The sequence below is a fragment of the Sphingomonas sp. H160509 genome, assembly GCF_024124765.2.
Taxonomy (GTDB): domain Bacteria; phylum Pseudomonadota; class Alphaproteobacteria; order Sphingomonadales; family Sphingomonadaceae; genus Sphingomonas.
Genome location: NZ_JAMXSR020000002.1, coordinates 1,517,303 through 1,632,645 on the forward strand (window position 1 = coordinate 1,517,303; position 115,343 = coordinate 1,632,645).

88 protein-coding genes and 13 pseudogenes (2 of these 101 running past the window's edge) are annotated in these 115,343 nt (G+C 65.7%); 52 read left to right on the forward strand and 49 right to left on the reverse strand.

Annotation, left to right across the window (positions count from 1 at the left end):
* Window positions 1-708, reverse strand: partial view of an SDR family oxidoreductase gene (locus NHF48_RS09150; RefSeq protein ID WP_253070917.1) — the 5' portion only. The gene continues 159 nt to the left of window position 1, outside the view; only the first 708 of its 867 coding nucleotides appear in the window; its start codon is at window positions 706-708; its stop codon lies off the left edge, out of view.
* A 106-nt stretch (window positions 709-814) separates the two neighbouring features.
* On the opposite strand from NHF48_RS09150, the gene NHF48_RS09155 reads away from it, so the two are divergent.
* The gene (locus NHF48_RS09155) at window positions 815-1,702 is read left to right on the forward strand and encodes a LysR family transcriptional regulator (RefSeq protein ID WP_253070918.1); all 888 of its coding nucleotides are present in this window, start codon (window positions 815-817) and stop codon (window positions 1,700-1,702) included.
* A gap of 237 nt (window positions 1,703-1,939) precedes the next feature.
* Here NHF48_RS09155 and NHF48_RS09160 read toward each other — a convergent pair.
* From NHF48_RS09160 to NHF48_RS09175, 4 genes and pseudogenes are all read right to left on the reverse strand, one after another.
* Window positions 1,940-3,343, reverse strand: a pseudogene (locus tag NHF48_RS09160) (ATP-binding protein); the annotation flags it as partial.
* A gap of 157 nt (window positions 3,344-3,500) precedes the next feature.
* Window positions 3,501-4,355: pseudogene (locus NHF48_RS09165) on the reverse strand (PAS domain-containing protein); the annotation flags it as partial.
* Window positions 4,343-4,843, reverse strand: a complete 501-nt coding sequence (locus tag NHF48_RS09170; protein WP_253070920.1) for a hypothetical protein — start codon at window positions 4,841-4,843, stop codon at window positions 4,343-4,345. The gene NHF48_RS09170 and the pseudogene NHF48_RS09165, both read right to left, overlap by 13 nt.
* Before the next feature lie 283 nt (window positions 4,844-5,126).
* Window positions 5,127-6,692 carry an amino acid permease gene (locus tag NHF48_RS09175; RefSeq protein ID WP_253070921.1) on the reverse strand — a complete coding sequence of 522 codons (1,566 nt, stop codon included), beginning with the start codon at window positions 6,690-6,692 and terminating at the stop codon, window positions 5,127-5,129.
* 267 nt (window positions 6,693-6,959) lie between these two features.
* Here NHF48_RS09175 and katG point away from each other — a divergent pair.
* Window positions 6,960-9,185, forward strand: a pseudogene (gene katG, locus NHF48_RS09180) (catalase/peroxidase HPI).
* Window positions 9,186-9,640: 455 nt separating this feature from the next.
* Here the strand turns inward: katG and kduD are convergent.
* The 6 genes and pseudogenes from kduD to NHF48_RS09205 form a co-directional block, all read right to left on the reverse strand.
* Window positions 9,641-10,396, reverse strand: a complete 756-nt coding sequence (gene kduD, locus NHF48_RS09185; RefSeq protein WP_253070922.1) for a 2-dehydro-3-deoxy-D-gluconate 5-dehydrogenase KduD — start codon at window positions 10,394-10,396, stop codon at window positions 9,641-9,643.
* A 118-nt stretch (window positions 10,397-10,514) separates the two neighbouring features.
* Window positions 10,515-11,357, reverse strand: coding sequence for a 5-dehydro-4-deoxy-D-glucuronate isomerase (gene kduI, locus NHF48_RS09190; protein ID WP_120300984.1), 843 nt, complete (start codon window positions 11,355-11,357; stop codon window positions 10,515-10,517).
* A 110-nt stretch (window positions 11,358-11,467) separates the two neighbouring features.
* Window positions 11,468-12,769 (reverse strand): exo-rhamnogalacturonan lyase family protein, encoded by a 1,302-nt coding sequence (locus tag NHF48_RS09195; RefSeq protein ID WP_446741206.1) that lies wholly within the window; start codon window positions 12,767-12,769, stop codon window positions 11,468-11,470.
* Between the two features lie 51 nt (window positions 12,770-12,820).
* Window positions 12,821-13,123, reverse strand: a pseudogene (locus tag NHF48_RS25910) (exo-rhamnogalacturonan lyase family protein); the annotation flags it as partial.
* Window positions 13,120-14,196: an exo-rhamnogalacturonan lyase family protein gene (locus NHF48_RS09200; RefSeq protein WP_253070924.1), complete on the reverse strand. Its 1,077-nt coding sequence runs from the start codon at window positions 14,194-14,196 to the stop codon at window positions 13,120-13,122. The gene NHF48_RS09200 and the pseudogene NHF48_RS25910, both read right to left, overlap by 4 nt.
* 11 nt (window positions 14,197-14,207) lie before the next feature.
* Window positions 14,208-14,867, reverse strand: coding sequence for a DUF6250 domain-containing protein (locus tag NHF48_RS09205; RefSeq protein ID WP_253070925.1), 660 nt, complete (start codon window positions 14,865-14,867; stop codon window positions 14,208-14,210).
* 408 nt (window positions 14,868-15,275) lie between these two features.
* On the opposite strand from NHF48_RS09205, the gene NHF48_RS09210 reads away from it, so the two are divergent.
* From NHF48_RS09210 to NHF48_RS24935, 6 genes are read left to right on the forward strand one after another with little or no spacing between them, the layout of a single operon-like run.
* Window positions 15,276-15,842, forward strand: a complete 567-nt coding sequence (locus NHF48_RS09210) for a GDSL-type esterase/lipase family protein (RefSeq protein ID WP_253070926.1) — start codon at window positions 15,276-15,278, stop codon at window positions 15,840-15,842.
* On the forward strand, window positions 15,833-16,468 hold the full coding sequence (locus tag NHF48_RS09215) for a hypothetical protein (protein ID WP_253070927.1): 636 nt from the start codon (window positions 15,833-15,835) through the stop codon (window positions 16,466-16,468). The genes NHF48_RS09210 and NHF48_RS09215 overlap by 10 nt, the downstream gene beginning before the upstream one ends.
* The gene (locus tag NHF48_RS09220) at window positions 16,410-17,066 is read left to right on the forward strand and encodes a rhamnogalacturonan acetylesterase (protein WP_263816826.1); all 657 of its coding nucleotides are present in this window, start codon (window positions 16,410-16,412) and stop codon (window positions 17,064-17,066) included. The genes NHF48_RS09215 and NHF48_RS09220 overlap by 59 nt, the downstream gene beginning before the upstream one ends.
* A 1-nt stretch (window position 17,067) precedes the next feature.
* Window positions 17,068-18,042, forward strand: coding sequence for an alpha/beta hydrolase (locus NHF48_RS09225; RefSeq protein WP_253070929.1), 975 nt, complete (start codon window positions 17,068-17,070; stop codon window positions 18,040-18,042).
* 16 nt (window positions 18,043-18,058) lie between these two features.
* Window positions 18,059-18,793 carry a hypothetical protein gene (locus tag NHF48_RS24930; RefSeq protein ID WP_342454615.1) on the forward strand — a complete coding sequence of 245 codons (735 nt, stop codon included), beginning with the start codon at window positions 18,059-18,061 and terminating at the stop codon, window positions 18,791-18,793.
* Complete coding sequence (locus NHF48_RS24935; RefSeq protein ID WP_342454735.1) at window positions 18,720-19,361, forward strand: oligogalacturonate lyase family protein; 642 nt, start codon at window positions 18,720-18,722, stop codon at window positions 19,359-19,361. Before NHF48_RS24930 ends, NHF48_RS24935 begins: the two co-directional genes overlap by 74 nt.
* Window positions 19,362-19,372: 11 nt before the next feature.
* Here NHF48_RS24935 and NHF48_RS25915 read toward each other — a convergent pair whose 3' ends face one another.
* Entirely contained in the window at window positions 19,373-19,525 is a 153-nt protein-coding gene (locus NHF48_RS25915) for a rhamnogalacturonan lyase family protein (protein ID WP_446741138.1), read from the reverse strand.
* Window positions 19,522-21,180, reverse strand: coding sequence for a rhamnogalacturonan lyase (locus NHF48_RS09235; RefSeq protein WP_446741139.1), 1,659 nt, complete (start codon window positions 21,178-21,180; stop codon window positions 19,522-19,524). The genes NHF48_RS25915 and NHF48_RS09235 overlap by 4 nt, the downstream gene beginning before the upstream one ends.
* A gap of 339 nt (window positions 21,181-21,519) precedes the next feature.
* On the opposite strand from NHF48_RS09235, the gene NHF48_RS09240 reads away from it, so the two are divergent.
* The 13 genes and pseudogenes from NHF48_RS09240 (at window position 21,520) to NHF48_RS09300 (ending at window position 38,765) form a co-directional block, all read left to right on the forward strand.
* Window positions 21,520-24,705, forward strand: a complete 3,186-nt coding sequence (locus NHF48_RS09240; RefSeq protein ID WP_253070930.1) for a TonB-dependent receptor — start codon at window positions 21,520-21,522, stop codon at window positions 24,703-24,705.
* Between the two features lie 134 nt (window positions 24,706-24,839).
* On the forward strand, window positions 24,840-25,643 hold the full coding sequence (locus tag NHF48_RS09245) for an IclR family transcriptional regulator (protein WP_253070931.1): 804 nt from the start codon (window positions 24,840-24,842) through the stop codon (window positions 25,641-25,643).
* Window positions 25,644-25,653: 10 nt separating this feature from the next.
* Window positions 25,654-26,418 carry an SDR family NAD(P)-dependent oxidoreductase gene (locus NHF48_RS09250; RefSeq protein WP_342454736.1) on the forward strand — a complete coding sequence of 255 codons (765 nt, stop codon included), beginning with the start codon at window positions 25,654-25,656 and terminating at the stop codon, window positions 26,416-26,418.
* A 20-nt stretch (window positions 26,419-26,438) separates the two neighbouring features.
* Complete coding sequence (locus NHF48_RS09255; protein WP_253070933.1) at window positions 26,439-27,758, forward strand: glycoside hydrolase family 28 protein; 1,320 nt, start codon at window positions 26,439-26,441, stop codon at window positions 27,756-27,758.
* Window positions 27,759-27,789: 31 nt separating this feature from the next.
* Window positions 27,790-27,954: a hypothetical protein gene (locus NHF48_RS09260; protein WP_253070934.1), complete on the forward strand. Its 165-nt coding sequence runs from the start codon at window positions 27,790-27,792 to the stop codon at window positions 27,952-27,954.
* 73 nt (window positions 27,955-28,027) lie between these two features.
* Window positions 28,028-28,343: pseudogene (locus NHF48_RS09265) on the forward strand (L-rhamnose mutarotase).
* Complete coding sequence (locus tag NHF48_RS09270) at window positions 28,336-29,787, forward strand: beta-galactosidase (protein WP_253070935.1); 1,452 nt, start codon at window positions 28,336-28,338, stop codon at window positions 29,785-29,787. Before NHF48_RS09265 ends, NHF48_RS09270 begins: the two are co-directional and overlap by 8 nt.
* Complete coding sequence (locus NHF48_RS09275) at window positions 29,774-31,360, forward strand: beta galactosidase jelly roll domain-containing protein (protein WP_253070936.1); 1,587 nt, start codon at window positions 29,774-29,776, stop codon at window positions 31,358-31,360. The genes NHF48_RS09270 and NHF48_RS09275 overlap by 14 nt, the downstream gene beginning before the upstream one ends.
* Window positions 31,357-32,589, forward strand: a complete 1,233-nt coding sequence (locus NHF48_RS09280; protein WP_253070937.1) for a glycosyl hydrolase 53 family protein — start codon at window positions 31,357-31,359, stop codon at window positions 32,587-32,589. Before NHF48_RS09275 ends, NHF48_RS09280 begins: the two co-directional genes overlap by 4 nt.
* Window positions 32,590-33,702 (forward strand): beta-galactosidase BglB, encoded by a 1,113-nt coding sequence (gene bglB / locus NHF48_RS09285; protein WP_253070938.1) that lies wholly within the window; start codon window positions 32,590-32,592, stop codon window positions 33,700-33,702. It abuts the gene before it with no gap.
* A 74-nt stretch (window positions 33,703-33,776) separates the two neighbouring features.
* Window positions 33,777-36,272 carry a glycosyl hydrolase 115 family protein gene (locus tag NHF48_RS09290; protein ID WP_253070939.1) on the forward strand — a complete coding sequence of 832 codons (2,496 nt, stop codon included), beginning with the start codon at window positions 33,777-33,779 and terminating at the stop codon, window positions 36,270-36,272.
* The gene (locus NHF48_RS09295; RefSeq protein WP_253070940.1) at window positions 36,262-37,806 is read left to right on the forward strand and encodes an MFS transporter; all 1,545 of its coding nucleotides are present in this window, start codon (window positions 36,262-36,264) and stop codon (window positions 37,804-37,806) included. Before NHF48_RS09290 ends, NHF48_RS09295 begins: the two co-directional genes overlap by 11 nt.
* Entirely contained in the window at window positions 37,803-38,765 is a 963-nt protein-coding gene (locus NHF48_RS09300) for a glycoside hydrolase family 43 (RefSeq protein ID WP_263816827.1), read from the forward strand. Before NHF48_RS09295 ends, NHF48_RS09300 begins: the two co-directional genes overlap by 4 nt.
* On the opposite strand, the gene NHF48_RS09305 is transcribed toward NHF48_RS09300, so the two are convergent.
* The 7 genes and pseudogenes from NHF48_RS09305 to rhmD all read right to left on the reverse strand — a co-directional run bounded on the left by NHF48_RS09305 (window position 38,762) and on the right by rhmD (window position 45,695).
* The gene (locus NHF48_RS09305) at window positions 38,762-39,598 is read right to left on the reverse strand and encodes an alpha/beta hydrolase (RefSeq protein ID WP_253072381.1); all 837 of its coding nucleotides are present in this window, start codon (window positions 39,596-39,598) and stop codon (window positions 38,762-38,764) included. The two genes, NHF48_RS09300 and NHF48_RS09305, sit on opposite strands and share 4 nt — an antisense overlap.
* Window positions 39,598-40,584, reverse strand: a complete 987-nt coding sequence (locus NHF48_RS09310; protein WP_253072382.1) for a glycoside hydrolase family 43 protein — start codon at window positions 40,582-40,584, stop codon at window positions 39,598-39,600. Before NHF48_RS09310 ends, NHF48_RS09305 begins: the two co-directional genes overlap by 1 nt.
* A 93-nt stretch (window positions 40,585-40,677) precedes the next feature.
* Entirely contained in the window at window positions 40,678-41,745 is a 1,068-nt protein-coding gene (rhaT, locus tag NHF48_RS09315; RefSeq protein ID WP_253070942.1) for an L-rhamnose/proton symporter RhaT, read from the reverse strand.
* Window positions 41,742-42,645, reverse strand: a pseudogene (locus tag NHF48_RS09320) (amidohydrolase family protein). Before NHF48_RS09320 ends, rhaT begins: the two are co-directional and overlap by 4 nt.
* Before the next feature lie 218 nt (window positions 42,646-42,863).
* Window positions 42,864-43,613, reverse strand: coding sequence for an SDR family NAD(P)-dependent oxidoreductase (locus tag NHF48_RS09325; RefSeq protein WP_136190910.1), 750 nt, complete (start codon window positions 43,611-43,613; stop codon window positions 42,864-42,866).
* The gene (locus NHF48_RS09330) at window positions 43,610-44,467 is read right to left on the reverse strand and encodes a fumarylacetoacetate hydrolase family protein (RefSeq protein ID WP_253070943.1); all 858 of its coding nucleotides are present in this window, start codon (window positions 44,465-44,467) and stop codon (window positions 43,610-43,612) included. Before NHF48_RS09330 ends, NHF48_RS09325 begins: the two co-directional genes overlap by 4 nt.
* A 43-nt stretch (window positions 44,468-44,510) precedes the next feature.
* The gene (gene rhmD, locus NHF48_RS09335) at window positions 44,511-45,695 is read right to left on the reverse strand and encodes an L-rhamnonate dehydratase (RefSeq protein ID WP_253072383.1); all 1,185 of its coding nucleotides are present in this window, start codon (window positions 45,693-45,695) and stop codon (window positions 44,511-44,513) included.
* Window positions 45,696-46,055: 360 nt separating this feature from the next.
* Here rhmD and NHF48_RS09340 point away from each other — a divergent pair, with 360 nt between their 5' ends.
* Window positions 46,056-49,034, forward strand: a complete 2,979-nt coding sequence (locus NHF48_RS09340) for a TonB-dependent receptor (protein ID WP_253070944.1) — start codon at window positions 46,056-46,058, stop codon at window positions 49,032-49,034.
* Window positions 49,035-49,179: 145 nt separating this feature from the next.
* Complete coding sequence (gene rpsU, locus NHF48_RS09345) at window positions 49,180-49,380, forward strand: 30S ribosomal protein S21 (RefSeq protein WP_031393196.1); 201 nt, start codon at window positions 49,180-49,182, stop codon at window positions 49,378-49,380.
* 262 nt (window positions 49,381-49,642) lie between these two features.
* Here rpsU and NHF48_RS09350 read toward each other — a convergent pair whose 3' ends face one another.
* From NHF48_RS09350 to NHF48_RS09380, 7 genes and pseudogenes are all read right to left on the reverse strand, one after another.
* A complete protein-coding gene (locus tag NHF48_RS09350) occupies window positions 49,643-49,846 on the reverse strand; it encodes a DUF5818 domain-containing protein (protein ID WP_253070945.1) in 204 nt (67 codons plus the stop codon).
* A 75-nt stretch (window positions 49,847-49,921) separates the two neighbouring features.
* Window positions 49,922-50,353: a hypothetical protein gene (locus tag NHF48_RS09355; RefSeq protein WP_253070946.1), complete on the reverse strand. Its 432-nt coding sequence runs from the start codon at window positions 50,351-50,353 to the stop codon at window positions 49,922-49,924.
* A gap of 40 nt (window positions 50,354-50,393) precedes the next feature.
* The gene (locus NHF48_RS09360; RefSeq protein WP_253070947.1) at window positions 50,394-50,582 is read right to left on the reverse strand and encodes a hypothetical protein; all 189 of its coding nucleotides are present in this window, start codon (window positions 50,580-50,582) and stop codon (window positions 50,394-50,396) included.
* Window positions 50,583-50,682: 100 nt separating this feature from the next.
* Complete coding sequence (locus NHF48_RS09365; protein WP_253070948.1) at window positions 50,683-50,988, reverse strand: cytochrome o ubiquinol oxidase subunit IV; 306 nt, start codon at window positions 50,986-50,988, stop codon at window positions 50,683-50,685.
* Window positions 50,985-51,611, reverse strand: coding sequence for a cytochrome c oxidase subunit 3 (locus NHF48_RS09370; protein WP_121884844.1), 627 nt, complete (start codon window positions 51,609-51,611; stop codon window positions 50,985-50,987). Before NHF48_RS09370 ends, NHF48_RS09365 begins: the two co-directional genes overlap by 4 nt.
* A pseudogene (locus tag NHF48_RS09375) lies at window positions 51,608-53,708 on the reverse strand (cbb3-type cytochrome c oxidase subunit I). The gene NHF48_RS09370 and the pseudogene NHF48_RS09375 overlap by 4 nt, the downstream one beginning before the upstream one ends.
* Complete coding sequence (locus tag NHF48_RS09380) at window positions 53,705-54,472, reverse strand: cytochrome ubiquinol oxidase subunit II (RefSeq protein WP_253070950.1); 768 nt, start codon at window positions 54,470-54,472, stop codon at window positions 53,705-53,707. The pseudogene NHF48_RS09375 and the gene NHF48_RS09380 overlap by 4 nt, the downstream one beginning before the upstream one ends.
* Before the next feature lie 377 nt (window positions 54,473-54,849).
* Here NHF48_RS09380 and NHF48_RS09385 point away from each other — a divergent pair, with 377 nt between their 5' ends.
* Window positions 54,850-56,607, forward strand: coding sequence for an aspartyl protease family protein (locus tag NHF48_RS09385; RefSeq protein WP_253070951.1), 1,758 nt, complete (start codon window positions 54,850-54,852; stop codon window positions 56,605-56,607).
* Between the two features lie 41 nt (window positions 56,608-56,648).
* Here the strand turns inward: NHF48_RS09385 and NHF48_RS09390 are convergent, their stop codons facing one another.
* The 6 genes from NHF48_RS09390 to NHF48_RS09415 form a co-directional block, all read right to left on the reverse strand.
* Window positions 56,649-58,979 carry a GH92 family glycosyl hydrolase gene (locus NHF48_RS09390; RefSeq protein ID WP_253070952.1) on the reverse strand — a complete coding sequence of 777 codons (2,331 nt, stop codon included), beginning with the start codon at window positions 58,977-58,979 and terminating at the stop codon, window positions 56,649-56,651.
* A 21-nt stretch (window positions 58,980-59,000) separates the two neighbouring features.
* Window positions 59,001-60,452: a glycoside hydrolase family 125 protein gene (locus NHF48_RS09395; protein ID WP_446741207.1), complete on the reverse strand. Its 1,452-nt coding sequence runs from the start codon at window positions 60,450-60,452 to the stop codon at window positions 59,001-59,003.
* A gap of 14 nt (window positions 60,453-60,466) precedes the next feature.
* A complete protein-coding gene (locus NHF48_RS09400) occupies window positions 60,467-62,854 on the reverse strand; it encodes a GH92 family glycosyl hydrolase (protein WP_253070954.1) in 2,388 nt (795 codons plus the stop codon).
* Complete coding sequence (locus NHF48_RS09405) at window positions 62,851-64,020, reverse strand: glycoside hydrolase family 43 protein (RefSeq protein ID WP_253070955.1); 1,170 nt, start codon at window positions 64,018-64,020, stop codon at window positions 62,851-62,853. The genes NHF48_RS09400 and NHF48_RS09405 overlap by 4 nt, the downstream gene beginning before the upstream one ends.
* Window positions 64,021-64,029: 9 nt before the next feature.
* On the reverse strand, window positions 64,030-67,101 hold the full coding sequence (locus NHF48_RS09410) for a TonB-dependent receptor (protein ID WP_253070956.1): 3,072 nt from the start codon (window positions 67,099-67,101) through the stop codon (window positions 64,030-64,032).
* A 371-nt stretch (window positions 67,102-67,472) separates the two neighbouring features.
* Window positions 67,473-68,672 carry an ROK family transcriptional regulator gene (locus tag NHF48_RS09415; protein WP_253070957.1) on the reverse strand — a complete coding sequence of 400 codons (1,200 nt, stop codon included), beginning with the start codon at window positions 68,670-68,672 and terminating at the stop codon, window positions 67,473-67,475.
* Between the two features lie 359 nt (window positions 68,673-69,031).
* Here NHF48_RS09415 and NHF48_RS09420 point away from each other — a divergent pair.
* The 11 genes and pseudogenes from NHF48_RS09420 to NHF48_RS09470 all read left to right on the forward strand — a co-directional run bounded on the left by NHF48_RS09420 (window position 69,032) and on the right by NHF48_RS09470 (window position 79,344).
* Window positions 69,032-71,379 (forward strand): annotated as a pseudogene (locus NHF48_RS09420) (GH92 family glycosyl hydrolase).
* A gap of 73 nt (window positions 71,380-71,452) precedes the next feature.
* On the forward strand, window positions 71,453-73,378 hold the full coding sequence (locus tag NHF48_RS09425) for a CocE/NonD family hydrolase (protein ID WP_253070958.1): 1,926 nt from the start codon (window positions 71,453-71,455) through the stop codon (window positions 73,376-73,378).
* A 187-nt stretch (window positions 73,379-73,565) separates the two neighbouring features.
* A complete protein-coding gene (locus tag NHF48_RS09430; protein ID WP_165895503.1) occupies window positions 73,566-73,739 on the forward strand; it encodes a hypothetical protein in 174 nt (57 codons plus the stop codon).
* 122 nt (window positions 73,740-73,861) lie between these two features.
* A complete protein-coding gene (locus tag NHF48_RS09435) occupies window positions 73,862-74,191 on the forward strand; it encodes a hypothetical protein (RefSeq protein WP_253070959.1) in 330 nt (109 codons plus the stop codon).
* A gap of 42 nt (window positions 74,192-74,233) precedes the next feature.
* Window positions 74,234-74,599: a CsbD family protein gene (locus NHF48_RS09440; RefSeq protein WP_120301014.1), complete on the forward strand. Its 366-nt coding sequence runs from the start codon at window positions 74,234-74,236 to the stop codon at window positions 74,597-74,599.
* A gap of 80 nt (window positions 74,600-74,679) precedes the next feature.
* Window positions 74,680-76,137: a PAS domain S-box protein gene (locus tag NHF48_RS09445; protein WP_446741208.1), complete on the forward strand. Its 1,458-nt coding sequence runs from the start codon at window positions 74,680-74,682 to the stop codon at window positions 76,135-76,137.
* Window positions 76,134-76,385, forward strand: a complete 252-nt coding sequence (locus tag NHF48_RS09450) for a hypothetical protein (RefSeq protein ID WP_253070960.1) — start codon at window positions 76,134-76,136, stop codon at window positions 76,383-76,385. The genes NHF48_RS09445 and NHF48_RS09450 overlap by 4 nt, the downstream gene beginning before the upstream one ends.
* 53 nt (window positions 76,386-76,438) lie before the next feature.
* A complete protein-coding gene (locus NHF48_RS09455) occupies window positions 76,439-77,071 on the forward strand; it encodes a hypothetical protein (RefSeq protein WP_253070961.1) in 633 nt (210 codons plus the stop codon).
* Window positions 76,989-77,333 (forward strand): hypothetical protein, encoded by a 345-nt coding sequence (locus NHF48_RS09460; RefSeq protein WP_253070962.1) that lies wholly within the window; start codon window positions 76,989-76,991, stop codon window positions 77,331-77,333. Before NHF48_RS09455 ends, NHF48_RS09460 begins: the two co-directional genes overlap by 83 nt.
* A 171-nt stretch (window positions 77,334-77,504) precedes the next feature.
* Window positions 77,505-77,648 carry a hypothetical protein gene (locus tag NHF48_RS09465; RefSeq protein ID WP_156348916.1) on the forward strand — a complete coding sequence of 48 codons (144 nt, stop codon included), beginning with the start codon at window positions 77,505-77,507 and terminating at the stop codon, window positions 77,646-77,648.
* 124 nt (window positions 77,649-77,772) lie between these two features.
* On the forward strand, window positions 77,773-79,344 hold the full coding sequence (locus NHF48_RS09470; protein WP_253070963.1) for a phospholipase D-like domain-containing protein: 1,572 nt from the start codon (window positions 77,773-77,775) through the stop codon (window positions 79,342-79,344).
* A 33-nt stretch (window positions 79,345-79,377) separates the two neighbouring features.
* Here the strand turns inward: NHF48_RS09470 and NHF48_RS09475 are convergent, their stop codons facing one another.
* The gene (locus tag NHF48_RS09475) at window positions 79,378-79,980 is read right to left on the reverse strand and encodes a TMEM175 family protein (RefSeq protein ID WP_056064942.1); all 603 of its coding nucleotides are present in this window, start codon (window positions 79,978-79,980) and stop codon (window positions 79,378-79,380) included.
* Between the two features lie 309 nt (window positions 79,981-80,289).
* On the opposite strand from NHF48_RS09475, the gene NHF48_RS09480 reads away from it, so the two are divergent.
* A complete protein-coding gene (locus NHF48_RS09480; protein ID WP_253070964.1) occupies window positions 80,290-81,132 on the forward strand; it encodes an alpha/beta fold hydrolase in 843 nt (280 codons plus the stop codon).
* A 69-nt stretch (window positions 81,133-81,201) separates the two neighbouring features.
* Here NHF48_RS09480 and NHF48_RS09485 read toward each other — a convergent pair whose 3' ends face one another.
* The 3 genes and pseudogenes from NHF48_RS09485 to NHF48_RS09495 all read right to left on the reverse strand — a co-directional run.
* Window positions 81,202-82,551, reverse strand: coding sequence for a DUF3999 family protein (locus tag NHF48_RS09485; RefSeq protein WP_253070965.1), 1,350 nt, complete (start codon window positions 82,549-82,551; stop codon window positions 81,202-81,204).
* Window positions 82,548-84,143 (reverse strand): DUF2339 domain-containing protein, encoded by a 1,596-nt coding sequence (locus tag NHF48_RS09490; RefSeq protein WP_342454616.1) that lies wholly within the window; start codon window positions 84,141-84,143, stop codon window positions 82,548-82,550. The genes NHF48_RS09485 and NHF48_RS09490 overlap by 4 nt, the downstream gene beginning before the upstream one ends.
* A 67-nt stretch (window positions 84,144-84,210) precedes the next feature.
* Window positions 84,211-85,476 (reverse strand): annotated as a pseudogene (locus NHF48_RS09495) (DUF2339 domain-containing protein); the annotation flags it as partial.
* Between the two features lie 192 nt (window positions 85,477-85,668).
* Here NHF48_RS09495 and NHF48_RS09500 point away from each other — a divergent pair.
* On the forward strand, window positions 85,669-86,859 hold the full coding sequence (locus tag NHF48_RS09500) for a glycosyltransferase family 4 protein (protein ID WP_253070967.1): 1,191 nt from the start codon (window positions 85,669-85,671) through the stop codon (window positions 86,857-86,859).
* 9 nt (window positions 86,860-86,868) lie between these two features.
* Here NHF48_RS09500 and NHF48_RS09505 read toward each other — a convergent pair whose 3' ends face one another.
* Together NHF48_RS09505 and NHF48_RS09510 are read right to left on the reverse strand one after the other, a co-directional pair.
* On the reverse strand, window positions 86,869-87,471 hold the full coding sequence (locus tag NHF48_RS09505; RefSeq protein ID WP_253070968.1) for a hypothetical protein: 603 nt from the start codon (window positions 87,469-87,471) through the stop codon (window positions 86,869-86,871).
* 9 nt (window positions 87,472-87,480) lie between these two features.
* Window positions 87,481-87,711: a hypothetical protein gene (locus NHF48_RS09510; RefSeq protein WP_253070969.1), complete on the reverse strand. Its 231-nt coding sequence runs from the start codon at window positions 87,709-87,711 to the stop codon at window positions 87,481-87,483.
* A 64-nt stretch (window positions 87,712-87,775) separates the two neighbouring features.
* Here NHF48_RS09510 and glf point away from each other — a divergent pair, with 64 nt between their 5' ends.
* From glf to NHF48_RS09535, 5 genes are all read left to right on the forward strand, one after another.
* A complete protein-coding gene (gene glf, locus NHF48_RS09515) occupies window positions 87,776-89,242 on the forward strand; it encodes a UDP-galactopyranose mutase (protein WP_253070970.1) in 1,467 nt (488 codons plus the stop codon).
* A complete protein-coding gene (locus tag NHF48_RS09520; protein WP_253070971.1) occupies window positions 89,239-91,236 on the forward strand; it encodes a glycosyltransferase in 1,998 nt (665 codons plus the stop codon). The genes glf and NHF48_RS09520 overlap by 4 nt, the downstream gene beginning before the upstream one ends.
* A gap of 60 nt (window positions 91,237-91,296) precedes the next feature.
* Window positions 91,297-92,397: a zinc-dependent alcohol dehydrogenase gene (locus NHF48_RS09525; protein ID WP_253070972.1), complete on the forward strand. Its 1,101-nt coding sequence runs from the start codon at window positions 91,297-91,299 to the stop codon at window positions 92,395-92,397.
* Window positions 92,398-92,580: 183 nt separating this feature from the next.
* Window positions 92,581-94,782, forward strand: coding sequence for a glycosyltransferase family 4 protein (locus NHF48_RS09530; RefSeq protein WP_253070973.1), 2,202 nt, complete (start codon window positions 92,581-92,583; stop codon window positions 94,780-94,782).
* Window positions 94,755-95,135 carry a hypothetical protein gene (locus NHF48_RS09535; protein ID WP_253070974.1) on the forward strand — a complete coding sequence of 127 codons (381 nt, stop codon included), beginning with the start codon at window positions 94,755-94,757 and terminating at the stop codon, window positions 95,133-95,135. Before NHF48_RS09530 ends, NHF48_RS09535 begins: the two co-directional genes overlap by 28 nt.
* Before the next feature lie 63 nt (window positions 95,136-95,198).
* On the opposite strand, the gene NHF48_RS09540 is transcribed toward NHF48_RS09535, so the two are convergent.
* The 3 genes from NHF48_RS09540 to NHF48_RS09550 form a co-directional block, all read right to left on the reverse strand.
* On the reverse strand, window positions 95,199-95,714 hold the full coding sequence (locus tag NHF48_RS09540) for a YciE/YciF ferroxidase family protein (RefSeq protein ID WP_253070975.1): 516 nt from the start codon (window positions 95,712-95,714) through the stop codon (window positions 95,199-95,201).
* 110 nt (window positions 95,715-95,824) lie between these two features.
* Window positions 95,825-96,427, reverse strand: a complete 603-nt coding sequence (wrbA, locus tag NHF48_RS09545; protein WP_253070976.1) for an NAD(P)H:quinone oxidoreductase — start codon at window positions 96,425-96,427, stop codon at window positions 95,825-95,827.
* 119 nt (window positions 96,428-96,546) lie between these two features.
* Complete coding sequence (locus tag NHF48_RS09550) at window positions 96,547-97,266, reverse strand: pirin family protein (RefSeq protein WP_253070977.1); 720 nt, start codon at window positions 97,264-97,266, stop codon at window positions 96,547-96,549.
* A gap of 258 nt (window positions 97,267-97,524) precedes the next feature.
* On the opposite strand from NHF48_RS09550, the gene NHF48_RS09555 reads away from it, so the two are divergent.
* From NHF48_RS09555 to ctrA, 5 genes and pseudogenes are all read left to right on the forward strand, one after another.
* Window positions 97,525-98,430, forward strand: coding sequence for a LysR family transcriptional regulator (locus tag NHF48_RS09555; protein WP_253070978.1), 906 nt, complete (start codon window positions 97,525-97,527; stop codon window positions 98,428-98,430).
* 254 nt (window positions 98,431-98,684) lie between these two features.
* The gene (gene mqo, locus NHF48_RS09560; protein WP_253070979.1) at window positions 98,685-100,397 is read left to right on the forward strand and encodes a malate dehydrogenase (quinone); all 1,713 of its coding nucleotides are present in this window, start codon (window positions 98,685-98,687) and stop codon (window positions 100,395-100,397) included.
* A gap of 366 nt (window positions 100,398-100,763) precedes the next feature.
* Window positions 100,764-101,732 (forward strand): AI-2E family transporter, encoded by a 969-nt coding sequence (locus tag NHF48_RS09565; protein WP_253070980.1) that lies wholly within the window; start codon window positions 100,764-100,766, stop codon window positions 101,730-101,732.
* Window positions 101,702-101,854 carry a hypothetical protein gene (locus NHF48_RS09570; RefSeq protein WP_263816828.1) on the forward strand — a complete coding sequence of 51 codons (153 nt, stop codon included), beginning with the start codon at window positions 101,702-101,704 and terminating at the stop codon, window positions 101,852-101,854. Before NHF48_RS09565 ends, NHF48_RS09570 begins: the two co-directional genes overlap by 31 nt.
* A 152-nt stretch (window positions 101,855-102,006) precedes the next feature.
* Window positions 102,007-102,709 (forward strand): annotated as a pseudogene (gene ctrA / locus NHF48_RS09575) (response regulator transcription factor CtrA).
* Between the two features lie 423 nt (window positions 102,710-103,132).
* Here the strand turns inward: ctrA and NHF48_RS09580 are convergent.
* Complete coding sequence (locus tag NHF48_RS09580; protein WP_253070982.1) at window positions 103,133-104,572, reverse strand: phospholipase D-like domain-containing protein; 1,440 nt, start codon at window positions 104,570-104,572, stop codon at window positions 103,133-103,135.
* 100 nt (window positions 104,573-104,672) lie between these two features.
* Between NHF48_RS09580 and dinB the strand changes: the two are divergent.
* Window positions 104,673-105,759 (forward strand): annotated as a pseudogene (dinB, locus tag NHF48_RS09585) (DNA polymerase IV).
* A 2-nt stretch (window positions 105,760-105,761) separates the two neighbouring features.
* Here the strand turns inward: dinB and NHF48_RS09590 are convergent.
* From NHF48_RS09590 to NHF48_RS09605, 4 genes are all read right to left on the reverse strand, one after another.
* Entirely contained in the window at window positions 105,762-106,874 is a 1,113-nt protein-coding gene (locus tag NHF48_RS09590; protein ID WP_253070983.1) for an ATP-binding protein, read from the reverse strand.
* Complete coding sequence (locus tag NHF48_RS09595; protein ID WP_253070984.1) at window positions 106,843-107,613, reverse strand: hypothetical protein; 771 nt, start codon at window positions 107,611-107,613, stop codon at window positions 106,843-106,845. The genes NHF48_RS09590 and NHF48_RS09595 overlap by 32 nt, the downstream gene beginning before the upstream one ends.
* Window positions 107,613-109,523, reverse strand: coding sequence for a putative bifunctional diguanylate cyclase/phosphodiesterase (locus NHF48_RS09600; RefSeq protein WP_253070985.1), 1,911 nt, complete (start codon window positions 109,521-109,523; stop codon window positions 107,613-107,615). Before NHF48_RS09600 ends, NHF48_RS09595 begins: the two co-directional genes overlap by 1 nt.
* A gap of 88 nt (window positions 109,524-109,611) precedes the next feature.
* Window positions 109,612-110,526, reverse strand: a complete 915-nt coding sequence (locus NHF48_RS09605) for an ROK family protein (protein ID WP_253070986.1) — start codon at window positions 110,524-110,526, stop codon at window positions 109,612-109,614.
* 165 nt (window positions 110,527-110,691) lie between these two features.
* Between NHF48_RS09605 and NHF48_RS09610 the strand changes: the two genes are divergently transcribed.
* Window positions 110,692-111,300 carry a Dps family protein gene (locus tag NHF48_RS09610; protein ID WP_253070987.1) on the forward strand — a complete coding sequence of 203 codons (609 nt, stop codon included), beginning with the start codon at window positions 110,692-110,694 and terminating at the stop codon, window positions 111,298-111,300.
* Window positions 111,301-111,380: 80 nt separating this feature from the next.
* Here the strand turns inward: NHF48_RS09610 and NHF48_RS09615 are convergent, their stop codons facing one another.
* Entirely contained in the window at window positions 111,381-111,983 is a 603-nt protein-coding gene (locus NHF48_RS09615; RefSeq protein WP_253072385.1) for a hypothetical protein, read from the reverse strand.
* A 157-nt stretch (window positions 111,984-112,140) separates the two neighbouring features.
* Here NHF48_RS09615 and ispH point away from each other — a divergent pair.
* From ispH to rnhA, 3 genes and pseudogenes are all read left to right on the forward strand, one after another.
* A pseudogene (gene ispH, locus NHF48_RS09620) lies at window positions 112,141-113,099 on the forward strand (4-hydroxy-3-methylbut-2-enyl diphosphate reductase).
* Window position 113,100: 1 nt separating this feature from the next.
* Window positions 113,101-114,052: pseudogene (thrB, locus tag NHF48_RS09625) on the forward strand (homoserine kinase).
* Window positions 114,049-114,513 carry a ribonuclease HI gene (gene rnhA, locus NHF48_RS09630; RefSeq protein WP_056064977.1) on the forward strand — a complete coding sequence of 155 codons (465 nt, stop codon included), beginning with the start codon at window positions 114,049-114,051 and terminating at the stop codon, window positions 114,511-114,513. Before thrB ends, rnhA begins: the two are co-directional and overlap by 4 nt.
* Window positions 114,514-114,516: 3 nt before the next feature.
* Here the strand turns inward: rnhA and NHF48_RS09635 are convergent, their stop codons facing one another.
* On the reverse strand, window positions 114,517-115,343 hold the 3' portion of the coding sequence (locus NHF48_RS09635) for an NAD(P)/FAD-dependent oxidoreductase (protein ID WP_253070988.1). The gene runs 220 nt beyond the window's last position; 827 of the gene's 1,047 nt are visible here — the last part of the coding sequence; its start codon lies beyond the right edge, outside the window — the gene reads right to left on this strand; it ends in the stop codon at window positions 114,517-114,519.

Consider the following 115,343-nt stretch of genomic DNA (forward strand, 5'->3'; position numbering starts at 1 on the left):
GAAGGTCGCCATGTTGGACTCGAACCCGCTCGGATCGTCACCGCCGTACACCACGGGCCGGCCGAGCACGTCGGACCAGATCGCGGCGATCTGCTCGCCGGTGAGCGTCTCCGGGCCGACGACGTTGATCGTTGTCATCGGCAGTTTGCCCGGCGCCTGATCCCGACGGATCAGCTCCAGCGCGGCCACCTCGGCTATGTCGCGCGCGTCGACCATGGCGACGCCCTTGCCGCCGATCGGTATTGGATAGACGCCGTGCTGCAAGATCACGTCCTTCACCATGATCTCGTTGTCGATAAAATAGGTCGGGCGCAAAATGGTCGCGCTGAAGTTCATTGCTTCGAGCATCCGCTCGGCACCGTACTTCACCGCGAAGTGCGGTACGTTGACCGCCCGGTCAGCGTCGAAGACCGACAGGTACACGATCCGCTCGACACCCGCCTCATGCGCAACGTTGAGGGTTACCAACGCCTGGGTAAACTCGTCGCCGGTCACGGCATTGAGCAGGAACAGCGTGCGGACGCCGGCGAAAGCGGCACGCAGCCCATCGATGTCGAGCAGGTCTCCCTGGACGACCTCGACGTCGGCCGGGAAATCCGCCTTCGCAGTATCGCGCGTCAGGACACGAACACGGGCGTCGCGGTTCACGAGCTGGTCGACGACATGGCGGCCGACACGGCCGGTGGCACCGATCACGAGAATGGTCATTGGGTTACTCCTTCGATTTGTCTTGCTGACGAGCCAAAGATGCGTGATCCATCCGCAGACGAATAGACGTGCAATCTGGACGCACTGTCTCAGCAGTGGAACACTCATGGATCTGCTTGCGCTAGCCGACTTTACTCTTGTCGCCCGCCATGAGGGGTTCGGAAAAGCGGCACGCGCGAGCCACCGCCCCAAGGCGACGTTGTCGCGGCGCGTGGCAGAACTTGAAGCCGCGCTCGACGTGCGCCTGTTCGAGCGTGGTGCACGAACATTGAAGCTGACCGAAGAAGGCCGGGCGCTGTTCGCCCGTACTGGCCCATTGCTCGCCGAACTGGAGGAGACTGCCGTCGCGATCAGTTCGGGTGGCGAGACGCCGCGCGGGCGGCTGCGGATCAGCGCGCCGCTATTGTTCTCGCAGACGGCCATGGGTCGGCTGGCCGCGGAATTCATCCGCCGTTACCCGGATGTTCGCCTGGAAGTGACCACGGACGACCGAATGGTGGACATGATAGAAGAGGGCTACGATCTCGTCATTCGCGTCAATCCCGCACCAGACGATACGCTGGTCGGTCGTCCTTTCCTGCACGACCGACTGGTGGTGGTGGCTGGTCCCGGCATGGTGCGGTTGGCAGAGGGGATCATGCCCGCCGTGGTGCGCGGCAACGACCCTGAGCGAAGCTGGACCGTCGACACGCCGGACGGCCCTATCGAGATAGCGGTCAATCCTGTGCTGCGCCTGTCATCGCTGATCATGATCCGCGATGCAGTGCGTACCGGGGTCGGCGTGGCCAAGCTGCCGTTATCGCTCGTCAGCGACGACATCGACTGCGGGCGGCTGGCGCCTTGGGGCAACGTTGCGAAATCTGAGATTGCGTTATGGGCGCTCTACCCGACGCGGCGGCTGCTTAACGCTCGCGTATCCGCCTTCCTGGATTTTCTGAGAAACTCCTTCCCGCGGGCAGCACCAGAAGAACTCGCTGCCTATCTAAAGAGGTAAGTCAGCATCAAGCTGCACTCTGATCGGTCCCAATCGTGGATGCATTACGCTGCTACATAGGCCGGCACGTAGACGTCCGGATGCCGGGATATCTCCGCCGCAGTCGCTTTCCCCACTTCTTCGCTATGGCGGTGGGGACGCTAGAAAACGCGCAGGCTTTGATGGACTTGATCATGCCCCCTGTTCGAGCTTGTCTACGGGAGCAAGGCGCGCGCCTGATGGACTTCGCCTGCTCAACTAGGCTGATGACGGGGAACTACCGATCATCTCCGCAACCTTGGCTGCCAGCCCCTGCATCGTGAAAGGCTTGGTGAGCAACGCCATCCCGGGTTCTAGATGCCCGTTGCCGACCGCGGCATTCTCCGCATAGCCGGTAATGAAGAGCACCTTCAGGTCGGGTCGGAGAGAACGCGCCGCGTCAGCGACCTGCCGCCCGTTCATGCCGTTGGGTAAGCCGACGTCGGTGATCAGCAGCTCGATCTTGGCACCCGATTGCAATACCTTGATGCCTGCTGCGCCATCCGCTGCGCCAATCACGGTATATCCCTGTTCTTCGAGCACCTCGTCGATGAGATGTCGGATCGTCGCTTCGTCATCGACCACCAGGATCGTCTCGCCGCTAGCCAAGGCAGCGGATGCGATCGCCTCTTCCTGATCACTCGGCAAGGCATCGCCCGCATAGCGAGGAAGATAGATGCAGATCGTGGTTCCCTGCCCCAGCTCGGAGGAGATCCTCACCTGTCCACCCGACTGGCGGGCGAAACCGTAAATCATCGAAAGACCGAGCCCGGTGCCCTGACCAATCGGCTTGGTCGTATAGAAGGGCTCGAAGGCGCGCTCGATCGTTGCCGGCGACATGCCCGTGCCGGTGTCGGTGACGCAGACCGACAGATATTGGCCGGGCGGCAGGTCGCGCTCCAGAGCCGCGCGATCGTCCAGCGATGTGTTCGCCGTCTCGATCGTGATCCGTCCGCCTTCGGGCATGGCGTCCCGTGCGTTTATGCAGAGATTGAGAATGGCGCTTTCGAGTTGCGTCGCGTCGATCATCGCGGGCCACAGCCCGGCCGCGCCCACCACCTCGATATCGGCGGTCGACCCGACCGTCCGGCGCAGCAGGTCCTCCATTCCCGCGACCAGGCGATTGACGTCGGTTGGCTTGGGATCGAGCGTCTGCCGACGCGAAAACGCGAGCAGCCGCTGCGTCAGGGAAGCGGCCCGCCGTCCGGCACCTTGGGCGGCGTTGATGAAGCGCTCGGCGTCGTCGAGCTTGCCACGTTCCAGGCGCAACTGGAGCAACTCCAGGTTGCCCATCATGCCGGTAAGGAGGTTGTTGAAGTCATGCGCCAGACCACCGGTAAGCTGGCCGACCGCTTCCATCTTCTGCGCCTGGCGTAGCTGATCTTCGATTTGCCGCTGCCCGGTCATATCGACGCCGACGCCGGTTCGCCGGACAGGTTTGCCGTTGTCGTCGAAATAGGTGTGCCCACGGGAGAGCACCCATCGGATCGATCCGTCCGGATGAACCAATCGATATTCTAGCTCCAGATCTCCCGAGCGTTGCAGACCGCCAGACATTGTCTTCTGCAGCGAAATACGATCCTGCGGATGAACGTTGGCGAGAAACTCCTCGCGAGGCAGGCCGGCGGCACCGCGCTCGGGGTCCAGTGCGTACAACGCCGAGACCGCCGCGTCGCAAAAAGAAGAGATCGGTGGCGACGTCATAGGTCCACACGCCGACGCCCCCCACGGCCGACAGGGCGAGGCGCGCGAAATCCTGCTCGTCGTGCAGCCTCGCCTCCATCTCGCGCTCGCCCGTGACGTCGCGGCCGGTAGCGTAGGTGATGTCACCAGCCGGTGCGGCGACCCATGAGATCGTGCGGTTCGAGCCATCCTTGTGCCTATACCGGTTTTCGATTCTCAGCTGGTTCCCCGCCGCGGCCGTCTCATAGGCGTCGACCGTCTTGTCATGATCGGTCGGGACGACGAATTCGTTGACATGGTGTCCAATCAGCTCGTCGGGCTCATAGCCAAGAACCGTGGTCCAGGCCGGATTGACCCGGCGGAACATACCGTTGAAGTCGACCGCCACGAGAAGATCGGGCGAGGTATCCCACATGCGGTCCCGCTCGGCCGTACGCTCATTGACCTGCCGCTCGAGCGTCGCGTTCAGCTTACGCAACTTCGCCTCGCTCTCTTGAAGAGCCGCCTCTGCATCGCGCCGGGCGCTGATGTCGCTTGCCGCTCCGAACCATTCGATGATCTCGCCGGCCGGGCTCAGCAGCGGTACGGCACGCGACTGCGTCCAGCCGACAGTGCCGTCCGAACGGACCACGCGATGTTCGAGATCGAACGTCGCCTTGAGCCGGATGGCGTCATCGATGGCTGCGGTCACCGCGGCTTGATCGGTCTCGGGAATATAGGACAGCAACCACGAACGGTTCGGCTTCGACGAAGACGTGCTCGGCAGGAAGCCGCCGCCGTCGAGCTCCTTCATCTCTCCCCAGTCCGGACTCATCCGGTAGAGGACGTCCGAACTCGCTTCGGTCAGGAGGCGGAGGCGGGCTTCACTCTCGCGCAAGCGCTGTTCGACGCTAACCGCGTTCTCGGTCCGATCTGTCATAACGTCCTTAGCGCGGCGATCTATTTCAGCCATTTACCAACTGCCGAACACAGTGCAAATCGCACCTGATTCCCCACGCAATTGAGGTGCTCCGATCGCTCCATAACGCGCCCGACCACGGGCGGGTTCGAGCTGTGGCTTGGCGACTTTGCCGCGTATGCCGCTATTCGGATACGCGGTGTTTCAGCATGCTGGCCTTGTACAGAAGACGTTCCATTTTCCCTATCGCTGCCCCCCGACAACGTCAGCGGATCGTCGAGATCACCCGTACCATCGCCGACGATCAGACCCTCGGCGGTCAGATGCAGGAGCCAGCGGGATGCTACTGCGGTTGGAATGCGGTGCAACTCGCTGATGTCTCGCCCGGTCATGCGGGCACTGCGCGCGTCGGCAATGAACAGCTCGAGAAGAAAGTCCCAGCTGGGTTCGCCGAACAGCGATGAGGGAAGTTCCTCGGTACGGCTGCGCCGGAAGGCCAGCATGAACGCCGCCAGATCGGCAGCTTCGTCATGATCGATCACCCCACGGCACTCCGATCTTCGCGTCTCTTCACAAACAACACCTACACGACGTGGTGGTTGCGACGGTTCAAGACGAAGGAGGAGTGGGCGCGTCCGCGACCGGTTCAAGGTGGTCACGCGCCCTACACATTTGGCAGCCATCACGGTCAAGTGTTCTCGCTCCCACGACCGACAGGCTGATATATCAACAGCCCGGCCAGATCGTCCGCACCTGTCGGCCCCTGCCCCGCGCTTTCGTCCAGGTCGGACGCCAAACACTCTGAAGACAGCCCCCTGAATAAGCTCAGGGCTGTTCCCCGACCGGGGCGACATACTCGCCCATGTCGGGCGCATCGTCCTGCGGCTCGCCACGCTGCAGGTTCGAATGGCGGATGCCGTACGCGAAATACAGCACCACCCCGCCCGCCATGTACCAGAGGAAGAACACCAGCACCTTCATCGGCACCGTGGTGATCAGGTAGACGCACGACGCGATGCCCAGCAGGGGCACCACCGGATAGAGCGGTACGGTGAAGCCGCGTGGCAAGTCTGGCGCGGCACGGCGCAGATAGATGACCGACAGGCAGACGATCGAGAACGCCGACAGCGTCCCGACCGAGGTCATGTCGCCGAGCACGTTGATGTCGAAGAACCCCGCCGCCACCGCGGTGATGACGCCGACCAGCACCGTGTTGACATACGGCGTCTTGAACGTCGGGTGCACGGTCGCGAACACCCGCGGCAACAGGCCGTCGCGTGCCATCGTGTAGAAGATCCGGGTCTGGCCGTACATCAGCACCAGCACCACCGACGTCAGGCCGATGATCGCGCCGATCTTGATGAGCTTGGCGAGCCAGCTCCAGGTCGGGCCGAAACTGTCGACCACCACGGCGACCGGATCGGGCACGTTGAGCGCGGTATAGGGCACCAGCAGCGTCATGATCGCGGCAACGAGCATGTAGATCAGCGTACAGACGACCAGCGCTCCGATGATCCCGAACGGCATGTCCTTCTTCGGATCCTTCGCCTCCTGCCCCGCCGTCGATATCGCCTCGAAGCCGACATACGCGAAGAACACGATCGAGGCGGCGCGCATCACGCCGTCCACGCCGAACTTGCCGTCGCCCTGGCTGGCGGGGATGAACGGCGTCCAGTTGCGTGCGACCAGTTCGTTAAAGTGCGACAGCACGATCGCGCCGCCGACCGCGATGAAGGCGACCAGCACGCCGACCTTGATCGCGACGATGATCGTGTTGACCTTGGCCGATTCCGCCACCCCGCGCACGAGCAACGCGGCGAGGGCGAGGCAGATCAGGAACGCCGGCAGGTTGAAGATCGTCGTCACCGGCTGGCCGTCGACGAGCACCGGCACGCCGCCCCGCATCAGTGGGTACCCGGCCGGCCCGGTGAACTGCGGCGGAATGTGCAAGCCCAAATCGCCTAGCAGGCTTACCACATAGCCCGACCAGCCGACCGCCACCACCGACGCCGCCAGCCCGTATTCGAGCATCAGCAGCGCGCCCATCATCCACGCGACGAACTCGCCGAGCGTCGTGTAGCCATAGGTGTACGCCGATCCGGACACCGGCAACGTCGACGACAGCTCGGCATAGCACAGCCCGGCAAACGCGCAGACGATACCCGCCACGACGAACGACAACAGCACCGCCGGCCCGGCGTGCAGCGCGGCCGCCGAGCCGGTGCGCACGAAGATGCCCGCGCCGATAATGCAGCCGATGCCCAGCATCAGCAGGTTCCATTTGCCCAGCGTTCGCTTCAGCTCGCTCGCCGCGGTTTCGCGTTGCACCTGCGCAATGGATTTGCGCGCGAACATGCGCTCGACGATGCCCCTCGCGGCCTTGGTTGCCATATTTCCCCCGGGGTCAGATAAGCCAGCCAACGCGTCTAAGCGCAGCGACCAACCGGGACAACGCAATCTTGCTGCTTTCTAAGGGGTTAGCGTTTCGAAGCCCGTGGCAGACACACGGCTCCCCTGCGCTCCGCAACGCGACACTCGGCCAGCGTTGGTGATCGACTGCTGTCATCAATCGTATCCGAATAATCGATTGGACAAATGTCGGTCATATCCTGCATCTTCCGATCACGCAGGTAACACTGATTGAGAGAGGACGCCGACATGGCCGATTACGAACAGCCCAAGAGCAGCGGTTGCCCGATGGGCCCCAATGGCGGCGGCGAGGTCAAGGCCCGCTCGCTGCTGGGTCGCACGAACAAGGATTGGTGGCCGGATGCGCTGCCGATCGACATGCTGCACCAGCACGGCGTCTCCCCGACCCGATGGGCGAAGAGTTTGACTATGCCGAGTCGTTCCAGCAGCTCGACTATGCCGCATTGAAGGCGGACCTGACCGCGCTGATGACCGACAGCAAGTCCTGGTGGCCGGCCGATTACGGTCACTACGGCCCCTTCATGATCCGCATGGCATGGCACGCCGCCGGCACCTACCGCGTGACCGATGGTCGCGGCGGGTCGTCGTCGGGTCAGCAGCGCTTCGAGCCGCTCAATTCGTGGCCGGACAACGGCAACCTCGACAAGGCACGTCGCCTGTTGTGGCCGCTGAAACAGAAGTACGGCAAGAACATCAGCTGGGCCGATCTGTTCATCCTCGCCGGCAACGTCGCGATCGAGAGCATGGGCGGTCCGATCTTCGGTTTCGCTGGCGGCCGCAAGGACGTCTTCGCCTCCGAGGGCGACACGTTCTGGGGCGCCGAGGAGCTGTGGGTCAACGAGGGTGCTCAGACGCGCATCAGCGAAGACATGCCCGAGCTCGAAGGCCCGCTTGCCGCGATCCAGATGGGTCTCATCTACGTCAATCCGGAGGGTCCGGGCGGTGATCCGAACCCGCTCCTGTCGGCACGCGACATGAAGGCGACCTTCTTGCGGATGGCGATGAACTCCGAGGAAACCGTCGCGCTGACCGCCGGCGGCCACGCGTTCGGCAAGTCGCATGGTGCCAAGCCTGCCCCGCATTTCAAGGCTCCGTCTTCCGAATCCGTGCATATGCAGGGTCTTGGCTGGATGACCGACAGCGAGGAAATTGGCCTGGGTCACATCACGACCTCGGGCATCGAGGGCGCGTGGTCTAACAACCCGACGAAGTGGACCGGCGATTACCTGCGCCTGCTGTTCAAGTACGACTATGAGCTAACCGAGAGCCCGGCCGGCGCAAAGCAGTGGCAGCCGGTCAACCCGGCACCCGAGGACATGGCACCCGACGCACGCGATCCCAACAAGCGCGTGCCGACCATGATGACCACCGCCGACATGGCACTGAAGATGGACCCCGAGTTCCGCGAGATCGCGCTGCGTTTCCGTGAAGATCAGTCGGCACTCGACGACGCGTTCGCACGCGCCTGGTTCAAGCTGACGCACCGCGACATGGGTCCTCGGGTTCGCTATCTCGGGCCTGAGGTTCCGGAAGAGACGCTGATCTGGCAGGATCCGGTTCCCGAGGGCACCGCGCCGTCGGACGCCGACGCCGCTGCGTTCAAGGACGCCGTGCTGTCGAGCGGGCTGACGATCGGCGAGCTGGTCAAGACCGCCTGGGCGTCGGCATCGAGCTATCGCCGGTCGGACCACCGCGGTGGTGCGAACGGTGCGCGCATCGCGCTCGCGCCGCAGAAGGACTGGCCGGTCAACGAGCCCGGAGCAGCTGAGCAAGGTCCTGGCCAAGCTCAACGAACTGCGCGGCGACATGTCGCTGGCCGATGCGATCGTGCTGGCCGGATCGGCTGCGGTCGAGAAGGCCGCGCGCGATGCCGGCCACGACGTTTCGGTGCCGTTCCTCGGCGGTCGCGGCGATGCGACGCAGGAGTGGACCGATGTCGAGAGCTTCGTGTGGATGGAGCCGCAGGCCGATGGCTTCCGCAACTACCTGAAGACGCGTCATCCGGTGAAGACCGAGGAGCTGTTGCTCGACAAGGCGTCGCTGCTCGGCCTGTCCGCGCCGGAGATGACCGTGCTGGTCGGTGGCCTGCGCGTGCTCGGCGCGAACTTCGGCGACGCGCCCGAGGGCGTCCTCACCGAGCGTAAGGGTCAGCTGACTAACGACTTCTTCGTCAACCTGCTCGACAACGACACGTTCTGGGATCTGGTCGACACGTCGAGCGACGAGAAGTTCATCGGCTACGATCGTGGTGGTCGCGAGAAGAAGTGGCAGGCGACCCGTACCGACCTCGTCTTCGGGTCGAACTCGCAGCTGCGCGCGACGGCCGAAGTCTATGCCGAGAACGGCCACGAGCAGAAGTTCGTTCGCGACTTCGTCAAGGCATGGGTCAAGGTCATGAACGCCGACCGTTTCGACGTCACGGCCAAGCCTGTCTCGTCCAACCAGGCGACCTGAGCTTCGGTGACATGAATATAAGCCGTGGTGGTTCGGACAATGTTCCGGAACACCACGGCTTAGCTATGACTGGCCTATGTAGTTCATAGGCAATTACACGGTACCCGCCCCTCGCTCGTCTCTGGGGCTATTGCGTTACACACGTACACGAGACGGTCTGCGAAAGCGCCGGTTATCAGATCTTCGCGAAGATGATCGCATTCGTCACGCCACTTCAGGAACGCCCAAAGTCACCCGTTTCGGCGGTAGACAGACGGATCGCGTGATCGTGACAGCGCCAACCAGAGAAGCCGATTTTGACAGGTTCCTGGTAAAGCTCATCGACCCAATTAAAGTTACGCAGATGCCTTAACTCACGGCGCAGTTCGTATGAGCAATTTTGCGCTAAATTTTATAGTTTTCGGCAAAGGCTCGGGAACGCTGAAGTCTCACAATTCTCGACGACGACGTGAGGATCACCGAGCGAGCCAGCCGCCATCGACGGCGAGGATGTGGCCTTGCACGTAGTTGGCTGCCGCCGACGACAGGAACACGGCCGCACCGCCAAGATCGCTCGCGTCGCCCCATTTCCCTGCCGGGATGCGGTCGAGGATCGAGCGGTTGCGGGTCTCGTCCGCCTGGAGTGCAGCGGTGTTGTTCGTCGCGATGTATCCCGGTGCGATCGCGTTGACGTTGATGCCCTTGGCCGCCCATTCGTTCGCGAGCAGCTTGGTCAGCCCGCCGATCCCCGACTTGGACGCAGTGTAGCTCGGCACGCGGATGCCGCCCTGGAAGGTCAGCATCGAGGCGATGTTGACGATCTTGCCCGAGCCTTGCGCGATCATGTGGCGGCCGGCGGCCTGGCACAGGAAGAACACCGACTTGAGGTTGGTGTCGATCACCGCGTCCCAGTCCGCTTCGGTGAAGTCGACCGCGTCGGCGCGGCGGATGATGCCGGCGTTGTTGATCAGGATGTCAAGACCGCCGAGCTTGGCCACCGTCTCGTCGACGACGCGCTGGACCGGTTCGATCGTCGACAAGTCGGCCGACACGATCTCCGCGTTCCGCCCGAGAGCGCGAATCTGCGCGACGGTATCCTCGGCAGGCGTGCGGCCGACACAGGCCACGTCCGCGCCGGCGGTCGCGAGCGCGAGGGCGATGGCCTGGCCGATGCCGGTGTTCGCGCCGGTGACGATGGCAACCTTGCCGGTGAGATCGAAGGGATTTGTCATGCTTTCTCTCTCATTCCCCCTCCCGCCTGCGGGAGGGGCTAGGGGAGGGGAAATGAGGGCCAACGCTCGTGGACACGCCCTCCCCCGACCCCTCCCGTGAACGGGAGGGGGGGAAGATTTACGCCAGCTGGCAGATATCCAGGACGTTCATGTCGGTATAATCCTGGTTCTCACCCGCCATCGCCCAGATGAACGCATAGGCCTTGGTGCCCGAACCCATGTGGATCGACCAGGGCGGGCTGATCACCGCTTCCTCGTTCGCCATCACGATATGCCGGGTCGCCTCGCCCTCGCCCATGTAGTGGAACACGCGGTCCTTCTCGAGATCGTCGAGCTCGAAGTAGAAATAGATCTCGCTGCGACGCTCATGGATATGCGGCGGCATCGTGTTCCAGACGGAGCCGGGCTTCAGGACGGTCAGGCCCATGACGAGCTGCGCGCTGTCGCAGATGCCGGGGATGACCATCTGGTAGATCGTGCGCTCGTTCGAGTCCTCGAGGCTGCCGCGCTCCAGCGTGGTCGCATCACCGACCGAGATCACCCGCGTCGTGAACGCCTTGTGCGCCGGGCACGATGCCAGATAAAAGCGTGCGCCGTCGCCGGAAAACTGCACGTCCTTCGCGCCCATCGTCACGTACAGGCAATCCTTGTTGCCAAGCGTGAACGTCTCGCCGTCGACCGTGACGGTGCCCGTGACCTTGCCGACGTTGACGACCGCGAGTTCGCGACGCTCCAGGAACGGGTGCCCTGCCGCCGATGCCGGCTCGGCCTGGTCGGGCAGCTTCACCGAGCCGCTAGCGACGGCGACGCCGCCGATCACGAAGCGTTCGGCATGAGTGTAGTTGAGCACGCACTCACCGTCGCGGAACAGGTCCTGGATCAGGTACCGGTCGCGCAGTTCGTCGTTGGAGACGCACTCCATCATGTCGGGGTGCGTGGCGTAGTAGGTGCGGTCGTACATGCGGGACTCCGATGGCCGAGAGATGGATGCCGGAAGCGACACCTCAGTTGATAGAACCGATACCGCTCCGCATATTTTGGCGCAAGTGACCACAATACGGGATTTTCAAATCAATCGCGACCGGCGTCGCCAAGACGGCGTTTGCCCAACTCCTCCGGCGATTGGATGGTCGAACGGTCGAGCGCCTCGGGGATCAACGTCAGACACTGGATTGCGGCGAGACCCCATTGCGCGGACGCGTTGGTCGAGACGCCGGGCCATTCGGTGACGTGCCCTTCGGTATGCCGCGGATCGCTCGGCCATGTGCCAAGCCCTGCATCGCCCGACAGGAACTCGCCCGCCGCTCGGGCAGCGAGTGTCGCATCCTGCGTTTCGTGCGCGACGTACGCGGTGAGCCGCGAATGAGCCTCACGGAGGTTGCGCGGGCCAAACGGTGCGCCGAATTTCGCGAGATAGTCGGCTTGGGGCGCGTTGTACCAGCGACAATAGTCGAGCCAGGCGGTCCGATAGCGCGGCACATCGAGCAGGCGGATCAGTTCGGAACTCACCTCGACAGCGCCGAATACCGCGTTCAGATGCGAGAGCCGGATACCGCGGTTCTGGTCGACGAACCGTCCCGAGGCGAGATCGAACGGCGCGCTGCCGGTCATCCAGCCGTGCGGCAGGCGGCCGATGCTGTCGAGCCCGGCGACGATCCGGTCGTGCCAGCGCGTATCGCCGGTCCGCTCCCATTCTGTCAGCCATGCCGCCGCGAGCGGGCACCAGGTCGTGCCGAACGTCATCTCGATCGTGCCGGCCGGCAGGATCGGCTTCTTCGCGCCCGGCACCTTGCGCCCGATCTCGACCTGTTGAAGCGTCTGGTCCGAGGTCAGCAGGTCGCGCATCAGGTCGCCGACGCGCTCGTCGGCGGTCAGGTAATAGAAGATGCGGCGATAGCTGGCGTTGCTGACGCGTGGCTGTTTCGAGCTGTCGCTCCAGTGCTGGACGCCGTGGCGCGTGCCCATGCCGGCGAAGCGACCGCCATGATACACGTCGACCTCGCCGGTGTGCCGCGTCATCGCCTCGGCAAAGCGGAACGCCTGCGCGTTGCCGGTGCGCAGGACCGAATACCAGAGCCAGAGATCGGGCGAGAGTTCGCTGTTGTCCCATGCGAACCCGCCGATATCGTACCGCCAGCGATGCCGGTCGCTGTCGTACGTGTGCATGATATCGCCGTGGTTCCAGAACCCGTACCAGGATCGGCGGTCGACCTCGCCCGCGTAGAAGTCGATCAAATTGTCGAGCTGGTTCTCGATCGCGGTGCGGTTCGGCGTCGAGCGATCGGGCAGGCCCCAGTCGCCGAACACGTGCGCGGCGTGGAGGTGTTCGGGGCTCGCCATCAACTGCGGCGGTGTCGCTTGAGCCTTCGCCATCTGCGCGAGCGTCGCGGTGTCGGGCGTCGCGGGCAACGCCCAGAGCGTCAGCTCGCTGGTACGCGCGATGCCCGACGCATCGTCCCAGCCGGGCTCGTAATCCTCATAGGTGACGGACAGCCCCTCGTTCTGTGCGGCGTATCCCTCCATCCCCATCGCGCCGTGATAGGGGCGCAGATCCATCGCCGGTGCTTCGGGCGACCACAACCACGCGGTCAGCCGCGCGGCATTGCGATCCGCCCCGTCGATGTGAAGTGCGGTAGGATGACGCTGCCAGAAATAGCGTTGGCCGATTGCGACGCCGCCGTCGGGACCGCCGACATAGGCGAGCCCAGGCACCCGCGCGCCCCTCATCGGCGTCGATCCAGCCCCTGCCCCGGCGCGGTCCGCTTGGTCAGTTGCCAGCCATTGGCGTTGGGCTGTTCGAGACGGAAGTCGCCCCAGGCGGGGATTCGTTCCAGCGTGTCGCGCACCGCTGGCGCCATCGTTGCGAGCGGCGGCGTAGCGTGGCCAGCGATCTGCGCCTCGCGGAACGCACGGCCAGGATCGCGACGCAGGCCGGTGAGCGGTCGGACACCCTCGGCGAACATCTGGCCGTCGGTGGCGATGCGGACGTGGCGATCGTGGAGCGCGCCACGCATCGGCACGGACGCCTGCACGCCCAGGCTCGCGAGAAAGTCATGGCCCGCATTGCCGTCGAACACGAAGCTGTGGACGATCCGCAACGCCGCCGATCCGGCATAGGCATAGAGCCGCACCGTAAAGGGGAGCCAGCGACGATCGGCCATCGCGTGCCGCCCCTCGATCTTGACGACCGCGCGGACGGGTCCGCGTTGCTCGATGCTGACCTTTTCGATCTCGCCGGCGAACGACACGGGTTCGCCGTGGAGCGGGTCGGACTTTACCGAACCGACTAGAGAAACGGCGCCGAGCACGGGCCGCCCGGACTGGCTCGCCGAGCGGACCAATGCGGGGCCGGTGCGACCGATCTCCCAGCGCAGGTCGCCGACGTCGATGAGCACGGCATCGGTCGTCTCGGTGACCTTCACCGCGCGCGCCGGTGTCGTCGCCCGACCGCGCGTGACGATCAGGCCAGCGGGCGCGACATCGGCGGGTATCGCGTGGGCGGTCCACTTGATCGAACCGTCGGGCCAGGTCGCGGTGGTCCAGGTCTGCGCGGGTATGTCGGCACCATCGGCGGTGCGAACCGCAAGCGCGGTGTTGCGCTTCAAGACGCCGCGCGGCCAGGCGATGCCGAACGTCTGCCCCAAGTGCATCGTCGGCGCAGTCCCGTCGATCCAGCGGATCGGCGCGGGCTGGAACACGCGCGCGGGCGCGGCATCGAGCCGGACCGGCAGCAACGCGGTCGCACCGCCGAGCAGTGCGACCTTCAGCGTATCGCGCCGCGTAGGGTTCATTGGGGTCATGATCGTCTCCATCAGCGGCGCGTGATCGACAGGTGGCGAATGCGCAGGTGGCTCCACGTGGTCCGCAGCCCGAACTGGCCGGACGCATAGGGTTCGGGATCGTCGAGCGTGAACACCCGCCGCCCGTCGCGCTCGACCGCGACCGTCCGCCCGTCCGCGATCAGCCGGATCGTCGTCCAGCGATTGGGCTGAAGCATGTCGGCGGTGTCGCGCCTGTCGTGCTGGGGCAGCAGCGGGCGATCCCCGACGCGGCCGACATAGCGGCGGAAGCGGGTCGTCGTGTTCCGGTTGCCTCCGATACCGACATAATAGGTGCGCAGGCTGTCATAGTCCGCGAAGGCGCCGCTGCGGCGGTGGACGAGAACGGAACTCCCGTCGTCTTCACGGGCCATCCAGAACGCGTTGAGGTCGCTGACTTTGTCGTTTGCGCCACCCTGCGATACCGCCAACGCTTCGAACCGAATGACGACCAGTCCCGCGACCGGCTTGCGCCACCAGAGCGTCAGGCCCTTCGCGGTATCGATGTCGATGATCCCGCCGCGTTCGGTGACTCGCGCCGCGGGGTCCTCGGCCTCGACGACCCAATCGGCGAGCGGCTGGCGGGCGATCGACATCGACGGCACGCTGGCGAGGATACCCGCTGCGATGTGAAGCCGTGCATTCAAGCGCATGCTGCCCTCCCCATGCGCTGTCATCGCGCTCCGCCATTGCATAGGCCGCGAAATCGCCGCCGCCAAGTTCGTGCCGAATATTAGTTAGGCATTCCACATGATGGTTATGTCATCGAGATGCCGGTTGCTCTTTTCGGAACGGCGTCGCATCATGCGGGAAAGAAGACACGGGAGAGTGTGGGTGAAGAACGGCCGGTTGATAGCCATCGCTCTGGGTGCGCCTGCGTTGGTCGGAGCCGCCCCCTGCCCCGATGCGGATCTTCATCGCCAGCGACTCGACCGCGCAGGACTACAAGGCGGATCGCTATCCGCAGTCGGGTTGGGGAACGATGCTGCGTTGTGCCGTGGCGCCAAACGTCAGCATCGAGAACCGCGCGATTGGCGGGCGCAGCACCAACAGCTTCATCCGTGAGGGGCCGGCTCGACAAGATCGCCGCGGACCTGCGGAAAGGCGACACGCTGCTGATCCAGTTCGGTCACAACGATGCGAGTGTCGACAAGCCCGAACGCTTCACGACTATCGAGCAGTATCGCGCGAACCTCCGCCGCTTTCTCGACGTCGCCAGCCATGCGGGTGCGAAGGCGGTGATCCTGACCCCGGTCGCGCGACGCGATTTCAAGGACGGGGTCGAGCAGCCGAGCTTTCCGACCTATGCCGACGCGGCGCGACAGGTGGCGCATGAGACGCGGACTCCGCTGATCGATCTCGGCAAGACGTCACAGGCCTGGGTGCAGGCGGCCGGGGCCGACGCGGCAAAGGGCTATTATTTGCATTACACCGGCGCAGCAGGAGCGCCCGGCTATCCCACCGGCGTGGCCGACGACACGCATTTCAGCGAAATCGGCGCACGGCGGGTTGCCGATCTGGTGGCAACCGGGCTCCACCGTCTGAAGCTGCCGATCGCGCGGTACGTGACGCCTGGGACTCCTGCCCTGACACGCGCGACGCCGGCGGGTGGCCCGTCGTGCGGCTGATCGGCGCGCTGGCTCTGGGACTTACGTTAACGAGTACCGCAGCCGAAGCGCAGGTACGACGGTTCGTGTTCGGTGGTGGCTCGGCCCCGAAAGACGCAGTGTCGGTGGCGGCCGGGCGCGTCTATGCGGACGGCTTCGGTTTTGAGGGCGGCAATCCAGCGTTGTTCTCGGTCGCGGCGCCGCCGGGCAATTACCGGGTTACGGTGACCCTCGGCCTTCCCAAGATGCGTACCGACACCAGTATCAAGGCGGAGTCGCGGCGATTGATGCTCGACGCGGTCGTCGTGCCGGCGGGGCGATCGATCACGCAGAGCTTCGTCGTCAACGTCCGCAACGCCGCACTCACCCCGCCGCCGCTGAACGCGCCGGGTGGGACCGCGGTGCTGCTCAAGCCACGCGAGCGCGGTTCGTTCAGTTGGGACGACCGGCTGACGCTGGAGATGCTTGGGACGAAGCCCGGCGTGACTGAGATCACGATCGAGCCGATCACGGTGCCGACGATATTCCTGCTCGGCGATTCCACCGTCACCGACCAGCCGGCCGAGCCTGCCGCCAGTTGGGGGGCAGATGCTCCCCGCGTTCTTCCGTCCGGACATCGCCGTCGCCAATCACGCGGAATCGGGTGAGACGATGAAATCCTTCATGACCGAGTTGCGTTTCGCCAAGGTGCTGGAGTCCGCGAAGCCGGGCGATTGGGCGCTGATCCAGTTCGGGCATAACGACCAGAAAGCGCAGTGGCCGCAGACCTACGCCGCGGCCGAGACGACCTATCGTGATTATCTCCGCGCGTGGATCGCAGAGTTTCGTCGACGGGGCGTCGAGCCTGTGCTCGTGACCTCGCCAGAGCGGCGGATGTGGGCGGGCGAGAAGATCCGCCCGACTCTCGCGGAGTATGCCGCGGCGGTGAAGGCGGTCGGCGCGGAATTGCGCGTGCCGGTGATCGACCTGAATGCCGCGAGCATCCGCTTCTACGAAGCGCTCGGACCGACGCGCGCGCCGCTCGCGTTCAACGATGGCGGCAAGGACGCGACGCATCACGACAATTACGGCGCGTGGATGCTTGCGCGCGCGGTCGCGGCGGGCATTGCTACCGCGAAACTGCCGCTCGCCGAGCATCTGAAGCCGGACCTGACAGCATTCGATGCGGGCCATCCGCCCGATCCTGCCACGTTCCGGCTTGCGCCGAGCGTGGCGCATGACTCCACGCGACCGGACGGAAACTGAGATGACCACGCGACGTACAATCCTGGCCGGTGGTCTCGCCAGCGGACTGACGAGCCTGCTGCCGCTTCGCGCTTTCGCACAGGGCACGACGCTGGCGGTGGAGCGGTTCGCGCTCTGGCCTGGTGCGGCACCCGGAGCCCCGATACCGGCGGTCGTCGACCAGTGGGTCAAGCGTTCGCCGACCGGCGCGGCGGACGACATCGCCTGGCCGCATGTCGCGACGCCGATGCTGACGGTGGTGCGACCGGCCAAGCCCAACGGCGCCGCGGTGCTGATCTGTCCCGGCGGCGGTTACGCACGCGTAGCGGTCGGCCGGACCGGCGGCGGTATCGCACGCGACTTCGCGGCGCGCGGCATCACCGCGTTCGAGCTGCTCTATCGCCTGCCGCACGATGGCTGGGCGGCGGGTCCTGATGCGCCGTTGCAGGATGCGCAGCGGGCGATGCGCGTGATCCGTACGGGGGCGGGCACGCGCTGGACAGTCGACCCGGCGCGCGTTGCCGTCACAGGCTTCTCCGCTGGCGGGCATCTCGCGGCACGGCTGGCGTCCCGGTCGGGTACGCCGAGCTACACGCCGATCGACGCGGCCGACCGCCTGTCCGCAAAACCAGCGATCGCGGGGCTGTTCTTTCCCGTCGTGACGATGCTCGACGACGGCGTGCATGCGCAATCGCGTCGCGAATTGCTGGGTCCGCACGCCGCCGATCCAGCCTGGCAGCGCCGCTATTCGACGCAGCTGGATCTCCCGGTCGACATGCCGCCGAGCTTCGTGATGGCGAACGCCGACGATCCCGCGGTGCCGGCGCGCAACAGTATCCTGCTGTACGAAGCGCTGCATGCCGCCGAAATTCCCACCGAACTGCTGGTGTTCGAAAAAGGCGGCCATGGCCCTCCTGCCCCGCACCGCGACGGCACGTCGATACCGTGGATGGACCTTTTCCTGGCCTGGTCGCGCGACCATGGCTGGCCCGCGTGACGACAAGGATCTGACGATGCGAAACAGTGTATTCGGGCTGAGCATCGCGCTCGCCGTCGCCGCGCCCTCGATCGCGGCGGCGCCCGCGTCGTGGATCGATGCCAAGACCGGTCACAAGATCCTCCGCCTGTCCGACGCGCCCGGCAATTACGCGCTGTATTTCAACTACAACGCCTACACGCCGCAGGGCGACCTGATGATATTCCAGAATGCCGACGGTATCTCGGTGGCGGATACGAAGACATGGGCGGTCAGATCCTTGCTGCACCGGCCGGGCGCTCACCTGCTGTTCGCCGGTCACAAGACACGCACCGCGTATTTCTCCGAACAGGCCAAGGGTGGCGACGACGCGCTGATCACGATTTATGCCGCCGACATCGATACGGCCAAGGTCCGCAAGATCGCGGTGGTGCCGAAGGGCAGCCGCATCGATACGCTCAACGCCGACGAGACGTTGCTCGCCGGACAGGTCGCATCGCGCGACATTCCGCTCCAGCCCAACGCGGCGGGGGGTCGATATCAAGACCGGACAGACGGCCTACGCGGCGAACTGGCCCGACGGCCGGCCGATGGTCTATGCCGACGCCAAGGAGTTCCGGCTGAACCAGCGGCTCGACGCCGAGATCCCGATGGAGATCTTCACCGTCGACGTGACGACCGGGCAGCGGCGCAGCGTGGTGAAGGCGACCGACTGGCTCAACCACCTGCAATTCTCGCCGACCGACCCGACGCTGCTGATGTATTGCCATGAGGGACCGTGGCACCGCGTCGATCGAATCTGGACCATTCGCACCGATGGCAGCCAGATGACCAAGGTCCACGCGCGGACGATGAACATGGAGATCGCCGGCCATGAATTCTGGTCGCCCGACGGCAAGACGATCTGGTACGATCTGCAGACACCGCGCGGCGAGGATTTCTGGCTCGCCGGCTACGACGTCGCCACCGCCAAGCGCCGTTGGTATCATCTCGAGCGCAACGAATGGTCGGTCCACTACAACGTCTCGGCGGACCAGAAACTGTTCTCGGGCGACGGCGGCGACAGCGAGATGGTCGCGCACGCCCCCGACGGGAAGTGGATGTACCTCTTCCGTCCGAAGCCCGTGCCCGACGTCGCCGGGATCCGCGCCGACAATGCCGACAGCCTGATCGAAGCAGGGACCTTCGCCGCAGAGAAACTCGTCGACATGGGCAAGCAGGATTACAAACTCGAGCCTAACGCGCGCTTTTCGCCAGACGGGAAATGGCTGATCTTCCGCGCGAACATCGAGGGCAAGGCGGCGATCTACGCAGTGGAGACCGCCAAGCCCGGACCCTGACGGCGGCAGCCTCAGTCGGCGTCGTTCGACGGCCTGAGGCTGCCCGGAAAATAGCCGAGATGTGGCGGCTGGTTATAGGCGGTGTTCTGCCACGCGACGCCCGCGCGGTAGACCGGGTCCTGCATCAGCGTCACGAGGCGGTGCCTGGTTGGGTACGGCGTCACGTAGATGCGCAGTTCGCGGTTGTCGGCCGAGCGCCACACCACCTCCCTCGCGCCAGTCGCCGAGAATGTCCGCCTGTAGCGCAGGGGTTGGATTTGGTGCCGTTATTCGATGCGACGTCGGTCGGATGCAGCAACGGCGTAGCGGTGCCCGTCTTCCAGTTCCATTTGCTGATCGTCGTCCCGTCGAGCAGTTCCTGGAGCAGGTCGCCGTCCCAATAGAGCGCGAAGTTGGTCTGGCGCGGCGCCGGACCGATCGCGTTGCCCTTCACGTCGAACAGGTCGCGGCTGTTCGAGCCCCACAGCTCGGCCCCGACATGGCGCGGATCGATATCCGCGGCGAGCCCGCGGCCGGTATCGGTATCGGCTGGCTTGGTCCACAGGATCGAGCCGGTGCGCGCGTCAAGCAATGCCGAGCCGATCCCGCCATTGGTCTTCACCTGTTCGTGCACGCCCCATTTTTCGAGCCCCGGACGCAGCGGATCGAGATCGGCGATGCTCAGCTGGTGGTTGCCGCGGTCGGCATAGTCGGCGTTACCCGGCGCCGCGCTGTCGAACAGCCAGCGCTTGGTCAGCTTGCCGCCGCGATAATCCCAGGCGGCGATCGCGGTGCGCGCATAATAGCCGCGGCCGAAGATCATGCTGGGATGCCGTCCATCCAGATAGGCCGTGCCCGCGAGGAACCGGTCGGAGCGGTTGGCATAGCCATCGCCCCAGGTCTCGCGCATCTGCTCGAAGCTCGGATTGCCGCCGGGAAAGCGCGGCGGATCATAGGCCGCGGTGGCGAGCGCCTTGCCGGAGCGGCCGTCGAACACCGTCAGATATTCCGGGCCTTTCATAATACGTCCGACGAGCGGAGCGACCTTGGTGCCGTCCGCGAGCACCTTCGCGCCGGTCTTGTCGGGTTGCGGGACTTCCCCGTCGCGACCGCGCCAGTCCGCCTTCGCATCGCCGATCGTGACTCCGGTGCCGTCGACGGTGCCGTCCGCGGTCTTCATCGCGACTTCGGCGCGGCCGTCGCCATCGTAATCGGCGACCTGGAACTGTGTGTAGTGCGCTCCCGCACGGATGTTGCGGCCGAGGTCGATCCGCCAGAGCCGCTTGCCGGCGAGCGTATAGGCGTCGACGAAAACGTTGCCGGTATAACCCGCTTGGCTGTTGTCGTGGCTGTTGGTCGGGTCCCATTTCAGGATCAGCTCGTAACGCCCGTCGCCATCGAGATCGCCGACGCTGGCATCGTTGGCGGTATAGGAGAACGCCTCGCCATCGGGCGTCGTCCCGCCGGGCGGGGGCACGAGCGGGATCGAGAGATATCCGTTCGGTGCCATTAGCGCAGGCGCGCTCGGCGCCGCCGTCTTGCCGCCGACGATAGAGCGAATTGTATAGCGTGCGCGATCGTTGCCCTCGCGATCTACGAACGACGTCGCGTCGGCGACCGGCTGCGATGTGATCTTGCGGCCGTCGCGATAGACGTCGAAGCGGGTCGCGGACGGATCGTCCCGCAACAGCCGCCAGCTGACGAGCCAGCCGCCGTCCTTCGCGGGCGTGGCGACGACGCCGCGATCGAGCCGCTCTACCGCATGGGACGGCGCTGCGGCCAGCGCGGGCGTCGCAACACCGACCATGAGCGCCAGGAACGCGCGGCTGCCTATCGTCATCATCATCTCCATCGCGGCGTGCCAATTATCGCACTTATCCCAATTATTATGATTGCCCTTCAGGAAATGGCAAACTAATAAACGGGACAGAGCTTCACAATATGGTTTTTCGTCGGTCATGGTACCGGCATTGGCGACGGTAACGACCGCGCCGAGACGAGGGGATGATGATGACTGGACCCAGCACAGAAATCGATCGCGCAACATGCCGCAAGGCCTGCCGCGCCCGTGCCTTGTCTACGCGCCCAGCCGGCTAGCCCAGCCACCTAGCATGGTGAATTCACGATGGGCCGGCTACCGCATGCGTCGCCGCCCGGAACGTCTTTCGGGGGAAATATGATGACACTTCACACTTGTTCGGTGCGCAATCTGGCGATCACGACGTCTGCACTGGCGCTGATGCTGGGCTCGGCGACCGCCGCTACCGCCCAGACAACTGCACCTACGGCGCCCGCGACGGACGTTGCGCAACCCGCACAGAAGCCCGCGCCCGACGCGAGCCTGCCGGACGGCGCGACCTCTGAAGACATCCTCGTCGTCGGCACGCGCGCGTCGCTGCAATCGGCGATCGCCCGCAAGCGCAAGGCCGGTACCGTTGTCGACTCCATCGTCGCCGACGACATCGCCAGCTTTCCCGACAAGAACCTCGGCGACTCGCTGGCCCGCGTCACCGGCGTGCAGCTCGATCGCGACTTCGGCGAAGGCACCAAGATTTCGATCCGCGGCGTCGAACCCGATCTGAACCGCATCGAGATCAACGGCGTCACCCAGGCCAGCGCCGATGGCAGCCGCTCGGGCGATCTGCGCGATCTCGCGACCGAACTCGTCAAGTCGATCGACGTCTACAAGGGCTATAGCGCCGACCTGACCGAAGGCGGTCTCGGCGGCACGGTCAGCGTCGAAACGCGCCGCCCGCTCGAACTGGCAAAGCCACTTCTCAGCGCAGTGGCCTCCGCGCAACATCTCGACACTGCACAGAAATGGCGTCCCCGCCTCACCGGCATCTTCGGAACGCCGCATTTCCTGCTCGATGGCCTCGGCATTCTGGGCACCGTCAACTACGAGAAGAAACAGCTCCGCCAGGACTATATCAGCAACACCAACTGGAAGCGGATCGCGGATTTCGATCGCTCGGACGAGAAGACCGTCGCCAACCCAGCCTACGCCAATTTCAACAGCTATGGCAGTTGCGCAGGCGTCGGCGGAGCGAATGCGGCAGCGGCGACGACGCGGCGACTGGCCTGCGAGACGCAGTTCTTCGACTGGGTCCCGACCGTGCCGCGCCTGCGCCAGCGCCGGATCGACGACCAGCGGCTGTCCGCCGATCTCCAGGTCCAGTATGAATTCGCGCCGAACTTCCGCGCATTTGCCGAAGCGATCATCACCAACCGCAAGCAGCAGTTCAACGACGTCAACTACTCGCTCGATCTCGGCCGTTTCGAGCGCTTCAACTACGACGCCGCGCTGCCGGTTGGACTGAACGGCGGGACGTCGCGTCCGCAGATCACCGCGGGCACCTCGACCAGCGAGAACCACGTCGTCACCAGCGCGCTGACCGCGCTCAATTCGGTCAATGTCGGCACCGCCGCTGCACCGGTCTGGAACGGCGCCAGCAACATTCTGGGCGTCCAGCGTCGCGATTTCACCTACGACCAGCGCACTCGATACTACCTGACCGGGTTCGACTGGACCTTCGACGATCTCAAGATCAAGGCGCTCGCGTCGCATTCGACGGGCCGAACCGTCAACAATACCAACCTGCTCGCCTATTCGACCGGCATCGGCGGGATCACCGTCGACCGCCGCAACGACCTCGGCATTCCGGTGTTCGTGTTCCCCGAGAACTTCGACCCGAATTCGACCGGCGCCTATGTCCGCCCCGGCACGATCAACGCGCCCGGACGGCAGGCTGGACCGACCGTCCAGTACCGCCCGGAGGACAAGAACAACAAGGAAGACCAACTCAAGCTCGACGCGGACTGGAACACCAACCTGCCGTTCCTGACGAGCATCGAATATGGCGGGCAGTTCCGCTGGCAGGAGTATGAGAACTACAACGGCGGCGGCTCGCGCCTGCTGACGCCAGCGGTTTCGGCGAATCCGTCAACCGGCGCCGCGGCCGTCCCTGCCGTGTATCAGACGAGTGCCAACGTTTCGTACACCACCGTCGTCACCGATACGCCGCCGGCCGTACGCGCCGCGAACACCTATTACATGACGCAGGCCCAGTACGCACAGTTCATCGCGGCCAATACCGGCGGCCTGCCGGGGGCGGGCCTGTTCACTGGGCTCAAGGGTGCGCCGGCGGGCCTGCCTTCGCAACTGTCCGTCCCGACGATCGACTTCGACCGACTGGGCCAGATTTATGACCTCTCGGGCTTCGATCAGGATCTGGTGCGCAACGCCGATGGCCAGTCGCAGATCCCGACCGTTTTCATCAAGGAAACCGTTGCCGCCGCATATCTGAAGGGTAATTTCGAGCAGGACGTCCTCGGCATGCGGTTCAGCGGCAATGCCGGCGTTCGCTATATCAAGACGACCGACAAGGGCACCGGCACCAACATCAGCCGGCAGACGCGGATCCGTCCCGGCACGGGCGTGCCCGGTATTCCCGCAATGATCGAAACGGTCACGCTTGCGGCAAACTCGCTGTCGTTGAAGAACAGCTACACCGACTGGCTTCCCGCGTTCAACGGCGCGCTGGAAATCACGCCGAACCTGACCTTCCGCGCAAACTGGGCTCGCAATCTCGCCCGTCCCAAGCCGACCGATCTGGTCCCCAACGTCAATTGTCTCGATGACTCGACCGATATTACCGGGCTGCAGGACGCCTGCACCGCGGGCAATCCCGACCTCGTGCCGTATCGCGCCGATCAATGGGAAGTGAACCTCGGCTGGTTCCCGAACAAGGACACCGCGGTCAGCATCGGGTATTTCAAGAAATACGAGAAGAGCTTCGTCATCTCGAACGTGACGCGCGGCGATGTCGATCTCTTCCAGGACGGCTCGCTGTTCACGGTGCGCCAGCCGGTCAACGGGTTCGGCGCGTTGCTGGACGGGATCGAAGGCAGCGTACAAACCGCCTTCACGTTCCTCCCCGCACCGTTCGATGGTCTCGGGGCCAGCGGCAACTTCACCTATGCACGCGCGATCCGGACCAACCTGACCAACGTCGCCACCGGTCAACCGCTCAACGACTATCCCGGCCTGTCGAAGTGGACCGCGAATGCGAGCATCTTCTACGACAAGGATTGGCTCAACATCCGCGTCAACTACAATTACCGGTCGAACTGGCTGGCGGTCGTGTCCGACGTCAACTTCGACAACAGCCCGATCTATCGTCGCGGCGAAGGCTATTTCGATGCCAAGGTGACGTTCCGATTCCCCGAGCAGCATACCCAGTTGTTCATGGAGATCCAGAACATCAACAAGGAGTCGTCGGCGAGCTACATCGACAAGGCTCGGCCGGTGGAATATTATTACGCCGGCCAGCGGTTCTTCGCCGGTCTCCAGCTAAAATTCTAGAGCGCTCCCTCCTCGGCCGACCGCCGCAAGACGATCGGCCATTTTTTCTCGGTTTTCCAATCGTGTAGCGGGGCCGGAATCGACGCAAGATTCGCCGATTGCCAGCATATAGGAGGCCGTCTTATGGAGTGGGCATGAACACTTCCACGACGAATATCGACAAGTCGGAGTCGGCCGGAAACGGCGTCGGTGCCGGCAGCCAGACGCTCATGCGCGGACTCGACCTGATCGAGGCGGTCAGCCACGAGGTACTGACGCTGAGCGAACTCGCGGCGAAGCTCGACCTGACCAAGAGCACGACGCACCGGCTGCTGAGTGCGCTGGTCGATCGCGGGTATCTCGCCTTCACACCGCGCTCCGGATACCGGCTCGGACCCAAATTATTGTTGCTCGGTACGCTTGCGCAGGCGCAGGCCGATCTGGTGCAGGTCGCACGACCCTATCTGGAGGAGCTGGCCGCCTCCACCGAGGACACCGTGCATCTCGGCGTGTTCGACGGTGACTTCGCGCTGTATCTCGACAAGGTGCCGGGGCGGCGGCGGATCACGATCTCCAGCCGGGTCGGCGATCGCCAGCCGCTGAGCTCGACCGGGCTCGGCAAGGCGCTGATGATCGATTCCTCGCCCAAGTATTGGCAGGAGCGCTTCGACGCGGACCAGGCGGCGGGTGCGCCCAGGGCCGACGCGAAAGTGTGGCGCGAGCGGATGCAAGGCTATGCGACATGCGGTCGTGCGTTCGATCTGGAGGAGAACGAGGATCAGATCCGCTGCGTCGCCGCCCCGATCCGCGATGCCGCGGGCAAGATCGTCGGCGCGATCAGCGTGTCGAGCGCTGCACAGTATATGAGCGACGACCGCATGACGACGCTGACCGACGAGGTTCGCGGCACCGCGGGCGCGATCAGTCGCGAACTCGGGTTCGAGCCGCCAACCGACTAACTGGGAGAAAATAATGTTGCTCGAAGGCAAGACCGTGCTGGTGACCGGCGCATCGGCAGGAATCGGCCGCGCGGTGGCGATCGGTTGTGCGCGACACGGCGCCGACGTCGCGCTGAATTTCGCGCGTGACGTGGCGTGTGCCGAGAGCGCCGTGGCCGAGATCGAGGCGCTCGGGCGGAAAGCCGTCGCGATCCAGGGCGACGCCGCCGATCCGGATACCGCGCGCGACTTCATCGACAAGGCCGTAGCGGCGCTCGGGCGGGTCGACGTGTTCGTCAACAACGCCGGGATCTGTCCGTTCCACGCATTCCTCGACATGCCGGTCGAGACGTTCGAGCGGACCATGCGCGTCAACCTGCATGGCGCGTATTACATGGTCCAGGCGGCGGCTAACCAGATGGTCAAGCAGGGCGATGGGGGCTCGATCATCGCGATGTCGTCGATCTCGGCTTTGGTCGGCGGCGAGTATCAGACGCATTACACCCCGACCAAGGCTGGCCTGCATTCGCTGATGCAGTCGGTCGCGATCGCGCTCGGCAAGCACGGGATCCGCTGCAACTCGCTGTTCCCGGGGACGATCCTGACGGACATCAACAAGGACGATCTCGCCGACGAGGCCAAGCGGTCGTACATGGAAAAACGCATCCCGCTGGGTCGGCTTGGCAAGCCCGACGATCTGGTTGGGCCTACCGTGTTCCTGGCGTCCGATCTCGCGCAATACGTCACCGGCGCCTCGTTGCTGGTCGACGGCGGCATGTACGTGAACCTGCAATAGGCGCGTTCGACGCCTCGCACATGACTCGCCGCGACGTCGGGTTGGGGATCGGCGCGGCGCTGCTTCCCTTCCCTTTGCATGCCGCGATGGTGATCGACGTGCGCAAACTCGGTGCGCGCGGCAATGGGCGGACGATCGACAGCACCGCGATCAACGGCGCTATTGCCGCCGCCGCCAAGGCCGGCGGGGGCACCGTGACCATCCCCGCGGGCCGCTATCTCTGCTTCTCGATCCGGCTCAAAAGCCATGTGACGATCCAGCTTGCCAAGGGCGCGGTAATCGAGGCGGCGGATCCCGCGCGGCATGCCGGACGCTACGGCCTGCCTGAGGACAATGGCGAGCAACTATACCAGGATTTCGGCCACAGCCATTGGCGTAACAGCCTGTTCTGGGGCGACGATGTCGAGAACGTCGCGATTGTCGGCCCCGGCCTGATCCACGGGCTCGGGCTGACACGCGACGGTCCCGGTGCGCGGTGGAAGGTGCAGACCGGCGAGCGGCCGCTGTCGATGCGCCAGATGAGTGCGACCGAAATCGCCCGGCTCGAACCCGATGCTGCGCGCATGAACGGTCTCGGCAACAAGGCTATCGCGTTCAGGAACGGCCGCAATATCCGACTGTCCGGCTTTTCGATGCTCAAATGCGGGCATTTCGCCATCCTCGCAACGGGCACGCGCGACCTGCACATCCACGACCTGACGATCGACACGGATCGCGACGGCATCGACCTCGATTGCGTCCAGCGCTCGATCGTCGAGCGATGCCGGGTCAACACGCCGAACGACGACGCGATCGTCATCAAGAGCAGTTTCGCGCTCGGCCGCGCGGTCGCTTCGGAGGACGTGACCGTGCGGCATTGCGCCGTCTCGGGCTATGATCTCGGCACGATGCTTGATGGCACGCGAAGAACGACGCAGCAACTCGCGCCCGACCGCGACCGCGTGACAGGGCGGATCAAGCTCGGGACCGAAAGCAACGGGGGGATACCGACGCATCCTGATCGAGGATTGCAGCTTCACCCACTGCCGCGGGCTCGCGCTGGAAACGGTGGATGGCGGGTTGATGGAGGACGTCGTCGCACGCCGCATCACGATGCGCGACGTGACGACCGCGCCGCTGTTCCTGCGGATCGGCGACCGACGCCGCGGTCCAGCCGGAACGCAGGTAGGTGCGATCCGGCGGGTAAAGCTAAACGACATCGACGCCACGGGGATCGATCACCGCTTCGCCGCGGCGATCGCCGGGCTGCCCGGCCATCCGGTCGAGGACATCACGTTATCCCGCATCCATCTGTCCTATCGTGGCGGCGGCACGCCCGAGGATGCCGCACGCAGGCCTGAAGACCTCGCCGGCGCCTACCCGGAGCCGAGCATGTTCGGCGTACTGCCCGCCTGGGGCTTGTGGGTCCGGCATGCGAAGGGCCTCGTGATCGACCGCCTCGACCTCGCCAAGACTTCGCCCGATGCGCGCCCGCCCTTCGCAACCGAGAATGCGACCGGACTTTCAATAACGCGGACGCCGCTCTGGCGCGGTTAGCGTTTGACCTGAGCCCGGAACGCCTTTACCAAATCGTACATAGCAATACCACATAGTGGATTGGGAGGGTGCGATGTCGATCCATGCGTTCAGGATGCAGCTGAAGCCCGGCGTGGTCGATGAATACCGCAAGCGCCACGACGAGATCTGGCCCGAACTGTCCGCCTTGCTGACCGAAAGCGGCATCCATGACTATTCGATCTTCCTCGACGAGGCGACGCTGGCGCTGTTCGCCGTCCTGAAGCTCGCCGAACCGAACACCCGCGATGCCCTCCCCCGATCACCCGGTGATGAAACGCTGGTGGGACCACATGGCGCCGCTGATGGAGGTTGAGGATAACAACCGCCCGAAGGAATGGTCGTTGCCGCTGATCTTCCATCATGCTTGATCGTACACGCCTGATCGGGCTGGCACTCGCCACCGCGCTGACGCCGGTCGCCGCGACGGCGCAGGTCGCACGCCCAACGCAGAATCTCGCCGCGCCGGTCAAGACATTCGGCCGCGTGTCGTACGATGCACGGTCGCTGATGATCGATGGCAAGCGTCAGGTGATCTGGTCGAGCGAATTTCACCCGTTCCGCCTGCCCAGCCCCGATCTGTGGCGCGACATCCTGCAGAAGATGAAGGCGAGCGGGTTCAACACCGTCGCGCTGTATTTCGACTGGGGATATCACAGCCCGAAACAGGGCGTGTACGACTTCACCGGCATCCGCGACGTCAAGCGCGTGCTGGCGATGGCGCAGGAAGAAGGGCTCTACGTCATCACCCGCGCCGGGCCGTATGTGAATGCGGAATTGTCGCGCGGCGGGTTTCCGGGCTGGCTGGTCAACCAGAAGGCCCGCGCGAGGACCGACGATCCGGCCTACCTCGCGGCGGTCGATGAGTGGCTCGGCCACGTCAACGCGATCATCGCGCGGCACCAGATCAACGGCGACGGCAAGGGCCATAGCGGCAGCGTCATCCTCCACCAGATCGAGAACGAACTGGCGCTGACCACGCCCGCGCAGCGCCGCTACATGGACCATCTCTACGCCAAGGCACGCGCCGACGGCATCACCGTGCCGCTGTTCCACAACGACCAGGGCCGCAACGGATACTGGGTGCCCGAAAGCTCGACCGTCGCGAACGTCGTGAAGGGGCCGGGCGATCTCTACGCGTTCGACGGCTATCCAGGTGGCACCTGCACCGTCGCGGGCACGCCGACGCGCGGCGTCGCGGCACCCGACTGGGGGTTCTACGGTCCCGGCGGCGCAAAGGGCGGCGCGTCCGCCTCGCCCGACACGCCGGCCTTCCTCGCCGAGTTCGGTGGCGGCTGGTTCGATTACTGGGGCTCGAACGGCGGCTACGAATGCAACGCCATCCAGCGCGGCAAGCGATTCCAGCGCGTGTTCTACGGCACCAATCTCGCCAACGGCATCGACATCCAGAGCTTCTACATGGGCTATGGCGGGACGAGCTGGGGCTGGCTCCCCGCCCCGGTCGTGTTCACGAGCTACGATTACGGCGCGGCGATCTCCGAAGCGCGCGAGGTGCGCAGCAAGGCGGAGGAGATGAAACAGCTCGGCGGGCTGATCGCCGCGGTGCCTGACCTAGCGGGCATGGTCCCCGCCGCGCCGCTGCAGGTGTCGTCGCCGAACGTGCAGGCGTATCACAACCGCAGCCCGGAGAGCGATGCGCGCTTCCTGATGGTGACGCACAAGCCGTCCAACGGCCAGACCGACGACCGCTTCACGATCACCGCCGACCTGCCCGACGGGCGCTACACCTTCCCGCAGGCCGAGCCGATGCGGCTGAACGGGTTCGACGCGAAATGGCTGGTTGCGGGGGGTTAATCTCGGCGGGCAACGGCTGGTCTATTCGACGTCCGAATTGCAAGCCGCGCTGACGATCGATCGCGGCGACGTGATGCTGCTGTACGGTCGCGCTGGAGAGACCGGCGAGACGGTGTTGCGCTATGCGTCCGCACCGACGGTGACACTGCTCGAAGGCACCGCCACCAGCGCGTTCGACGCAGCGAAGGGCGATCTCCGGCTCGATTATACGCATGCCGGGCGCGCGGTAGTGCGAATTACCGGTGGCGGGCGCCCTGCCCTCACGCTGATCATCGCCGACGAGGCCGAGGCGGTACGCTATTGGCGGGGCAGCGACGCGGTGCTCGTGCGTGGGCCCGCGTTGCTGCGCTCGACCAAGGCGACCGGCGGCACGCTGGCGCTGACCGGCGATACTGCCGACACGACTCCGCTCGAAATCTGGGCTCCTACCGCGCTTCGGTCCGCGCAATGGAACGGCACCGCGGTTGCTACGAAAGCGACGGTGATCGGCAGCCGAACCGCGACGGCGGCATTGCCCGGTCCCGCCCCGGTCGTACTCCCGGCGCTGACCAATTGGCGGATGGCGCAGGGTTCGCCCGAAGCCACACCCGGATTCCGACGACAGCAGCTGGCAGGCGATCGACGGACGCGGCAGTGCGACGACGACCGCAAAACCCGATGGCCAACCGAACCTGACGATGGACTCCTACGGCTTCCACGACGGCGACGTCTGGTATCGCGGCCGCTTCACCGGCACGCCCGATGCGAAGCAGATCGCGCTGTTTTACGGCGCGGGGGGTCGGGGATGGTACAGGTCTGGGTCGATGACCAGTTCGTTGGCCAGAATGAGCTGCCGAGCGGCCTGCCGCGGCCGATCACGACCGGGCTCGCGCGGTTCGACTTGCCCGCCTCCGCACAGTCGAACGGCGAGCATGTCGTCAGCGTCATGGTGCGCAACAACGGGCATAATTGGGACCTCGATTCCGACGATTATCACAAGGAAGCGCGCGGGCTGGTTTCCGCATCGATCGAGGCGCCGGGCGGGCGCAGCTTCGGCGTACCGATCGCGTGGAAGATCCAGGGCAAGCTCGGCGGCGAGGAGCTCCCCGATCCGGCGCGCGGCCCCGCCAACAACGGCGGCCAATATGGCGAACGGTTCGGCTGGCACCTGCCGGGCTTCGACGACAAGGCCTGGGTCGCAGCGACCATCCCCGCCACCACGGCGACGCCCGGCACGACCTGGTATCGTACGCGGTTCGATCTCGCCGTGCCGAAGGGCCAGGACACGACGATCGCCCTCGCATTCGGCGACACGACGACCCCGCGCTCGGTCGCCCGCTACCGTGCGCTGCTGTTCGTCAACGGCTGGAACATGGGGCAGTTCATCGCGCATGTCGGACCGCAGCGCGTGTTCCCGATCCCCGAGGGCATCATCAACCACCACGGCGCGAACACCGTCGCGCTCGCGGTCACGTCCGACGGCGCGCCCGGCGATGCGATCGAGCAGGTCCGCCTGGTGACGATGCGCACCGTCAAGGGCGGCGTGCCGGTGCGGATGGTCGCGGCACCCGACCGGCTCGGCGCCGCCAAATGATCACGCGCAGAACATTTGGTGCGGGCGCTGGGGCAGCCTGTCTCGCCAGCATCGCACCAGCTGCAACGGTCGCACGCGGCACAAGGCCATGGCCCTATCTGACCGGCGCGGACGTCTCGTGGATCCCGGAGGACGAGTTCGCCGGCGCGACGTATTTTGAGAACGGTGTCGCCAAGGACCCGCTCGCAATCCTGCGCGATGCGGGGTTCAACGCGATCAAGCTGCGGCTGTTCGTCGATCCTGCTAAGGGGTATTCGAGCGGCAAGCCGGGCGGGCCGTGGTGCGACCTGCCGCGCACGATCGCGTTCGCCAAGCGGATCAAGGCCGCCGGTTTCCACCTGTCGCTGACGCTGCATTATTCAGACACTTGGGCCGACCCGCAGCATCAGGACAAGCCCGCCGCCTGGGCTGCGCTCACCTTTCCCCAACTGGTCGAGGCAGTCCACCGCCATACCGTCGACGCGCTGTCGGCGATGAAGCGCGCAGGCGCCGCACCCGATCTGGTCGTGATCGGCAACGAGACGACCTTCGGCATGCTCTGGCCCGACGGACGCGTGCCGCTGACCATCCCTACCGGCAATCCGCAGACCGATGCGGTGCACATGAACGTGCCCGGCGCAGGCGGGTACGACCGGTTCGCGATGCTGTTGAAAGCCGGGATTGCAGGCGCGCGCGAAGCGACGCCCGAGGCGCGGGTGGCGGTGCACAATCATCTCGGGCGGCATTGGCCGATCGTCCGCTACTGGATGGACAATCTCCTTCAGCGCGGCGTCAAATTCGATGCCACCGGCTTCTCCTGTTACCAGCAACAGGCGCAGGGCGACTGGGCGCGAACCTTTACCGAGTTCGCCAAGGCCTATCCCGAACATGGCTTCCTCGCGCTCGAATATTCGTCGCGCAAACGCTACGTGAACGACCTTGTCCACGCACAACCGCACGGCTGGGGCAGCTTTATTTGGGAGCCGACGCGGCACCAGGAAGCGATCTTCACGCATAATGGCACGCCCGCCGGCGAAGGGCCCAAGCCCGACCTCCTCTCGCAGGGGATCAACGCCGCCGAAGCGCCCGGCGCCGTGACGACACCAATCGTGCCGACGCCACCGAACGGCACGACGCCGTCGACCGGTCATGGCGGCCGCTACGAAGCGGACCCCGAATTTCTCACCCTCTATCGGACGATGGCGCGCGACTACGGGCTCAGCCCTGCGCGTCCCAACAGGAGACTATAAGTGGCTGCCCTCACCCATAACGTGCCGCGCGCGGACGTGACCGCCGCGATCGCCAAGCTGATGGACAACCTCGTCAACATCAAGGACGAGACCGGCGAGTTCCTGCTGCGCCTCGAAGACGGCCGGGTCATCGACACCAAGGGCTGGGCGGGCTGGGAATGGACCCACGGCGTCGGCCTGTTCGGGATGTGGCGCTATTACGAGCAGACCGGCGACGCGGGCGCGCTGGCGATCATCAAGCAGTGGTTCGAGGATCGTTTCGCCGAGGGCACGCCGACCAAGAACATCAACACCGTCGCGCCGTTCATCACGCTCGCCTATCTCTACGAGCGCGAGCCGGATCCGCGCTACATCCCCTATCTCGACACCTGGGCCGAGTGGCTGATGGCACCGGACGGATTGCCCAAGACCGAGGAGGGCGGGTTCCAGCATATCGTCTATAACGACGAGAATCCGGGCGAGATGTGGGACGACACGCTGATGATGTCGGTGTTGCCGCTCGCCAAGATCGGCCTGCTGCTCAACCGCCCGCACTATGTCGAGGAGGCCAAGCGGCAGTTCCTCGTCCATATCAAATACCTGTTCGACAAGAAGACCGGGCTCTGGTTCCACGGCTGGGACTTCAACGGGCGGCACAATTTCGCGGAGGCGCTGTGGGCCCGCGGCAATTGCTGGGTGACGATCGCGATCCCGGAGATCATCGAGATCCTCGACCTGCCGGTGGGCGACGCGTTCCGCACCTTCCTGACCGATACGCTCGCAGCGCAGGTGAAGACGCTCGCCGAGACGCAGGACGAGAGCGGCCTGTGGCACACGCTGGTGATGGACCCGACCAGCTATCTCGAGGCGTCGGCGACCGCGGGCTTCGCCTACGGCATCCTGAAGGGCGTCCGGAAGGGCTATCTGCCGCGCCACTATGAGACGGTCGGGATCAAGGCCGTGCAGGGCGTGCTCGCCAATATCGACGAGGCCGGCGAACTGAAGCAGGTCAGCTTCGGCACAGCGATGGGCGACACGCAGCAATTCTACAAGGATATCGCGCTCACCTCGATGCCTTACGGCCAGAGCCTCGCGATGGTCGCGCTCGCCGAGTTCCTGCGGACCTATATCTGACCCTGCGGCGTGCCTTGCTTGCGGCCGCGCTGTGGCTCGGGGCACCAGCCTCGGCCGAGCCGGTCGCACGTCTCGTGTCGTTCGCGCCCGGGGCGGGTCTCGCACTGGCGGACGCGCAAGGCATCGCGCGCGTGGTGACCGCGCCGGGTGACCACGAGGTCGTCCGGATCGCCGCCGCCGACCTGACGAGCGACCTCCGCCGCGTGACCGGTGCCACGACTGCCAACGGCACGCAGATCTGGCTCGGCACGCTCGGTCGCAACCCCGCGATCGACCGGCTGGTCCGGCGGGGCACGCTCGACGTCTCGAAACTGCGCGGCGCGTGGGAGAGCTTCGTGATCGCCACCGTCGCCAACCCCGCACCCGGTATCCCGGCAGCGCTGGTGATCGTCGGCAGCGATCGTCGCGGGACCGCGTTCGGCGCGTACGAGCTGTCACGCGCGATCGGTGTGTCGCCGTGGCATTGGTGGGCCGACGCCACGCCCGAGCATCACGCCGCGATTTATGCGGCGACCGGTCTCCACCGCTTCGGGCCGCCGTCGGTCCAGTATCGCGGGATTTTCCTCAACGACGAGGACTGGGGGCTGCAACCCTGGGCTGCCAGCACGTTCGAGCCCGAGGCCGGCACGATCGGGCCGAAGACCTATGCCAAACTGTTCGAGCTCATGCTGCGGCTGAAGGCGAACATGGTCTGGCCGGCGATGCACAAAGTCACCGCGCCGTTCAACGCGAACCCGGAGAATGCGCGCCTCGCCGACCGCTATGCGATCGTCATGGGATCGAGCCATGCCGAGCCGATGCTGCGCAACAATGTCGGCGAATGGACGGCGCCGGCGACAGAGTTCAACTATGTGACCAACCCCGCCGGCGTGGCCGACTATTGGCGCACGCGCGTCCGAGCGAACGGCCAGTACGAGAGCGTCTGGACGCTCGGGATGCGCGGCATCCACGACAGCGGGATCGTCGGCCCGACCACCGACGATGCGCGCCGATCGTTGCTCGAACGCATATTCACCGATCAGCGCGCGATGCTGGCGCGCGGCGTGAATCGGGATCTGACGCGCGTCTCGCAGGTCTTCACGCCGTACAAGGAAGTGCTCGACGTATATCGCGGCGGGCTGAAGGTACCCGACGACGTCACGCTGATGTGGCCCGACGATAATTTCGGCTATATCCGCCACGTCCCCGACGCCGCCGAGCGCGCGCGGTCGGGCGGATCGGGCATCTATTATCACTTGTCCTATCTCGGCGCGCCGCTGTCGTATCTCTGGCTGTCGACCACCCCGCCCGCGCTGATCCGCGAGGAACTTGGGCGGGCTTGGGACGCGGGTGCACGGCGGATGTGGGTCGCCAATGTCGGTGACCTCAAGCCTGCGGAACTCGCGACCGATTATTTCCTGCAGCTTGCGTGGGACGTACCGGGCACGCGCGGCAAACCGATCGATACCGTCGTCACGGACTGGGCGGCCGGCACGGTCGGCGCTGATGTCGCGCCGGAGATCGGCGCGATCATGGCCGAGCATCACCGGCTTAATTTCCAGCGCCGGCCCGAGCATCTGCAATGGTGGCTGCCCGGTGAACTCTCGAAGCCGAGCCCGCTTGCCCCTGCCGAGATCGCAACCCGCCTTGCCGCCTTCGATACGTTGCGCGCGCGCGTCCGCTCGATCGTGCAGCGCATTGTGCCCGACCGACGCGACGCGTTCTTCGAGCTGGTCGACTATCCGGTGACCGCGGCGGCACTTGCCAACACGCGCGTGTTCGATGCCGAGGCGCATGACCGCCTGCGCGATACCGATCCGGTTAGTGCGACGGTAGCTGGCGAGCGATCGCGTGCAGCGGACGCTGAAATCACCGCGCTGACGAGCCGCTACAATACCGAGGTCGCTGGTGGAAAGTGGCGGGGAATGATGGCAGTCGAACCCGCCGACGGGCAATGGCGCCGTTACCGCTTGTCGGTTCCAATCCTGCCCGCCCCAACTGCACCTCCCCGGCGGAGGCCGGGGCCCAGTTGGAAGGTCCCTGGTGAGATCGCGCCGCCCTCCGTTACCTCGACCGTGCTAACTGGGCCCCGGCCTTCGCCGGGGAACCGGGAGGTTTTGCCAACGGCAATGATCGTGATCGAGGCGGAAGAGGCAGAAGGTCCACGCACCGGCTGGCGCGTGGTCGACGGCCTCGGCCGCAACGGTGCGGCGGTAGCGACCAGCGTACCGGCGACGCTGTCGTACACTGTCACGCTCCCGCCCGGTCGCTGGCAACTCTCAGCGGAAATGTTGCCGACCTACCCGACGATCGAAGGCGCTGACCTCGCGGTATCGGTCGCGATCGACGGCAGGCCGCCCGTTCGCGTCGGTGTTCCGCGCAAGACCGGCGACAGCGCATGGGCGCTCGCGGTGCTCGACAACCGTTTCGACCTCGCGCTGCCGACACCGCTCGCGGCCGGACGGCACAGTGTGACGATCGGGATCGACGACCCCGCGATCGTGTTCGACGCGCTGCGCTTCGATCCACTTCCCGCTTCCACTTCATCTCCAGCCAACGCCGGTACCCAAGGACTCTCGCATGGCCACTGATCCGATCGCCGCCCGTCCGGCCCTGCCGCTCGCGCCTGCCCGTCCGGTACGCTGGTATAATCTGCTCGCCTACGGATCGAACGACGTGCTCGGCGCGGGGTCGATGGCGGTCATCAGCACGTGGATCCTGATTTTCTACACCAGCTTCTGCGGACTGTCCGCGGCGCAGGCGACGATCATCTTCGGCGTCGCGCGCGTGCTCGATGCGTTTACCAGCCCGACGATCGGCCACCTGTCGGACAATCTCGGGCGAAGCTGGCTGGGGCGCAAGTTCGGACGGCGGCGGTTCTTCATTCTCGCCGCGATCCCGCTGCTGCCGTCGTTCGCGATCATGTGGGTCGCAGGCCAGGGCTTCTGGTATTATCTCGTGACGTACGTGCTGTTCGAGATGGTCTACGCGATGGAGATCATCCCGTACGAGACGCTCGCGTCGGAGATGGCGACCGATTACCGCACCAAGGCCAAATTCGCCGGCGCGCGCATCCTGTGCGGCCAGTGCTCGGCGATCGCGGCGGCGTTCCTGCCGGGCTGGCTGATCGCGTATCTCGGCCCGGATTCGCCCGACACGTATCTGTATATGGGCATGATCTTCTCGGTGCTGTTCATGGGTGCCGCGGGATTGCTGTACGCGTTCAGCTGGGAGCGGCAGCGGCCGGAGGGGCTCGACGAGGTCCAGGCCGTCGAGAAGGCGTCGCTCGGCGCGGCGTTCAAGGCGCTGTACCGCAACCTGTTCTCGACGTTGCGGATCCGCGCGTTCCGACTGCATCTCGGCATGTATCTGGGCGGGTACATCAGCCAGGACATCTACAATGCGGCGTTCACCTATTTCGTGATCTTCGCGCTCGCCGGATCGACCGCGATCGTCGCGAACCTGGTCGGCGTTACGTACATCGTCCAGCTCGTTGCAGTGGTGCTGGCAATCAACTTCGCGTTGCGCCTGTCGCCGGCTGCCGCCTACCGGTTCGCGGCGCTGAGCTTCGCGATCGGCGTGGTGATCTTCCTCGCGATGTACGCGGCGGGCTATACCGCGACGTCGGCGCTGTTCTGGCTGCCGGTGGTGTTCGCCGGGCTCGGCCGCGGCGCGCTGAACTACATCCCCTGGGCGACGTACAACTACATGGCGGACGTCGACGAGATCGTCACCGGGCGCCGGCGCGAAGGCGCGTTCGCCGGCGTGATGACGTTCGTGCGCAAGATGAGCCAGGCGCTGGCGGTGATCCTCGTCGGGCAGGTGATGCAGGCGTCGGGCTTCGTCTCGAAGGCGACCGCGCAGAGCCCGCAGGCGATCTACGCGATCGTCGCAGTGCTGGGCGCCGGGACGATCGCGATGCTCATCTTCGGCGTGCTCGTGTCGACGCGGTTCCGGCTGACGCCCGTCACGCATGCGATCCTGCTGGAGGAGATCGAGCATCTGCGGCGTGGCGAGCGGACGCCATCGACGCCGGACAACGCGCGCGTGGTCGAGGATCTGTCGGGCTGGTCCTACGATAAGCTGTGGGGCAACAACCCCGTCGCGGCGGCGGGCACGCGGTGATCCTGTTCGCCGCCGCGTTGCTCGCCGGCGCGCCGGTTGCGCCGAAACCTCTGTTCCGCGATCCGGTACACGACGGCGCCGCCGATCCCTCGACTGTCTACGATCCCGCCCGCCGCGAATGGGTGATGTTCTACACCAATCGCCGCGCCGACCTGCCGATGGCCGACGCGAAGGACGTGCGCTGGGTGCACGGTACCGCGATCGGCACCGCCCGCTCGTGGGATGGCGTGCACTGGCGTTACGGCGGCACCGCGGCGATCCCCGCATCCTGCACCGGCGCGACGTTGTGGGCGCCCGAAGTGCAGTATCTCGCGGGCCGATGGCACATGTGGCTGACCGTCGTGCCGGGCGTCTTCCGCGACTGGAACGCGCCGCGGTTCATCGTCCACCTGACCTCGCGCGACCTGAAGCGCTGGACTTGCGGCGAGCGGCTGTCGCTCGGCTCCGACCGGGTGATCGACGCGAGCGTCGCGGCGCTGCCCGGTGGCGGCTATCGACTTTGGTACAACGACGAGCGGCTGAACAAGGCGATCCGCTACGCCGACAGCGACGATCTGGTGCACTGGCGCGTGAAGGGCACGATCGTCGATACGCCCGGCGAGGGACCGAAGGCGTTCCGCTGGAAGGGACGCTGGTGGCTTATCTCCGATGCGTGGAAGGGATTGCTCGCGATGCGCTCGGCGGATGGGGAGCACTGGACGCGGCAACCGGGCTACCTGCTCGCAACGCCGGGCCGCGACGAGACCGATCGCGCCAAGGGGCAACATCCCGACGTGATCGTCGCGGGTGATCGTGCGTACATAGTCTATTTCGTTCAGCAGTCCGGCGAACCACAGTCCGCGCGCGATCCCGAATGGCATCGCCGCAGCGTGCTGCAGATCGCCGAACTGAAGGAAAACGACGGTATCCTCACGGTCGACCGCGACGCGCCGACCGTGATCCGGCTCGCGCGCCGCTAATCGAGAAAGCCGACCTGCCGTAGCCACGCTTCGCACAGCGTCGGCCAGATCGAGACAGGCAGCCCCTGCCTATCCAGCGCGAAGCCATGCGGCGCGTCGGCGAAGACGTGGAGTTCCGCCGCACCGCCTGAGTCCTGCCACGCCGTGTGGAGCCGGCGGGCATTCTCGACCGGGACGACGGGATCGTTGCCGGCATAGACGATGAACGCAGGCGGCGGCGACGGCAGAAGTTGCGCATCGGGTTGCAGCCGATCGTACATCGCCTGCTTCTCGACCGGCGGCAGAGGCGGCTTGTCGACAATGATCGTCCGTCCCGCCGCGTTGGTGGAGATCGGGGCATAGCCAATAACCATCACGTCGGGCCGCGTCGGCGCGCCGGGATGACGCGATACCGGCGCCGTCCACTCGTCGGGATACGCCGCGGAGAGGCAGGCAGCCAGATGACCGCCCGACGATAGTCCGACCACGCCGAGCCCCGCCGGTGCGAGACCGCTTCCACGGATCAACCGCATAGCCTCGCGCGCGTCGTTGAGCGGTGCGGCGATGCCGTTGGCAGCATCGGGAAAGCGGTGGATCAGGACGAACGCGTGATAGCCGAGCGCGGTCAGCCAGGCGGCGACCTGCACCCCTTCCCTGCCCGCCATCAACTGCGTGTAGCCGCCGCCGCCAAGCACGAGCATCGCCCGGCCATTGGGCTTGGCGGCACGGAACCCGAGCAGCACCGGTTGGTCGACCGCCGTCACGACCGCGACGTCGGCCGCGACCGAAGGATCCTCTAACGTCACTGCGGGCTCGTCCGCCCACAGCGGCCACACGTCATCTGCACCCAGCATCACGAACACCCCGGTTTAGCGTTGTCGAACGACGAGTGCCCCGGCGTGCAGGGATGCGTCGGATACGCCTCGCCGTCGAGTTCGGTCGCCTCGCGTACCACCGCCAGCCGGTCGCCCTCGTCACGCATCTCGTACAACTTGCCGAGCGCGAAGTTGAACGGCCGGTGGAGGATCATCATCAGCCGGCCATCGAACGCGCGGAACAGCATGCCGTGGCCGCTGTCGCGTTCGACGAGCGGGCCAAGTTGCTCCCACGGACCTTCGATGCCGCCCGATCGCGATCGCGCCTGCCCCTCGACATAGCCCTTCTTGCCATAGCTCGACCACAGCATCAGCAGTGCACCGGTCTTGCTGCGATACAATTCAGGGCCGTCGGTGACATAGACCGTGTCGCCATCGGGCTGTTTCTGGCCGACCACCCATGCCGCGTCATTGGCACTGAACAGCCGCTTCGCCGAGCCCGCCGCGGACAGGTCGTCGTTCAGCGGCACGGCTTCCATCGTGCCGATCGTCGTCTGCCACCATTCATGCGCGTAGACGAGCCACGGCTTGCCTTTCGGGTCGACGTACAGCGTGCCGTCGAGCGACATCTGGTCCTTCGACACGATCGGCTCGCCACCCCGAACCAGTGCGTAATGCCCGTCGATCTTGTCCGCGACCGCGAGGACGGTGCCGCGGCGATAGGTCGCGCGCTTGCCGTTGGGCGTCAGCGGCGAGGCCGGATCGTGGAACGTCGCGAAGAGATACCAGCGGTTCTTCCAGCGGTGCACTTCCGGCGCCCAGCTTCCCGCCTTGGCCCAGACGTCGCCGGGCAACACGAACACCAGCTTGGGCCTGGTCCAGTGCTTCAGGTCGCGGCTCGCATACATCATCGTACCCAGCCGCGGGTCGCCGGTCATCGCGACCTCGTTGCGGGTGAAGAGGTAATAGGTACGACTGGCCTTGTCGGCGACGACCCACGGATCGTGGAGGTGCATCGCGGTCATCACCAACGGCGCGTCGGGCTCGCGCGGCGGGGGTTGCGGGTGCGGCCCCCGCGAGTGCAAACAGGCTGGCGACGATCAGGTGCGCGATCCGGGTCATGCGACGGTCTCCACCGCGATGCTGTTGCCATAGCCGATCACCACGGTCGCGATCAGCAGCAGTGCGACGCCCGCCCAGACCACAGCCTTGATCCGCGCGCCGGCGTCCTTCCATTCGCGAAACGCGAAGCCCCACAGCGTGCCGAAAATGATGATGCTCGCCATGTGCAGCGTCCAGCTCGAGAAGCCAAGACGGCCCATCTGGCTCTCCCCCATCGTGTAGAAGAAGAACTGAAAATACCAGGTGACGCCCGCGAGTGCGCTCAGTGCGTAGTTGCGCAGAAGCGGCGGGCGGGCGCCGTCGGTCGTGCGGCCGAGCCATTGCTTTGCGCTGCGGTTCTTCACGATCAGCCAGCCGCACCAAACACCGTTGGTGACGAGGCCGCCGGCCATGATCAGGCACAGTACGGGAAGCCCGGTCCAGAGCGGCCCAGTGCCCGCGATCGCCGACAGCGCCTTGATCGGTTCGCCCGCAGCCAGCCCGAACGCGAAGCACGCGGACATGATCCCGGCACCGATCGCGACGACGATGCCCTTTCGAAAATCGAACTCGGCGACGACCGCCAGCTTTTGCTCCGGCGTCAGCAGCGCATCCTTCATCGCGCCCGCGATCGCGACGACGACGATGCCGGCGAGCGTCAGGCCGATGCCGGCGAGGACGATGTTGCCGGAGGTGGTCGCGATCAGCTTCTCGTGGAACTCACCCGTAAAGGCCGGCGGGATCAGCGTGCCGAACACGGTACACAGCCCGAGCACGACGGCCATGCCGAGCGACAGCCCGAGATAGCGCATGACGAGCCCGTATCCGAGCCCACCGAACCCCCACAACACGCCGAACACCATCGGCCACCAGAACGCGGTCGACGGCGCGCGCCCGAGCACGCCGAGCAGGTCGTGCGTCTGGAGGCTGGCGGAGAACCACGGCGCGACCAGCCACGATACGACGCCGCCCGTCAGCCAGTAGATCTCCCACGACCATCGCTTCACCCCGCGATAGGGGACGTAGAAGCTGGCCGACGCGAGCCCGCCGAGCCAGTGATACAGTACTCCGAGCAGCGGGTTCAAAGGTCGAGACCCAGCCGGTAGATCCGGTTCGCATTGCCGCCGAACAGCGCGCGGCGTTCGTCCTCGGCGAAGTCGGCGACCAGCACGTGATAGGTCTCGAGGTAGCGATCGATCGGCGCGAACAGTGTGTCGGTGGGCGCGTCGCTGGCGAACAGGCAGCGATCGGTGCCGTACAGGTCGATCGCTTCGAGGGAGGAAGGGCCGCACGTTCTCCGGCGTCCAGTCGCGCGCGATGAAGCCGAGCCCCGACAGCTTGATCGCGACATGCGGCAGCGCGGCGAGCACGCGCAGGCCCTCGCGCCATTCCGTTATGCCATCGGGATCGGTGAGCACCGGCATGCCGAGGTGGTTGATGATGACCGGGATATCTGGATGACGCGCGATCAGCGGCGCGACGCCCGGCATTTGCGCGGGGTAGCATTGCAGGTCGAACGAGAGCGCGTGCGTACGCAGCAGCGCGTAGCCCGCCTGCCACTGGGCATCCTGCGTGAGGTCGCGCGCCGTGTAGCTGCGAGCCGGATCGGCGTGCCAGTTGACGATCTGGCGGATGCCCCGAACATGGGGGAACGCAGCCTGCGCAGCGAGGTGCGTCTCGACGTCGGGATCGTCCAGCGGTGCGTAGGCGACGATCGCGTTCGGCAAGCCGTGCTCGGCGGCGATTCCCTCCAGCCAGCGCGTCTCGTCGAGCGCGTGCACCGGGTCCGCACCCGCGTCGACATGCACCGCGCCAACGACATTCCACCGCGCGAGCGCCGCGCGGTACTCGGCGATTCCGAAGTCGCGCGCGATCGGCTCGACGCTGCCATTGGGGCCATCATCGGCGAAGGGCGGCGACAGCCACGGATAACGGATGTGGCTCAGGTCCCACAGGTGGATATGCGCGTCGACGAACGAGATCATCGCCTTCTCTCCTGGGATATTGCTGGCGTGCCGCCTCGTGTCGGGCAGCTTTGCTGGGGGATTTGCGATTACGGTCCGAACGATCCTCCCCCGCCAGGGGGAGGTGGCGCCAAAGGCGACGGAGGGGGAGGATACGGAACAGAGGTTACCCTTACCTCCCCCTCCGTCTGGCAAGTGCCAGCCACCTCCCCCTGGCGGGGGAGCATACAAAAGTCCCCTTAGAACGTCGTCCGTCCCCCCGACGTGTCGAACGTCGACGCCGTCGTGAAACTACATTCCTCGGACGCCATGAAGCACACCATCGCGGTCGATTCCGGGATTTCGCCGAGCCGCCCCATCGGGATCTTCGAGCGCATATACTCGACCTGGCTCGCCGGAAGCTGCTCCAGGATCGGGCTCTCGAACGTCGCCGGGGTCAGCGCGTTGGCGATGATGCCCTTACCCGCGAGTTCCTTGCCGAGGCTCTTGGTCAGGCCGATCACCGCCGCCTTGGTCGCCGAATAGGCGGACGCGTTGGGATTGCCCTCCTTGCCCGCCACCGACGACACGTTGACGATGCGGCCATAACCGTTCGCCAACATCAGCGGCACGACCGTCCGGCAGCAATAGAACAACCCGTTCAAATTGATGTCGACGACGCGCTTCCAGCTGTCGAGCGGGTAGTCTTGGACCGGCGCGGTCGCCCCCGTGATTCCGGCCGAACAGATCAGGATGTCGACCTTGCCGAGCACGGCCGCGCTCTCGTCCGCTGCCGCGACGACCGCGTCGACGTCGGACACGTCGAGCGCAACGACATGCGCCGCGCCAACCTCGTCCTTCGCGACCGCGAGCTTGGCTGCGTCGAGATCCCACAGCACGACGCTGCCGCCCTCCGCGACGATCCGCTTGGCGACATCCTTGCCGAGTCCCGACGCGCCGCCGGTGACGATCGCGCAGCGACCGGCAAACCGCCCCCCATAGATCGTCATGCGATCGAACCTTCACCCAGATGGCGCCATTCGACGACCGACTGACGCTGCGTCCCGAGCCCGGCGATGCCCAGTTCCATCACGTCGCCGGGCTTCAGGAAGATCGACTCGGGCTTCTTGCCCTCGCCCACGCCCGGCGGCGTGCCGGTGATCAGCAGGTCGCCGGGATAGAGCGTGATATATTCGCTGACGTACGCGATCAGCTGCTTCAGATTGAAGATCATCGTCTTCGTATTGCCGGTCTGCATCCGCGTGCCGTTGACGTCGAGGTGCATGTCGAGGTCCTGCGCGTCGCCGATTTCGTCCGGCGTCACCACCCACGGGCCGACCGGACAGAAGGTGTCGTGGCCCTTGCCCTTGCTCCACTGCGACCCGCGCTGCTTCTGGTTGAACCGCTCCGACACGTCGTTGGCGAGCACATAGCCCGCGACCTTGTCGAGCGCCTCGTCCTCCGCGACGTAGCGGCAGGTCTTGCCGATGATGACGCCGAGCTCGACCTCCCAGTCGCCATGCGTCGAACCGCGCGGCAGGACGACGTCGTCGTTCGGGCCGCTGAGGCTGGACAGCGGCTTCATGAACATCATCGGTTCGGTCGGGATCGGCAGGCCGGATTCGATCGCGTGATCGCGGTAGTTGAGGCCGATCGCGACGATCTTGCCGATGCCCTTGATCGGCACGCCGTAGCGCGGCTTACCGTCGACGACCGGCAGCGACGCGGGATCGGCCGCGAGCGCCTGCGCCAGCGTTGCGACGCTGAGATCGTCGATCACGCCCGACAGGTCGCGGATCGCACCGTCGGCATCGACGATGCCGGGCTTTTCCTGGCCGGGTTGGCCGTAGCGGCAGAGTTTCATGAGGGGACTTTCGGAAAAGAGAATGGCGAAAAGAGAGACTGGATCAATGCGTGTAGGGGCGGTGCATCGCGATCTCGGGGTTGAGCGTGACGCCGAACCCCGGCGCATAGAGCGCGCTCGCCTTCATCCGGCCGTTCTGCGGCACGGGCTCGCCAAGCAGCTGCGGATGGAACATTGGCACCACTTCGGTCGGTCCCGGATGCATCATCAGGAACTCGGCAAACGGCGAATTGTGGCGCGTGATGACGAAGTGGTAGCTGTAGACCGACGACCCGTGCGGCACGACCATCTTGCCGTGCGCATCGGCCAGCGCGCTGATCTTGAGCAGTTCGGTGACGCCGCCGCACCAGCCGACATCCGGCTGGATGATGTCGCAACAGTCCATCTCGAGCAGCATCCGGAAGCCCCAGCGCGTCGCCTCGTGCTCGCCGGTGGTGACCAGCATGCCCTTGGGCACGTTGCGCTTCAGCTCGGCATAGCCCCAGTAATCGTCGGGGCTGATCGCCTCCTCGATCCACTTCAGGCCATGCTCGTGCGCGGCGATCGCGAGCCGCGTGGCATAGTCGACGTCGAGCGCCATCCAGCAATCGAGCATCAGCCAGAAATCGGGGCCGCATTTCTCGCGCATGTCGGCGATCATCGCGATGTTCCTCTTCATGCCCTCGGCGCCCTCGGCGGGGCCGTGGTGGAGCGGCATCTTGCCACCGATGAAGCCGAGCTCCTTGGCGACGTCGGGCCGCGCGCCGGTCGCGTAGAATTGCAGTTCGTCGCGCACCGCACCGCCGAGCAGGTGATAGACCGGCTCCTGGCGCAGCTTGCCGAGGAGATCCCACAGCGCGAGATCGACCCCGGAGATCGCGTTCACGACCAGCCCCTTGCGGCCGTAATATTGCGTCGAGAAGTACATCTGGTCCCAGATCTTCTCGTACTCGGTCGGCGAGCGTCCTTCGAGGAAGCGCGCGAGGTGCTTCTCGACGATGAACGCTGCGGGCTCGCCACCAGTGGTGACCGCGAAGCCGACCGTGCCGTCCTCCGCCTCGATCTCGACGACCAGCGTGCCGAGCACGTTGATCCCGAAGCTCTGGCGCGACTGGCGGTATTCGGGATAGCGGCTCATCGGCGTCGCGATGTGGTCATCGATCCAGTGCCCCGCGCCCTGGTCGTGATAATCGGCACCGCCACCACGGACGACGAACGCCCGGACGTGCTTGATCTTCGGCAAAGTCACAATCGCCACGCTCAACGCTCCTCATCCCCCGCGCCCCACCGGAGGCGCGTCACACCATCGAACGATGTCCGCGTCCTGCCCGCCCGGTCTGCTTCGACCCGGCAACGCAGCACATTCACGTCTCACTCGACGATTTTCATCATCTCATTTTGTGAGACGAATGATTACTTGATGAGAATGTTCGCGTCAAACGCAGACTTGCGCTGATGCTGGGAATCCCTCGTGCAGCCTGTGGACGGGCTCGCATCCGACCACCCCGCGGAAAAGGCCTGACACGGCCATAAATTAATGATATGTGATCAGTCATCTTACAATGTGGTAAATCACCGAAGAGTGGTTCTGCGCAAAGGGGGGATACCAATGAACGGTTTACGTCTCACGGCCTGCATTCGTAGCGGCACGTCGATGCTCGCGCTGCTCTCTGCCGGGGTTGCGACTACCGCCACGGCTCAGCAGGCATCCCCGCCGACGACGACAACTGCGGAGACGCCCCCCGAACCCGCGACGCCAGCCGATGCAATCCAGACCGACGACATCATCGTCACGGGTTTCCGCGCGTCGCTCACCACCGCGATCAACCAGAAGCGCAACGAAACCGCCGCCATCGACAGCATCGTCGCGGAGGACATCGGCAAGTTCCCGGACTCGAACCTGGCCGAATCGATGCAGCGCATTCCCGGCGTCGCGCTCGCCCGCGGCGACGGTGGCGAAGGCCGCAACATTTCGGTCCGCGGGCTGGGCGCGGCGTTCACCCGCGTCCGCATCAACGGCATGGAAGGCACATCGCAGACCGGATCGTCCGACATCTATGGCGGCGGCAACAACGGCCGCAGTTTCGATTTCAACGTCTTCCCGACCGAGATCTTCTCGTCGCTCGCGGTTCGCAAGACGCCCTCGGCCGATGTCGAGGAAGGCTCGCTCGGCGCGACCGTCGACCTCTCCGCACCGAAGCCACTGGCCGGCAAGCAGGACTTCACGCTCAGCGCGACCGTCCGCGGCGTCTACAGCGAACTCGCCAAGAAGGTGAACCCACGCGCCTCGCTGCTGATCGCGAAGAAATTCGACGACGGACGGTTCGGCGTCCTCGGCTCGGTCGCCTATCAGGAGCGCGACATCCGCGAAGTCGGCTATTCCGCCGTCGACATCCTGTCCGCCAATACCAACGGGCTGTTCTGTTCTCCGGTCGGCTTCGCGCCCGCCACGCCGGCGATCGGCAGCAAGGGGGCCGATGCCGCGAACTGCTATCCCGGCACGCCGCGTACCAGCACGGCGGCAGCGTTCAACACGGTGCTCGCCGCGCGCCGCCCCGACCTGCCCAACACCGCCGGCAGTGGCGCGTTCTTCCCGCGCATCCCGCGCTACCTGAATTCGGAACAGAAGCAGAAGCGGCTCGGCGGGACGCTCAGCTTCCAGTTCCAGCCCGACGCGGCGACCGATATTTCGCTCGACCTGCTCTATTCGCGTTTCCACGTCGTGCGCCGGGACAATTACATCGAAGCGATTTCGTTCGCGCGCTCGGCCGCGAACAACGGCCAGCCGGTGATGTCGATCAAGGACGTCCAGCTGACACCGCAAGGCGGCCTGATCTACGGCCTGTTCGACGGCGTCGACGTTCGCTCCGAAGGGCTGGTCGACGATTTCACGTCGACGTTCAAGCAGGCCAATCTCAACATCAAGCACGACTTCACCGACAGCTTCGGGATCACCGCGCTGTTCGGGCTCAACCAGGCCAAGGCGTTCGGCAAACGGCGCTTCCAGTATTTCATGGATGCGATCGACACACCCAATTTCTCGATCGACTACCGCGACGGCAATGATACGCCGAAGCTCGGCTTCGGTTTCGACGTGTCCGATCCGACCCGCTTCAACTACGGACCTGCGCTTGCCGACGGCACCGTGCGCGGCGGCTACAGCTTCCAGGCGCGTCCCTCGACCAACACCAACAACGGACTGACCGCGGAAACGAACCTGCATTGGAAGGTCGCCGACGTGCTGACGCTCAAGGCGGGCGGCCAATATCGCCGCAGCGATTTCACGTTGCGCAACGTCATCCCGTACACTGCGGATACGCTCACCAGAGCGCTGCCCGCCGGCACCACGCTCGCCGACATCACGCACCAGATCAGCGGAGTCGGCAATCTCTGGGGCAATGGCGCGCCGTCGAGCTGGGCATCGCTCGATCCCGACAAGTTGATCAGCACGTTCAACCTGGACGCGGTGCGCTATTGCGGCACCGAATGCGGCGCACAGTCCAGCCGGGTACTCGAGGAAGTCTCGTCGGCCTATGCGATGGCGGCGTTCGATCTCGGCGACCGGCTCGGCGGCATCGGTGTCCGCGGCGACGCGGGCGTCCGCTTCGTCCACACCGACCAGCTGTCGTCGGGCTTCATCTCGGTCGCGCTCGCAGGCTCGCCGACAGGCGTGACCGGTCGGTTCGCCACCGCGAACAAGCGCTACAGCGACTGGCTGCCCTCCGGTAACCTCGTGATCGAACCGATCGAGGACCTGCTGTTCCGCTTCTCGGGCGCGAAGGTGCTCGCCCGACCGGAGCTCGGCGTGCTGACCCCCACCAGCGGCGTCAACGCGATCACGCGCAACGGCAGCGTCCAGAACCCGCAACTCGATCCGATCCGTGCCAACACCTTCGATGCGGCGATCGAATGGTATTTCCGCCCGGGCGCGCTGCTGTCCGCCGCGTTCTTCTACAAGGATCTGAAATCCTACGTGCAGAGCGTCAACACGCTCATCCCGTTCAGCGATCTGGGCCTGCCGAACGAACTTCTCGCGGGCAGCAACACGTTGCCGAGCGAACTCTTCACGATCGCGCAGCCGCTCAACACGCCCGGTGGCCCGTTGAAGGGCGTCGAGGTCAACGCGCAGGTGCCCTTCACCTTCCTGCCGGGGTTCCTCAGAAACTTCGGCGCGCTGGCGAACTACACGCACGTCACCTCGCGGATCGACTATATTCTTGCCAGCGTGAACGGCGTGCCGACCGTCACGACCACCGCCAACCTGATCGGCCTGTCGAAGAACACCGCATCGGGCACGCTCTATTACGAGGACAGCAAGTTCAGCATCCGCGGCACCGCCAATTACCGCGACGGCTTCATCCGTGGCATCCCCGCTTCCCCCGGCAGCGATCTCCAGGGGAATGACAGCACGCTGTTCGTCGATGCGTCCGCGTCGTTTGCGGTGACGGACACCGTGAAGCTCATCCTCGAGGGGACCAACCTGACCGACGAGCAGAACCGGCTTTATACCGACAGCGTCCGCCAGGACACACTGTTCCAGACCCGGATCGGTCGCACGGTGACGTTCGGCGTCAACTTCAAGCTGTGACGATCGACCCAAACAGGCGAAAAATCTCCTTCAACGACGGCCGCGTGGTCGGCCAGGCCGATAGGGACTTGGCTTCCTGTCGCGGCGCTCATAAAGCGGGCGTTGATTCGAAAGACCGTCACGATAGCCGAGAGCCCTAGATAGCATGCAAATAATCGTTCGCGACAATAACGTCGACCAGGCCCTCCGCGCCTTGAAGAAGAAGCTGCAGCGCGAAGGCGTGTACCGCGAGATGAAGCTTCGTCGTCATTACGAGAAGCCGTCGGAGAAGCGTGCACGCGAGCATGCTGCCGCCGTCAGCCGTGCACGCAAGGCCGATCGCAAGCGCGCCGAGCGCGATAACTGATCGCTCCCGGACCGGGTCTTGCACGATAATGGTCGTGTAAGGCCAGGTCCGACATCATGCGCCGTTCCGGAAGGGCGCATTCGGCACTGGCCGATTGATTCGCGACATCGCGTATCCACTCGATCCCGACATCCTGCCGACGTAACTGTGAGTTCACAGCAGCATCATCGCTGCTGACGATGGCGACTGCCTTAAGGCTTGGCAGTTGAGCCCGTCCTGGCTCCGCCCTAGGCCTCGCGCCGCCATCCATACCTTGGCGCGTCTATTCCGGGGCGACACCGTCCGCGTTGACCAGATCGGTGCCGACAAGCGTACCGCGCACGCGGACCCGCTTCTCGACCAGATCGACCGGTACGCGGTGCAGCTCGAGCTGATAACGACCGCCGATATCCCGACGTAGATAGAATGCACCGCCATCGCGAAGCAGCATCCCGGTCTCGTCGATTACTGTCCCGATTGTCGTCATGCGCGTGCCATTCCCGTTGATCAGGATAGCGCGTATCCCAAGAAGCGAGGCGTTTCCATGCAGTTACGCCGCATATTATTTCTCCGCGCCAACGACTAGGTCGATCACTGCATCGAACGATACTCTCCGCACCGATGCCGATCGCACGCTAATGGCCGCCCTCGACCCACGGAACGCCCGCCCCCGAAACGCATCGGCGAGCGCGGCTTCGAGTTCCAGCGACTCCCATTGCTGCATAGGGTTCAGATGCTCGACGAGCTCGGGCAGCAGATGCACCCCGAACCTCCTGACCGCACCGCTAGCCTTGTACCCCAGCTTGTGCTGATCGAACCGCCAGTCCGGATCGCGCGACGTCTGCCCGACATACAGTCCCCAGCGCTCCGGGAACCGCGAGTCATGCAACAGCACGATATAGACGGAGTGCTTGGCGTTGCGCGAACCGGCGGTCGCGGCGCGAAAATTCCGGCAGGCTTGGCGAGCCGCCGGCATCCAGCCAATCGATGTCATCCTCGTCGATTCGCCGACGGGTCGATACGGTCCGAAACCTCTAGGCGTCTTTCGCCGTCTTGGTCTTGCCCGAGCGCGCCGGCAGGCGGTTCTCTTTCGCCAGTTCGGAGAGATGCTCCGCCGCCCGGATGTGCATGGCGCGGACTTCGGTGATCGGTGAGGTGACCGCCGCAGCGATATGCCTGGCCAGTTGTTCCCGCGGATCGTTCAGGAACGGTGATTGCGCCACGCTCTACTCTCCTACTGCGCCGGGCACGTCGCGCGTGTCGGCTGCCGTTCAAACGCTGCGGGCCCTCGTTCGGTTCACCCCGCTACGCAGTCGCCCGCCCTCACCCCATCATCCGCCCGCGCAGGTTGAACAGGATCACCAGCGTTCCCGACACCATCAGCGCGATGATGAGCGCGGAGAAGAGGATCAGTTGCAGGTCGTGGCGCGAGGAACGCTTGAGGCTGATGTGGAGGAAACAGCGGAACTGCACCGCCATCTGGACGAGACCCAGCGCCAGCACGGTGCCGAAGATCGCGCGCGCACCGAACGACGGCCAGCGGACCATCGCAAAAGCGGCCACCGTCAGACCGAGCGACAGGCCATAGCCGACCGCATAGGTTCTGAGTTCGCGGGTCCGGTCGCTCATCCGATATTCCCTTGCAGATAGACGACCGAGAAGATCGCGATCCAGACGATGTCGAGCAGGTGCCAGAACAGCCCCAGCCGCAACAGGTTGATCCTCACCCGCGCATCCAGGCCATAGGCGCAGACCTGGCCGACCATCACGACCAGCCAGAAGCACGCGACCGCGACGTGCAGCCCGTGCAGCCCGACCAGCGCGAAGAACGACGACAGGAAGCCGCTGCGCATCGGATAGGCGCCGTGCGCGAACATCGTCGCGAAGTCGTTCGCCTCGAGCGCGAGGAAGACGAGCCCCAATCCCAGCGTCGCGCCGAGCCAGCCGAACAACACGCGGCGCGGTTCGTCGTACTTCATGGCGATCGTCGCGCGGCCGAACGTCGCGCTGCTCGTCAGCAACAGCAGCGTCTCGACAAACGCGGGCAGCAGCTTGAATTCTGAGGCCGGCGTCGGGCCGCCGACGGTACTGGCGATCATCGTGCCGTAGGTCGCGAACAGCAGCGCGAAGATCACTGCGTCGCTCATCAGGAATATCCAGAAGCCGAAGATCGCGTTCTCCGCCTGGTCCTGCGTCAGGGCGCCGGTGTCGCCTAGGTTGAGGCCGGCATGCGCCAGTTCGGGTTCGCTCACGCCACGATCTCCGCAAGGCCACGATTGACCGCGGCGGTCTCCAGTTGCCGCGGGATCGCGGGCGTCGCCCGGACGCGCGTGAGCCAGGCCTCATGCGCGCGCGCGACCTCCGCCGCGGGAATGGTGCGATGCTGGTCGCGACCGAAGCTGCGTATCACGACCGCCGCAACGATCACCTGGAGCGCGACGATCGTCAGCCCCCCAGATCTCCCAGATCAGGCCGAACGCGGCCACCGCGGCGGTAAGCCCGATCACGACGCTGGTCGCGCTGCCCTTCGGCACGACGATGTCCTCGTAGGCTAGTGGCGACGCGTAAGGATCAGGCTGGCCCTCGTCATGCTTGTGATCGTAGAACGGGTTGCGTCCGTCGATCAGCGGCAGCACCGCGAAGTTATATTCGGGCGGCGGCGCACTGACCGACCATTCGAGCCCGCGGCCATCCCACGGGTCGCCCGCTTCCACGCGTGTCTTGGCACGGTCGCGGATGCTCACCCACAACTGGATACCAAGCGACGTCAGTGCCGCCAGCAGGACGAACGCGCCGACGCCGGCGACGTACAGCCAGGGCCGGAACGACGGTTCGAAGATCGCCTGCGTCCGCCGCGCCATCCCGCTCGCGCCGAGCACGTACAGCGGGAAGAAGGCGAGGTAGAAGCCGACCACCCAGCAAGTGAACGCGATCCGGCCCCAGCGCTCGTCGAGGCGGAACCCGAACGCCTTGGGGAACCAGTAATGATAGCCCGCGAGCATCCCGTACAGCAGCCCTGGGATCAGCATGTTGTGGAAATGCGCGACCAGGAACAGCGTGTTGTGGACCAGATAATCGAGCGGCGGCATCGCCAGGATGATGCCGGTGAAGCCGCCCAGCACGAACGTCATCATGAACGCGAGCGCGTAGAGCATTGGCACGGTAAAGCGCACCTCGCCGCGAAACATCGTCCAGATCCAGTCGTAAATCTTCACGCCGGTCGGCACGCCGATCGTCATCGTCGCGATCCCGAACGCCGCGTTGACGTTGGCCGACTGCCCCATCGTGAAGAAATGATGGACCCACACGGTGAAGCTCAGCACCGCGATCGCCATCGTCGCGATCACCAGCGAGGTGTAGCCGTAGAGGTCCTTGGTCGAGAAGGTCGACACGACCTCCGAATACACGCCGAACGCGGGCAGGATCAGTATGTAGACCTCGGGATGGCCGAACAGCCAGAACATGTTGGCGTAGTTCATCATGTTGCCGCCGAGGTCGTTGGTGAAGAAGTGGAACCCCATATAGCGGTCGAGCGCGAGCAGCAGCGTGGCGACGGTCAGCGGCGGCATCGCGAAGATCATCAGGATCGACGTGCACAGGCTGGTCCATGCGAACATCTGCATCCGCATGAACCGCATCCCGGGCGCGCGCAGCTTGTAGACGGTACAGGCGATGTTGATCCCCGCCATCGTCGAGCCGATCGACCCCAATGTCACCGCCCAGATCCAATAGTCGACACCGACGCCGGGGCTGAACGTGCGCTCGGTATAAGGTGGGTAGCCGCTCCATCCACCGGTCGAGAATTCGCCGACGACGAGGCTCGCCATCATCAGGCCGGCAGCGCCGATCGTCAGCCACAGCGCGATCGAGTTGGCCCAGGGAAACGCCATGTCGCGCGCGCCGATCTGGAGCGGCAGGACATAGTTGATCATCCCCGTCAGGAACGGCATCGCCATGAAGAAGATCATGATCGAGCCATGCGTCGAGAACAGCTGGCCGAAATGATCGGGCGACAGGAAGCCGGGATTCTCGATCGCGACCGCCTGCTGCATCCGCATCAGCACCGCCTCGACCAGCGCCCGCGACAGCATCACGAACGCGACGACGATATACATGATGCCGATCTTCTTGTGATCGAGGCTGGTGAGCCACTCGGTCCACAGATACCGCCACTTGCCATAGCGCGTCAGCAGCACCGCGACGACGACCGCGCCGACCACCACCAGCGCGCCCGCGAATGCACCGATGATCTCGCTGATCGTCGGGTTCTCCCAAGCGCGCACGAACGGCAGGTCCTGCCAGCCGAACCGGCCGAGCACCACGGGCCAGAGGGGAACGGAAACGGTCATCGAACGGCTTTCGGAGAAGAATGGGTCATGCCGCCGGTCGCGGCGACGACATGGTCGAAAAGGTGTGGCGTGACATGCGCGAACTCGACGGGATGCGTGATAATCGACCGCGCGGACAGCCGCCGCCACGTTTGTGCGTCGAGCGTGCGTTTGCCGCTTCGTGCAGCCGCCGCCCAGCGACCGTAGTCCGCCGGCGACACCGCAACGACCTCGAACTTCTGCTGCTGGAAGCCGGCGCCGTTATACTGCGTGTTCTCGCCGCGGAACCGTCCCGGCCTGTGCGCCTGGATATTCAGCTCGGTCGTCATCCCGCCCATCGCATAGATCTGCCCGGCGAGTTGCGGGATCAGCATCGACTGCATCACCGTGCCGCTGGTCAGCTTGATATGTACCGGGCGCCCGGCGGGAATGGTCAGCCGATCGACCGACGCGACGCCGAGGTTGGGATAGACGAACACAAATTTCCAATCGAGCGCGATCGCCTGCACCTCGACCGGCGCCGCGCCCGGCAACCGCCGATACGGATCGTCGATCTGCGTCCAGTGCCACAACAGTACCGCAAGCCCGACGACGATCCCCGCCGGCGGGATCCAGATCAACCCTTCCACCCACCAGGAGAAATTCCACTTCGGCCGGTACGCGTCGCCGCGGTTGGACAGCCTGTAATGCCACGCGAACAGCGGCGTGAGCAGAAGCACCGGCCCCGCGACGAACAGCAGCACGATCGACACGGTGACGAACAGGTCGCGCTCGTGCCCTGCCACCGGCCCCTGCGGGTTGAAGAAGCCGTGCGACAGCGCCGTGCAGCCCCCCTAGCCCCATCAGGATCGAGAGCGGCGCCAACCGCGATAGACTCCACTTCAATCGAACGAACACCTGGCCCCCTTGTCGCACCGCCCGCGCCCAGGAACGGTTTCGCGCCGGCTCCGTAAAGAAGCCATCCCACAGCGTGATGCTCCAGGGTCCCCTTCGCCGCAACGCACGACTACCAGTACGGCTGCTCCTTAACAAAAACTTCATGCCGAAATCCGGTTTCTACTCGATCATCCAAATGCTCCGCGTGACACCGTCGTCACTTGCTCGTGACAGTCGCTCCGATAGTCTTCCGCCTGGAATCGAGAGTCGGGATCGGGAGACGGGCATGCGCGGACGGGTTCGGTTGGGTGTGCTCGCGCTGTTGGGCCTGACGGCGGCTGGCCCGGCGGTGGCCGCGTGCAAGGTCAGCAAGATCGCCGAACTGCCCGTGACCCTCACCGGTCGCCGCGCGATGGTCGATGCGAAGTTCGGCACGCACGACACGCGGTTCATCGTCGATAGCGGCGCGTTCTACAGTACGGTGTCGCGCGCGTCGGCCGCGGAGTTCGGGCTGTCGAGCGAACCGGCTCTCCCCTGGTTCCGGCTGCGCGGCGTCAACGGCGACACGTCCGCAGCGGTCGCCAGTGCAAAGGATTTCTCGCTCGCCGGCCTGCCGATCCCGCGCGTGAGCTTCATCGTCGGCGGCACCGACACGGGGACGGCCGGTCTGCTCGGCCAGAACATCCTCGGTCTCGCCGATGTCGAATACGACCTGCCGCACAGCGCAGTGCGGCTGATCCGGGTCGATGGCTGCGGCAATGTCGGGCTCGCCTATTGGGCCGCGGGAAAACCGTTTTCGACGATCCCGCTCGAACGCGGCGGCACCGGACCGTTCAAGCCGCACACGATCGGCACCGTCCTGGTCAACGGCGTCAAGATGCGCGCGGTGTTCGATTCAGGCGCGCAGACCACCGTCATGACGCTCGCCGCGGCCAAGCGGGCAGGCATCACACCGACCAGTCCCGGCGTGACCGCGGTCGGGTTGAACTCGGGCATCGGCTCGAAGCAGCTCGCGACCTGGCGCGCTCCGTTCGATACGATCGACCTCGGCGGCGAGACCGTGCCGCACCCGAAATTCCAGATCGCCGACATCCGGATCGACGGCGACATGCTGATCGGGTTCGATTTCTTCCTGACGCACCGCATCTTCGTGTCGAACGCGAACCACCTTCTCTACATGACCTATGAAGGCGGCCCGGTCTTCGGGCTGACGCCGAGCGGCGCGCGTACCACCGCGGGCGAAAAGCTCGACCTGACCGACACCGCCGCCGTGCCGACCGATGCCGAGGGGTTCAGCCGACGCGCCGCGGTGTTCCTGTCGAAGCGCCGGATCGAGGAGGGGCTCGCCGATCTCGACAAAGCGGTGGCGATGGCGCCGACCGAAGGCCGCTATGTGTATCAGCGCGCGCAGGCCCGGCTCGCGCACGGCCAGCTCCTGCTTGCCGCGGCCGATCTCGACAAGGCCGTGACGCTCATGCCGGACGACACCGACGTCCGCCTGTTGCGCGCACGCCTCCGCTTGATGAGCCGCGATCCGGATGGCGCGGGCGAAGATGCCAAGGTCGCCGATCGCGCGCTGCCGGCCGGGTCGGATCGCCGGCTCCAGCTTGCCGGCCTGTACGAAAATCTCGACCAGCCCGAGCTCGCGATCGTGAATTACGATGCGTGGCTGAAGATGCATCCCGAGGACGCCGCCCGCTCCACCGCGTTTAATGGCCGATGCTGGGCGCGCGCGCTGCTGAACCGCGAGCTCGATCGTGCGATGTCCGACTGCAACGTGGCCCTGAAGCTCCGCCCCGGCTATGCCGCCTATCTGGACAGCCGCGCGCTGGTGAACCTGCGTCTCGGCAAGCTCGACGCCGCGCTTGTCGACTATGACGCCGCGGTCAAAGCCAACCCGCGCAACGCCTGGTCGCTCTACACCCGCGCGATCGCCGAACGACGCGCGGGCAAGACCGAAGCGGCGGACGCCGACCGCAAGGCCGCGCTCGCGATCAACCCGAACGTCGCCAAACGCGCGGCGCGGTACGGGCTCGACGGCTGACCGGACGCCGACGTCTCCTGCCTGCGCCCGGCGCGGCACCTCTATCGCGGCTGGGATCCGAACGACGGCGGGCGATCCGCCTTGGCGGTGCCGAACGACGACGGCTTCGGTCCCATCGTGAATTCGAGTTCACCACCGCGTGCCAGGTCGGCATGCGCGATCCAGTTCCGCGTCCAGGGCTTGCCGTTCCAGCGGACCGATTGGACATAGGGGCTGGCTGGCGCATTGCCCTTCGCGACGACGCGCAACGTGCGGCCCTGGCCGAGATCGACTTGCGCCGCGTCGAACAGCGGCGGCGAGCCGAAGACATAGACGCCGCTGACTGGATCGACCGGGTAGAAGCCGAGCGCGGAGAGGATGAACCACGCGCTCATCTGGCCGCAATCGTCGTTGCCGATGACGCCGTCGGGCTCGGCCTTGTACATCTCGGTCAGCAGGCGACGGACCATCGCCTGCGTCTTCCACGGCGCGCCCGCATAGGCGTAGAGATAGGCGGCGTGCTGGTCCGGCTCGTTGCCGTGCGCATATTGGCCGACCAGCCCGGTGATGTCGGGCGGCGCATTCTTGGGGAGCGTCGACGGCGCGGTGAACAGCGCATCGAGCTTCGTCACGAACCCCGCATCGCCGCCGAACAGCGCGATCAGGCCATAGACGTCGTGCTGGTTGAGGAACGTCGCCTGCCATCCGTTCGCCTCGGTATAGTCGCGCTGTTTCTCGGGCTTGTGGCCAAGCTGGATCGGATCGTAATCGGCCCACCAGCTGCCATCGGCGAAGCGCGGCCGGGCGAAGCCGATCTTGGGATCGATGACGTTGCGGTAGTTGAGGCTGCGCTTGCGGAGCGCGGCGGCGTCGGCCTTGGCGCCAGCCGCGTCGGCGAGCACCGCCATCGCCCAGTCGTCATAGGCGTATTCCTGCGTGCGGCTGACCGACTCCCAGGTCTTGTCCGCAGGCACGAAGCCGAGGTCGTAATAGAAGCCGCGGCCGAGCGTGCTGTCGACGTCGGGAAAATTGCGATCGAACGCACGGCTGCGGATCTGCGGCCACGCCGCGGCGTAATCCGCCTTGATCCCCTTGGCGCACGCTTCGGCGAGCACCGACACCGAATGCCAGCCGATCATGCACGCGGTCTCGACGCCCTGCAGCGGCCAGACCGGCGATCCGGTCGGGCTCTGCACCGTCTGGCGAACGAGATCGCGGGTGAACTGCGCCGCCTTGTCGGGCTGGACGAGGGTGAGCAGCGGATGCAGCGCGCGGTAGGTGTCCCACATCGAATAGGTGCTGAACGCGGGTTCGGCGGCGGTCGTCTGGTGCACCTTGCGGTCGAGCCCGACATAGCGGCCGTCTCGGTCGGTGAAGAGCGTCGGCGACAGGAACGCGTGATACAGCGCGCTCGCCATGATCGTGCGCTGTTCAGGCGTGCCGCCATCGACGCGAATGCGGTCGAGTTCGGCCTGCCACGTGCGCGCCGCCGAGCGTCGCACCGCGTCGAACTGCCACCCTGCCGCCTCACCGTCGAGCGCCGCCTTTGCGCCGGCGACGTCGACCGCGGAGATGCCGGTCTTGATCAGGATCGGCGCGCCGCCCGCCTGGTCGAAGAACAACGCGACCTTCAGGCGGTTGCCAGTGACGCCCTTAGCGCCCGCGAGTGCAGGCGCGTCGTCGTCGCCAAAGAACTGGACGCGGTCGGGCTTGCGCGACAGCTGCATCGCGAAATGGATGCGCCGGCCCTTCGCCCAGCGGTGGACGCGGCGGCTGCCCGTCAGCATCCCGTCAGCGGACAGCGCCAGCGAAGCCTCGTCGATCAACGTGCCCTTGTCCCAGACGTCGAGGATCATGTGCGCGAAGTCGACCAGGATGTGCCCCGGCCCCTGCGGGAAGCTGTAGCGATGGTGGCCGGTCCGCTCGGTGACGGTCAGTTCGGCGAGCACGCCCGATTCGAGCTTCACGCGGTAATAGCCCGGCTCGGCGAGTTCGTCGGTGAAACGCTGGCGATACCCCTGTTCGGGTTTGCCGAGCGCGCCGGGTTTCAGCTGCAACGGCCCGCGCGTCGGCACGACCAGCACGTCGAGCATGTCTCCGATCCCGGTCCCCGACAGATGCGTGTGACTGAAGCCCATGATCGAGCCATCGTCCTGGTGATAGCCCGAGCACGCATCCCAGCGACTATTGTCGGTGTCGGGGCCGAGCTGGACCATCCCGAACGGCAGCGACGGGCCGGGATAGGTATGGCCGTGCCCGCCGGTACCGACGAACAGGTCTGGCTTGCCCGCGACCGGCGCCTGCGCGGCCGCGGCATTGGTGACGGGCAACGCGGCGGCGAGGCCCGCGAGCCCGGTGCCGGCGAGCACCTGGCGGCGGTTGGCGGTGGTCATGTGTATCTCCCGGAATTCATATCAGTAGCGGGCGGCCAGCAAGGCAGGCTTGCGGCGCTCGAGGTCGAGGATCAGCTCGCCGAACAATCCATTGGCCCATGCGAACCAGTTGCGCGTGAACTTGGCCGGATTGTCCTTGTGGAAGGATTCGTGCATGAACCCGGTGCCGCCATGCGTGGTCTTGAGCCAGGCGAGGCACTGGCGGATCACGGCGTCGTCGTCGCTGTTCATCGCGTGCGTGATGATCGACATCGGCCAGATCATGTCGAGCCCGATATGCGGGCCGCCGATCCCGCGCGCGGCGGTACCGGTGAAGAAATACGGGTTGCGATCGCTCCACGCGAGCGCGGCGGTGCGGCGGAACAGCGGGTCGCTGCGGTCCGCCGCGCCGAGCAGCGGCAGGCCCGACAGGCTCGGCACGTTGGCGTCGTCCATGAAGATCGCGTTGCCGAAGCCGTCGACCTCGTACGCCCAGACCTCGCCGCCCTGCCCGTCCGGCATCCGGCCATGCGCGCGGAGCGCCGCCTCGATCTCGGTCGCCAGCGCCTCGCTATCCGCCGCGCCTGCCATATCGCCGCGCGCCTCGCGCTGGACCGTCGCCAGCATGCGCAACGCCGACACCGCGAACAGGTTCGACGGGATCAGGAACGGATAGAGGCACGCATCGTCCGATGGGCGGAACATCGAATGGATCAGGCCGACCTTCCGCGTCGGGGCACCGTAACCCTCGAACATCAGCGTCTCGGTCGGCGAGACGTTCAAGCGCTGGAAATGATACGGGCCCTTGCCGTCCTTGCGTTGCTGTTCGCGGAAGGTCGCGACCGCGCGGCGCATCGCCTTCGCCCACAGATCGTCGAACGGCGTCTTGTCGCGCGTCGCGGTCCAATAGCCGTGCGCAAGCCGCATCGGATAGCAGAGCGAGTCGATCTCCCACTTCCGCTCGGCAACACCCGGCTTCATCTCGGTCTGGTCGGTCCGCGCGCCGAGGTTCGACTTGGCGGTCGGATCCTCCATGAACGCGTTGGCGTAGGGGTCGATCAGGATGCACCGCGCCTGCCGCGCGATCAGCCCGGTGAACACGCGGCGCAAGGCAGCATCCTTCGGCGCGAGGTGCACATAGGTCTGCATCTGCGCCGAACTGTCGCGCAGCCACAGCGCTTCGATATCGCCGGTGATGACGAACGCATCTGGCTTGCCACCGCGCTTGCCGTCCACCGTGCCGATTTTGACCGTGGTGTCGAGCGTGTTCGGATAGCAATTCTCGAACAGCCAGGCGAGTTCGGGGTCGGCGATCTTCGCCTTGACGCGGGCGATCTCGGCCTCGACCGCGGGACTGACGAAGCGGCGCTGGCCGCGTGGCGGTCGCTTGCTCACGAGTGGCGCAGCGGCACCGGCGGACGCAGCGCGCGGGAGGCCGGCGGTTACGGCCAGCGCGGCGGCGCCCGTCATCACATCGCGTCGACGAAGGCGCATTCCGGTCTCCATGGTCATCGTCCCGCCACCGGTGCGCTCATCGAGAACGGCGCATCCGCCTTTGCCGCACCCCAGGCGGTGTTCGGCGTCGGCCCCATCACGAACCGCAGCGTGCCGCCCTGCTGCAACGCCGCGCGGGTCAGCCAGGGCTTGTCGTGCGGGGTACCGTTGAAGCTCGCCGACTGGATGTAGACATTGCCCGGGCCGTTGTTCGCCGCCTCGATCGTCAGCGTCTTGCCGCCCGGCATCGTCAGCTTCACGGTCTGGAACAGCGGGCTGCCGATCGCATATTGCCCAACCGCAGGCGTGACCGGGTAGAAGCCGAGCGCGGAGAACACGTACCACGCCGAGGTCTGGCCATTGTCCTCGTCACCGGGATAGCCGTCGGGCGCGGGCGAGTAGAGCTTCTTCATCACGTCGCGGACGTGATATTGCGTCTTCCACGGTGCGCCGGCCCAGTCGTAGAGATAGGTCATGTGCTGGATCGGCTGGTTGCCGTGCGCATATTGCCCCATGTCGACGATCTGCATCTCGCGGATCTCGTGGATGGTCTGCCCGTAATAGCTGTCGTCGAAGATCGGCGGCGTGGTGAAGATTGAATCGAGCCGCTTCACGAACGCCTCGCGCCCGCCCATCAGGTCGGCAAGCCCCTGCACGTCCTGCATCACCGACCAGCTGTAATGCAGCGCATTCCCCTCGGTGAACGCGTCGCCCCATTTGTACGGGCTGAACGGCGTCGACCAGCTGCCATCCTTTTTGCGGCCGCGCATCCAGCCGCTCTGCGTATCGTAGAGCTTGCGGTAATTCTGCGCGCGCGTGGCGTAGAGCTTGGCGTCCTCGGTCTTGCCGAGTGCCGCCGCGAGCCGCGAGATCGAGAAGTCCGCGGTGGCGTATTCGAGCGTGCGCGCGGCATTCTCGTTGATGCCGACGTCATACGGCACATAGCCGAGCCGGTTGTAGTATTCGACGCCCTCGCGCCCGACCGCGCCGACGACCTTGCCCTTCTTGTCGACCGGGCGGCCCTGCGACGTCGTCGCGTTCTTGACCATCGCCTCATACAAGGTTTCGACGTCGAACCCGCGCACGCCGTTCAAATACGCGTCGGCGATCAGGTTGGCCGAATTCGATCCGATCATCACGTCGCGGTGGCCGGGACTGGCCCATTCGGGCAGCCAGCCGGACTCCTTGTAGGTGTTGACCAGCCCCTGCATGATCTCGCTGTCGCGCTCGGGATACATCAGCGCGAAGAACGGGAAGACCGCGCGCCACGTGTCCCAGAAACCGTTATCCGTGTAGAGGAAGCCCGGGTGCACCTTGCCGTCATACGGGCTGTAGTGGACGGTCTGGCCCTTGGCATCGACCTCGTGGAACATCCGCGGGAACTGCAGCATGCGGTACAGCGCGGAATAGAAGATCCGGCGGTTGTCGAGGTTGGGATCGGTGACTTGGACGCGGTCGAACTCGCGTTGCCAGATCGCCTTGGCCTTCGTCTTGGTCTGCTCGAACCCGTCGCCGCCGATCTCGCCGCGCAGGTTGCGCTCGGCCTGCTCGAGACTGATGAACGACGAGGCGACCTTGACGCCGACCTGCTCGCCCTTGCGAGTCTTGAAGCTGACGACCGCGCCGACATGATCGCCCTCGCGCGTCGACGTCGCGGTGACCTGGCCCTTGCCGTCCCAGGTCTGGCTGACGGTGAAGTCGTGGTCGAATTCGGCGACGAAGTAATTGTGGAAATTGTCGGGCACGCCGCCGTGGTTGTTGCGGACATAGCCGGTGATGCGGCGCTTGGCCTTGTCGATCGAGACCATCGAGCCGCCGGCATAGCCGTCGAGGATGATGTGCGCGTCGTTGCTCTGCGGGAAGGTGAAGCGGAACTGCGCGGCGCGGTTGGTCGGCGCGACCTCCGCGGTCACGTCGTAATCGGCGAGATAGACCTTGTAGCTGTACGGCCGGCTCTCCTCCGCCTTGTGGCTGTACCAGGACGCACGTTCGTCCTCCTTCACCTTCAGCGCGCCGGTCGTCGCCATCAGCGAGAACGCGGCGTAGTCGTTCATCCACGGACTGGGCTGGTGCGTCTGCTTGATCCCGTTGATCTTGTTCGCGTCGTAGGTGTAGCCCCAGCCGCTGTTCGTCTTGCCGGTGACCGGCGTCCAGAAGTTCATCCCCCACGGCACCGCCACCGCGGGATAGGTGTTGCCGTAGGACAAGGTGTAGTCGGAATCGGTCCCCATCAGCGGGTTGACCAGATCAACCGAAGGCTGGTCCTGCGGCTGCACCGCGCCGTTGGCCGACGCGGCGGCCGTCGCCTTGGTCTGCGCCAGAATCGGCGCGGGCGCGACGAGGGCAAGCGACGCGACCGCCGCTACCGTGCCGCGCAAATTGGCGATCGCCCTGTTTCTCACATCGCTCTCCCTGAATTTCGTGTCGGCTTCTGCACGCCGATCGGTCGCGGCTTCACGCCCGCATCGGTCATCATCACCGGCTCGATCCGACCATCGGCGGCAAAGACCATCCTGTCGATCGCGATCTGGCGGTGTTCGCCGCGATCGGTGTCGAGCGGACGGCGGTGATACGCGATGTACCAGTCGTCGGTACCCGGCACGTTGACCACCGAATGATGCCCCGCGCCGCGCGCGATGCGCAGGTCCTGCGACAGGATCTTGCCGCGCGGCGTGAACGGACCGGTCGGCCCCGGCCCGGTCGCATAGGCGACGCTATAGTCCGGCCCCGTCCAGCCGCCCTCCGACCACATCAGATAATAGACGCCCTTGCGCTCGATCATGAAAGAGCCCTCGACATAGCCGGGTGGCGTCACTTCCTTGTAGGTCGAGCCATCGGCGAACGGCAGGATGCGCTTGATGTCGGCGCTGAGCCGGACGACGTTGCAATGCTTCCAGCCGCCGTAGAACAGATAGACCTGGCCATCGCGATCGCGAAACGCGAACGGGTCGATCGGTTGCGCGCCGTTGTGGAACGCGCCGACCAGCGGCTTGCCGATCGCGTCCTTGAACGGACCATCGGGCCGCTCGCTGACCGCGAGGCCGATCCCGCCAAGCTCCGCATCGCTCTGAATGTCGTTGGCGCTGAAGAACATGTAATAGTGCCCGTTCGCCTGGATCACCGATGGCGCCCAGATCGCATAGGCCGCCCACGCGGCGTTCCGCACGTCGAACACGTGGTCGTGCTTGGTCCAGTGCACCAGGTCGGGTGACGAAAACGCGTTGAAGAAGGTCTGCATCTCGTAGGACGGCCGCACCGTCTTGCGTTGCCGCGCGAGCTTTTGCGCGGCCGAGAAGCGGCTGGTGACGTCGGGCTTGCCATAGTGATCCGAATAGGTCGGATAGATCCAGTAGCGCCCGGCGAACACGCGGATCTCGGGGTCGGCATACCAGCCGGGAACGATCGGGTTCGACGCACTCGCCAGCCCGCACATCATCAGCGCGGACGCGGTCAGCGCAATCCGAACCCCGCGCCGCCTACGCGTTTCGCCAACGCCGTGCGACGCGACGCTGCGAGAAAAGGGAGGGGTAACGCCGCGAAGGCGCCACCCGACAGACAAGCCGATCAAACCAGGTCATCAGAAGTTGAACGACACGCCTATATAGGCCCGCCGCCCAAAGTAATTCCGGTAGGTGAAGCGATCCTTCGTATCATTGCCGAGATGGCGGCTTTCCTCGGCCTTGGTGAGGTTGATCACCGAGGCTGTGAGGTTCAGCCGGTCGGTCAGCGCATAGGCCGCATTGAGATCGACCTGTGCATAGGGATCGGTGTATTCGTTCAGTCCCGACTGCAACCCGCCGACGACTTCGCCCCGCCGGTTGTACGAGGCACGCATCAGCACCTTGCCGTGTTCGTAGAAGACCGAGGCGTTGACCTGCGTCTTGGCGCTGCCGACCAGGGCGGACGAGCCGACCTTCTGCCCGTCGAGCGTGACGTCCGCCACCGAGGTGTCGTTGTAGGTGAAGTTGACCTGCGCGCCGAGACCGAAAGGCAGCGTGTGCTGCGCGTACAGTTCGACACCCTGCGACCGCGCATTCGATCCGTTCGCGACCGTCGAGTAAGGCTGGATCAGCTGCTGCGTTCCGTTGACGTCGCGCGTGACGTTGAGCACCAACGGCACCACGAAGTCCGACACATCCTTGCGGAAGAAGGTCGCGCCGAGCACCGAACCGCGGTGGAAATACCATTCGATGCCTAGGTCGTATTGCCACGCCGAGAACGGGTTCAGGTCGGAATTGCCACCGCTGCCCGACCAGCCGGCAAACTCGCCGAACTGGCCGCGATCGAACGCATACGCATCCGAGCGGAACGTGAGCGACCGCTGCGACCCCAGATTCTCGAATGACGGCCGCGCGATCACCTTCGCGACCGCGCCACGGACGAGGAGATCGGGCGTGACCTCGTACGACACGTTGAAGCTCGGCAGCCAGTCCGTGTAGGTCTTCGACTGGTAGGCACGCGTGTTGACGATCGTTTCGCGCACGCTGAGCGGCAGGACCTGGCAGTTGCCATCGGGGCCGAGCGGACGGTTGGGATCGGCCGCCCCGCCGGGTCCGTTGACGCAATAGTCGTTGAGATATTGCAGGCGGTCGGAGGTATTGCCCGACTGTTTCGTGTTCGCCATGCGGAGGCCGACGTTACCGCGAAGACCACCGGTCCCGAAGTTCACCTGCGCGTAACCGGCGAAGACCCGCTCCCCCAGCGCATAGACGAAGTCGGGTTCGTACACCCTCACCGCCTGGCCGTAGGTCGAATTCAGATACTTCAGATATTCGTCGAAATTGATGCCCGGCACGACGTTCGCGTTGAAGCCGCCGTTGATGTTGCCGATCTGGTTCGCGTAGAAGAATTCGGGCCGCGCGACAGCGCCAGCGGCGGTATCCTGGTAACGCAGCAGCGTCGCCGGATCGGCATACCAGTCGTTGCGACCGGTCTCGCGGCCGATCTTCAGGTCGCGCCATTTGCCGCCGATCTGCACCGACTTCAGGAAGCCGTCGAACCGCCTTGTCAGGTCGAGCTGCGCATAACGCTGGCCGAGGTCGCTGTTGACGAAGCTCGAGTTGGTCGAGCCCACGTCGATCTGCGCGATCCCGTTGCGGATGTTGTTCTGCAGCTCGGGCGAGAACTCGAAATTGGCGATGCCGTCCGAGATGTTCCAGTTGCTGACCAGATTGCCGTTCTGCTCCCGGCCCGGCGTCGTCAGGCGGGGCTTGGCGGCGACGCTGAAGCGCACCGACGGGCCACCGCTCGACTTGGTCTTGCCCAGTTTCAGGACGGCGTCGAAGCGATCCTGACTGTATTTGACCTCGGTCTCGAAGGTGTTCGAAACCTGCTTCTCGCGGCTGTACGTGCCGGCAATCTGCGGCGTTTCCATCGTGCACGGGGTCGGGCGCGCGAGACAGCCCGTTCCCGCCGCCGGCACCGCGAAATTGGCCGACTGGAAGATCGTCCCGCTCTTGTCGAACGTCGCGCCGGTGAAGAAATTGTCGTAACCCCATTCCGGGATCTTCAGCACGTTCGAGGTATAATTGCTGCTATAGCCGAACCGGAAATAGTTCGCGGTGACCGTGACCGCCTCGAACGGCTTGAACTGCGCGGTCGCCTGGATGCCGTACCGCTCGCGTTCCTGGTCGAAGACTTCGGCGTTGACCGACTGCGGTGCCCAATAGCCCGAATAATGCGTGCCATCGCGCGCAGTCGTGCCCTGCCCCGGCCAGTAGGAGATCGCGTCGTTGTTCGCGAAGGTCTTGCCGTCGACATCGGTCGCGGGCTTCAGGACGTTGCCCTGCGCGTCGCGGTCGCTCCACCACAGCCAACTCTCGGACGAGCTGCGCAGCTCGCGGTTGGTGCGCTTCTGCCAGACGCCGCCGACCAGCAGGCCGAACGTCTCCTCCTTGTTCTTCCACGACACCTGCCCGCCAAGCTGCGGTTCGTACTTCTCGGTCGTGTCCGAATACGTCCCCTCGGCGGAGACGAAACCCGACCACGCCGGCACGTCGAACGGCCGCCGCGTGTTGAGGATGATCGTGCCGCCGACGCCGCCTTCTTCGAGCCGCGCTTCGGGCGACTTATAGACCTCGGTGCTGGCGATGAAGGTCGACGGCAGCAGGACGTAGTTGAACGATCGCTGCGGCTCGCCGCTGTCGGCGCCGGCAAGGAAATTGCCGTTGAGCAAGGTGAGCGTCAGGCCCGACTGAAGGCCGCGGATACTGACCCGGCTACCTTCGCCGCCGTCGCGGGTGATGACCACGCCCGGCACGCGCTGCAACGCATCGGCGACGTTCTTGTCGGGGAACTTGCCGACGTCTTCGGCGGTGATCACGTCGACGAACGCGTTCGCCTCGCGCTTCTGGGTGAGGCTCTTCTCGATCGAGCGCCGATACCCGGTAACGACGATGTCGCCAGTGTCCTGCGTCGACCCATCCGGCTGTGTCGTGCCGGCGGTTTGCCCGGACTCCGCCGTAGCGGTCGAAGCGGGCTGCGCCTGGTCGGTCGGGGTCGCGTTCTGGGGAGGCGCAGGGGAAGGCGCGGCCTGTTGAGCCTGGGCAGCACCGGCCAACGCCGCAGTAAGACTGACCGTGGCCAACAGGAACGACAACGGACGATGGCGACGCGCCACGATCGAGCACGATTCTATGCTTGCGGTCATCAGACTTTCCTCTTCCTCGTGAGGATGCCTGCGCCCCCCTCACTTACCCCTGCGAATAGCGCGCCTGCCCCCCGTTTTCGGTTGGGCTGTCCGGTTGAATCGGATCCTGTCGGCGTGCAGTCTCGACCCATCTATTTGCCAATTGTAAAAGCAAATTGTCAAATAGATTGTTGCGCTAGTTTTGGCCCGTTGTGGACGTAACTCGCCGAATACCCTTTGACGGGCCGATAGTCTGAGCGAAGACACCGCCACGATTCACCTCTGCCTTCGCGTAGTCGCACACGTACAACGACAGCAGCATGCGCTCCGCAACGCCAGGCGCGCGGAGTCCCTTCATGCCGGGATAGCGGTACCGAAACCGATTACCGGCGTCAGTCGGCTGCCGCGCCGGAATCCTTCCAGAGCGCAGCGGCCTTGGGCAGCAGGAAATGACTGAACGGCAGGATCGCCGCACCAACGGCAGGCGCATCTTCCGACAGCGCGGCACGGCGGACCGGCGCGATAGCGGGCGCATCGGTCGCGTCCCGGATCAACGCGTTGACGCGCTCTGCCACCCGTTCCACCAACCGGCTTGGCAGGCGCCCGCCGATCAGGATCACCGCCGGATCGATCAGGCAGTTGATCGCGTCGAGGGGCGTGCAGAGCGTGTGCGCCGCCCTCTCGACCCATTCCTCCAGGCAAAGCTCGACGTCCGGCGCCCAATCGGCCTGATGCAGAACCTGCCCGATCTCGAAACTTGAATTTGCCAGATGCTCGGCAAGTCCGGATAGCGATACCAGTTTCTGCACGGTCTCGCGTCCCCGCTTGCCGCCGCCGGCCGCCATGAACCCCAGCTCGCCGCTGCGCCCGTGCGTGCCGCGAACATACGCGCCATCCGCAACGAAGCCACCGCCCAGCCCCGACGACACGAGGATGTAGAAGAAACTGCTGTAATTCTGTCCGAAGCCCAACTGCATCTCGCCCATCGCGGCAGCGGCGGCATCGTTCTCGACGAACACCGGCAGCGACAGCGGCTTGTCGAACAGCGTCGCCATGTCGATTCCGTCCCACGCCGCATAGGCGGCCGGACGGCCCGGCATCGCGACCAATGCGAGGTCGTCCGGCCGCGCGACGCCGATGCCGACCAGCTTGGCGGGATCGACCTTTGCGCTTTTCAGCATCGCGCGGACCGAGCGACGGAACAGATCGCGGACGTCGTCGGGCAGCGCAAAGCTGATCTCGATCGACTTGCGCGCGAGGATCTGCGCGAGGAAATCGACCAGCACGATCGTGATATGGTCGCGGTCGATATTGACGCCGATCGAATAGCACGCGTCGGCCCGGACGACGAGTTTGGTCGGCGGCTGGCCGCGCCCACCGCGACGCTGCCCCGCCTCCTCGATCATCCCTTCCTGCAACAGCCGCCGCGTGATGTTGGCGATCGCCGGCCCGGTCAGCCCGGTGATCCGCGCAAGGTCGATCCGCGTCAGCGATCCGCCGAGGCGAATGGCATGCAGCGTCACGCGCTGGTTATGGTCGGCGGCGCGCTCGAGGTTCGTCCCCGACAGACGCGGCGGCGTTTGAAGAGTCATGCGGACCGATCATCCAGGCTGGAGAACAGAAGACGAAGCCGCTCTGCACTGCACCGTAGCGATTTCAGCGTTGGCGACGAAGTGATCCCGCGATTGCGAAGGCTTGGCAAGCGCACACTATTGGCGTTCAATGAACGCGCGGCATATCGGCCCGGTCTGAAGACCATCTTCTGCATCCCCCGCTTTCAAACTGTTCGTTTGAATTATCCAATTTGATGTTCTAATCCACTTCTGCGGTTGCGCAAGAGCTGGCGATGAAGCCAGTCTGGCGACCGAACGAATAGAGGGGATGTGCGCGACATGGTTCACCTGGCACCCGGCAAGCTCCCCGCCTACTTCCCTCCGAACGGGTGACCTCGATGTCCATTCTCACGCGATCGTGCCTCGCTGGTGCGCTGTTCACCACGATCCTCGCCGGCCCTGCGTTCGCGCAGGACGCCGCCAAACCGAGCGATGCGGTCGATCCGTTCATCGGCGCCGGCGGCGAAGGGCACACCTTCCCCGGCGCGGTCGCGCCGTTCGGCATGGTCCAGTTGTCGCCGGATACCGATACCTCGTGCGTGATCCGCACCTGCTACGGCCACGCCGCCGGCTATCGCTACGACGACCCGACGATCGAGGGGGTTCAGCCACACGCATTTCTCGGGCGCGGGGCATTCCGATCTCGGCGACATCCTCGTCATGCCGGTGTCGGGCGACACCGTGCCGATGGACCCCGGCACGCCCGCTACCCCTGGCTATCGCTCGCGCTTTTCACACGGCACCGAAGTCGCCAAGCCGGGCTATTACGCCGTCACGCTCGACGGTCCCGGCGTGCGTGCGGAGATGACGGCGGGGACGCGGATCGGCGTGCACCGCTACAGCTTCCCCAAGGGCAAGGCCGCGCACCTCGTCGTCGATCTCCGGTCGTCGCTCTACAATTACCCCGGCAAGATCCTCTGGTCGGGGCTGCATTTGCGCGATGACGGCGTGCTCACCGGCTTCCGCGAGACGCGCGGCTGGGCGCCCGGCCGCAAGCTCTACTTCGCGATGCGGTTCTCCGCGCCGCTGGTCGGCCACGCGCTGGTCAACCGCGAGAAGGATATCGCGTACAAGGGGTTCCAGGGGCCCCGGCCGCGGCAGCGATGCGCTGGCGGAGAAGCTCGGTCAGGCACTGGAAGCGCGGCTCGATTTCGGCCCGCTCGATAACCCACTTGAGGTGAAGGTCGGGATCTCCGGCGTCGACGAAGCGGGGGCGCTCGCCAATCTCGACAGCGAGCCCGGCGGCTTCGACGCGGTCCGCGCCAAGACGCAAGGCGATTGGGACACCGCGCTCGGCGCCGTCAAGTTCGAGGCGCCCGCACCGATGCGCCGCATCTTCGCGACCGCGCTCTACCACAGCCTGCTCGCCCCCAGCGTGTGGAGCGACAGCGACGGGCGCTACCGCGGCCCCGACGACCAGGTCCATCAGGCCACCGGCTTCACCGTCCGCTCGACCTTCTCGCTATGGGACACGTTCCGCGCCGAACATCCGCTGCTGACGCTGATCCAGCCCGAGAAGACCAATAGTGACATCGTCCGCTCGCTGATCGCCAGCCAGCAGCACAGCCCCGACGGCATCCTCCCGGTCTGGCAATTCGCCGGACGCGAGACGTGGACGATGATCGGCTATCACGCCGTCCCCGTTATCGCCGACGCGTATATGAAAGGCATTCGCGGCTTCGATGCGGACGCGGCGTTGCAGGCGATGGTCGCGAGCGCCGACCACGCCTCCTATGGCGGGCTCGGCGAGTATATCCAGCGCGGCTACGTCCCGATCGACAAGGAGCCGGAGGCCGCGTCGAAGACGGTCGAATATGCCTATGACGACTGGACGATCGCGCGGATGGCGCGGCGCATGGGCAAGACCGACATCGCCGAGCGGTTCGAGAAGCGCGCGGGCAACTGGCGCAACAGCTTCGATGCGAAGTCCGGCTGGCTGCGCGCAAGGCTCGCGAACGGGAGTTTCCGCACCCCCTTCGATCCGACCGCGATCAACTATGGCTCCGATTATACGGAGGGCAATGCGTGGCAATATAGCTGGTTCGTGCCGCAGGATCAGGCGGGGCTGTTCCGGCTGCTCGGCGGCGATGCAAAGACCGTGAAGAAGCTCGACGCGATGTTCGACTTCGACAAATCGAAGGTCGATTACAGCCACGCGGAGGATATCGCCGGGCTGATCGGCCAGTATATCCACGGCAACGAACCGAGCCACCACGTCGCCTATCTCTACAGTTACGCCGGCGCACCATGGCGGACGCAGGAGCGGCTCGGCCAGATCGTGCGGAGCCAATATGGCGCCAAGCCTGAGGGACTGAGCGGCAACGACGATCTCGGCCAGATGTCCGCATGGCTCATCTTCACCGCGCTCGGCTTCTACCCGGTCGCGCCGGGATCGAACGAATATGTCATCGGCCGCCCGTTCCTGTCGCAGGCGACGCTAGCGCTGCCCGGCGGGAAGCAGTTCGCGATCCGGACGGACAATCTGTCGGACGCCAACCCCTATATCCGCTCCGTCACGCTCAACGGCACGCCCCTCACCCGCAGCTATCTGCGCGATGACGAGATTCGCCAGGGCGGCGAACTCCGCTTCGTGATGGGCGCAAAACCCAACAAACTCTGGGGCAAGGGCGCGAAGGCCCGCCCGTTCTCGTCCTCAACCGCGTCAACGACCATACCGCACGACTAAAGACCATCAGACCGATTGCCCCCGCGCCCCGGTTGCGCCTAGCTTCGCCCCAACGCTTCCGGAGCACGTCCCCATGACTGTCAAATTCGTCCTGCTCGCCTCGATCGCCCTCGCCACCACCGCAATCGCGCAGGACAAGACCGCACCCGTCGGCGGCGACATCCCCGCCAAGTTCGTGCCGCCGACCGCCGCGCAGGATTACGTGAAGCGCGAGGTGATGATCCCGATGCGCGACGGGACCAAGCTCTACACCGTCATCGTCTATCCCAAGGGCGTCACCAACGCGCCGATCGTCCTCACCCGCACGCCCTACAACGCAAAGGGTCGCGCGAACCGCTCCGACAGTGCGAGCATCCTCGCCACGCTGCCGCTCGCCGACGAGATGTTCGTCAAGGCGGGCTATATCCGCGTCTACCAGGACATCCGCGGCAAATACGGCTCGGAGGGCGAATACGTCGTCACGCGCCCCATTATCGGCCCGCTCAACCCGACCAAGGTCGATCACGTCACCGACGCGTACGACACGATCGACTGGCTGGTGAACAAGGCGAACCTCCCCGAGAGCAACGGCCGCGTCGGCATGATCGGCTCGTCCTACGAAGGCTTCACGGTCGCGATGGCGCTGCTCGCCCCGCACCCCGCGCTGAAGGTCGCCGCGCCCGAGAGCCCGATGATCGACGGCTGGATGGGCGACGACTGGTTCCACTACGGCGCATTCCGCCTCGCCAACATCGCGTGGCTCGGCAGCCAGACCGGCTACAAGGGCGCGGGCAAGGCGCCACCCACCGGCGGCTACGACGATTACGAGAATTTCCGCGAGGTCGGCTCGGCCGGCGACTGGGCGAAGAAGTCCGGCTACGACCAGCTTCCCTATTGGCAGCGGATGGTGTCGCACCCCGCCTATGACGGCTTCTGGCAAGGCCAGGCGCTTGACAAGCTGCTCGCCGCCAACCCGTCGAACGTGCCGACGATCTGGGAACAGGGGCTGTGGGATCAGGAGGACATGTACGGCGCGATCACCGCGTGGGAGGCGCTCAAGGCGAAGGGCAAGCTCGGCAACAACCACCTCGTGATGGGTCCGTGGCGCCACAGCCAGATCAACCGCGAAGGCCGCAGCCTCGGGCCGTTCCAGTGGAATGGCGACACCGCCCAGCAATTCCGCGAGGATATGCTGCTCCCCTATTTCAATCAGTATCTGAAGGACGGCCCGGCCGTCACGCTGCCCTCCGCCGCGATCTACAACACTGGTGAGAACCACTGGGACAAGTTCGCCACCTGGCCGCTCGCGTGCGAGACGGGATGCACCTCGCCGCTCAAGCCGATCTACCTGCAGGAAGGCGGCACGCTCGGGTTCGGCAAGGCGACGACCGGCGGTGACAGCTATGTCTCCGATCCGTCGAAGCCCGTCCCGCACCTACCCCGCCCGGTGAACTTCGGCGATGGCCGCTGGGGCGACTGGCTCGTCAGCGACCAGCGCGGCGTCGATGGCCGTCCCGATGTGATGACCTACACCACCGAAGCGCTGACCACGCCGGTGCGCGTGTCGGGTGCGCCGATCGCCGACATCTTCGCGAAAACGACCGGCACCGACGGCGATTTCGTCGTCAAGGTGATCGACGTCTACCCGGCCGAGAACGCGACCGATCCGAAGATGAGCGGCTATGAACTGCCGATCAGCCTCGACATCTTCCGCGGCCGCTACCGTCAGAGCTTCGCCAAGCCGACCGCGATCCCGGCGGGCAAGGTGCAGGAATACAAGTTCCGCCTGCCGACCGTGAACCACGTGTTCCAGCCGGGCCACAAGATCATGATCCAGGTCCAGTCGAGCCTGTTCCCGCTCTACGATCGCAACCCGCAGACGTTCGTGCCCAACATCTTCCTCGCGAAAAAAGCGGACTATAAGCCGGCAACGGTGACGATCGTCCGCGGCGGCGCATCGGCGAGCGCGGTCTGGTTGCCGGTCGTCCCGCTCGACCAGTCCGCGGCAATGGCCAAGTAATCGATCGAACCAGGCCGACATAAGGACGGCATCGTCGCCCGGCCAGCTCGGCCGCGGCGGCGTCCCCGCAGCGTCATTACTCCCTCGACGCCAGACTGATCATACTACCGCATCGCCTAGTCGTTTCCGATCACGCGCGGCCGCCTGCAATTTCGTACTGAAGGCGCAGGTTACCAAGGGCAATGCGATGACGAAGGTTCAAGACGACAGCCACTTTCCCGCCGACGACAACGACGATTCGACCTATTTTCAGCGTCGAGCCGAGTGGCATGAAGGCCGCGCCGAAGTCGCCGAGGATTCGAGCACGCGGTCGCTGCATCTGCGGTTCGCGCGGCTCTATGCGGCGCGCGCGACGTCCTGATATGGTACATTACAGCTAGTATTCTGACACAAAACTACCAGGAACCAAGAGGTTACCGGTAGGTTTATGCGTCCAGTCCCGTCGCGATACCCCGCGTGCGGCAAGATACTGGAGCTGCTCACATGAAGCGCATAACGTCCGCCACCGGGGCCCTGGCCCTGCTGGCGCCCATTGCCGGTTGCGCCGCGCCCGCGACGCGCATCTCGTCTGGGCTCCAGCGCTATGGGCTCGATCAGTCGCGCTCCGATTGCGTCGGCGGTCGGCTTCAGGCGAACCTCTCGCTTGGCCAGTTGCAGCGTCTGGGCAAGGCCGCCGCGGCGTACCGCCAGGGCGACACCACGCCCGGCGTGCTCACCCCGTCCGATCTTATCCGCGTCGCCTCCGAGCTCCGCGATCCGAAGATCGCGCTCGAAGTCGGCAAGGCCGCCGCGGGCTGCGGCGTGCTGCCGTAACGCGGGGCCTTTCCCACCCAATTCCAAACGTAAGGATCTGACATGAACAAGGACGAATTCCAGGGCGGCGCCCGCTATGTCGGCGGCAAGGTCGAGAAGGCCGTCGGCGACACCGTGAACAGCCGCGACTGGCAGGTCGACGGCGTCGTCGACCAGGTCGCCGGCGGCGCGCAGAACCTGTACGGTCGCGCCAAATCGGCGATCGAGGACGCCGTCGACGGTGCCCCCGAACTCGCCGACAAGATCGGCAGCGAAGCGCGCGAAGCCGGCGATCGTGCCGCCGACGCCGCTCGTCGCGCCGCCTCGACCGCGCAGGCATCGGCCAAGGATGCCCCCGTCCTTTGGGCACTCGGCGCCGCTGCGGTCGGCTACGGCCTTGCCTGGCTCGTCCACGGCAATCGCGACTGATCGCATGACCGTGGCGCCGCCCCCTCAAGTCGCTTCGTGACTCCCCCGATCTGCGCCACCTGCGCCAGATCATCGCGGGGCTGGACGAAGGCGTCATCCTCGTCGATCCCGATCAGGACATCCTGTGGGCCAATACGGCCGCACTCGGGATGCACGGGGTCGACTCGGTCGAGGATCTCGGTGCCACGGTCGACGATTATCGCCAGCGTTTCCAGCTGCGCTACCGGAACAACCACAAGCTCAACGACGCGGATTACCCTATCGAACGCGTCGTGTCGGGCGAGGCCTTCTCAGAGGTGGTGGTCGAGGTCGCGGTCGCCGGCGAGGACGAACCCCGCTGGGTGCATCAGGTGCGCAGCCTCGTCCTGACCAACGACGACGACGAACCCGAATGCCTCGTCATGATCATCCAGGACGTGTCGGCACAGTTCGAGGCCGAGGATCGCTTCGAACAGTCGTTCAATGCGAACCCCGCGCCCGCGGTCATCTGTCGCCTGTGCGACCTTCGCTTCGTGAAGGTCAACCAGGGCTTCATCGACATGACTGGGCACGACCGCGATGCCATCCTGTCGCGCACGGTCTACGATATCGATGTCCTCGAACGCGGCGAAAAGCGCGATCTTGGCAAGCAGCGCCTCGCCGAGGGCCGCACCATCCCGCAGATGGAGGCGGAGCTCAGCCTTCCCGACGGCGAGACCAAGCTCGTGATCGTCGCCGGCCAGCCGATCGACATGGGCGATCAGCCCTGCATGCTGTTCACCTTCGCTGACCTCGAACCGCGCCGGAAAGCCGAGACGCAGCTGCGCCATAGCGAGGAGCGCTTTATGCGGACCTTCTCGCTCGCCCCCGTCGCGCTCGCGATCGGCGCGCGCGATGGTCACCGGCTGTGCGACGTCAACGAGGCTTTCACCAGCCTCACCGGTTATTCGTCGGCGGAGATCATCGGTCGCCCGCTCGGCGATGTCGACCTGTGGGAAACACCCGCGCTGCGCCACGCGATTGAGGCCGATATCGACGCTGGCCTCCCGATCCGCGACCGCGAAGTTCGCATCCGCGGCAAGGACGGCGACATCATCGACTGCATCGTCTCAACCGAGCCGATCCAGCTCGACGACGAAGCCTGCGTGCTGTGGGCAATGCGCGACATCAGCACGCGAAAAGCGTCCGAGCGCGAACTCGTCAACGCGATCGAGGCGGTGATGAAGGACACGAGCTGGCTCAGCCGGTCGATCATGGAAAAGCTGGCGCGGATCCGCACGCCGAACGCCGAGCCGGTCGGCGTCGGGCTCGACGAACTGACGCAGCGCGAGCGCGAGGTGCTGGCGCTGATCTGTCGCGGGCTCGACGACAAGTCGATCGCGCGCACGCTCGACGTCTCCAGCAACACCGTGCGCAACCATGTCGCGCGGATCTATTCGAAGATCGGCGTCAACCGTCGCAACGCCGCCGCCGCCTGGGCGCGCGCGCGCGGCTTCGACGGCGATTCCATCCCGCAAGCGCTCCACCTCAAGGCGCCCTCGAAGGAGATCGCCGCATGACGCGCGACAAGGACAAGCCGGACCAGGACGACGCCCGCATCCGCCAGGCGAAGGGCTCTATCCAGGAGGCGATCGGCAAGATCATCGGCAATGCCGCGATCGAGCAGCGCGGCTCGCAGGAAAGCGAAGCCGGCGCGCGCCAAGCCAAGGCCGACGAAGCCTCGAAGGCCGGCAAAGCCTCGAAGGCCGGAACCGCGAAGGCCGAAAAACAGATCGACACACCCATCGATAGGCACGGCAAAGACTGACGCCGTTCCCAGAATCTCGTGAATACCAATATCGTGAATAACAGGAGTGAATTATGGCTAACCATGTAAATCCCGGCGTCCTGCCGACGGACGACTTCCGTCGCGTGAAGACCCCGACCCGCATCTCGTGGGGCGCAATCTTCGCCGGCGTCGTGATCGCGATCGCGATCCAGCTGGTGCTCGGCATCCTCGGCACCGGCATCGGCCTCAGCCTGGTCGATCCGGTCGAGGGCACGACCCCCGGCGCGACCGGCTTCGGCATCGGCGCAGGGATCTACTGGATCATCACGACGATCATCGCGCTGGGTGCCGGCGGCTATGCCGCAGCACGCGGCGCCGGCGTGCATGACCGGTTCGACGGCCTGATCCACGGCCTGGTCGTCTGGGGCGTCACCCTGATCCCTCACCATGTACCTGCTGACCTCGGCCGTCGGCGGCATCATCGGCGGCGCATTCCGCACCGTCGGTTCGGTCGCATCGGCAGCCGGCACCGGCATCGGCGCAGCAGCCCCGAAGGTTGCCGATGTCGCCAATGTCGACGTCACCGACGTTCGCGCCGAAGCTGCTCAGTATCTGTCGGACGCACCGTCGGATCCCGCGCAGATGACGCCGGAGCAGGCGCAGAAGGAAATCGCCAAGGAACTGCCCGCGCTCGCAAAGGGTGGCCAGGACGGCGCACAGGCTGAAAGCCGCATCGTCGACATCGTCGCTGCACAGCGCAAGATCAGCCGTCCGGAGGCCCAGGCCCAGGTGACGCGCGCCAAGGCACAGTTCGTCCAGACCAAGAACAAGACGATCGAGACCGCCAAGTCGGCGACCGACACCGCCGCCGGTGCAGCCGCAGGTACGTCGTTCATGATCGTGATCGCGCTGCTCATCGGCGCTGCCGCAGCAGGCTTCGGTGCCACCACCGCCGCCCGCCGTCGCGTTTACACCGACGCCGTCTGATACGGCCGATCGGTTCGTGTAACGGGCGCCGTCCGCGTAACGGGACGGCATCCCATTCGGCGAACGGCCGCGCAATCGCGCGGCCGTTCGTTCGTCAAACAGGTTACATCGTCGCTGCCGACCGGGTAAGGACCCGCGGCGAGGACCTGATAGAAATCCAAGGGTACCGAGATGACCACGTCGCAACAGGATCGCCGTTCGCTTCGCATTGCCATCGTCCGCGCGTTGCAACTTGCCGACGCCCAGGACGACCATCTCGTGGCGGCCTTGCTGGCGCAGGCGCTCGACGCAGCCGAGAACGAGCTGTCCGAATAAGATACCCATGGTGCGTGCGCGCCACGAACATTTTATAATGAATGCCGTCGGCCGTTCGTCCATTGAGCGGCAAAACGCGCCTCCGTGGGTTGGCTGATCGCGCCAAGCCTGCGATGGCAGCATCATGAATTCTCACGGAACACTGCTCGAGCCCGGTCGCAACTGCTGGCGGATCGAACCCGCCAGGCAGGCCACCGTCATCGTCGACGCCGACGATTATTTCAAAGCCGCCCGCGCGGTGATGATGAAGGCCAAGAAGCAGATCCTGCTCGTCGGCTGGGATTTCGACGCGCGCATCCGCTTCGGTGGAGGCGACGATGACGATGGCGGTCCCGAGCGCGTCGGCGAGTTCGTCACCTGGCTCGCGCGCCGCACGCCGGGGCTCAACATCCATATCCTCCGCTGGGATACCGGCGCGATCAAGACGCTGTTCCACGGCCAGACGCTGTTGCGCATCGCCAAGTGGATCCGCGACCCACAGGTCCACCTGCGGCTCGACGGCCATCATCCCCCCGCCGGCTCGCATCACCAGAAAGTGGTCGTGATCGACGACGATGTCGCGTTCTGCGGCGGGATCGACATGACCGTCGACCGCTGGGACACGCGCGCGCATGCCGACGACGAACCGCGCCGGATCGAACCCGACGGCTCGCCCTACGGTCCGTGGCACGACGCGACCACGATCCTGCAAGGCCCGGTCGCGCGCGCACTCGGCGACATGTGCCGTGGCCGTTGGGAAGTGTCCGGCGGCGGCGCGCTGGAGCCGGTGACCGACGGCGCCGACTGCTGGCCCGATCATGTGAAGGCCGACTTCACCGACGTCGAAGTCGGCATCGCGCTCACGATTCCTGAAATGGCCGAGCAGGAGCCCCGCCACGACATCGAAGCCCTGTATGTCGACCTGATCGCGCGAACGAAGCGCTTCTTCTACGCCGAAAGCCAGTATTTCGCGTCGCGCAAGGTGGCCGAGGCGATCGGCAAGCGGCTGCGAGAACCCGACGGTCCCGAATTCGTCATCGTTCACCCGACCACCGCGGAGGGCTGGCTCGAACCGATCGCGATGGACTCCGCGCGCGCCCGGCTGGTCGAGGCTTTGCACGAACAGGACCCGCACAAGCGCCTACGCCTCTACCACCCGTTCACCGCGGGCGGGCAGCCGATCTACGTCCACGCCAAGGTGACGGTGGTCGACGACGAGGTACTCCGCGTCGGCTCGTCCAATTTCAACAACCGTTCGCTGCGGCTCGACAGCGAATGCGACGTCGTCATCGATGCCGCGCGCGATCACAACGCCGGTGAACGCGACACGATCGCCAGCATCCGCAACGGCCTGCTCGCCGAACATCTCGACACCGACGTCGCGACGATCGAGACGTCGATCGCCGAAACCGGCTCGCTGATCGAAACCATCGAAAGGCTGCGCGGCGACGGCCGCTCGCTCCGCCCCTACGAGGTTCCCGAACTCGACTCCGTCCGCGAATGGCTGGCCGACAACAAGATCCTCGATCCCGAGGGTCCGGGCGAGATGTTCGAGGGACTGTCGGGCCGCAAGCCGCTGCTCAAGAACCTGCGCCCCCACCTCCACCGCGCCGACGGCAGCATCTCGCCGGTCATGGCCGCGGTCGCGGTCGGCGGCACCGCGGCCGGCATCGCGCTGATCGGGACGATGCTGTGGGGCCTCCGCGCCAAGAAGTAACCCGCAAATCCTCCCCGCTCGGGGGAGGAGGACTCAGCCTCGAAGCTCACCCTCGAACGCGCGCACGATCCGTCGGTCGGGGATCAGCCACAGCGCAACCACCGCCACGTACAACGCGATCGCGAACCAGCGGCTGACGAACGCGAGCGGCACGCCGGTGAAATACAGCGCGATGCTGCCCCACCCCTTCCAGTCGGAACCGATCGCGCGCGCGACCGCCGACTCCTTGCCGTTGCAGGCGATGATCGCGCGTTCGGTCAGCGAATAGCCGATCGCCGCGAGGCCCAGGACGATGCCATAGGCTGCCGTCGCCCCCGCCGCGAACGCGCTCTCGTCGAGCCAGCGGATCACGAACGGTACCAGGCTCAGCCAGAACAGCAGGAACAGGTTCGCCCACATCACACGCCCGTCGACGCGCTCAACCGCGGAAAACATGTGGTGGTGATTGTTCCAGAACAGCCCGACGTTCACGAAGCTCAACACATACGCCAGCAGCACCGGCGCGCTGCCGATCAACGCGTGCAGGTCGCCCGTTTCCGGCACCTTCAGTTCCAGCACCATGATCGTGATGATGATCGCGACCACGCCGTCGGTGAAGGCCTCGACTCTCCCCGGCCCCAGTCTTCGTCCGCTCATAGTCGCTCCCCGCCAACTCTCACCGTGAGCTTGGCCACAATAAGAAATGTGAACTCAGTATCTTGCAATAAACCGGATCTGTCTCGGCCGTTGCGATACTATGACTTATATACGATCAACCGATCTATCCCAGTCCGATCCGGGCTTTTACATCGCGTCGGGGCGTGTCATTCCCCTGACGACGCAGTTTCTGTTTGCCAATAGTAGACGTGATAAACGCGCGGCAGATCAGGAAAACCTGTGTTCGGAGAGGCTTGACCCTGAATCGCACGCTTCCTTGCACTTCCATGACAAGACGGAGTTACCGAAATGAGCAGCGGCTTCATCAAGACCGAAGACGGCGTCGACATCTTCTACAAGGATTGGGGACCGAAGGACGCGCAGCCGATCGTGTTCCACCACGGCTGGCCCTTGTCGTCGGACGACTGGGACACGCAGATGCTGTTCTTCCTCGCCGAGGGCTACCGCGTCGTCGCGCATGATCGCCGCGGGCATGGCCGCTCGTCGCAGGCCGACACCGGCAACGACATGGATCATTACGCCGCCGACGCCTCCGCCGTCGCCGAGCATCTCGACCTGACCAACGCGGTGCATATCGGCCATTCGACCGGCGGCGGCGAAGTCGCGCGCTATGTCGCGCAGTTCGGCCAGCCCCAGGGCCGCGTCGCCAAGGCCGTCCTCGTCAGCGCAGTCCCGCCGCTGATGCTCAAGACCGACGCCAATCCCGGCGGCACGCCGATCGCGGTGTTCGACGGGTTCCGCAAGGCGCTCGCCGAGAACCGCGCGCAGTTCTTCCTCGATGTCGCATCGGGGCCATTCTACGGCTTCAACCGCCCGAACGCCGTCGTCTCGGACGGCGTCATCCGGAATTGGTGGCGGCAGGGCATGATGGGCAGCGCGCTCGCGCATTACGACGGCATCAAGGCGTTTTCGGAGACCGACCAGACCGCGGATCTGGAGGCGATCACCGTGCCGATGCTGGTGCTGCAAGGCGATGACGACCAGATCGTCCCCTATGAAGACGCCTCGCTCGTGCAGGCGAAATTGCTGAAGAACGCCACGCTGAAGATCTACAAGGGCTTTCCGCACGGCATGCTGACGACGCACGCCGAGGTCCTCAACCCCGATCTGCTGGCGTTCGTGAAGAGCTGAACACCCGCCACGATCGGCCCGCAGCGTAATCTGAATCCCGCTGCGGGCCGATACTTCAGACCCTGAGCGTCAGCTCGGATCACGCGGCGCTTGCGCCGCCTGTTGCCGCCACAGCACCCACGCCAACCCGGCCAGCAATGCCGTCGCCGCGAGCAGCACCGCCCACAGCACGATATTGCGCGTCGGCGCCCCCGCATCGCCGAGCGGCGACAGCGTCACCGTCGCGGACGGCACCGACACCAGCCGCGCTTCCCCCGGCCTGCCCTGTCCATCGGCAAGATCGGCGGACGACAGGAACACGTCCTTTGCCGCAGCGCGCCCGGCCGCCAGCGTGAACGGCGCGGTGCCGCTGGCGAGGAAGATCACGCCGCGGTCCGCAAAGCCGATCCGCAAGCGCGGCGCGACGGTGAACCCCGCACTGCGGGCATCGGCCTCGATCCGGATCGCACGCGGTGCGTCGCCGGACAGCATGATGTCGCGCCCGCCATCGCTGCGCGCGACCCCTTGCCCCAGCAAGGCCCAGGGCTGCTCACGATCGTCCTGCCCCAATATGCGAACCGGTACGACGCCATCGCCCTCGACCGGTATCACCCGCAAGCTCGCCATCGGTGTCGCGAACGGCACCGCGAAATCGACGACGCGCGCATTCCCGGACGCCGGCGCGGGCGCCTGCGCCTCGACCGTTTCCGACGCCGCCGCACCGTCCGGCCGCACGTCGAGCACGGCAGCACGGATCGCGACCGGCGCCAGCAACCGCGACCCCGCGCTCCACGTGATCCGCAGATACTCCCGCGCCACGGCGGCATCGTCCAACGCGACGATCGAAGACCGCACCGCCTCGCCCGCGCGCCGATAGACCGTCGCCTCGCCCAACCGTCGCCACTCGCGGAGGTCGCCACTCGCCTCGACCGTCAACGTCACCGGCTGGCCGACAGGCAAGTCCGCGGCAACCGCAACCCGCTCAAGCTCGCCCGAAACCTGCCGCGCATCGAGCAGCACGCCCAGCAGCACGGGCGCGCCGCCAGCCGCAACCGGCTCGCCGCGCACTTCCGCAACCTGCGCCGCACCGCGCCCGTCGAGCCTAAGCGACACGCCGGACACCTTCAGCGCATCGGGCGCGCCCAGGATCGGCATCGGATCGAACGACACATGGCCAACCGCCGCGGACGCGCCTGCGCGAGCGATCGGCATCGCCCGCCCCTTCGCATCGAACACGCGCAAATCATGCCCGTCGCGAGTCTGCAATCCTGCCAGCACCGCGGCCGGCAACGCCAGCCGCTGGACCTTCGCACCCGCCTCCACCGATAGCGGCAGGCGAAGCGCATAGCCGTCCGGCTCGCCATCCGATCCCGCCGGTGCCGCAGCGACCAACAGCACGACGCCGACCAGTGCGCCCAACCGCCACCGAACCCCGCTCATGCCACCGCCCCGCGTTTCGTATCATCCGACGCGACCTTGGGTGGCAGCGGCGCGAGATACCCGACCAGCAGCATCAGCATCCCGACCGCGATGAAGGCGATGATCCGCGCGCCGCCGCCGGTCGCGTACAGGTCGACCACCAAAAGCTTGACGACGGTCGCCCCCAACAGGCTAGCTCCCGCCAGCCACAAGCTGCGCGTCGCACGCCGGTGCGCGACGACCATCAGCGTCAGTGCGATCACCGTCCACAGGATCGCGATCCCGGTCTCTACCAGCGCATTGCCGAGCAGCGTATCCGCCTCCCATGCGACACCCGCCAGATGATGCGCCGTCCGCAGCCATGCGCCGTTCGCCGCGACGAAACCAAGCGCTGCGATCGGCAGCCAGATGCGCTTGCTCGCCAACAGCGCGGCGCCCGCCGGCACGATATCCGCGGCCAGTACCGCCCGCCGCCACAGCAACAGCACGCCCGCCGCCAGCGCGACCATCACGTCGACCGGGTTGAGCACCGGCACGAACGGCAACGGCGCGGTATCGCCCGACGAAAACAGCGCGATTGCCGCAGCGCCACTGAAGATGCCCAGCGCGATCGGCACCGCCGCCGTCCAGGCATAGTCCAGCGCATGGCGATCGAGCGGCCACCGCCGCCCTGCCCGCTCGCCGCGCAACCCTGGCCCCGCCCACAGCGTAAGGCCCGCAAGCACCGCCACCGCGCCGGCCAGGAACGTCACCTCGTTCCACGCGGTCGACCACAGTGCCGCGCGATCGATCCCGAACCACAGCATGTCGGCGAGTAGGACCACCGCCAGCCAGACGCCCGCGACATGGCTTGCCGACGCCACCGCCCGCGTACCCGGTGTCTCGACGCCGTCACGATCGCTGCGGAACAGCATCCAGCCATGCACCGCGAGCGCAACGATCCACAGGAAACAGCCGGGCGACGACAGCACCGTGCCGCCACGATCGGCCTGCCCGACGAAGCCGATCCACAACGCGCCCACACTCACGCGCGCCGGCCACGCCGCGACCGGCCAGTCGCGACGCCGCGCGATCGTCTGGAACGCCGCTGCGCTGACCAGATACGCCAGCATCGCCAACAGGATCTGCACGTTCGTCGAGAACACCGGCACCGGCGCCAACGATCGCTCGACCGCGGGATGAAGCCGCGTAGCCTCCATCAGCCAGCCGATCCACCACGCCGCAAACCCGGTCAGGAACGCCGGCGTCGCGATCACCGCCTCACCCCGCGCATAAGCCCGCGCAAGCCGCGTCTCGCCGGGTGCGATCTTCTCGCGTGCGAACCATGCCGTCGCGAACCAGCCGAGCGCCACCAGGATCGCACCGACGAACGCCGGATTGGCGAACGGCAGCGCCGCGAAATTGTCGTCGAGCGTCCCGAGGTACAGCAAGGTCGCGACGACCTGCAGCGCCAGCCCGAACAGCCGCGGCATCCAGCGCGCCTGTCGCATCCCGACCCAGAACGCGCCCGCGCCTTCCAGCGCCCACGCCGCCGAGGTCCAGCGCGCGCCCAGCGCAAGCGGGATCGCCATCGTGACGAAGCCGATGCCGATCGCCAGCATGGCCTCGTTCATCACGCGCAGCCCCCTCCTCCTGTCGGCGCCGCGCCACCAGCGAGACACCCAGATACAGCGCCGCAAAGCCCAGTGCCGCGAACGCGCTGCCGAACGGCCGCTCGCCGATCAGCGCGACCTCGAGCCCGAACCCCGCCAGCGCCGGCCCGAACAACAACGTCGTATCGACCGCGTTGCCGAACTTGCCCGGGGTCGCCCGCGTATAAAGCACGGCGGTGACGACGTAGATCAGCACCGAGACGATCAGAAATATCTGCGCGATCAGGAAATGCTCGGGCCGATACGCGGTCGCGCCCCACAGGCTCGCAATCCCGAACGTCGCGAAGAACCCGACCAGGTTCAGCACGCGCCATGTCCGCGCGCGTGCGATGAACAGGATCGCGAGGTTCAGGATCGTCCCGTACCCGAACAGGCCGAGCGTATTGCCGCCCTCACCGCCCAGCAGCAACGGCACCGCGAACCCGCCTGCGAACGCCGTCACCGCCAACGCTTGCGATCGCTGCAACAGCGCCAGCGCACAGCCGAGCGCGCAGACCGCGATCATCAGCACGAACGCCGCGGACAGCGGTACAAGGTCGTAGAAGCGCGCCGCCCCGAACAGCGTCAGATAGATGATCGCGACGCCGCCGCCTTGCAACGCCAGCGCGAAATCCGGACGCTTGGTCCGCGTCCGAAAGCCGATGCCGAGCAGCGCGATGCCGAACAGGCCGACCACCGCGAGACGGAACTCGATCGGGAACAGCCCCGCCGCCGCCGCATAGCTGGCGAGGAACGACAGTCCGACGAACAGGATGACGAGCCCGAGTCGGACGATCGTGTTGCCGCCGAACAGCCAGCCGCGCGCCGCCGCAACGCCGCTCGCCAACCAGCCCGGCTCACGCGGTTCGGCGGGCGCAGGTACAGACGCCGCGCGGTCACCCGAAGGCGGCGAACCCCAGCGGCTTCCCGCCGCGGTATCGAAATCGGTTAGTGCTTCACGTTGCGATACGACCTCCGGCGCGACCGTCGCGGTCGACGGCTCGGCGACCAACGGCTCGATCGAGCGCGGCGTAGTGCGGACCTCCACATCGGCGACCCCGTCCCCACGATAACGCGGCACGTCCATCAGCTCGTTGACGTGGGCCCGCAACAAGGCGACCTCGGCGCTCAGTACCGCCGTCTCGCGCACGATCTCGATCCGCATCGCCCGCCGCAACGCCCAGCCGATGCACAACCCAACCGCTCCGCCCAAGAATAAAGCGGTTTCTGAAAAGCTTCCGAGCACCCAGCCGAGCAAAGCACCGACTATCGCCATCCAGATTAGCATCGTCCGCGCTGCCCCTCGCCTAGTCATCGCCCCACCTACTCATGGACGTCTTTGCACTAACATGGCGCAAGCCCCGCCGGCGGTCGAGCGTGATTGCGAATACGCGCGCCGACTAAATTTAAGCTGCATGATCCCGTTTCTCGATTTCGCCCGTTAAGTGCCTGCCCTGCAACGAAAGGGTGCAGGGCCAGGGGAGATACCGATGCAGGGGACGCGTGCATGGTGGCGTTGAGCGAACGACGATCGGTCGTCGTCATCAGCGACTGGGTCGACGGCTGGCCTCCTGCGGATCCCTCCACCGCATTGCCTCCTCGCGACGGATCGGCATGGCGCGCGCTCGATCCCGCGAGCCGACCTTGGACGGGTGCCGCCGACCACCGCGAGTCTGTTACCGGCGGGTATCTCGAACGCCTTCCGCTCGCGCTCGTCGCGGCCGGCATCGTCGAGCAGGCCGAGATCTGGCATCACTGGCGCGGCGAAGGCGACCCGCCATTCCACCGCGACAGCCCGGTGCTCGCCCGCCGCGCCTTCCGCCTCGACCACGACCACGCGCCGTTCGCGTCTACCGAGATGATCGACTTCGTGCGGACTTTTGGCGCGCCACACATCCTCGTCGTGCTGGGTCTCGGCGTCGCGCCCGAACTCCTCGCGCTCTGTGCGAACAGCATCATCCTCTACAATTCGATCGACGCGCCCTCGTTGCGCGTGCCGCCCGAAGTCAGCGAACATTTCGATCTCGTCATCACCGGCGCGCAGTGGCAGTCGGACGAGGTCGAGGCCCGCCACCCCGGCGTTCGCACCGCGATCCTGCCAATCGGCCCCGAATTCGCCGCGATCGACCAGTTCCGTCCACTCGGCACACCCAAGGATGTCGACCTGATCTACGTCGCCGCCGCGCAACCGTATAAGCGCCACGACATCCTATTCGACGCGCTCGCACAACTCCCGCGCGACGTGCGCGCGCTCTGCGTGTTCGGATACGGCGAGGACGCCGACGCACTCCGCCAACGCGCGCGTGACCAGAATCTCTCGATCGAGTTCGTCGGACCACCGGGCGTGCCAATAGACGAGGTCAACCGCCTGATGAACCGCGCCAGGTTCGGCGTCGTCTGCGGCATCGACGACGGCGCGCCCGCCATCATTACCGAATACATGCTCGCCGGCCTGCCCGTACTCGCCAACGTGGAATTACGCTGTGGATTGCAGTTCATCCTGCCCGAGACCGGCATGACCGCTTCGACGACCGGGTTTGCCGATGCGATCCTTACAATGCGCGAAACCTACGCCAATTTCCGGCCCCGCGACGCTGTATTGGAGCGTTGGACTTGGCAGCATAGCGTTGTGCGTTTGGGTGCGATTATCCAGCAAATACATGATGCAAAGCAATTACATTTGCATAGTCAGGTCTGAGGCGTGGGCTTAGGTTCGATCAACAACGCGGATGACCGCGGATTCGCGGATTGGAAGAGCGTGCACGGTATCGGACCTACTCCCACCCTCGCCACGATCGACGATACGAGCCCGCCGCCGCCGCTGATCTGCTTCTCGCATCTCCGCTGGGATTTCGTGACGCAGCGCCCGCAGCATCTGATGAAGCGGTTCGCGCAAGCCCAGAGCGTGTTCGTCTGGGAAGAACACATCCCTTGCGACCATCCGTTGCCCTTCCTCGAACACCACCCGTTTCCCGCCGACAACGTGATCGCACTGCGCCCGCGCTTGCCGCATTGGTGGAATGTCGAACAGGTCGAGACGGGCTTGCGGCAACTTCTCGACATGCTTGTCGCGACGAGCATCCGGACCAAGCCGGTGCTGTGGTTCTACACCCCAATGATGCTCCCGTTCGCCGAGCATCTCGATGCCGCCGCGGTCGTCTACGACTGCATGGACGAACTGTCCGCGTTCCGCTTCGCCGACCCCGCCCTGCTCGACCGCGAAGCCCGCTTGCTGGCGCGCGCCGACCTCGTCTTCACCGGCGGCTACAGCCTGTACGAAGCCAAGCGCGACCGCCACCGCGACGTCCACGCCTTCCCCTCAGCCGTCGACGTCGCGCACTTTGCACAAGCGCGGACCGGCAATATCGAACCCGAAGACCAGCGCCACATCCCCGGCCCGAAGCTCGGTTTCTTCGGCGTCATCGACGAACGCATCGACCTTGCATTGCTCGACACGGTCGCCGCTCAGCAACCCGGTTGGTCGTTCGTGATGATCGGCCCGGTCGTGAAGATCGATCCCGCGCACCTGCCACGCCGCGCCAACATCCACTGGCTCGGCGGACGCGGCTACAACGAACTCCCCCGCCTATCTCTCTGGCTGGGACGTCGCGCTGATGCCGTTCGCGATCAACGCTGCGACGCGCTTCATCAGCCCGACCAAGACCCCCGAATATCTCGCCGGCGGCCTGCCCGTCGTCTCGACACCGATCGTCGACGTGATCCGCCACTACGGCGACGCGGCGGCCGTCTCGATCGCTGCCGACGCGCCCGCGTTCGTCGCTGCCTGCGAAGCCGCGCTCGCGCTTCCCCGCGAAGGCGCATGGCGCGACGAAGCCGACCGCCTGCTCGCCACGCAATCCTGGGACCGCACGCAAACCGCCATGGCCACCGAGATCGACCGCGTCCTCCACGCGAAACGAACCTTCCGCCCCGCGCCAAAACGCGAACGCTACGACACGCTGATCGTCGGCGCAGGGTTCGCCGGCGCCGTCCTCGCCGAGCGTCTTGCGGCAGACAGCTGCCAGCGCGTCCTCGTCGTCGACCGCCGCCCGCACATCGGCGGCAACGCCTATGACGAGCATGACGAGGCCGGTGTGCTGATCCACCGCTATGGCCCGCACATCTTTCACACCAACTCCGCCGACGTGTTCGACTATCTGTCGCGCTTCACCGAGTGGCGCGCGTACGAACACCGCGTCCTTGCCAGCGTCGACGACAAGCTCGTGCCGATGCCGATCAACCGCACCACGCTCAACGACCTCTACGGCCTGTCGCTCGAGGACGACGCGGAAGCCGCCGCCTTCCTCGCCAGCCGCGCGGAATCGGTCGAGGACATCCGCACGTCCGAGGACGTCGTCGTCGCCGCAGTCGGTCGCGATCTCTACGAGACGTTCTTCCGCGGCTACACGCGGAAGCAATGGGGCCTCGACCCGTCCGAGCTCGACCGCACGGTTACCGCGCGCGTGCCGACCCGCACCTCGACCGACGATCGCTATTTCACCGATACCTTCCAGGCGATGCCGACAAACGGCTACACCCGGATGTTCGAGGCGATGCTCGACCACCCCGGCATCACGCTCGATCTCGGCGTCGAATATCGCGACGTGATCGACCGCGTCGACGTCGACCACATCGTCTTCACCGGCCCGATCGACGAATATTTCGACTTCCGCTTCGGCAAGCTCCCCTATCGCAGCCTCCAGTTCCGCCACGAGACGCACGACGTCGCACAGTTCCAGCCGGTCGCGGTCGTCAACTATCCCGACGAAACCGTGCCGCAAACGCGCATCACCGAATACAAGCACCTCACCGGCCAACTCCACGCGAAGACGAGCATCAGCTACGAATTCCCGAGCGCGGAGGGCGATCCTTATTACCCGATCCCCCGCCCCGAGAACCAAGCCCTGTTCAAACGCTACGAGGCGCTCGCCGATGCGGAGGACGGCGTTACCTTCGTCGGCCGGCTTGCGACGTATCGCTACTACAATATGGACCAGGTCGTGGGGCAAGCGCTCGCCACCTATCGCCGCATGGTCGCGAAATCCGCGGTCCTCGAAACCCCCGTGATGGCCGCCGAATGACCCGCATCTGCCTGCTGACCGACAGCCTCGCCCCGTCAGGCGTCGGCGCGCACATGATGACGCTCGCCGAAGGATTGGGCGGAGACGAGATCGTCGTCGCCGCGCGCCCCGGCACCGGCCTGCTCGAACACGCCGCCGCCAAGGGTTATGCGGTGAAAGCGCTCGACGACGATGCAAATCTCGCGCGCTGGCTCGACCGCGCCGCGCCCGACATCGTCCACGTCCATGCCGGCATCGGCTGGGAAGGCCACGCCGCCGTCCGCGCCGCGCACGCGGCGGGCGTGCCGGTGATCCGAACCGAGCATCTCCCCTATCTCCTCACCGACACCGCGCAGCGCGACGAACACCGCGACACATCGGCCGCGCTCGCACGCCTGATTTGCGTCTCGGACGCGGTCGGCGACAGCCACCGCGCAGCCGGTGTCGATCCGACACTGGTCGCGACGATCCACAACGGAGTCGGCGCGCATAGACCATCGCGCTCTCGCGAAGCCCTCCGCGGCGAATGGGGCGTCGCCGATGCCCCCGTCCTGCTCATGGTCGCGCGCTTCGCCGAGCAAAAGGGCCACGCGCTCCTGCTCGATGCGCTGCCAGCAATCCGCGCCGCACAACCGGACGTGATCGTGCTGCTCGCCGGCGAAGGCCCCCTCCTCACCCAGACCGCACGCGCCATCGCCGCCAAAGGCCTGGCCGGCACCGTCCGAATGCTCGGCACCCGCAGCGATGTCGCCGACCTGATGACACTGGCCGACCTGCTCGTCCTCCCCTCGGCATTCGAAGGTCTCCCACTGGTCGCGCTCGAGGCAATGGCCGCCGGGCTCCCCGTCGTCGCCACCGTCGCGCCCGGCAATGCCGAAGCGATCGAGGACGGCGTCACCGGTCGCCTGACCGCCGCGGACCCGGCCAGTTTCGCCGATGCGATCGTCACGCTGCTAGCCGACCGCGACAGCCTGAAAACAATGGCCAGCGCCGCGATCGAGCGCCAGCAGGACCTATTCTCGGCCGATCGCATGATCGCCGACACGCGCGCGGTCTACGCCGCGGTGCAAGACCAAAACACAAAGGGAGACGGCGTGGAGCGGACACGGATCGGGTTCATCGGCGCAGGCGGCATCGCCAATCGCCATTTCGGCGTGCTGGAGCAGTTCGACGACGTCGCGATCGTCGCGGTCGCCGACGTCGACATGGCGCGCGCGACCGAAGCCGCCGCCCGCTTCGGCGCGCGCGCGTTCGACGATGCCGCGGCGATGCTGGCCGCGGTCGAGCTCGACGCGCTCTACATCTGCGTGCCGCCGTTCGCGCACGGCGAACCCGAACGCTTGGCGATCGAGCACAAGTTGCCGTTCTTTGTCGAGAAGCCCGTCGCGCTCGACCTCGGCACCGCGGAGGACGTCGCCGCCGCAGTCGACCGGCTCGGCCTCGTCACCGCAGTCGGCTATCACTGGCGCTATCTCGACACGGTGGACGAGGTGAAGGCGCTGCTTTCCGCGACCCCCGCCCGCCTCCTCTCCGGCTATTGGCTCGACTCCACGCCGCCCCCGCGCTGGTGGTGGAAGAAGGACGCATCGGGGGGCCAGATGCTCGAACAGACGACGCATCTCGTCGATCTCGCGCGCTATCTCGTCGGCGACGTCGTCCGCGTCTACGGCCAGTCGGGCCACATCGACCGCGCCGCCTTCCCCGGCCTCGACGTCGCCACCACCAGCACTGCGATGCTCACCTTCGCCAGCGGCGCGATCGCCAATTTCGCGTCCACCTGCCTGCTCAACTGGAACCACCGCGTCGGCCTGCACCTGTTCGGCGAAGGCCTCGCGATCGAACTCACCGACCGCGACGTGATGATCGACATCGGCCGAGGCCGTCCGGTCCGCGGCACCGGCAGCGATCCGGTCGTGCTGGAGGATCGCGACTTCATCGACGCGGTCCGTGGGGGGCGAGAACCGGATCCGCTGCCCCCTACCCCGCCGCGCTCGAAACGCTCCGCCTCACGCTAGCGATCGAACGCTCCGCCGTCGAAGGCCGCGCGATCGACGTCCGCGAGCGGGAGGTGATCCATGTCTGAGTGGCGCCACGTCCGCTCGCTCGGCGTCGAACGCCCCGGCCAGGCCTATTTCTTCGGCTATGACGAAGCGCCTCCGGGCGACGGCCAGGTTCGCCTCGACCTGCTCTACACCGGGTTTTCCGCCGGGACCGAGCTCACCTTCGTCAAGAACAGCAACCCGTATCTCCACTCGCGCTGGGACGCAGGCCGCGGCGTGTTCGTCCCCGGCGAACCGGGCGCGCACTATCCGGTGCCGTTCCTCGGCTACATGGAATGCGCGCGCGTCAGCGACAGCCGGGTCGACGATTTCGCCAACGGCGACGTCGTCGGCACCGTCTTCGGACACAAGACCGGCCACACCGCAGACCCGTTCAACGACCTGTTGACCAAGCTCCCGCCCGAGCTCGATCCGATCCTCGGCATCTATATCGGCCAGATGGGCCCGATCGCCGCCAACGGCATTCTTCACGCGGACGCCGAACTACTCGGCCCCAACGTCGTCAACCTCGGTGACGGCATCCGCGGCCGCCCCGCGCTGGTGATCGGCGCAGGCATCGTCGGCATGCTCACCGCCCTGTTTGCGCAAGCCGCCGGCGCGAGCGAAGTCGTGATCGCCGACCCGTCCCCCTTCCGCCGCCTGCGCGCCGAATGCCTCGGCATCACCGCGATGACCGAGGATCAGGCCTGGGCGTATGCCAAGGCACGCTGGATCCACGGCGGCGACGATCGCGGCGCGGACGTCGTGTTCCAGACCCGCGCCGACGCCGCCAGCCTCCACGCCGCGATGCGCGCGCTGAGACCACAAGGCACTGTGATCGACCTCGCCTTCTACCAGGGCGGCGCCGACCGGCTCCGGCTCGGCGAGGAGTTTCACCACAACGGCCTCAACCTCCGCTGCGCCCAGATCAACCGCGTCCCGCGCGGGCTCGGTTTCCAGTGGGACCGCCGCCGCCTCGCCAACGAGACAGTGAAGCTCCTCCTCGCCCGCGGCCCCGAGATCCGCGCGCAGCTCATCACGCACGTCGTCCCCTATGACGACGCTCCCAAGTTCATCGCAAAGCTGGTCGGCGAGCGACCCGAATTCCTCCAGATCGTCTTCAAGGTCGGCGATTGAGCACCGCACTCACTGCCGACGCCCGCCCGATCCGCATCCTGTTCGTCTTCGCCTGGCTCGTCGTCGGCGGCGAAGAGACGGAGGTGCGCCTGCTCGCCCAGGCGCTCGACCCGACCCGCTACCGGATCGAGGTCGTCGCCTGCTTCCGAAAAGACGGCATGCCCGGAGCAGACTCATGCGCAATTGGAAGCGATCGGCGTCGCCGTCGACCGCACGCCCTACGCGCTCGGTTTCGACGAGACCGTCGCCTATCTCGCGAGCAAGCTGCCCGCGTACGACGTCGTCGTCTCGTGCCAGAACGTCGCCGACATCTATCCCGCGCTCGAACGCATGCACCTCCGCCCGCCGTTGATCGAACATGGCGGCCTCGTCTCCGAAGCGCTCGCCGGCCCCAAGCATTTCACCGCGCGCTATGTCGGCGTCTGCGCCTCGATCCGCGACGCCGCCGCCAGCCGCATGCCCGGCCGCGAACACCACGCCGTCGAGATCCCGTCGATGGTCGACACGCGCGCCTTCGACCCCGCCAGCCGCGCGCCAGTCCGTGCGACGGTAGGGATCGCCGAAGACGTACCGCTGGTTGGCTGGCTAGGCAGGCTCGACCCCAAGAAGCGCGTCGAGGACTTCATCGAAGCCGCCGCGCTCGTCCATGCCCGCCAACCCCGCGCACGCTTCGTCGTGATCGGCGGACCGGACGCCTTCATCCCCGAATATGCCGCGGCACTCCAAAGCCGCGCGCATGAGCTCGGCCTCGACACCGCCCTGACCTTCCTCGGCGACCGCGACGACGTGCCCGACCTGCTCGCCGCGCTCGACATCTTCGTCTGGCTCTCGCGTGGCGAAGGCATGCCGCACGTCATCGCCGAAGCCGGCGCCGCACGCCTCCCGGTCATAGCGACGCGCGACAACGGCTCCGAACAACAGATCGTCGACGGGGTCAGCGGCCTATTCGTGCCCCACGAAGACCCGCCTTCAGTCGCCGCGGCGATCACGAAACTGCTCGAAGACCCGGCACTCCGAACCCGCCTCGGCACCGCCCTCCGCGCCAAGGTCGACAGCGAGTACGCCGTCGCCGCCGTCGTCCCCCGCTGGGAAGCGCTGTTCGCCGAAGTCCTGTCGAACCGACCGCCTCTTCCCCGCCCAACCGGCCTGTTCCGGAGCTTCCTGCAAGGCGGCTTCGAATCCTCCACGCACCGCCGCGCGCACGACCGCAAGCGCGTCGACGTCATCGCCGCCAGCCACCACGACATCCTCGCCGCACATGATTACGGCGAACTCGCCAAGCTCGGCATACTGACGGTCCGCGACGGCCTGCGCTGGCATCTGATCGAACGCGAACCCGGCCGCTACGACTGGTCCAGTCTCGACCGCCAGCTAGACGCCGCCAAGGCGATCGGCACCGAAGTCATCTGGGATCTGCTGCATTACGGCTGGCCCGACGACATCGACATCTGGACGCCCGCCTTCGTCACGCGCTTCGCCGCCTTCGCCGCCGCCGCCGCGCGTCACATCGGGCCCGCTGCTCCCGGCGAGACCCGCTTCTACGCCCCCGTCAACGAGATCTCGTTCTTCGCCTGGGGCGGCGGCGACGCAGCCTATCTCAACCCGTACGCCCGAGGCCGCGGATACGAACTGAAGGTCCAACTCGCCCGCGCGTCGATCGCCGCGATGGAAGCGATCCTGGCGGTCGATCCCGCCGCAAGGTTCGTCCATGCCGACCCGGTCATCAACGTCATCACCGACCCCGCCCGCCCGAACGATGCCCCCGCCGCCGAAGGCCACCGCCTCGCGCAATACCAGGCGTGGGACATGATCGCAGGGAAAGCGTGGCCGCAGATCGGTGGCCGCGCGCCATTGCTGGATATCGTCGGCGTCAATTTCTACCACAACAACCAGTGGATCCACGGCGGCCCACCGCTTGCCTACGACCACCCCTTGAGCCGCCCGCTCCACGCGATCCTAGCCGACGCCTACGCCCGCTACGGCCGCCCGACCTTCATCGCCGAAACCGGCATCGAAGGCATCGCCCGCCCCGCCTGGCTCCGCATGATCCTGCGCGAGGTGAAGATCGCGCAATCGCTCGGCGTACCGATCGAGGGCGTTTGCCTCTACCCGATCCTAGACCACCCCGGTTGGGACGACGATCGCTACTGCCCCAACGGCCTGCTCGCCTGCTCGCCGGATTTCGCCGACCGCGTGCCGAACGCGGCGCTCGCCGACGCCATCCGGCAAGCGCAGGGGGCCCGATATCCTGCGTTAACTTGGGCCCCGATACTGATCGAAGTCGATACGATCGAGGGGACATTTCCGCCGACACGTCGCGTTGACGATTGCCACAAAGGCATGCGGAGAGAGATCACATGGCCATTAAATTTGCAGGAACGATGAACGCGATCAATCGCGGGCTCGACGTGACCAAGCCCACCAAGGGTGCCGACATGGTCGAGGATTGGGAAGCCGCATTGGCCGATACCGAAGTCTCCGGCGCCAAGGGCATCCTTCGCGACCTCGGTTCGTTGCGCAAGCAGTTGGAGAAGGACACGCCCGACGCCGACCGCGTCCACGCGCTGCTCCACCGCCTCGGCACCGCGACCACCAAGATCGCCGACAAGGCCGACAAGTCGCAGGACAAGCTGAAGGCACTCGGCGAAGCGCTGACCGAAGCCGGTGAGGACGCGCCCGACGAGGAAGAGGACGTCGCGGCAGCCGCGGCTCCAAAGCGCGCGCGCAAGAAGGCCTGAACGAAAAAAGGGCCGGCGATCGCAGGATCGCCGGCCCTTTTCCTTACTTACGTCGCGAAAGTCTCAGGCGGTAACCGCCTCGGCCTTCGGATTGACCTTCGACGTCGCCATCGCAGTCAGCTTGTTGTCGGTCGCATATTCCTCGTCGAGCGTTTCCTTCAGGATCGCCGCGATCTCGCTGCGACCAAGCTGGTTCGCCCACGCGATCAGCGTACCGTAGCGCGTGATCTCGTAATGCTCGACCGCCTGCGCCGACGCGATCAGCGCTGCATCGAGCACCGCCTTGTCGGCAATCTCGCCCGCGACTTCGTTCGCTTCCTTGATGATCCCGTCGATCGCCGGGCAGGTTACGGCCTTGGCCTTCTCGCCGAGCAGCTCGAAGATCCGCTCGAGCCGAACGATCTGTCCCTCGGTCTCGCGCAAGTGCGTTTCGAACCCGGCCTTTAGACTCGGTGCCGTCGCCTTGTCGGTCATCTTCGGCAGTGCCTTGGTGATCTGGTGCTCGGCGTAATACACGTCCTGCAACTGGTGCAGGAACAGGTCTTCGAACGTCGCGATGTCCTTGGAAAACAAGCCCATGATCATATCCTCGCATAGCTGGTGCACGCGAAGCGAAATGCTCCGGTGGTGGGGAAACGCCCTTACCGCGGGGTAAGTTTCGTCTCTCCAGCCACCGGAGCCTCGGGGGATCAGCCCTTCAGCTTGGCCGCCGTCTCGGCGATCCGCTTGCCCTGATATCGCGCGCCATCGAGCTCGTCCTTGCTCGGCATGCGGCTGCCGTCGCCATCCGAGATCGTCGTCGCGCCGTAGGGCGAGCCGCCCTTGACCACGTCGACGCCCATCTGCGCCTGGAAGCCATAGTCGAGCCCGACGATCGTCATGCCGTGATGGATCAGGTTGGTGATGATCGAGAACAACGTCGTTTCCTGACCGCCATGCTGGCTGGCCGTCGAGGTGAACGCACCGCCGACCTTGCCGATCAGCGCGCCCGAGAACCACTGCCCGCCGGTCGTATCCCAGAACTGCGCCATCTGCGCGGGCATCCGGCCGAACCGAGTCGGCGCACCGACGATGATCGCATCATACTGCTCGAGCGCGGCGGGGCCTTCGATCTCGGCGTGCGCGGTGTCGGTCTTGAAGTGCGCGGCCTCGATCACCGCCTGCGGTGCGGTTTCTGCGACGCGACGGATGTCCACCTCGGCCCCACCGGCGCGCGCGCCCTCGGCGACGGCATCCGCCATCTGCTCGATATGGCCGTAGGACGAGTAATAGAGCACGAGAACCTTGGTCATGGGCATTTCCTTCGAATTCCCCTCCCGCTTGCGGAAGGGGGTTAGGGGGAGGGCAGTTCCGGGCGGGATCGCGGGAGGAAACCCCTCCCCCGACCCCTCCCGCAATCGGGAGGGGAGTTTTACTCCGAGTCTACCAGAACGATCTCGGCGTCCTCTTGAGCCGTGATCGTCACCGTCTGGCCGCCCAACAGCGCCACTCCGTCGCGCGCCCCAAAGGCGTCGTCGCCGATCGTGATCGCACCGGTCGCTGGCACCAGATACACGTGGCGTCCCTCGCCGACCGCATAGTCGACGCTGTCGCCAGCCTTCAACGTCGCCGCCAGCACGCGAGCATTCGCCCTGATGGGCAACGCATCGCCGTCACCCTCGAACCCGCTGGCCAAGGTCACGAACTGGCCCGACCGCTCGCCCTTCGGAAACGGCTTGGCACCCCAGCTCGGCGCGCCGCCTTTACGCGAAGGCTCGATCCAAATCTGGAAGATCGTCGTCGTCTCGGGCTCGAGATTATACTCGGCATGCCGAACCCCGGTCCCCGCGCTCATCACCTGGACGTCGCCAGCCTCGGTACGGCCCTTGTTGCCGAGCGAGTCCTGGTGCGTGATCGCGCCGCTGCGGACATAGGTTATGATCTCCATGTCCTGATGCGGATGCGGCGGGAAGCCCGAGTTCGCGGCGATCTGGTCGTCGTTCCACACACGGATCGCGCCCCAGCCCATGCGGGCCGGATCGTAATAGCTCGCGAACGAGAAATGATGGCGCGCATTCAGCCAGCCGTGATCGGCATGGCCAAGGCTGTCGAAGGGGCGGCCGTCTACTTTGGAAAGGGTCGTGGTCGTCATGATAGGTCTCCACTGGTTGATCCCAAGATAGGCGCTGCGATCATGACGTAAATAGAAACGCTGGAAACCGATCGTTTCGGTTGGTAACGCGGCCTCAAAGTAGAGCACCCATAGAGTGCACCACCCCGGCGGAGGCCGGGGCCCAGTTGGGGAACGTTGGTAACGAAGTGCGGTCCGTCGTTACGACCACCTTTCCAACTGGGCCCCGGCCTCCGCCGGGGTGGTAAATCCAGTACGGCTCTAATATCGGAGACCCCCATGCGCCTGCCCGATCTCGAAGCCTGGGCGATCTTCGCCAGCGTCGTCGAGCACCGCTCGTTCAGCGCCGCCGCCGACGCGGTCGGGCTCAGCAAGGCGACCGTGTCGAAGGCGATCACCCGTCTCGAAGCGCATCTCGGCCAATCGCTCTTCCACCGCACCTCGCGCCGCCTCGCGCTCACCGAAGCCGGCAAACCCCTCGCCGAACACGCCGCGCGGATCCTCGCCGAAGCCCGCGCCGCCGAGGAATCCGCGCACGACGCCGCCAGCGCGCATACCGGCCGCGTCCGCCTTGCCGCACCAATGAGCTTCGGCGTGACCAACGTTGCGCCGATCCTTGCCGAGTTCCTCGTCGCGCACCCCGGTATCGAGGTCGATTTCCACTTGTCCGATGCGCGCGTCGACATCGTCGCCGAAGGCTTCGACGTCGCGCTGCGGATCGCCGAGCTCCCCGACAGCTCGCTCCGCGCGCGCCGCCTGTGTAGCATCCAGGCGCACACCGTCGCCGCACCCAGCTACCTTGCGAAGCACGGCACCCCGACGCACCCGGCACAGCTCGGCGAGCACCAGCTGGTCGGATATTCGAACGTCGTCGGCCCGTGGCGCTTCCACGGCCCCGGCGGCGCCGACGTCTCGGTCCGCCTGCAAGGCCAGCTCACCGCCAACAGCGGCGAGGCGATCGTCCCAGCGCTGATCGCCGGCCTCGGAATCGCGCGCCTCCCCGACTTCATCGTCGACCGGCATATCGCGTCTGGCGCACTCGTCATGATCCTCGAAGACTGGGCGCCTGCGAAGATCGGACTCCATCTCCTCACCCCGCCAAGCCCGCTCCGCCCGGCCCGCGTCGAGGCACTGATAGACTTCCTCGCAGCCCGCCTCCGCGACCCGAACGCAGGGCAAGCGTAAAGCGGCGACCTTGCGCAAAACCGGGCCGGATGCCATGTAAGAGGCTGGATAGACGCTCGAGTTTGCAACCCAGCGCGATCCCAACGACACCCGATACCGGGATGAGGACTTTGAGCAGCGGCCGCGCTCAGTCGGTAGTATGTGTATCGATTTCGTGATTTCCGCGTGGCTGACCCGATAATCCGGTCATGGATTCTCGTCGTCTTCGGCCTGTGTCGGGACAGCGGACCATGCCGAAACGAAAAGGCATGACCATGCGGCCAGACGCTAACGACACGATCTCCCCAAAATCCAAGACCGGCGTGACCCGTCGCAACCTGCTCGGTTCGGCGATCGTCGCCGGCGGCGCAGCGGCGTTGCCGATCGCGCACGCCGACGCCGCGACCACCGAGCGCACCGTCGACGTCCTGCTGATCGGCGGCGGCATCATGAGCGCGACGCTCGCCGTCCTGTTGCGCGAGCTCGAGCCGACCTGGACGATCGAGATGGTCGAACGCCTCGACAAGGTCGCGGACGAGAGCTCCAACGGCTGGAACAACGCCGGCACCGGCCACTCCGCGCTGTGCGAACTCAACTACACGCCGGTCAACAAGGCCGACGGCAAGGTCGAGATCGCCAAGGCGGTCGAGATCAACGAGCAGTTCCAGGTCACGCGCCAGTTCCTCAGCCACCAGGTCGATACCGGCATCCTCGCCAACCCGCGCTCGTTCATCAATTCGACGCCGCACATGAATCTGGTGTGGGGCGATGCCAACGTCGCCTTCCTGCAAAAGCGCCACGCCGCGCTCCAGGCGAGCCCGCTGTTCTCGGGGATGGAATTCACCACCGACCCGAAGCAGATTGCGCAGTGGGTGCCGGTGATGATGGAGGGCCGTGCGCCCGGCACCAAGCTCGCCGCGACGCGCTCGCCGCTCGGCACCGACTGCGACTGGGGCGAGGTCACGCGCCAGTACATCGGCTCGCTCGCCAAGCAGGACAATTTCACGCTGACCACGGGCCACGAGGTCCGCTCGCTCGAACGCGAGACGATCGGCGGCAAGAAGGCGCGCTGGCGTGTCACCGCACGCGACATGAAGACCGACGAGAAGCAGGTCATCAAGGCGCGCTTCGTGTTTGCGGGCGCCGGCGGCGGCGCGCTGCCGATCCTGCAGAAGTCTGGCATTCCCGAGGCCGACGATTATGCCGGCTTCCCGGTCGGCGGCTCGTTCCTGGTCGCGGACAAGCCCGAGGTCACGTACCGCCATCTCGCCAAGGTCTACGGCAAGGCGGCGGTCGGCTCGCCGCCGATGTCCGTGCCGCATCTCGACACGCGGTTCCTCGACGGCAAGCAGGCGCTGCTGTTCGGCCCGTTCGCGACCTTCTCGACCAAGTTCCTCAAGGAAGGCTCGTATTTCGATCTTCCGGCGTCGGTCACGCTCGACAATTTCCGGCCGATGCTCGCGGTTGGCTGGGATGATTTCGACCTCGTCGAATATCTCGCAGGCCAGCTCATCATGTCGGACAGCGACCGGATGGATGCCCTGCGCGAGTATTTCCCGGGTGCGAAGGACGCCGACTGGCGCCTGTGGCAGGCTGGTCAGCGCGTCCAGATCATCAAGCGCGATCCCGAGAAGGGCGGCGTGCTGCGGCTCGGCACCGAGATCGTCGCGTCGAAGGACGGCTCGATCGCCGCGCTGCTGGGCGCCTCGCCCGGCGCCTCGACCGCGCCGTCGATCATGCTCAACCTGTTGAAGAAGGTGTTCCCGAACCATCTCGCCACCGCCGGGTGGCAGGCCAAGATCCGCGAGATCGTGCCGACCTACGGCGTGATGCTCAACGAGACACCGGACGTCCTCGCCGAGCATTGGGCCTCGACCGCCGACACGCTGCAACTCGCCATCCCCTCGCCCACGGTCGGCGTCGCAGCCGGCCCACGCCCCGCGGCCATGCGCGTAAAGCCAGACCGCAGCCCCGACCTCGCGCTGTAAGTTAAACCGACGTCCATTCTACAATCCTCCCCCGCCAGGGGGAGGTGGCTGGCACCTTGCCAGACGGAGGGGGAGGCAGGCGATGACTGCCGTTGCGTGTCCTCCCCCTCCGTCACCTTCGGCGACACCTCCCCCTCGCGGGGGAGGATCAGCGAGTGTCGTTTCCGGAACCCACCTTAAGTCCTTGGAACGGCTGTCCTACGCTGCGACGATCTGCCACGGTCGCAAGATGATCGCCCCGCCCTTCTCGCAAAACCACCACCAATCCGGCCAAGGATCGGCTCCAAAAACCGGAAGTGCACACTCCGCGCAAACCGCGCCAGCGTGTGCACTTTGTGAACTTCCGGCTTTTCGGCGGGCCGCAGCATGAACCGCCTGGCCCCCGATGCAGACGATTCGCGCTTCATCCGCCGCGTCATCCTGACCATCGTGATCGTCGCGATAGTCGCCGCGCTCTACAAGGCGGGCGACCTGCTCATCCTCGCCTTCGGATCGATCCTGGGTGCGATCGTCATCCACGCTATCGCCGATCTCTACCGCGACCATCTCCGCGTTCCGCGCAAGCCCGCGCTCGGCCTCGGCATCGCCACCGTGCTCGGCGTCATCGCCTTCCTGGTCTGGTTGTTCGGCGTGCAGTTCCGCAGCCAGGTCAACGTCCTGATCGCCCAGACGCCGGCGCTGCTCGACCAGCTCGCCGCGTATCTTTCGCAAAGCGCGGTCGGCGCGAAGCTCGTCGACGCCGTGCAACAGGCCTATGCCGGGTCGAAGGTCGCACAGGACGTCGGCGGACTCGTGACGGGCGCTGGCGAGCTCGTGCTCAACTGCCTGTTGCTGCTGGTCGGCGCGCTGTTCTTCGCCGCCGATCCCAAGGTGTACGAGCGCGGCTTCCTGTTGCTGATCCCGCGCTCGAAGCGGGCCGCGGTCGAGGATGCGCTGTTCGACGTCGGCTCGACGCTCCGGCTGTGGCTCGGCTCGTCGCTGATCCTGATGACGACGATGGGAATCCTGGTCGGCATCGGGCTCTGGCTATCGGGCGTCCCCAGCGCTGCCGCGCTCGGCCTGCTCGCCGGATTGTCCGAGTTCATCCCCTATATCGGCCCCACCGCGGCGATGATCCCGGCGCTCGGCCTCGCCGCGACGCAAGGGACCTCGTCGATCGTCGGCACGCTCGTCACCTATGCCGTCGTGCGGCTCGTCCAGACCAATTTCATCACGCCGTACGTCCAGAACCGGGTGATCTCGATTCCCCCGCGATCACGGTGTTCGCGATCATCGGCATCGGCACGATCTTCGGCCTGTTCGGATTGTTCTTCTCCGCAGCGCTGCTGGTGGTGATCTTCACGCTTGTCCGCAGCCTGTATCTGCGCGAGGTTCTCGGCGAGGATATCCCGAAGACGGTCCACCGGACGTTGCTCGGCCCCGACCTGACGCCGAGCCCTCCGAGCGAAGATTTGTAAAGAATTCAACTGCTCGGCAGTGATCCGACCGATTCGCCGCGTCAACCTTAGTTCGAAATTAACCTTTTGCCTTCAGATGTTGTGTGGTTAATGAATGGAAGTCGAGCTGCTGACATGGGGTGTCGGGCGGTCTCGCGAACAGGGGACGACGCATGCGAGTGCTGCTGATCGAGGACGAGCCGACGACGGCCAAGGCTATCGAGCTGATGCTGACGACCGAAGGGTTCAACGTCTACATCACCGATCTCGGGGAAGAAGGCCTCGATCTGGGCAAGCTGTATGATTACGACATCATCCTGCTCGACCTCAACCTGCCCGACATGCACGGCTATGACGTGCTGAAACGCCTGCGTGTCGCCCGTGTCGCGACGCCGGTGCTGATCCTGTCAGGCGTCAACGAGATGGACTCGAAAGTCCGGAGCTTCGGTTTCGGTGCCGACGACTATGTCACCAAGCCGTTCCACCGCGAGGAACTGATCGCGCGCATCCACGCCGTCGTCCGCCGCTCGAAGGGGCACAGCCAGTCGGTCATCCGCACCGGCAAGCTGGCCGTCAATCTCGATGCGAAGACGGTCGAGGTCAACGGCAGCCGCGTTCACCTGACCGGCAAGGAATATGCGATGCTGGAGCTGCTCTCGCTCCGCAAGGGGCACGACCTTGACCAAGGAAATGTTCCTCAACCACCTCTACGGCGGGATGGACGAGCCGGAGCTGAAGATCATCGACGTCTTCATCTGCAAGCTGCGCAAGAAGCTCAGCCTCGCGTGCGACGGCGAGAATTACATCGAGACCGTCTGGGGTCGTGGCTACGTCCTGCGCGAACCCGACGAAGTGCTCGAATCCCAGGTCGCGTAACTCCCCAGTTTTCGGGAGCACGAAGGCCGCGGCATCGGGGGTGCCGCGGCCTTTCCTATTTATTCCTACGTATGGGGTGCCAAGCTGCCCCTCTCATCCTCCCCTTGCGGGGAGGTGGCTGGCCGTTGCCAGACGGAGGGGGAGGAAAGGTATAACCGCTGTTCCTCGTCCTCCCCCCTCCGTCGCCTACGGCGCCACCTCCCCCTTGCGGGGGAGGATACTAAAATCCACCCAGGGCCGATCGGCATCGAGTTTGGGGCGCTAGATGAGCTTTATTTCTCGTCATGCCGGACTGGTTCCGGCATCCACGGTGCCGCACATTCGATGGAATTTGGCGTGCGGAACGGTGGACCCCGGAACGAGTCCGGGGTGACGGAATGATCTCCAGGGCCGGCGCGCCCCTGACACGAATATCGATCCGTCCTAAATCTTGCGCCGCCACCGCCGGAACAACCCGCGTTTGCTGAGCGACTCGAACATCTCCTGAGGACCTTCCGGATCGAGCACCTCGTTATCCGCCAGCCAAGCCTCGACCGCAGTCAGGTCGGGCACCTCGTAACAGCGCAACGTCTTGCTCATGCCGACCCGCTCCTGCCGCAACCGCTCAATGGTAGCGATCAACGACCCCGTCTCTGCGATCATCGCACTGACCACCTCCACCGCGACGCCTAGATGCTCCGCCATCAACCCGTCCCGGATCGCCGCAACAGCCTTCGAGGTCGCAGCGTCGGTAGCCCGGATCGCCAGGTCACACTCAGTATCAAGCCGCAACGACCGATTGTTGACGTTGGAAGACCCCAACCGGAACACGTCGTCGTCCGCGATCAGGATCTTGGCGTGGCAATAGATCGGCGCGCCGTCCTTGGTGTACGGATGATACATCCGCAGCCGCCGGTGCGTGTCCCGCCGGTGCAGCGCCTCCATCAACCGCGCCCGCGCCGTGTCCATCGCCAGCGGCTCCAGCCACCCCTGCGCCACGGTCGGGTTGATGATGACAATCTCCGGCCCCTCCGCCTCGTCGAGCCGCCGCGCCACCGCCTCCGCCACCTTACGCGACGCGAAATACTGGCTTTCGATATACAGATGCTTCTTCGCGCGGGCGATCTGCCCCAGGAACAGCGCCTCGCTCTCGTACACCGGCACCTGGTCCGACATCTCCGGTTCGGTCCGCGCGATGCCGACATCGACATCGCGGAAATCCACCGCAAGCGCCTCCGGCCAGAACGTCCCGCCCGGCACGCCCGCCGCCATCGGCTTGCCCCCCGCCAATTGCCAGCGACGGCGGAACAGTTCGCCCAGCGCATGCGCGACAGGGCCCTGCACCGCGCTGATCGCGTCGTGCCAAGGCTTGTAAGGCTTACCCGATGGCTGGACGCGGTGCGGATCGCCGTCGCGGTGCTCGCGCGCGTCCCAGCGGTCGCCGGTCATGTCGATCCCGCCGCAGAACGCCAGCGCGTCGTCGATGATGACGATCTTCTGGTGATGCGACGCCGCGGTCGGGTGATGCCCGTCGAGCTTGGTATGGATCCGCTTGTGTCGCATCCACTTGATCATCGTGAACAGCGTCGATCCGCGGAACAGCGACTTGATCGCCCCGGTATCCCAGCGCAACACGAAGATCTCGAGTTCGGGTTCGCGCTCGACCAGCCAGTGCATGAACGCGCCCAGCGTCTTGGGTTCGCCCGGCCGATCGACGCCCGGCTCGAGCAAAATACGCGCATCGAAGTCCCAGCCGATCAGCAGGATGCGGCGTTTGGCCCCCAGCATCGCGACGCGCGCCGTCCGGAAATAGTCCGCCGCATCGACGATCACCGCCATCCGTTCGGCGCGTTCGATCCGCCAGCACTCCGTCCCAACCTGCATCGGTATCCCTTCGTCCGTTGCCGACTGATATGCGTGGCGTGCGGTTTGGTTGCGTGAATGCCCTGTATCGTCGCGCCCGGCCGCCCTATCTGGGATGACGATGGCCGCTCCTCCTACCCAGCCGCCGGCGCAGCGCAAGGTGATCCATGTCGACATGGACGCCTTCTACGCGTCGGTCGAACAGCGCGACGATCCCTCGCTCAAGGGCCGGCCGGTGGCAGTCGGCGGATCGCGTGCGCGGGGCGTGGTGGCGGCCGCGAGCTACGAGGCGCGCGCGTTCGGCGTTCGCAGCGCGATGCCGTCGGTCACCGCGATCCGAAAATGTCCCGACCTCGTGTTCGTGCCCCCCTCGGTTCGACGTGTACCGCGAAGTCTCGGACCGGATCCGCGCGATATTCGCCGACTATACCGACCTGATCGAGCCGCTGTCGCTCGACGAGGCGTATCTCGACGTGACCGAGGATATCCGCGGGCTAGGCACCGCGGCCGCGATCGCGGAGGAAATCCGCGCGCGGATCAGGGCGGATACCGGCCTCACCGCATCCGCCGGAGTGAGCTACAACAAGTTCATCGCCAAGCTCGCCTCGGACCAGAACAAGCCCGACGGCATCTGCATCATCACGCCGAAGCGCGGCGCCGCGTTCGTCCAGTCACTGCCGGTGAAGCGCTTCCATGGTGTAGGGCCAGTGACCGCGCAGAAGATGGAACGGCTCGGCATCCTCACCGGCGCAGACCTATACGGTATGACGCTCGCGTTCCTCCAGGCGCATTTCGGCAGCTATGCGGACTATCTCTACGGTGCGGCGCGCGGCATCGATCATCGGCCCGTGCGCGTCAACCGGGCCGCGAAGTCGGTCGGTGCGGAACGGACGTTCGAGACGAACCTGACGACCGCGGAGGATCTGCGCGCGGCGCTGCACCGGGTGGCGGATGCGGCTTGGGTGCGGATCGAACGGCACGGTACGCGTGGTCGCACGGTCACGCTCAAGCTGCGCCACGCCGACTTCCGCACGATCACGCGTGCACGATCGTCACAGGCACCGGTGACCGACAAGGCCGCATTCCTCTCGGCAGGCCTCGACCTGCTGATGGCGCAACTGCCCGTGCCGGACGGCGTGCGCCTCCTCGGGCTGACATTGTCCGGCATCATGGGCGAAGACGACGAAATACAGCCAAGCCTGTTGTAGGTTTAACTGGCGTCGGCGCCCCCTGCATCGGGCGCCAGCAGCGTCAGGATCGCGACCGCGCCTTGCCCCGGCCCTTCGCTCTCCAGACGCAGCGAACCCTGCATCGCGTTCACCGAATTGGCGCACCAGTGCAGCCCCAGCCCGCCAGACTTGTGCGCACGCGTAGAGAAGCCCCGGTGGAACAGCGTCGCCGCGACCTCAGGCGTGATCCCCTCGCCGTCGTCCCGAATCTCGATCGTCACGCGGCCGTCCACCTGCTCGATGGCGGTAACGATCGATCCGCTGCCGGTTCCCCGCGCGACGATAGACTCGGCTGCATTGGCGAACAGATTGCCGATCACCTGGCTCAGGATCAGCCGGTTCGCCATGACCAGTTTGGGTCCCGCAGGAAATCCAAACGCGATCGAAGCGCCGTCCAGATAGCGGACGATCGTCGCGTTGCGCGCGATGATCGCGGTGACGTCGCATATCTCCAGCGCCGGACGTTCGTGTACGCCCTGCTGCTGCTGGCCGATGATCTCCAGCACATGACCCATCGCCTCCCGGCCGATGCTGAGTTCGTGACGGGTGGATTCGCGGTTGGTGGCGTCCGCGTCGATGGCTGCGGAGACGAACGCGGCAAGCTTTGCGCGGCGTTCGTCGGAAACATCGCCTCGCGCGAGTTCCTCGATCGCCCGGGCGAGCGTGGCGCGGTCGATCGGCGGCACCTGCGCGATCTCGCGGCTGAGGATCGTGCTGATCGGGTTCAGCGCGTTGCGGACGTTGTGCATCACCGCCACCGCACTTTCGCTCCGCCCGAGATCGAACGACTGCACGCCGATCTGTTCGCGCAGATCCTTCAATTGCTGCAACATCGCGTTGAAGTTGCGCCCGAGCGAACCAATCTCGTCGCGCCGCTCATCCTCTTCGAGCAGCGTGAGCGATCCCGACGCGCGAACCCGCCGCATATGATTTTCGATGCGCAGCAACGGACGCAGGACGAGTTGCGCAATGAGACGACGCAGCACGATGAGGACGAACAGCAGAAGCACGATCGATCCTGCGATCGCAAACACCAGCACGCGCCTGCCGAGCCGCGTTGCGTCACTTGGCACGGCAAACCGGATCGTCGCCACGGCGCGTCCGTCGGCTCCGATTAGGGGCACGGCAATTGCCGCTCTCGACCCTCGATAGGTCGCCACCCCCCGAACTGCTGGAACCGACGTCTAACGTCGCATCGACACCCAAAGCTTCGGAAATCTGCTTGGCGGTTATTACGCGCGCGACCGCGATATAGCGCTGCCCGGTATCCGCGCCGCTCGCCGCCGCCATCCGCGTGACACCTACCGCTGCAATATTATTCCCCAGCCGCGCATAGAACCGCGCCGACCGACGCCGGCCAAGCACGTGCGCGAAGTCCGTACGATCGAGCAAATCAGCCCATTGTTGCGACGAGGTCGAACCCGGCGGGCCGTTCCAGCGCGCGCGAGCAATACGGCCGTTTGCTGCGATCTCGGCAACGCCATCGGCAGGGAGTGATCGGGTCGCAGGCGTAGCGCGACTACCAGGCGCAAGCCTTGCCTCGGACAGCCCCGCTGCATCGCGGCGGTCTCGCGCCTCCGCCTGGACCCCGGCACCGTATTTCGACAGCACCGCACGTGTCCGTTCGACTTGCCCCGCAATCGCCGCGTCTTCCAGCTTGGTAAAGCTCGGCGTGATGATCGACGCCAGCAACACCGTGATCGCGACCGTCCCGCACAGCGCCACGCCCGTCATGATCAGCACGAGTTTCGCACCGAGCGACGCAGGCCGCCGCATCTTGCCGAATTGCCGGCCGAGCGTGGCCGGAACGCGACCCATCCCGACCGTCGGCATCAGTTCAACATTCCGTTGCCCAATTGCCGCGGTGCCGTCGGTCCGTCGCCAGCAATATCGTCTTCACCGCCGAGATAGCGCGCGTTTGCCATGTCCAGCGCAACGTCCGCGGCAACCGGGCGCGAGTAGAAATACCCCTGGAAATGGCTCGCTCCAGCCAGCTTGAGCGCCTGGACCTGAGCGTCGGTCTCGACCCCCTCGGCAATCACGCCCAACCCCAGCGCGCGACCGAGATGGATGATCGAATGCACGATCGCCGCGCTTTCACGCTCCCGACCCATCCCATCGATGAACGAGCGGTCGATCTTCAGGCAATCGAGCGCGAACTTGCGGATGTTGTACAGGCTCGAATAGCCCGTCCCGAAATCGTCGAGCGCGATCCGAAACCCCATCTGGCGCAGCCTGTAGAGCGTCTCCGCGGCGCGTTCGGCATCGTCGAAGATCGCGGTCTCGGTAATCTCGATCTGCAATCGCGCAGGCTCGATCCCGGCGCGCTCGACACTCTCCATGATGTGCCCGACGAAATTGTGGCGGCGGAACTGGCGCGGTGAGAAATTGACCGAGACATACTGGCCAGGCCATTGCTTCAGGACGTGCAGCGCTTCGCCCAGTACCCAGTCGCCCAATTCGTGGATCAGGTTCGATTCCTCGGCGATCGGGATGAACGTGCTCGGGCTCATCGCGCCATATTCGTCGGTGTTCCAGCGGATGAGCGCCTCGAAACCGATCACCTCGACCGCGTCGCGCGACACGATCGGTTGATAGACCAGACTTAGTTCGCCTTTCGCGATCGCCTGGCTCAGCCCACCCTCGACCCGCCGGCGAAAACGGATGCCTTCGTCCATGCTCTCGTCGAACAGGCGAACGATGCCGCGACCGCCGCGCTTGGCGTCGTTAAGCGCGAGATCGGACCGTCGCATGACATCGACCGGATCGCGGCCCTGCCCGCCTTCGCTGACGACCACGCCCGCCGACGCACCGCCCTGCACCGAATTGCCGAACACCTGCAGGCTGACCGAGCACGCCGCGACGACACGCTCGCACGCCATGACGCCCGCCGCCTCGCCGGACGTCTCGAACAGGATGCCGAACTCATCCCCGCCGAGCCGGGCCACCAATGCTCCCTCCGGCGCCGATCGTTGCAGGATCGTGCAGATCTCACGGATCAGCGCGTCGCCTGCCAGATGACCAAGCGTATCGTTGACCAGCTTGAAGCGATCCAGATCGACCATGACCGTCGCGAACAGTCCCGCCGCACGCGTCCGCTCGGCAAGGGCGCGCAGGAACGCGAGCCGGTTCGGCGCGTCGGTCAGCGAGTCATGCGTCGCCATATGCACCGCGCGACTCTCGTTCGCCGCAAGCTCAGCGCTCTGCTCTTCGAGTTGAACAACCTGCGCGGCCAGCGTGACGCGGGCCGCCTTCAACTCGCGATCGATTTCCCACCGTTTCGCAAGCGCCGTCGCGGTCTGCGTGACTTCGGCGACCTCGAACGGCTTGGCGATGTAGAAGATCTTGTCGGCGGGTCCTGCAACCTTGCTGATTTCGATCGGCGAAAAATCGGAAAATCCGGTAACGATGACGAGGTTGATCTCCGGGTCGAGCGCCCGGATGCGCTGCGCCGTCTCGCGCCCGTCGATACCGGGCGGCATGCGGATATCGATGAATGCGACCGCGAACGGTTCGCCGTCCGCCAACGCCCGCGCGACGTCCGCGACCGCATCCAGCCCTTGATGCGCATGCGTCAGCGCGAAGCCGGCGATGTCCCCGCGCCGGAGCTCACTGGCGTTCCCGCCAAACAGGTCCGCCGCCATCGCGCCGAGCGCCTCGCCGCCCTCCGATCGCTGACCGGCGAAGCTGCGCCGGTAGCTGTCATGCATCGCTGGCTCGTCGTCCACGATCAGAATGCGCATCGATACAGTTCCTCACTGGCCACCGCATCCGTGCCTTGCGGTACGCCAAGTGCCTTCATCGTTACGAAGGATAGTAACCCTAAAACAGTTAAGACGCTGTGAACGATGTTTGTAACTTATGTCCAAGTGCTTGAGCGCCCAACACGATTGCGCCAAGCGGCCCGGCGTTGTTGCCTAACGCGGGCGGCACGATGAACGTGTCGACCAGCGCGACCTCGGGCAGCGTGATGTATCCGCCAAGGCTCCGCGTCATCGCCGCCCGGACCCGCGGGAACAGGTGCGATGCCCCCATCACGCCGCCGCCCATCACGATGCGGCGTGGGATGCCGGTCAGCACGAGCGTGTGGCAAAGCTGCCCGAGCGCATCGGCGACGTTATCCCAAACCGGATGCTCGGCAGGCGCTTCGTCCGCCGGAAAGCCGATCCGTGCCGCGATCGCGGGTCCCGCGACCAGTCCCTCAATGCAGGCACCGTGGAACGGGCAATTGCCGACCCAGTCGTCACCCTGGAACCGAGCGGGGCGGATATGGCCGAGTTCGGAGTGCGTGAGGCCATCGACCGGACGGTTGCCCGCGATCATGCCAGCGCCCACGCCCGTGCCGACCGTGACATAGGCGATGTCCGGCAGGCCCTTGGCCGCGCCCCAGAACGCCTCGGCCAGCGCCGCGCCGACCACGTCGCTGTGAAAACCAGTCGGCACACCGTAGCGCCGGCTCAGCCGTCCAGCGATATCGGTCCCAGCCCAGCCCGGCTTCGGCGTCGAGGTGATATGGCCGTAATCGCTCGAATGGCGATCGATCGAGACCGGGCCGAAGCTCGCGATACCGATCGCCACGAAGCCGCTCCAGCGGTCGAGCACCGCCTCGATCGCGGCCAGCGTCTCTTCGGGGCGGGTCGTCGGGATCCGCACGGTTTCCTCGATCTGGTCGGGTCCGCGCGCAAGAATGCAGATGCATTTGGTGCCGCCAAGTTCGATACCTGCGACCAGCGGTGCTTCCGTCATCCTCAACTCCCAACACGTTTACCGCGCCCGCTTCCTTCGCCGACGCCGTCCAGTCAAGAGCAGGTCGGTTCTGACGATCACGCTGAACGAGGATTTGATCTGCTGTCGATCCGTCCGTTCGTGCGTTATGCCGGTCGAGTTCACCCGAACAGACAGGAATTCCGAATGGCAAAGAAACCCGCGAAGCTGATCAAGGCGGACACCGATGTTTCGGTCGAGGCACAGCCACAGTACAAGGTCGAATATCGCGAGATCCAGCCTTATGGGACGCTGAAGAAACTCCCGATCGCACTTGAGGACAATGCCCGCGCCCAGAGCGTCGCGACGCTGAACCAGGTGCTCGCGGACACGATGACGATCCGCGACATGTACAAGAAGCATCACTGGCAGATGTCGGGCGCAACGTTTTACCAACTGCATCTGCTGCTCGACAAGCATTACGAAGAGCAGGCAGCACTCGTCGATCTCGTCGCCGAACGCATCATGGCGCTTGGCGGTATCAGCATCGCGATGGCGCCCGACGTTGCCGAAATGACGACGATCCCCCGCCCGCCCAAGGGTCGCGAGGACGTCCCGACCCAGCTTGCGCGCCTGCTCGAAGCGCATGAGATCATCCTGCGTCAGGCGCATGAAGGGGCGGAAGCCGCCGACGAGTCGGGCGACGACGGCACCAACGATCTGCTGGTGAGCAACATCATTCGCACGCACGAACCGCAGGTGTGGTTCCTTGCGGAACACCTCGCCGCGACCGAACTGGTCCGCAGCGACAAGTAAGATTACGGCCCCCTCTTCATGCGAAGAGGGGGCCGTACTTTCGTTCCGGCAATGCCGTGGGCGACAGCCGCACGGCGTGTTTAGCGCGTGGCGTTATACTTCAACTGATCGTCGGTTAGCTGGAACCCGACCAGCGCCTCGAAGCTCGCACGCAGCACGGCCTGGCGAACTTCCGGCGTGCTCAGCGGATCGACCGCAGCGTCCTGATCGCCTGCCTTGCGCTTGCGGGTCAGCTTTTCCCGAACGTCTTCCGGCAAGGTGGCCGCAGCGCGTGACACGGTTGCCGTCGTCGTGGCCGACGCCGATGCCAGCGCCTGTCCGGCGGCGAAGTGCAACGTCACCCGGCCGATGCGCTTGGCGACGACCGCGCTGCCGCCGCGCACGACGGTGATGAAATACGGCAACGTCACGTCGCGCGCGGCGTCGGTACGCGTCCGGCGAGCGCGGATGTCGAAGGTCACGTTGGTCACGACCTGGTCAGTCGCATCCGCGCAGGTCGATCGGACGTTGGTCATGAAGCCGGCGACGTCGATCGCCGACTGGTCGCGGCTGGTCACGGGATCGAACAGCGTGATGTCACCGGTTGCAGCCGGGATCGCCACGGGCGGGCAGACCGAGCGGACTGCGGAAATGCCGCCGGTCGCATCGACTTCGCCCTTGCCGGCGCACCCGCTCAACAAGATCGCACACGCAGAAACGGCTAGGATAGGGGCTTTCACGGCGACGCTTACCTTCTCGAACGAGCGAAAGGGCCACCGCATGTCGCAAGCGGCCCCTGTCGCGGCGCACCATAGGAACCGGCTATCGTCCAGGCAAGCAATCGCGTAGAGGCGTGGCATCATGAGCCCAATCGACAAGCCGCCGCTCGAACTGTTGATCGCAGCACCCCGAGGCTTTTGCGCAGGCGTCGACCGCGCGATCCGGATCGTCGAACTGGCGATCGAGAAACACGGCGCGCCGGTCTATGTTCGCCACGAGATCGTCCACAACAAGTTCGTCGTCGACACGCTGAAGGCGCAAGGCGCGATCTTCGTCGAGGAACTGGACGAGGTGCCCGATGGCGCCCCGGTCGTGTTCTCCGCGCACGGCGTACCCAAGTCGGTGCCGCTCGACGCGCAGAATCGCGGGCTGGAATATCTCGACGCGACCTGCCCGCTGGTATCGAAGGTCCACCGCCAGGCTGAGCGGCTGGTCGCGCAGGGACGGCATATCGTGTTTATCGGCCATGCCGGGCATCCTGAGGTGATCGGCACGTTCGGACAGGTTCCGGCAGGCGCGATGTCGCTGATCGAGACGGTAGAGGACGCCGAGGTGTTCATGCCGATCGATCATACCAACCTCGCCTTCCTGACGCAGACGACTCTGTCGGTCGACGATACCGCCGCGGTGGTGGCGACGTTGCAGCGCCGCTTCCCGCAGATGTTGCCGCCGCGCGCGGTGAGGACATCTGCTACGCCACCTCGAACCGCCAGACTGCGGTCAAGGCGATCGCGCACAGCGTCGACGCGGTGCTGGTGATCGGTGCGCCAAACTCTTCCAACTCGGTGCGGCTGGTCGAGGTCGCCGAGCGCGAGGGTACGCCGGCGATGCTGATTCAGCGCGCGAGCGAACTGGACTGGGACTTCCTTGCCGGCGTCGGCACGCTGGGGATCACGGCGGGAGCGTCGGCACCTGAATTGCTGGTCCGCGAACTGGTCGACCGGCTGTCGGAGCGTTTCACGGTGTCGGAGCGCGAGGTCGAGACGAACCGCGAGACGATCGCGTTCAAGCTGCCACGCGGACTGGAGGCGGCCGCCTAGCATGGCGGTCTACACGCAGGTGTCGGCGGAGGCGCTGGGCGCGTTCCTCGCGCGCTACGATCGGGGCGAACTCCTGTCCGCCAAGGGCATTGCGGAGGGCGTGCAGAACAGCAACTACCTCGTCGAGACGACCGCCGACCGCTTCATCCTGACGCTGTACGAGGAACGGACGTCGACCGACGACCTGCCGTTCTTCCTCGACATGCTCGATCATCTCGCGGCCGACGGCAATCCGGTACCGCGCGCATTGCCCGATCGTGACGGCGTGGCAATCCAGCAGCTCGCCGGACGATCGGCATGCCTGATCGAGTTTCTGACCGGCGTTTCGGTATCGTATCCAACCGCGGCGCAGGCGTTTGCGGCGGGTGCGGCGATGGGGCAGATGCACACGAGCCTCGCAGGGGTTCGACCAAGTCCGCGCCAACCCGCTCGGCGCGGATACGTGGCGACCGTTCCTGGAACGTTGCGGCCGCGACATCGACACGATTGAACCGGGGCTGTTCTACCGGACCGAGGCGGCATTGACGGCGGTACTGGCGGAATGGCCGCGCGACCTGCCGATGGCGGCGATCCATTCGGATCTGTTTCCCGACAACGTGCTGATGCTCGGCGACCGCGTGACCGGGGTGATCGACTTCTATTTCGCCTGCACCGACATTCGCTCCTATGATCTGGCGGTGATGCACACGTCATGGGCGTTCGACGGCGATGGCGAGAATTACGACCCAGCGATCGGCAAGGCGTTGATCGACGGCTATGCCAGCCGCTTCCCGCTGTCCGATGCGGAACGCGCCGCGCTGCCGATCCTGGCGCGCGGCGCATGCCTGCGGTTCCTGCTGACGCGCGCGTGGGACTGGCTCAACACGCCTGCGGATGCGCTGGTGACGCGCAAGGATCCGCTGGCCTATTGGCGGCGGCTCGAGACGTATCTCAAGGACGACCTGTTTGCATGACTGACGAAGCTCCCGTTTCCATCACCAAGGTCGAGATCTTCACCGACGGCGCGTGCAAGGGCAATCCGGGTCCCGGCGGCTGGGGCGCGGTGATCCGCATGGGCGCGCATGAGAAGGAATTGTCGGGCGGCGAGACGCCGACGACCAACAATCGGATGGAGATGACCGCGGCGATCGAGGCGCTCAATGCGCTGACCCGACCGTGTGCGGTGACGCTGTACACCGACAGCAAATACGTGATGGACGGCCTCACCAAATGGGTGAAGGGCTGGCAGCGCAACGGCTGGAAGACCGCCGACAAGAAGCCGGTAAAGAACGCCGAACTATGGCACGCGCTGCTCGCGGCGGTGGCGCGACACAAGATCGAGTGGCAGTGGGTCAAGGGTCACGCCGGCCACCCGGAAAACGAACGCGCCGACAAGCTGGCGAGCGATGCCGCGGTCGCTGCCGGGCGTAAGTAGAAGCTAGAACCGCTCGGGCGAATACCGTGCGGCGCCGATTGCTGCGACCGCGGGGTCCGGACTGACGCCGAGCAGCAGGCTGGCGGCGAGCAACGCGGCCGCGGGCGCGGTCTGGATACCGAAGCCGCCCTGCCCCGCACACCAGAAGAAGCCGGGCACGTCGCGGTCGAACCCATAGATAGGCAGGCGATCGGGCGCGAAAGTGCGCAGGCCCGCCCAGCGTCGCTCGACCGCCGCGACTCGCCAGTCGACGACCTGCTCGAACCGATCGATCGCGATCGCGACGTCGATCTCCTCGGGAGCGGCGTCGCACGGTTTCGTCGGCGTTTCGTCATGCGGGCTCAGCCACAGCCGACCGCCGGGCTCGGGCTTGAAATAGAAGCGACCGCCGAGGTCGGCGACGTGCGGCATCCCGTCAGGCGCGCCGGGATCGGTGCGGAGTTGTACCACTGTCCGGCGATAGGCCTGCAACCCGAGCGGACGGACGCCCGCGCGTACTGCGACGTCATCGGCCCAGGCGCCCGCTGCGTCGACGATCGTCCGCGCCTGGAACGTGCCGGCCGTCGTCTCGATCGTCCAGATCCCGCCAGCGCGCGTCGCTCCGGCAAACGTGGCATCGGTGACGAAGTCCGCCCCGGCGCGGCGCGCCGTGGCAATACTTTCGGCATGAAGCGCGGCAACGTCGATATAGGCACAGGTCGCCTCCTGTACGCCGAGCGTCCATTCGGAACGCAGTCCGGGCACGAAAGCAGCAGGATCGACCCGGTCCAGACGCACCTCGCTATCGGCAAACTCGGCAAGGAACGTGTCCATCGCCGCCTCGTCCTCAG

Bases quoted from the DNA above. Each gene is read 5' to 3' on its own strand.
- NHF48_RS09465 (WP_156348916.1), top strand. From the start codon at position 77,505: ATGACCACGTCGCAACAGGATCGCCGTTCGCTTCGCATTGCCATCGTC.
- NHF48_RS09220 (WP_263816826.1), top strand. From the start codon at position 16,410: ATGCTCCCCGCGTTCTTCCGTCCGGACATCGCCGTCGCCAATCACGCG.
- NHF48_RS09435 (WP_253070959.1), top strand. From the start codon at position 73,862: ATGAAGCGCATAACGTCCGCCACCGGGGCCCTGGCCCTGCTGGCGCCC.
- NHF48_RS09245 (WP_253070931.1), top strand. From the start codon at position 24,840: ATGAACACTTCCACGACGAATATCGACAAGTCGGAGTCGGCCGGAAAC.
- NHF48_RS09525 (WP_253070972.1), top strand. From the start codon at position 91,297: ATGTCTGAGTGGCGCCACGTCCGCTCGCTCGGCGTCGAACGCCCCGGC.
- NHF48_RS09235 (WP_446741139.1), bottom strand. From the start codon at position 21,180: ATGACGATAGGCAGCCGCGCGTTCCTGGCGCTCATGGTCGGTGTTGCG.
- NHF48_RS09365 (WP_253070948.1), bottom strand. From the start codon at position 50,988: ATGAGCGACCGGACCCGCGAACTCAGAACCTATGCGGTCGGCTATGGC.
- NHF48_RS09240 (WP_253070930.1), top strand. From the start codon at position 21,520: ATGACACTTCACACTTGTTCGGTGCGCAATCTGGCGATCACGACGTCT.
- mqo (WP_253070979.1), top strand. From the start codon at position 98,685: ATGCGGCCAGACGCTAACGACACGATCTCCCCAAAATCCAAGACCGGC.
- NHF48_RS09295 (WP_253070940.1), top strand. From the start codon at position 36,262: ATGGCCACTGATCCGATCGCCGCCCGTCCGGCCCTGCCGCTCGCGCCT.
- NHF48_RS09450 (WP_253070960.1), top strand. From the start codon at position 76,134: ATGACGCGCGACAAGGACAAGCCGGACCAGGACGACGCCCGCATCCGC.
- NHF48_RS09260 (WP_253070934.1), top strand. From the start codon at position 27,790: ATGTTCGGCGTACTGCCCGCCTGGGGCTTGTGGGTCCGGCATGCGAAG.
- NHF48_RS09550 (WP_253070977.1), bottom strand. From the start codon at position 97,266: ATGACGACCACGACCCTTTCCAAAGTAGACGGCCGCCCCTTCGACAGC.
- NHF48_RS09325 (WP_136190910.1), bottom strand. From the start codon at position 43,613: ATGACGATCTATGGGGGGCGGTTTGCCGGTCGCTGCGCGATCGTCACC.
- NHF48_RS09595 (WP_253070984.1), bottom strand. From the start codon at position 107,613: ATGCCGACGGTCGGGATGGGTCGCGTTCCGGCCACGCTCGGCCGGCAA.
- NHF48_RS09205 (WP_253070925.1), bottom strand. From the start codon at position 14,867: ATGCGCTTGAATGCACGGCTTCACATCGCAGCGGGTATCCTCGCCAGC.
- NHF48_RS09330 (WP_253070943.1), bottom strand. From the start codon at position 44,467: ATGAAACTCTGCCGCTACGGCCAACCCGGCCAGGAAAAGCCCGGCATC.
- NHF48_RS09470 (WP_253070963.1), top strand. From the start codon at position 77,773: ATGAATTCTCACGGAACACTGCTCGAGCCCGGTCGCAACTGCTGGCGG.
- NHF48_RS09155 (WP_253070918.1), top strand. From the start codon at position 815: ATGGATCTGCTTGCGCTAGCCGACTTTACTCTTGTCGCCCGCCATGAG.
- NHF48_RS09225 (WP_253070929.1), top strand. From the start codon at position 17,068: ATGACCACGCGACGTACAATCCTGGCCGGTGGTCTCGCCAGCGGACTG.
- NHF48_RS09605 (WP_253070986.1), bottom strand. From the start codon at position 110,526: ATGACGGAAGCACCGCTGGTCGCAGGTATCGAACTTGGCGGCACCAAA.
- NHF48_RS09460 (WP_253070962.1), top strand. From the start codon at position 76,989: ATGACGCCGGAGCAGGCGCAGAAGGAAATCGCCAAGGAACTGCCCGCG.
- NHF48_RS24930 (WP_342454615.1), top strand. From the start codon at position 18,059: ATGCGAAACAGTGTATTCGGGCTGAGCATCGCGCTCGCCGTCGCCGCG.
- NHF48_RS09350 (WP_253070945.1), bottom strand. From the start codon at position 49,846: ATGACGACAATCGGGACAGTAATCGACGAGACCGGGATGCTGCTTCGC.
- kduD (WP_253070922.1), bottom strand. From the start codon at position 10,396: ATGACAAATCCCTTCGATCTCACCGGCAAGGTTGCCATCGTCACCGGC.
- NHF48_RS09200 (WP_253070924.1), bottom strand. From the start codon at position 14,196: ATGACCCCAATGAACCCTACGCGGCGCGATACGCTGAAGGTCGCACTG.
- NHF48_RS09355 (WP_253070946.1), bottom strand. From the start codon at position 50,353: ATGACATCGATTGGCTGGATGCCGGCGGCTCGCCAAGCCTGCCGGAAT.
- NHF48_RS09480 (WP_253070964.1), top strand. From the start codon at position 80,290: ATGAGCAGCGGCTTCATCAAGACCGAAGACGGCGTCGACATCTTCTAC.
- wrbA (WP_253070976.1), bottom strand. From the start codon at position 96,427: ATGACCAAGGTTCTCGTGCTCTATTACTCGTCCTACGGCCATATCGAG.
- NHF48_RS09270 (WP_253070935.1), top strand. From the start codon at position 28,336: ATGCTTGATCGTACACGCCTGATCGGGCTGGCACTCGCCACCGCGCTG.
- NHF48_RS09195 (WP_446741206.1), bottom strand. From the start codon at position 12,769: ATGGCGAAGGCTCAAGCGACACCGCCGCAGTTGATGGCGAGCCCCGAA.
- NHF48_RS09430 (WP_165895503.1), top strand. From the start codon at position 73,566: ATGACGAAGGTTCAAGACGACAGCCACTTTCCCGCCGACGACAACGAC.
- NHF48_RS09310 (WP_253072382.1), bottom strand. From the start codon at position 40,584: ATGACCGCGATGCACCTCCACGATCCGTGGGTCGTCGCCGACAAGGCC.
- glf (WP_253070970.1), top strand. From the start codon at position 87,776: ATGCCGTTCGCGATCAACGCTGCGACGCGCTTCATCAGCCCGACCAAG.
- NHF48_RS09565 (WP_253070980.1), top strand. From the start codon at position 100,764: ATGAACCGCCTGGCCCCCGATGCAGACGATTCGCGCTTCATCCGCCGC.
- NHF48_RS09455 (WP_253070961.1), top strand. From the start codon at position 76,439: ATGGCTAACCATGTAAATCCCGGCGTCCTGCCGACGGACGACTTCCGT.
- NHF48_RS09490 (WP_342454616.1), bottom strand. From the start codon at position 84,143: ATGAACGAGGCCATGCTGGCGATCGGCATCGGCTTCGTCACGATGGCG.
- NHF48_RS09425 (WP_253070958.1), top strand. From the start codon at position 71,453: ATGACTGTCAAATTCGTCCTGCTCGCCTCGATCGCCCTCGCCACCACC.
- rpsU (WP_031393196.1), top strand. From the start codon at position 49,180: ATGCAAATAATCGTTCGCGACAATAACGTCGACCAGGCCCTCCGCGCC.
- NHF48_RS09255 (WP_253070933.1), top strand. From the start codon at position 26,439: ATGACTCGCCGCGACGTCGGGTTGGGGATCGGCGCGGCGCTGCTTCCC.
- NHF48_RS09520 (WP_253070971.1), top strand. From the start codon at position 89,239: ATGACCCGCATCTGCCTGCTGACCGACAGCCTCGCCCCGTCAGGCGTC.
- NHF48_RS09485 (WP_253070965.1), bottom strand. From the start codon at position 82,551: ATGAGCGGGGTTCGGTGGCGGTTGGGCGCACTGGTCGGCGTCGTGCTG.
- NHF48_RS09555 (WP_253070978.1), top strand. From the start codon at position 97,525: ATGCGCCTGCCCGATCTCGAAGCCTGGGCGATCTTCGCCAGCGTCGTC.
- NHF48_RS09305 (WP_253072381.1), bottom strand. From the start codon at position 39,598: ATGCTGGGTGCAGATGACGTGTGGCCGCTGTGGGCGGACGAGCCCGCA.
- kduI (WP_120300984.1), bottom strand. From the start codon at position 11,357: ATGTACGACCGCACCTACTACGCCACGCACCCCGACATGATGGAGTGC.
- NHF48_RS09390 (WP_253070952.1), bottom strand. From the start codon at position 58,979: ATGACCACCGCCAACCGCCGCCAGGTGCTCGCCGGCACCGGGCTCGCG.
- NHF48_RS09410 (WP_253070956.1), bottom strand. From the start codon at position 67,101: ATGACCGCAAGCATAGAATCGTGCTCGATCGTGGCGCGTCGCCATCGT.
- NHF48_RS09280 (WP_253070937.1), top strand. From the start codon at position 31,357: ATGATCACGCGCAGAACATTTGGTGCGGGCGCTGGGGCAGCCTGTCTC.
- NHF48_RS09415 (WP_253070957.1), bottom strand. From the start codon at position 68,672: ATGACTCTTCAAACGCCGCCGCGTCTGTCGGGGACGAACCTCGAGCGC.
- NHF48_RS09580 (WP_253070982.1), bottom strand. From the start codon at position 104,572: ATGCAGGTTGGGACGGAGTGCTGGCGGATCGAACGCGCCGAACGGATG.
- NHF48_RS09600 (WP_253070985.1), bottom strand. From the start codon at position 109,523: ATGCGCATTCTGATCGTGGACGACGAGCCAGCGATGCATGACAGCTAC.
- NHF48_RS09500 (WP_253070967.1), top strand. From the start codon at position 85,669: ATGGTGGCGTTGAGCGAACGACGATCGGTCGTCGTCATCAGCGACTGG.
- NHF48_RS09535 (WP_253070974.1), top strand. From the start codon at position 94,755: ATGGCCATTAAATTTGCAGGAACGATGAACGCGATCAATCGCGGGCTC.
- rnhA (WP_056064977.1), top strand. From the start codon at position 114,049: ATGACTGACGAAGCTCCCGTTTCCATCACCAAGGTCGAGATCTTCACC.
- NHF48_RS09395 (WP_446741207.1), bottom strand. From the start codon at position 60,452: ATGCGCCTTCGTCGACGCGATGTGATGACGGGCGCCGCCGCGCTGGCC.
- NHF48_RS09540 (WP_253070975.1), bottom strand. From the start codon at position 95,714: ATGGGCTTGTTTTCCAAGGACATCGCGACGTTCGAAGACCTGTTCCTG.
- NHF48_RS09385 (WP_253070951.1), top strand. From the start codon at position 54,850: ATGCGCGGACGGGTTCGGTTGGGTGTGCTCGCGCTGTTGGGCCTGACG.
- NHF48_RS09475 (WP_056064942.1), bottom strand. From the start codon at position 79,980: ATGAGCGGACGAAGACTGGGGCCGGGGAGAGTCGAGGCCTTCACCGAC.
- NHF48_RS09175 (WP_253070921.1), bottom strand. From the start codon at position 6,692: ATGGCAACCAAGGCCGCGAGGGGCATCGTCGAGCGCATGTTCGCGCGC.
- NHF48_RS09610 (WP_253070987.1), top strand. From the start codon at position 110,692: ATGGCAAAGAAACCCGCGAAGCTGATCAAGGCGGACACCGATGTTTCG.
- NHF48_RS09440 (WP_120301014.1), top strand. From the start codon at position 74,234: ATGAACAAGGACGAATTCCAGGGCGGCGCCCGCTATGTCGGCGGCAAG.
- NHF48_RS09340 (WP_253070944.1), top strand. From the start codon at position 46,056: ATGAACGGTTTACGTCTCACGGCCTGCATTCGTAGCGGCACGTCGATG.